The 115,343-nt window shown below is 36.0% G+C and carries 111 protein-coding genes, 1 tRNA gene, 6 pseudogenes, 2 riboswitches and 1 other annotated feature (1 of these 121 only partly in view); of the genes and pseudogenes, 57 read left to right on the forward strand and 61 right to left on the reverse strand.

The window, feature by feature from the left end; all coding sequences use genetic code 11:
* Window positions 1-150 precede the first annotated feature (150 nt).
* Window positions 151-306: pseudogene (locus HMPREF1208_RS12575) on the forward strand (transposase); the annotation flags it as partial.
* 316 nt (window positions 307-622) lie between these two features.
* Here HMPREF1208_RS12575 and HMPREF1208_RS06790 read toward each other — a convergent pair.
* The 3 genes from HMPREF1208_RS06790 to gltB all read right to left on the reverse strand — a co-directional run bounded on the left by HMPREF1208_RS06790 (window position 623) and on the right by gltB (window position 6,753).
* Window positions 623-715: transfer RNA gene (locus HMPREF1208_RS06790), tRNA-Ser, on the reverse strand.
* Window positions 716-771: 56 nt separating this feature from the next.
* Window positions 772-2,238, reverse strand: coding sequence for a glutamate synthase subunit beta (locus HMPREF1208_RS06795; RefSeq protein WP_016425604.1), 1,467 nt, complete (start codon window positions 2,236-2,238; stop codon window positions 772-774).
* 12 nt (window positions 2,239-2,250) lie between these two features.
* Window positions 2,251-6,753: a glutamate synthase large subunit gene (gene gltB, locus HMPREF1208_RS06800; RefSeq protein ID WP_016425605.1), complete on the reverse strand. Its 4,503-nt coding sequence runs from the start codon at window positions 6,751-6,753 to the stop codon at window positions 2,251-2,253.
* 120 nt (window positions 6,754-6,873) lie between these two features.
* On the opposite strand from gltB, the gene gltC reads away from it, so the two are divergent.
* The 4 genes from gltC to HMPREF1208_RS06820 all read left to right on the forward strand — a co-directional run bounded on the left by gltC (window position 6,874) and on the right by HMPREF1208_RS06820 (window position 12,108).
* Window positions 6,874-7,752 (forward strand): glutamate biosynthesis transcriptional regulator GltC, encoded by an 879-nt coding sequence (gltC, locus tag HMPREF1208_RS06805; RefSeq protein ID WP_016425606.1) that lies wholly within the window; start codon window positions 6,874-6,876, stop codon window positions 7,750-7,752.
* Window positions 7,753-7,763: 11 nt separating this feature from the next.
* The gene (locus HMPREF1208_RS06810; protein WP_016425607.1) at window positions 7,764-8,870 is read left to right on the forward strand and encodes a YibE/F family protein; all 1,107 of its coding nucleotides are present in this window, start codon (window positions 7,764-7,766) and stop codon (window positions 8,868-8,870) included.
* Entirely contained in the window at window positions 8,867-9,622 is a 756-nt protein-coding gene (locus HMPREF1208_RS06815) for a YibE/F family protein (protein WP_016425608.1), read from the forward strand. Before HMPREF1208_RS06810 ends, HMPREF1208_RS06815 begins: the two co-directional genes overlap by 4 nt.
* A gap of 218 nt (window positions 9,623-9,840) precedes the next feature.
* A complete protein-coding gene (locus tag HMPREF1208_RS06820) occupies window positions 9,841-12,108 on the forward strand; it encodes an ATP-binding cassette domain-containing protein (protein WP_016425609.1) in 2,268 nt (755 codons plus the stop codon).
* A 121-nt stretch (window positions 12,109-12,229) separates the two neighbouring features.
* Here the strand turns inward: HMPREF1208_RS06820 and isaB are convergent, their stop codons facing one another.
* Window positions 12,230-12,748 (reverse strand): immunodominant staphylococcal antigen IsaB family protein, encoded by a 519-nt coding sequence (gene isaB / locus HMPREF1208_RS06825; protein ID WP_016425610.1) that lies wholly within the window; start codon window positions 12,746-12,748, stop codon window positions 12,230-12,232.
* A 492-nt stretch (window positions 12,749-13,240) separates the two neighbouring features.
* On the opposite strand from isaB, the gene HMPREF1208_RS06830 reads away from it, so the two are divergent.
* Window positions 13,241-13,516, forward strand: a complete 276-nt coding sequence (locus HMPREF1208_RS06830) for a hypothetical protein (protein WP_016425611.1) — start codon at window positions 13,241-13,243, stop codon at window positions 13,514-13,516.
* 87 nt (window positions 13,517-13,603) lie between these two features.
* Here the strand turns inward: HMPREF1208_RS06830 and HMPREF1208_RS06835 are convergent, their stop codons facing one another.
* Window positions 13,604-14,212: a TetR/AcrR family transcriptional regulator gene (locus HMPREF1208_RS06835; RefSeq protein ID WP_016425612.1), complete on the reverse strand. Its 609-nt coding sequence runs from the start codon at window positions 14,210-14,212 to the stop codon at window positions 13,604-13,606.
* 149 nt (window positions 14,213-14,361) lie between these two features.
* Between HMPREF1208_RS06835 and HMPREF1208_RS06840 the strand changes: the two genes are divergently transcribed.
* The gene (locus HMPREF1208_RS06840) at window positions 14,362-15,639 is read left to right on the forward strand and encodes a YhgE/Pip domain-containing protein (protein WP_016425613.1); all 1,278 of its coding nucleotides are present in this window, start codon (window positions 14,362-14,364) and stop codon (window positions 15,637-15,639) included.
* A 287-nt stretch (window positions 15,640-15,926) separates the two neighbouring features.
* Here the strand turns inward: HMPREF1208_RS06840 and HMPREF1208_RS06845 are convergent, their stop codons facing one another.
* The 3 genes from HMPREF1208_RS06845 to HMPREF1208_RS06855 form a co-directional block, all read right to left on the reverse strand.
* A complete protein-coding gene (locus HMPREF1208_RS06845) occupies window positions 15,927-17,108 on the reverse strand; it encodes a LysM peptidoglycan-binding domain-containing protein (RefSeq protein WP_016425614.1) in 1,182 nt (393 codons plus the stop codon).
* Window positions 17,109-17,366: 258 nt separating this feature from the next.
* Complete coding sequence (locus HMPREF1208_RS06850; RefSeq protein WP_016425615.1) at window positions 17,367-18,509, reverse strand: bifunctional cystathionine gamma-lyase/homocysteine desulfhydrase; 1,143 nt, start codon at window positions 18,507-18,509, stop codon at window positions 17,367-17,369.
* A complete protein-coding gene (locus HMPREF1208_RS06855) occupies window positions 18,502-19,407 on the reverse strand; it encodes a PLP-dependent cysteine synthase family protein (RefSeq protein WP_016425616.1) in 906 nt (301 codons plus the stop codon). Before HMPREF1208_RS06855 ends, HMPREF1208_RS06850 begins: the two co-directional genes overlap by 8 nt.
* A gap of 177 nt (window positions 19,408-19,584) precedes the next feature.
* On the opposite strand from HMPREF1208_RS06855, the gene HMPREF1208_RS06860 reads away from it, so the two are divergent.
* Window positions 19,585-20,007, forward strand: a complete 423-nt coding sequence (locus tag HMPREF1208_RS06860) for a GNAT family N-acetyltransferase (protein WP_016425617.1) — start codon at window positions 19,585-19,587, stop codon at window positions 20,005-20,007.
* Between the two features lie 13 nt (window positions 20,008-20,020).
* Window positions 20,021-21,346, forward strand: a complete 1,326-nt coding sequence (locus HMPREF1208_RS06865) for a carboxylesterase family protein (RefSeq protein WP_016425618.1) — start codon at window positions 20,021-20,023, stop codon at window positions 21,344-21,346.
* A 135-nt stretch (window positions 21,347-21,481) separates the two neighbouring features.
* Here HMPREF1208_RS06865 and HMPREF1208_RS06870 read toward each other — a convergent pair whose 3' ends face one another.
* Entirely contained in the window at window positions 21,482-22,810 is a 1,329-nt protein-coding gene (locus tag HMPREF1208_RS06870) for a sodium-dependent transporter (RefSeq protein WP_016425619.1), read from the reverse strand.
* Between the two features lie 184 nt (window positions 22,811-22,994).
* Here HMPREF1208_RS06870 and HMPREF1208_RS06875 point away from each other — a divergent pair, with 184 nt between their 5' ends.
* Complete coding sequence (locus HMPREF1208_RS06875; protein ID WP_016425620.1) at window positions 22,995-23,186, forward strand: hypothetical protein; 192 nt, start codon at window positions 22,995-22,997, stop codon at window positions 23,184-23,186.
* A gap of 143 nt (window positions 23,187-23,329) precedes the next feature.
* Here the strand turns inward: HMPREF1208_RS06875 and HMPREF1208_RS06880 are convergent, their stop codons facing one another.
* Entirely contained in the window at window positions 23,330-24,145 is an 816-nt protein-coding gene (locus HMPREF1208_RS06880) for a pyruvate, water dikinase regulatory protein (protein WP_037559370.1), read from the reverse strand.
* A gap of 4 nt (window positions 24,146-24,149) precedes the next feature.
* Window positions 24,150-26,774, reverse strand: coding sequence for a pyruvate, phosphate dikinase (ppdK, locus tag HMPREF1208_RS06885; protein WP_016425622.1), 2,625 nt, complete (start codon window positions 26,772-26,774; stop codon window positions 24,150-24,152).
* A gap of 280 nt (window positions 26,775-27,054) precedes the next feature.
* On the opposite strand from ppdK, the gene HMPREF1208_RS06890 reads away from it, so the two are divergent.
* Window positions 27,055-27,909, forward strand: a complete 855-nt coding sequence (locus HMPREF1208_RS06890; RefSeq protein ID WP_016425623.1) for an NAD-dependent epimerase/dehydratase family protein — start codon at window positions 27,055-27,057, stop codon at window positions 27,907-27,909.
* A gap of 476 nt (window positions 27,910-28,385) precedes the next feature.
* Here the strand turns inward: HMPREF1208_RS06890 and HMPREF1208_RS11840 are convergent.
* From HMPREF1208_RS11840 to panB, 5 genes and pseudogenes are all read right to left on the reverse strand, one after another.
* Window positions 28,386-28,520, reverse strand: a pseudogene (locus HMPREF1208_RS11840) (transposase); the annotation flags it as partial.
* Between the two features lie 7 nt (window positions 28,521-28,527).
* On the reverse strand, window positions 28,528-28,656 hold the full coding sequence (locus HMPREF1208_RS12505) for a hypothetical protein (RefSeq protein ID WP_262569602.1): 129 nt from the start codon (window positions 28,654-28,656) through the stop codon (window positions 28,528-28,530).
* Between the two features lie 166 nt (window positions 28,657-28,822).
* Window positions 28,823-29,206, reverse strand: a complete 384-nt coding sequence (gene panD, locus HMPREF1208_RS06895; protein WP_016425624.1) for an aspartate 1-decarboxylase — start codon at window positions 29,204-29,206, stop codon at window positions 28,823-28,825.
* Window positions 29,203-30,063 (reverse strand): pantoate--beta-alanine ligase, encoded by an 861-nt coding sequence (gene panC / locus HMPREF1208_RS06900; RefSeq protein ID WP_016425625.1) that lies wholly within the window; start codon window positions 30,061-30,063, stop codon window positions 29,203-29,205. The genes panD and panC overlap by 4 nt, the downstream gene beginning before the upstream one ends.
* Window positions 30,060-30,872 carry a 3-methyl-2-oxobutanoate hydroxymethyltransferase gene (panB, locus tag HMPREF1208_RS06905; protein WP_016425626.1) on the reverse strand — a complete coding sequence of 271 codons (813 nt, stop codon included), beginning with the start codon at window positions 30,870-30,872 and terminating at the stop codon, window positions 30,060-30,062. Before panB ends, panC begins: the two co-directional genes overlap by 4 nt.
* A gap of 242 nt (window positions 30,873-31,114) precedes the next feature.
* Between panB and HMPREF1208_RS06910 the strand changes: the two genes are divergently transcribed.
* Complete coding sequence (locus HMPREF1208_RS06910; RefSeq protein ID WP_016425627.1) at window positions 31,115-31,969, forward strand: oxidoreductase; 855 nt, start codon at window positions 31,115-31,117, stop codon at window positions 31,967-31,969.
* Between the two features lie 486 nt (window positions 31,970-32,455).
* Here HMPREF1208_RS06910 and HMPREF1208_RS06915 read toward each other — a convergent pair whose 3' ends face one another.
* Window positions 32,456-32,995, reverse strand: a complete 540-nt coding sequence (locus HMPREF1208_RS06915) for a hypothetical protein (protein WP_016425628.1) — start codon at window positions 32,993-32,995, stop codon at window positions 32,456-32,458.
* Between the two features lie 249 nt (window positions 32,996-33,244).
* On the opposite strand from HMPREF1208_RS06915, the gene HMPREF1208_RS06920 reads away from it, so the two are divergent.
* Together HMPREF1208_RS06920 and HMPREF1208_RS06925 are read left to right on the forward strand one after the other, a co-directional pair.
* On the forward strand, window positions 33,245-33,682 hold the full coding sequence (locus HMPREF1208_RS06920; RefSeq protein WP_016425629.1) for a LytTR family DNA-binding domain-containing protein: 438 nt from the start codon (window positions 33,245-33,247) through the stop codon (window positions 33,680-33,682).
* Window positions 33,679-34,149, forward strand: coding sequence for a DUF3021 domain-containing protein (locus HMPREF1208_RS06925; protein ID WP_016425630.1), 471 nt, complete (start codon window positions 33,679-33,681; stop codon window positions 34,147-34,149). The genes HMPREF1208_RS06920 and HMPREF1208_RS06925 overlap by 4 nt, the downstream gene beginning before the upstream one ends.
* 125 nt (window positions 34,150-34,274) lie before the next feature.
* On the opposite strand, the gene HMPREF1208_RS06930 is transcribed toward HMPREF1208_RS06925, so the two are convergent.
* Window positions 34,275-34,742, reverse strand: coding sequence for a GNAT family N-acetyltransferase (locus HMPREF1208_RS06930; protein WP_016425631.1), 468 nt, complete (start codon window positions 34,740-34,742; stop codon window positions 34,275-34,277).
* 190 nt (window positions 34,743-34,932) lie between these two features.
* Here HMPREF1208_RS06930 and HMPREF1208_RS06935 point away from each other — a divergent pair, with 190 nt between their 5' ends.
* On the forward strand, window positions 34,933-35,367 hold the full coding sequence (locus tag HMPREF1208_RS06935; protein WP_016425632.1) for an antibiotic biosynthesis monooxygenase family protein: 435 nt from the start codon (window positions 34,933-34,935) through the stop codon (window positions 35,365-35,367).
* Window positions 35,368-35,538: 171 nt separating this feature from the next.
* On the opposite strand, the gene cntE is transcribed toward HMPREF1208_RS06935, so the two are convergent.
* The 11 genes from cntE to HMPREF1208_RS06990 form a co-directional block, all read right to left on the reverse strand.
* Window positions 35,539-36,723 (reverse strand): staphylopine family metallophore export MFS transporter CntE, encoded by a 1,185-nt coding sequence (gene cntE, locus HMPREF1208_RS06940; protein WP_016425633.1) that lies wholly within the window; start codon window positions 36,721-36,723, stop codon window positions 35,539-35,541.
* An 11-nt stretch (window positions 36,724-36,734) separates the two neighbouring features.
* Window positions 36,735-37,475, reverse strand: coding sequence for an ABC transporter ATP-binding protein (locus HMPREF1208_RS06945; protein WP_016425634.1), 741 nt, complete (start codon window positions 37,473-37,475; stop codon window positions 36,735-36,737).
* Window positions 37,469-38,287, reverse strand: a complete 819-nt coding sequence (gene cntD / locus HMPREF1208_RS06950) for a staphylopine uptake ABC transporter ATP-binding protein CntD (protein ID WP_016425635.1) — start codon at window positions 38,285-38,287, stop codon at window positions 37,469-37,471. The genes HMPREF1208_RS06945 and cntD overlap by 7 nt, the downstream gene beginning before the upstream one ends.
* Window positions 38,287-39,150 (reverse strand): staphylopine uptake ABC transporter permease subunit CntC, encoded by an 864-nt coding sequence (gene cntC, locus HMPREF1208_RS06955; protein WP_016425636.1) that lies wholly within the window; start codon window positions 39,148-39,150, stop codon window positions 38,287-38,289. The genes cntD and cntC overlap by 1 nt, the downstream gene beginning before the upstream one ends.
* Window position 39,151: 1 nt before the next feature.
* Entirely contained in the window at window positions 39,152-40,084 is a 933-nt protein-coding gene (gene opp1B / locus HMPREF1208_RS06960) for a nickel/cobalt ABC transporter permease (protein ID WP_016425637.1), read from the reverse strand.
* 13 nt (window positions 40,085-40,097) lie between these two features.
* Window positions 40,098-41,696 carry a staphylopine-dependent metal ABC transporter substrate-binding lipoprotein gene (gene cntA, locus HMPREF1208_RS06965; RefSeq protein ID WP_016425638.1) on the reverse strand — a complete coding sequence of 533 codons (1,599 nt, stop codon included), beginning with the start codon at window positions 41,694-41,696 and terminating at the stop codon, window positions 40,098-40,100.
* Between the two features lie 143 nt (window positions 41,697-41,839).
* A complete protein-coding gene (gene cntM, locus HMPREF1208_RS06970) occupies window positions 41,840-43,132 on the reverse strand; it encodes a staphylopine biosynthesis dehydrogenase (protein ID WP_016425639.1) in 1,293 nt (430 codons plus the stop codon).
* Window positions 43,132-43,953 carry a staphylopine biosynthesis enzyme CntL gene (gene cntL, locus HMPREF1208_RS06975; RefSeq protein WP_016425640.1) on the reverse strand — a complete coding sequence of 274 codons (822 nt, stop codon included), beginning with the start codon at window positions 43,951-43,953 and terminating at the stop codon, window positions 43,132-43,134. The genes cntM and cntL overlap by 1 nt, the downstream gene beginning before the upstream one ends.
* Before the next feature lie 10 nt (window positions 43,954-43,963).
* On the reverse strand, window positions 43,964-44,773 hold the full coding sequence (gene cntK / locus HMPREF1208_RS06980) for a histidine racemase CntK (RefSeq protein WP_016425641.1): 810 nt from the start codon (window positions 44,771-44,773) through the stop codon (window positions 43,964-43,966).
* 319 nt (window positions 44,774-45,092) lie between these two features.
* Window positions 45,093-45,797 carry a hypothetical protein gene (locus HMPREF1208_RS06985; protein WP_016425642.1) on the reverse strand — a complete coding sequence of 235 codons (705 nt, stop codon included), beginning with the start codon at window positions 45,795-45,797 and terminating at the stop codon, window positions 45,093-45,095.
* A gap of 207 nt (window positions 45,798-46,004) precedes the next feature.
* Window positions 46,005-48,170, reverse strand: coding sequence for an LPXTG cell wall anchor domain-containing protein (locus HMPREF1208_RS06990; RefSeq protein ID WP_016425643.1), 2,166 nt, complete (start codon window positions 48,168-48,170; stop codon window positions 46,005-46,007).
* A 242-nt stretch (window positions 48,171-48,412) separates the two neighbouring features.
* Between HMPREF1208_RS06990 and HMPREF1208_RS06995 the strand changes: the two genes are divergently transcribed.
* On the forward strand, window positions 48,413-48,616 hold the full coding sequence (locus tag HMPREF1208_RS06995; RefSeq protein WP_016425644.1) for a TM2 domain-containing protein: 204 nt from the start codon (window positions 48,413-48,415) through the stop codon (window positions 48,614-48,616).
* A 97-nt stretch (window positions 48,617-48,713) separates the two neighbouring features.
* The gene (locus HMPREF1208_RS07000; protein ID WP_016425645.1) at window positions 48,714-49,103 is read left to right on the forward strand and encodes a DUF488 domain-containing protein; all 390 of its coding nucleotides are present in this window, start codon (window positions 48,714-48,716) and stop codon (window positions 49,101-49,103) included.
* 31 nt (window positions 49,104-49,134) lie between these two features.
* On the opposite strand, the gene HMPREF1208_RS07005 is transcribed toward HMPREF1208_RS07000, so the two are convergent.
* Window positions 49,135-50,277: an MFS transporter gene (locus tag HMPREF1208_RS07005; RefSeq protein WP_016425646.1), complete on the reverse strand. Its 1,143-nt coding sequence runs from the start codon at window positions 50,275-50,277 to the stop codon at window positions 49,135-49,137.
* A gap of 351 nt (window positions 50,278-50,628) precedes the next feature.
* Here HMPREF1208_RS07005 and HMPREF1208_RS07010 point away from each other — a divergent pair, with 351 nt between their 5' ends.
* Window positions 50,629-51,204, forward strand: a complete 576-nt coding sequence (locus HMPREF1208_RS07010; RefSeq protein WP_016425647.1) for a hypothetical protein — start codon at window positions 50,629-50,631, stop codon at window positions 51,202-51,204.
* Window positions 51,205-51,457: 253 nt separating this feature from the next.
* Here HMPREF1208_RS07010 and lip read toward each other — a convergent pair whose 3' ends face one another.
* Window positions 51,458-53,548 (reverse strand): YSIRK-targeted triacylglycerol lipase, encoded by a 2,091-nt coding sequence (lip, locus tag HMPREF1208_RS07015; protein WP_016425648.1) that lies wholly within the window; start codon window positions 53,546-53,548, stop codon window positions 51,458-51,460.
* Between the two features lie 356 nt (window positions 53,549-53,904).
* On the opposite strand from lip, the gene HMPREF1208_RS07020 reads away from it, so the two are divergent.
* The gene (locus HMPREF1208_RS07020) at window positions 53,905-54,090 is read left to right on the forward strand and encodes a hypothetical protein (protein WP_016425649.1); all 186 of its coding nucleotides are present in this window, start codon (window positions 53,905-53,907) and stop codon (window positions 54,088-54,090) included.
* Window positions 54,091-54,099: 9 nt separating this feature from the next.
* A complete protein-coding gene (locus HMPREF1208_RS07025; protein ID WP_016425650.1) occupies window positions 54,100-54,552 on the forward strand; it encodes a DUF523 domain-containing protein in 453 nt (150 codons plus the stop codon).
* 214 nt (window positions 54,553-54,766) lie between these two features.
* Here the strand turns inward: HMPREF1208_RS07025 and HMPREF1208_RS12215 are convergent, their stop codons facing one another.
* Window positions 54,767-54,991, reverse strand: coding sequence for a hypothetical protein (locus HMPREF1208_RS12215; protein WP_167512896.1), 225 nt, complete (start codon window positions 54,989-54,991; stop codon window positions 54,767-54,769).
* Window positions 54,992-55,005: 14 nt separating this feature from the next.
* Here HMPREF1208_RS12215 and HMPREF1208_RS12370 point away from each other — a divergent pair, with 14 nt between their 5' ends.
* The 9 genes and pseudogenes from HMPREF1208_RS12370 (at window position 55,006) to HMPREF1208_RS07060 (ending at window position 59,389) form a co-directional block, all read left to right on the forward strand.
* Complete coding sequence (locus tag HMPREF1208_RS12370) at window positions 55,006-55,167, forward strand: hypothetical protein (RefSeq protein ID WP_228446226.1); 162 nt, start codon at window positions 55,006-55,008, stop codon at window positions 55,165-55,167.
* A 107-nt stretch (window positions 55,168-55,274) separates the two neighbouring features.
* Window positions 55,275-55,499, forward strand: a complete 225-nt coding sequence (locus tag HMPREF1208_RS12375; RefSeq protein ID WP_323368676.1) for a hypothetical protein — start codon at window positions 55,275-55,277, stop codon at window positions 55,497-55,499.
* 100 nt (window positions 55,500-55,599) lie between these two features.
* Window positions 55,600-55,938 (forward strand): annotated as a pseudogene (locus tag HMPREF1208_RS12380) (Msa family membrane protein); the annotation flags it as partial.
* Window positions 55,939-55,986: 48 nt separating this feature from the next.
* A complete protein-coding gene (locus HMPREF1208_RS07040; RefSeq protein ID WP_231371814.1) occupies window positions 55,987-56,799 on the forward strand; it encodes an ABC transporter ATP-binding protein in 813 nt (270 codons plus the stop codon).
* Window positions 56,792-57,547: a hypothetical protein gene (locus HMPREF1208_RS07045; RefSeq protein ID WP_016425653.1), complete on the forward strand. Its 756-nt coding sequence runs from the start codon at window positions 56,792-56,794 to the stop codon at window positions 57,545-57,547. The genes HMPREF1208_RS07040 and HMPREF1208_RS07045 overlap by 8 nt, the downstream gene beginning before the upstream one ends.
* 9 nt (window positions 57,548-57,556) lie before the next feature.
* Window positions 57,557-57,733 (forward strand): VraH family peptide resistance protein, encoded by a 177-nt coding sequence (locus HMPREF1208_RS12075; protein WP_016425654.1) that lies wholly within the window; start codon window positions 57,557-57,559, stop codon window positions 57,731-57,733.
* A 66-nt stretch (window positions 57,734-57,799) separates the two neighbouring features.
* Window positions 57,800-58,633, forward strand: a complete 834-nt coding sequence (locus tag HMPREF1208_RS07050; RefSeq protein ID WP_016425655.1) for a CPBP family intramembrane glutamic endopeptidase — start codon at window positions 57,800-57,802, stop codon at window positions 58,631-58,633.
* Window positions 58,634-58,865: 232 nt separating this feature from the next.
* The gene (locus HMPREF1208_RS07055) at window positions 58,866-59,123 is read left to right on the forward strand and encodes a type II toxin-antitoxin system Phd/YefM family antitoxin (protein ID WP_016425656.1); all 258 of its coding nucleotides are present in this window, start codon (window positions 58,866-58,868) and stop codon (window positions 59,121-59,123) included.
* A complete protein-coding gene (locus HMPREF1208_RS07060; protein ID WP_016425657.1) occupies window positions 59,123-59,389 on the forward strand; it encodes a Txe/YoeB family addiction module toxin in 267 nt (88 codons plus the stop codon). Before HMPREF1208_RS07055 ends, HMPREF1208_RS07060 begins: the two co-directional genes overlap by 1 nt.
* A gap of 439 nt (window positions 59,390-59,828) precedes the next feature.
* Here the strand turns inward: HMPREF1208_RS07060 and HMPREF1208_RS12650 are convergent.
* A pseudogene (locus HMPREF1208_RS12650) lies at window positions 59,829-61,147 on the reverse strand (ISL3 family transposase).
* Window positions 61,148-61,275: 128 nt separating this feature from the next.
* Between HMPREF1208_RS12650 and HMPREF1208_RS07070 the strand changes: the two are divergent.
* The 3 genes from HMPREF1208_RS07070 to HMPREF1208_RS07080 all read left to right on the forward strand — a co-directional run bounded on the left by HMPREF1208_RS07070 (window position 61,276) and on the right by HMPREF1208_RS07080 (window position 62,984).
* Entirely contained in the window at window positions 61,276-61,971 is a 696-nt protein-coding gene (locus HMPREF1208_RS07070) for a 4'-phosphopantetheinyl transferase family protein (RefSeq protein WP_394802127.1), read from the forward strand.
* A gap of 5 nt (window positions 61,972-61,976) precedes the next feature.
* Window positions 61,977-62,477 (forward strand): MepB family protein, encoded by a 501-nt coding sequence (locus HMPREF1208_RS07075; RefSeq protein ID WP_016425661.1) that lies wholly within the window; start codon window positions 61,977-61,979, stop codon window positions 62,475-62,477.
* Between the two features lie 144 nt (window positions 62,478-62,621).
* Window positions 62,622-62,984: a transposase gene (locus tag HMPREF1208_RS07080; protein WP_016425662.1), complete on the forward strand. Its 363-nt coding sequence runs from the start codon at window positions 62,622-62,624 to the stop codon at window positions 62,982-62,984.
* 203 nt (window positions 62,985-63,187) lie between these two features.
* Here HMPREF1208_RS07080 and HMPREF1208_RS07085 read toward each other — a convergent pair whose 3' ends face one another.
* The 12 genes from HMPREF1208_RS07085 to xpt all read right to left on the reverse strand — a co-directional run bounded on the left by HMPREF1208_RS07085 (window position 63,188) and on the right by xpt (window position 77,251).
* A complete protein-coding gene (locus tag HMPREF1208_RS07085) occupies window positions 63,188-63,856 on the reverse strand; it encodes a saccharopine dehydrogenase NADP-binding domain-containing protein (RefSeq protein ID WP_016425664.1) in 669 nt (222 codons plus the stop codon).
* Between the two features lie 3 nt (window positions 63,857-63,859).
* Window positions 63,860-65,593, reverse strand: coding sequence for an ABC transporter ATP-binding protein (locus HMPREF1208_RS07090; RefSeq protein WP_016425665.1), 1,734 nt, complete (start codon window positions 65,591-65,593; stop codon window positions 63,860-63,862).
* 34 nt (window positions 65,594-65,627) lie between these two features.
* On the reverse strand, window positions 65,628-67,382 hold the full coding sequence (locus HMPREF1208_RS07095) for an ABC transporter ATP-binding protein (RefSeq protein ID WP_016425666.1): 1,755 nt from the start codon (window positions 67,380-67,382) through the stop codon (window positions 65,628-65,630).
* Window positions 67,383-67,411: 29 nt separating this feature from the next.
* Window positions 67,412-68,866 carry an ABC transporter ATP-binding protein gene (locus HMPREF1208_RS07100; RefSeq protein ID WP_016425667.1) on the reverse strand — a complete coding sequence of 485 codons (1,455 nt, stop codon included), beginning with the start codon at window positions 68,864-68,866 and terminating at the stop codon, window positions 67,412-67,414.
* Window positions 68,859-69,590, reverse strand: a complete 732-nt coding sequence (locus HMPREF1208_RS07105) for an energy-coupling factor transporter transmembrane component T (protein WP_016425668.1) — start codon at window positions 69,588-69,590, stop codon at window positions 68,859-68,861. Before HMPREF1208_RS07105 ends, HMPREF1208_RS07100 begins: the two co-directional genes overlap by 8 nt.
* Window positions 69,587-70,165 carry an MptD family putative ECF transporter S component gene (locus HMPREF1208_RS07110; RefSeq protein WP_016425669.1) on the reverse strand — a complete coding sequence of 193 codons (579 nt, stop codon included), beginning with the start codon at window positions 70,163-70,165 and terminating at the stop codon, window positions 69,587-69,589. Before HMPREF1208_RS07110 ends, HMPREF1208_RS07105 begins: the two co-directional genes overlap by 4 nt.
* 26 nt (window positions 70,166-70,191) lie before the next feature.
* A complete protein-coding gene (locus HMPREF1208_RS12395; protein WP_228480286.1) occupies window positions 70,192-70,599 on the reverse strand; it encodes a hypothetical protein in 408 nt (135 codons plus the stop codon).
* Window positions 70,600-70,665: 66 nt separating this feature from the next.
* Window positions 70,666-71,025 carry a thioesterase domain-containing protein gene (locus HMPREF1208_RS12400; protein ID WP_016425671.1) on the reverse strand — a complete coding sequence of 120 codons (360 nt, stop codon included), beginning with the start codon at window positions 71,023-71,025 and terminating at the stop codon, window positions 70,666-70,668.
* Between the two features lie 1,310 nt (window positions 71,026-72,335).
* The gene (guaA, locus tag HMPREF1208_RS07125) at window positions 72,336-73,877 is read right to left on the reverse strand and encodes a glutamine-hydrolyzing GMP synthase (RefSeq protein ID WP_016425672.1); all 1,542 of its coding nucleotides are present in this window, start codon (window positions 73,875-73,877) and stop codon (window positions 72,336-72,338) included.
* 22 nt (window positions 73,878-73,899) lie between these two features.
* The gene (gene guaB / locus HMPREF1208_RS07130; protein ID WP_016425673.1) at window positions 73,900-75,366 is read right to left on the reverse strand and encodes an IMP dehydrogenase; all 1,467 of its coding nucleotides are present in this window, start codon (window positions 75,364-75,366) and stop codon (window positions 73,900-73,902) included.
* Between the two features lie 35 nt (window positions 75,367-75,401).
* Entirely contained in the window at window positions 75,402-76,670 is a 1,269-nt protein-coding gene (gene pbuX, locus HMPREF1208_RS07135) for a xanthine permease PbuX (RefSeq protein WP_037559511.1), read from the reverse strand.
* A complete protein-coding gene (gene xpt, locus HMPREF1208_RS07140) occupies window positions 76,670-77,251 on the reverse strand; it encodes a xanthine phosphoribosyltransferase (protein WP_016425675.1) in 582 nt (193 codons plus the stop codon). Before xpt ends, pbuX begins: the two co-directional genes overlap by 1 nt.
* Window positions 77,252-77,434: 183 nt before the next feature.
* A riboswitch (purine riboswitch) is annotated at window positions 77,435-77,537 on the reverse strand.
* 180 nt (window positions 77,538-77,717) lie between these two features.
* Here xpt and HMPREF1208_RS07145 point away from each other — a divergent pair.
* From HMPREF1208_RS07145 to HMPREF1208_RS07165, 5 genes are all read left to right on the forward strand, one after another.
* Window positions 77,718-78,143: a general stress protein gene (locus tag HMPREF1208_RS07145; RefSeq protein WP_016425676.1), complete on the forward strand. Its 426-nt coding sequence runs from the start codon at window positions 77,718-77,720 to the stop codon at window positions 78,141-78,143.
* Between the two features lie 307 nt (window positions 78,144-78,450).
* The gene (locus HMPREF1208_RS07150; RefSeq protein ID WP_016425677.1) at window positions 78,451-79,125 is read left to right on the forward strand and encodes a hypothetical protein; all 675 of its coding nucleotides are present in this window, start codon (window positions 78,451-78,453) and stop codon (window positions 79,123-79,125) included.
* Window positions 79,126-79,236: 111 nt separating this feature from the next.
* Window positions 79,237-79,836: a hypothetical protein gene (locus HMPREF1208_RS07155; RefSeq protein ID WP_016425678.1), complete on the forward strand. Its 600-nt coding sequence runs from the start codon at window positions 79,237-79,239 to the stop codon at window positions 79,834-79,836.
* A gap of 73 nt (window positions 79,837-79,909) precedes the next feature.
* A riboswitch (TPP riboswitch) is annotated at window positions 79,910-80,012 on the forward strand.
* Between the two features lie 93 nt (window positions 80,013-80,105).
* Entirely contained in the window at window positions 80,106-81,224 is a 1,119-nt protein-coding gene (thiO, locus tag HMPREF1208_RS07160) for a glycine oxidase ThiO (RefSeq protein WP_037559513.1), read from the forward strand.
* Between the two features lie 64 nt (window positions 81,225-81,288).
* Window positions 81,289-82,677, forward strand: a complete 1,389-nt coding sequence (locus tag HMPREF1208_RS07165; RefSeq protein WP_016425680.1) for an L-cystine transporter — start codon at window positions 81,289-81,291, stop codon at window positions 82,675-82,677.
* Between the two features lie 108 nt (window positions 82,678-82,785).
* On the opposite strand, the gene nfsA is transcribed toward HMPREF1208_RS07165, so the two are convergent.
* Window positions 82,786-83,541 carry an oxygen-insensitive NADPH nitroreductase gene (gene nfsA / locus HMPREF1208_RS07170; protein WP_016425681.1) on the reverse strand — a complete coding sequence of 252 codons (756 nt, stop codon included), beginning with the start codon at window positions 83,539-83,541 and terminating at the stop codon, window positions 82,786-82,788.
* 563 nt (window positions 83,542-84,104) lie between these two features.
* Here nfsA and ahpC point away from each other — a divergent pair.
* Together ahpC and ahpF are read left to right on the forward strand one after the other, a co-directional pair.
* The gene (ahpC, locus tag HMPREF1208_RS07175) at window positions 84,105-84,674 is read left to right on the forward strand and encodes an alkyl hydroperoxide reductase subunit C (RefSeq protein WP_016425682.1); all 570 of its coding nucleotides are present in this window, start codon (window positions 84,105-84,107) and stop codon (window positions 84,672-84,674) included.
* Window positions 84,675-84,688: 14 nt separating this feature from the next.
* A complete protein-coding gene (ahpF, locus tag HMPREF1208_RS07180; protein WP_016425683.1) occupies window positions 84,689-86,212 on the forward strand; it encodes an alkyl hydroperoxide reductase subunit F in 1,524 nt (507 codons plus the stop codon).
* A gap of 86 nt (window positions 86,213-86,298) precedes the next feature.
* Here the strand turns inward: ahpF and bioB are convergent, their stop codons facing one another.
* Window positions 86,299-87,288: a biotin synthase BioB gene (bioB, locus tag HMPREF1208_RS07185; RefSeq protein ID WP_016425684.1), complete on the reverse strand. Its 990-nt coding sequence runs from the start codon at window positions 87,286-87,288 to the stop codon at window positions 86,299-86,301.
* Between the two features lie 257 nt (window positions 87,289-87,545).
* Between bioB and HMPREF1208_RS07190 the strand changes: the two genes are divergently transcribed.
* The 4 genes from HMPREF1208_RS07190 to gmpC all read left to right on the forward strand — a co-directional run bounded on the left by HMPREF1208_RS07190 (window position 87,546) and on the right by gmpC (window position 90,627).
* Window positions 87,546-87,923 carry an iron chaperone gene (locus HMPREF1208_RS07190; RefSeq protein WP_016425685.1) on the forward strand — a complete coding sequence of 126 codons (378 nt, stop codon included), beginning with the start codon at window positions 87,546-87,548 and terminating at the stop codon, window positions 87,921-87,923.
* A gap of 169 nt (window positions 87,924-88,092) precedes the next feature.
* Window positions 88,093-89,118 carry a methionine ABC transporter ATP-binding protein gene (locus HMPREF1208_RS07195; RefSeq protein ID WP_016425686.1) on the forward strand — a complete coding sequence of 342 codons (1,026 nt, stop codon included), beginning with the start codon at window positions 88,093-88,095 and terminating at the stop codon, window positions 89,116-89,118.
* Complete coding sequence (locus tag HMPREF1208_RS07200; RefSeq protein WP_016425687.1) at window positions 89,112-89,771, forward strand: methionine ABC transporter permease; 660 nt, start codon at window positions 89,112-89,114, stop codon at window positions 89,769-89,771. The genes HMPREF1208_RS07195 and HMPREF1208_RS07200 overlap by 7 nt, the downstream gene beginning before the upstream one ends.
* 16 nt (window positions 89,772-89,787) lie before the next feature.
* The gene (gene gmpC, locus HMPREF1208_RS07205) at window positions 89,788-90,627 is read left to right on the forward strand and encodes a dipeptide ABC transporter glycylmethionine-binding lipoprotein (protein WP_016425688.1); all 840 of its coding nucleotides are present in this window, start codon (window positions 89,788-89,790) and stop codon (window positions 90,625-90,627) included.
* 129 nt (window positions 90,628-90,756) lie between these two features.
* Here the strand turns inward: gmpC and add are convergent.
* Window positions 90,757-91,740, reverse strand: a pseudogene (gene add / locus HMPREF1208_RS07210) (adenosine deaminase).
* Window positions 91,741-92,107: 367 nt separating this feature from the next.
* Here add and sph point away from each other — a divergent pair.
* Window positions 92,108-93,097: a sphingomyelin phosphodiesterase gene (gene sph, locus HMPREF1208_RS07215; RefSeq protein ID WP_016425690.1), complete on the forward strand. Its 990-nt coding sequence runs from the start codon at window positions 92,108-92,110 to the stop codon at window positions 93,095-93,097.
* A 250-nt stretch (window positions 93,098-93,347) separates the two neighbouring features.
* On the opposite strand, the gene rpsR is transcribed toward sph, so the two are convergent.
* Genes rpsR through rpsF form a run of 3 tightly spaced genes read right to left on the reverse strand, consistent with a single transcriptional unit; the run spans window position 93,348 to window position 94,461 of the window.
* Complete coding sequence (gene rpsR / locus HMPREF1208_RS07220) at window positions 93,348-93,590, reverse strand: 30S ribosomal protein S18 (protein WP_014614919.1); 243 nt, start codon at window positions 93,588-93,590, stop codon at window positions 93,348-93,350.
* Between the two features lie 49 nt (window positions 93,591-93,639).
* On the reverse strand, window positions 93,640-94,140 hold the full coding sequence (gene ssb, locus HMPREF1208_RS07225; protein ID WP_016425691.1) for a single-stranded DNA-binding protein: 501 nt from the start codon (window positions 94,138-94,140) through the stop codon (window positions 93,640-93,642).
* Window positions 94,141-94,164: 24 nt separating this feature from the next.
* The gene (gene rpsF / locus HMPREF1208_RS07230) at window positions 94,165-94,461 is read right to left on the reverse strand and encodes a 30S ribosomal protein S6 (RefSeq protein WP_016425692.1); all 297 of its coding nucleotides are present in this window, start codon (window positions 94,459-94,461) and stop codon (window positions 94,165-94,167) included.
* A gap of 344 nt (window positions 94,462-94,805) precedes the next feature.
* Here rpsF and HMPREF1208_RS07235 point away from each other — a divergent pair, with 344 nt between their 5' ends.
* Together HMPREF1208_RS07235 and HMPREF1208_RS12080 are read left to right on the forward strand one after the other, a co-directional pair.
* Complete coding sequence (locus tag HMPREF1208_RS07235; RefSeq protein WP_016425693.1) at window positions 94,806-95,993, forward strand: B domain-containing protein; 1,188 nt, start codon at window positions 94,806-94,808, stop codon at window positions 95,991-95,993.
* A gap of 110 nt (window positions 95,994-96,103) precedes the next feature.
* Entirely contained in the window at window positions 96,104-96,382 is a 279-nt protein-coding gene (locus HMPREF1208_RS12080) for a hypothetical protein (RefSeq protein ID WP_016425694.1), read from the forward strand.
* Between the two features lie 371 nt (window positions 96,383-96,753).
* On the opposite strand, the gene HMPREF1208_RS12405 is transcribed toward HMPREF1208_RS12080, so the two are convergent.
* From HMPREF1208_RS12405 to HMPREF1208_RS07260, 6 genes are all read right to left on the reverse strand, one after another.
* A complete protein-coding gene (locus tag HMPREF1208_RS12405; protein WP_228446429.1) occupies window positions 96,754-97,023 on the reverse strand; it encodes a trypsin-like serine peptidase in 270 nt (89 codons plus the stop codon).
* Complete coding sequence (locus tag HMPREF1208_RS12410; RefSeq protein ID WP_016425696.1) at window positions 96,992-97,411, reverse strand: trypsin-like serine protease; 420 nt, start codon at window positions 97,409-97,411, stop codon at window positions 96,992-96,994. The genes HMPREF1208_RS12405 and HMPREF1208_RS12410 overlap by 32 nt, the downstream gene beginning before the upstream one ends.
* Before the next feature lie 410 nt (window positions 97,412-97,821).
* Complete coding sequence (ychF, locus tag HMPREF1208_RS07245) at window positions 97,822-98,919, reverse strand: redox-regulated ATPase YchF (protein ID WP_016425697.1); 1,098 nt, start codon at window positions 98,917-98,919, stop codon at window positions 97,822-97,824.
* The gene (locus HMPREF1208_RS07250; RefSeq protein ID WP_016425698.1) at window positions 98,919-99,131 is read right to left on the reverse strand and encodes a DUF951 domain-containing protein; all 213 of its coding nucleotides are present in this window, start codon (window positions 99,129-99,131) and stop codon (window positions 98,919-98,921) included. Before HMPREF1208_RS07250 ends, ychF begins: the two co-directional genes overlap by 1 nt.
* 12 nt (window positions 99,132-99,143) lie before the next feature.
* On the reverse strand, window positions 99,144-100,037 hold the full coding sequence (locus tag HMPREF1208_RS07255; RefSeq protein WP_016425699.1) for a mechanosensitive ion channel family protein: 894 nt from the start codon (window positions 100,035-100,037) through the stop codon (window positions 99,144-99,146).
* A 67-nt stretch (window positions 100,038-100,104) separates the two neighbouring features.
* Window positions 100,105-100,935, reverse strand: coding sequence for a ParB/RepB/Spo0J family partition protein (locus HMPREF1208_RS07260; RefSeq protein ID WP_016425700.1), 831 nt, complete (start codon window positions 100,933-100,935; stop codon window positions 100,105-100,107).
* A gap of 180 nt (window positions 100,936-101,115) precedes the next feature.
* Window positions 101,116-101,433: a binding site (T-box leader), on the forward strand.
* A 65-nt stretch (window positions 101,434-101,498) separates the two neighbouring features.
* On the opposite strand from HMPREF1208_RS07260, the gene HMPREF1208_RS07265 reads away from it, so the two are divergent.
* From HMPREF1208_RS07265 to HMPREF1208_RS07290, 6 genes are all read left to right on the forward strand, one after another.
* The gene (locus HMPREF1208_RS07265; RefSeq protein WP_016425701.1) at window positions 101,499-102,620 is read left to right on the forward strand and encodes a PLP-dependent transferase; all 1,122 of its coding nucleotides are present in this window, start codon (window positions 101,499-101,501) and stop codon (window positions 102,618-102,620) included.
* Complete coding sequence (metC, locus tag HMPREF1208_RS07270; protein WP_016425702.1) at window positions 102,598-103,773, forward strand: cystathionine beta-lyase MetC; 1,176 nt, start codon at window positions 102,598-102,600, stop codon at window positions 103,771-103,773. Before HMPREF1208_RS07265 ends, metC begins: the two co-directional genes overlap by 23 nt.
* Entirely contained in the window at window positions 103,727-105,568 is a 1,842-nt protein-coding gene (locus HMPREF1208_RS07275) for a bifunctional homocysteine S-methyltransferase/methylenetetrahydrofolate reductase (RefSeq protein WP_016425703.1), read from the forward strand. The genes metC and HMPREF1208_RS07275 overlap by 47 nt, the downstream gene beginning before the upstream one ends.
* Window positions 105,562-107,817 (forward strand): 5-methyltetrahydropteroyltriglutamate--homocysteine S-methyltransferase, encoded by a 2,256-nt coding sequence (gene metE / locus HMPREF1208_RS07280; protein WP_126496447.1) that lies wholly within the window; start codon window positions 105,562-105,564, stop codon window positions 107,815-107,817. The genes HMPREF1208_RS07275 and metE overlap by 7 nt, the downstream gene beginning before the upstream one ends.
* Window positions 107,818-107,843: 26 nt before the next feature.
* Complete coding sequence (locus HMPREF1208_RS07285) at window positions 107,844-108,590, forward strand: cyclase family protein (RefSeq protein ID WP_016425705.1); 747 nt, start codon at window positions 107,844-107,846, stop codon at window positions 108,588-108,590.
* 341 nt (window positions 108,591-108,931) lie between these two features.
* The gene (locus HMPREF1208_RS07290) at window positions 108,932-109,198 is read left to right on the forward strand and encodes a hypothetical protein (RefSeq protein WP_016425706.1); all 267 of its coding nucleotides are present in this window, start codon (window positions 108,932-108,934) and stop codon (window positions 109,196-109,198) included.
* Window positions 109,199-109,243: 45 nt separating this feature from the next.
* Here the strand turns inward: HMPREF1208_RS07290 and HMPREF1208_RS07295 are convergent, their stop codons facing one another.
* The 4 genes from HMPREF1208_RS07295 to ureE are packed head-to-tail and all read right to left on the reverse strand — an operon-like array spanning window position 109,244 to window position 111,837.
* A complete protein-coding gene (locus tag HMPREF1208_RS07295) occupies window positions 109,244-110,077 on the reverse strand; it encodes an urease accessory protein UreD (protein ID WP_016425707.1) in 834 nt (277 codons plus the stop codon).
* The gene (gene ureG, locus HMPREF1208_RS07300) at window positions 110,077-110,688 is read right to left on the reverse strand and encodes an urease accessory protein UreG (protein ID WP_016425708.1); all 612 of its coding nucleotides are present in this window, start codon (window positions 110,686-110,688) and stop codon (window positions 110,077-110,079) included. The genes HMPREF1208_RS07295 and ureG overlap by 1 nt, the downstream gene beginning before the upstream one ends.
* Before the next feature lie 11 nt (window positions 110,689-110,699).
* Window positions 110,700-111,389, reverse strand: coding sequence for an urease accessory protein UreF (locus HMPREF1208_RS07305; RefSeq protein WP_016425709.1), 690 nt, complete (start codon window positions 111,387-111,389; stop codon window positions 110,700-110,702).
* Window positions 111,382-111,837, reverse strand: a complete 456-nt coding sequence (ureE, locus tag HMPREF1208_RS07310; RefSeq protein ID WP_016425710.1) for an urease accessory protein UreE — start codon at window positions 111,835-111,837, stop codon at window positions 111,382-111,384. Before ureE ends, HMPREF1208_RS07305 begins: the two co-directional genes overlap by 8 nt.
* A 532-nt stretch (window positions 111,838-112,369) precedes the next feature.
* Between ureE and HMPREF1208_RS07315 the strand changes: the two are divergent.
* The 5 genes and pseudogenes from HMPREF1208_RS07315 to mhqD all read left to right on the forward strand — a co-directional run.
* Window positions 112,370-112,884 (forward strand): annotated as a pseudogene (locus HMPREF1208_RS07315) (YceI family protein).
* Window positions 112,885-113,219: 335 nt separating this feature from the next.
* On the forward strand, window positions 113,220-113,651 hold the full coding sequence (locus HMPREF1208_RS07320; protein ID WP_016425713.1) for a MarR family winged helix-turn-helix transcriptional regulator: 432 nt from the start codon (window positions 113,220-113,222) through the stop codon (window positions 113,649-113,651).
* Window positions 113,652-113,729: 78 nt separating this feature from the next.
* Complete coding sequence (locus HMPREF1208_RS07325; RefSeq protein WP_016425714.1) at window positions 113,730-114,674, forward strand: ring-cleaving dioxygenase; 945 nt, start codon at window positions 113,730-113,732, stop codon at window positions 114,672-114,674.
* Window positions 114,675-114,705: 31 nt separating this feature from the next.
* Complete coding sequence (locus tag HMPREF1208_RS07330; protein ID WP_016425715.1) at window positions 114,706-115,320, forward strand: flavin reductase family protein; 615 nt, start codon at window positions 114,706-114,708, stop codon at window positions 115,318-115,320.
* A 20-nt stretch (window positions 115,321-115,340) separates the two neighbouring features.
* Window positions 115,341-115,343: the 5' end (the start) of a methylhydroquinone degradation carboxylesterase MhqD gene (gene mhqD / locus HMPREF1208_RS07335; protein ID WP_016425716.1), read on the forward strand. 585 nt of this gene lie beyond the right edge of the window; 3 of the gene's 588 nt are visible here — the first part of the coding sequence; the start codon lies at window positions 115,341-115,343; its stop codon lies beyond the right edge, outside the window.

Genomic DNA, 115,343 nt, shown 5'->3' on the forward strand with positions numbered 1-115,343 from the left:
GAATTACTTTTTTAAGATTCCAAGAGATAGCAGTGTATTTAAATCTGTTAAAACAATGTTTTAAATGTATGGATGGAAAGTGTTACGCTTCTACAGAAAGTATGAGGATATCATTGCTTATACGATTGGAACCCCTCAATTCAATAAGCGATTGAAGGAATTAATCAAAAAGTTAAACTGATTAAAAGAGTTTCATATGGCTATCGCAACTTTTATAACTTCAAAAATCGCATTTTTATTATTTTTAGACTGTATAAAAGACCAAAGAAAAAAACGATGCCACTTTTCAATAGTGAAATTGCTTAAATAGATTGCGTACCGAGTCGAGACTCCCGAGGCATAGAGCCGAAACCGAAAATCCATTTTGGCTTCTTATGAGCTACAATAAAAGCCAAAATTAGTTGAGGTAAGGCGCCTGGGAAAGCGAGACTCGAAGAAGCAATCGGAAGTTTGCGACTTAATTATTATAGACACATAACCACCATATAAAGTGTACAGCCGAAAAAATTAAACTGATTTTAAAAGACTCTATACGCCTCATTTTTACATACAAAAAAGCCAAACATTCAACCGCATTGAGTGTTTGGCTTTTATATCTATTAGTCTTGGATTTTACTTATAATGGCGGAGGAAGAGGGATTCGAACCCCCGCGAGCCGTTAAGCCCCTGTCGGTTTTCAAGACCGATCCCTTCAGCCAGACTTGGGTATTCCTCCGTGTAACGAGCACATAAATATATTATTATAGCTCGTTCACATTGTCAACAAGATTTTTACAAAAATGATACAAAACTTTTTTCATTAATAAATTGATGGACTGAAGCGGCCACTTCACGCCCTTCTTTGATTGCCCAAACAACTAAACTTTGACCTCTTCGTGCATCACCAGCTGCAAAGTATTTCGCTTGGTTTGTCTGATAATCCTTAGTATCAGCCGCTATTTTTTGTCGTTCTACTTTCAAATTTAAGGCATGTGCAAGTCGGGGTTCTACACCTTCAAAACCAATTGCAAGTAACACGAGATCCGCAGGGATAAAAATTTCTCGGTCGTCACCTACGATTGTACCGTCAGCTCTATCTTGTTGAACTTGGGCATAGATTCCACGCACATTTCCGTTTCCATCCAAATCAAAGCGCATCGTTTGAATACCATATGCACGGGGTTCCTGACCATATTTAGCTTCATACTCTTGGTGTGCATAATCTTTTTTCAATACAGGTTGCGCTAATGGCCAACTGTAATTCATTTCAAAACGCTCTGGTTTTCGAGCTTTACGGTTAAATTGAACAATAGAATCACAGCCATCGCGCAATGCAGTTGCAACACAATCGGCGCCTGTGTCTCCATCACCGATGACAACTACCTTTTTCCCTTTTGCTGTAATCGTTTGTGTATCCAACTCACCTAATAAAAGCTGTGTTTGTTCAGTTAAATAGTCCATTGCGAAGTGAATACCTTGCCCCATACGTCCTTCAAGTGGTAAGTCACGTGCTTTTTCAGCACCTGTACAAACAATAATAGCGTCATATTGTTGATCCAACTCATTTTTAGTAATGTCTTTTCCAACTTCCACATTACATTTGAATGTGATACCCGCTTCTTCTAACAAACGAACACGTCGAAATACAACCTTTTTATCTAGTTTCATATTAGGAATACCATATGTCAACAAGCCACCGGGTCTTGCATTTTTTTCATAAACGACAACGGTATACCCTAATGTGTTGAGTTCTTCAGCGGCAGCTAACCCAGCCGGGCCACTTCCGATGATCGCAATTTTTTCATCTCGTCGTTGTTCTGGTTGACGTGCTTTGACCCATCCTTGCTCAAACGCTTCATCAATGATTGTTCTTTCAATACCTTTAATAGCGACAGATTCGCGATTAATCTTCATTACACATGAAGCTTCACAAGGTGCCGGGCAAACATACCCTGTAAAGTCAGGAAAATTATTTGTTTCTGATAAACGTGCATAGGCATTTTTAAAGTCACCGCGGTAAGTGAGATCATTCCACTCAGGTACATAGTTCCCGAGTGGACACCCAACCGTTTCACGCCCTACGAGTTCACCGACCTGACAGAATGGCGTACCACAATCCATACAACGCGCCCCTTGCTGTTGGGCCTCTTCTTTTGTAAAACGTGATTGATAGGCTTCATAGTTTTCAATACGTGTTGTTAAAGGAACTTCCGCGAGCTTTTGTTTGTGATATTTCATAAAACCTTTAAATTCACCCATAGTTAGCCTCCTTTAGTACACTGGAATACGTTCTTCTTGCGCAGTTTCTTGTATAGATCCTTTATCATTGAAAGCAGCTAATAGCGCTTCATCCTGTGAAGTCGTCCGTTGCTGATGATAATGGATTTTTTGCACCATTTTCTTATAATCTTTAGGAATTACTTTTACACATGCTTTTAATTTCACATCAAAATCAGATAAAATGGTAGCCGCTTTTTGACTGTCTGTATATTTCAAGTGACGTTGAATCATCGCTTTTAGCATTTCTTTCTCTTCCTCATCCACAACTTCATCAAAATCAAGTGAATCCAGTTGATTTTGTGTTTTGAAAGTGGCAACATCTGATGGGAAAATGTAACTCACACCACCACTCATACCTTGACCAAAGTTTTTACCTACATCACCTAAAATGACTACACGGCCCCCTGTCATATATTCAAGACCATGATCTCCTACACCTTCGACGACAACGTGGACACCGCTATTACGAATGCAAAAGCGTTCGCCCGCACGACCATTAATATAAGCTTCTCCTTGCGTTGCACCATAAAAACAAACATTACCTACAATAATTTCATTTTCACGTGCAACATTCGGCGCGTTGATAACAATCTTACCACCTGATAGCCCTTTACCTACATAGTCATTTGCGTCTCCAGTATGTTGAAGCGTCAAACCTTTCGGCATCCATGCCCCTAAACTTTGACCGCCGTGTCCTATTGTTTTTGCAACAATGGTATCCTCTGGTAAGCCTTTCAAACCGTAATTTCGCGTAATTTCACTACCTGTGATCACGCCCACATTCCGTTGTTCATTTACAATTTCAAATTGTCCTACAAAGTGTGTTCCTGCTTCAATATGTGATTTTGCGGCTGGCAACAACTGGTTCAAGTCAAAACCATGTTCTAATCCATGCTGTTGTTCAATCACTTTTGTACGTGTACCTTCATTTTGATGAAGTAAAGTTTCTAACTTCATCTCTCTTGCTTTAGGATGATGATAAGCGACAGATGAACGTTTGAGTAAGTCTGTACGTCCTACAAGTTCATCCACTGTTCGAATACCTAGTTCAGCCATGATTTCTCTTAATTCTTCGGCAACAAACCGCATATAATTAACCACATATTGCGCTTTACCGGTATAAAGCTTACGTAAATCACCATTTTGTGTCGCAATACCTACTGGGCAAGTATCTTTGTGACATACACGCATCATGATGCATCCTAGAACGACCAATGGCGCTGTCGCAAATCCAAACTCTTCAGCACCAAGCATACAAGCATAGGCAACATCTCGTCCTGTTAATAACTTTCCATCTGTTTCTAAACGGACACGTGATCGTAAATCATTCAACATGAGGGTTTGATGTGTTTCAGCAAGACCTAGTTCCCACGGCAATCCCGCGTGTTGAATACTCGTTTTTGGCGAAGCACCTGTTCCGCCATCAAAACCACTGATGACAATTTTATCAGCGAATGCTTTTGCCACACCGGCTGCAATTGTTCCGACACCAGATTTAGAAACCAATTTAACGGTAATATCCGCCTCACGATTAACATTTTTCAAGTCATGAATTAACTGTGCAAGGTCTTCTATAGAATAAATATCATGATGAGGGGGCGGTGATATCAAACCGATTCCCGGCGTCGAACCTCGAACTTCTGCAATCCACGGATAAACTTTACTGCCTGGTAGCTGGCCCCCTTCCCCTGGTTTAGCACCTTGCGCAACTTTAATTTGAATCTCTTTCGCATGTTGTAAGTAATGGCTCGTCACCCCAAAACGGCCTGAGGCAACCTGTTTAATCGCACTTTTATAATCACGACCATCTTCTCTCTCTTCGTAACGTGAGCGTGCTTCTCCCCCTTCACCACTATTACTTTTTCCGCCCAACTGATTCATGGCTTCTGCAAGTGTTTGGTGGGCTTCTTGAGAGATAGAACCATAACTCATTGCCCCTGTTTTAAAGCGTTTAACGATTTCGTCGACCGCTTCAACCTCTTCAATATCAATTGATTGTTGTGCTTTAAATGTAAATAAATCACGAATGTGACTACTTGTTTGTTCGTTCGCCACTTTAGAAAAAGCTTTAAACTGTGCATAGTCATTCTCGCGACAAGCATGTTGTAACAATCGTATCGTTGTCGGATTAAACGTGTGATGTTGTCCTTGTTGTCGCCATTGGAAAGTGCTTCCTGGGTCAAGCGTTTGACCTTCCACCGTTTGACGTGCTTTATTTTCTGCATCTAAAGTTTCAATTGAAATACCTGATAATTTCGAAGTTGTCCCTGTAAAATATTGATCAACCAGTCTCTCAGATAACCCTACTGCCTCAAATATTTGAGCGCCTTGGTAACTTTGTACCGTTGAGATTCCCATCTTAGCCATCACTTTAATCAGACCTTCAGACAGTATCGCATTATAACGTGCTACATTTTCAGCAACAGTGCCCTCAAGACGTCCTTGTGTCGTTAAATCAGCAATCGTATGTTGTGCTAAATAAGGCACTACTGCATTTGCACCGTATCCAACTAAACAAGCGAGATGATGTACTTCACGCGTCTCCCCAGAACTCACCACTAAGCTGGTTTGCATTCGTAAGTTTTCACGAATAAGGCGCTGATGTATAGCACTTAAAGCCAATAAGGCAGGCATAGCAAAAGTATCACTTTGACGAACATCACTGTCATCTAATACAATGACTGTCGCCCCGCGTCTTACTTCTTGAACCACACGATTTCCTAACGCTTCTAATGCCACTTCCAGATCCTCTGTATAGCCGGTTGAAAGATAGGCTGTTTTTAGTGTTTTAGCAACTTCATCCAATTGTGCATGTGTGAGGACAGGATGCTTTAACTGAACGCGTTGTAACGCCTCTGGACTAGGATTCAACAAGTTCCCTTCTCCGCCTAAATAACTGAGCTCACTTGTAACAATTTTTTCTCTATAAGCGTCTATAGGCGGATTCGTCACTTGTGCAAATAATTGTTTGAAGTAATTGAATAGTGACTCCGGTCGATGATTTAACACGGCTAAAGGGGCATCGTAACCCATCGCACCAATGGGATCTTTACCGCCTGACACTAATTCCGTTAAATATTTATCTAACTCTTCTTTTGTATAGCCGTATCGTTTTTGCATCGCGAAAGCTTCGTCTGTTGACAATTTATCGCCTTGATAAGGAATTGTTTCCAAATTAAGGTTAAGTTGGTTTGTTTCAAGCCATTCTTGATACGGATATTGTTGTGCGATTGTTGTTTTCAGTTCATGGTTTTCAATCACTTTATGTTGATTAAAATCGACTAAAAGCAATTTTCCTGGGTTCAACTGTCCTTTAAATGCTACGTCTGCTTCATCTACATCAACGACACCGACTTCCGAAGAAAATACAATTTCGTTCTGCTTTGTAATCGTGTAACGACCCGGTCGCAAACCATTTCTATCTGTAAGTGCCCCTAATTTGTCGCCATCGCAAAACGAAATCATAGTTGGACCATCCCAAGGTTCCATTAAATAGCTATAAAATTCATAAAAGGCGCGAACTTTCGGATCATTGCTTTTGTTATATAGCCAAGGTTCCGGAATGAGTAGCATGGCTGCTTGCTCCGGCGGCATCGCTAAACTTAAAAATTCAAGCGCATTATCGACAATTGCCGAGTCGCTTCCTGTTTCATCAAGTATCTCTTCCACTTTCTCGTGTTCTTCACCAAAAACAGTCTCGATTAAACGACGTTGACGTGCACGCATCCAGTTCACATTTCCTCTAATTGTATTGATTTCACCATTATGCATAAGCAAGCGATTCGGATGGGCGCGTTCCCAACTTGGAAAAGTATTCGTACTGAAACGAGAATGTACTGAACCGAACTTCGATACATAGTTCTGTTGTTGTAAATCGATATAAAGACGTTTAATTTGATCTGAACGTAACCATCCCTTATAAACGATTGTTCGACGGGATAAGCTTGTAAAATAAAGGTCCAAGCCCTGTTCGTGACTATACTTTTCAATCTGTTTGCGAGAAAGATATAAGGCCCGGTCGAAATTTTGAGCCTTCTGGTTTGAGACAAAGATTTGCTGAATGGCTGGCATCGTATCCGCTACACGTGTAGCTAGGCACGTTATATCAACGGGCACTTCACGATAACCCAACACTTGCAACCCTTCACTTTCAAATATGGATGCAAATGCTGACGCGTGTGGAGTGTCAGAAATCAAGTCTCGCGCAAACATCATTCCAACAGCATAGGCCCCTTCATCAGGAAGTGAAAATGATGTCACTTGGTTAAAATATTGATATGGAATCTCAGTCATAATGCCCGCGCCATCCCCAGTAATACCATCTGCACTAATTCCTCCACGATGATCTAAGCGGCGCAACATTTCTAAAGATTTTTCAACAATAGCATGGGAACGTTCATTATTCATGTTGGCATAAAAACCGATACCACATGCATCGTGTTCTTCGCGACTGTCATAGAGTCCAATTTTTGTATAGTTAGAATTATTAGACATTTCTGACACCTCTCTTTAATAGTATTCTAACTATAGCGGAATCCTATTCATCACATCAATATATACTTGAGATGAAATCTATCTCATTTTGAGATAATATAAAAAGAAGGGGGAATATTTATGGAGCTTAAACAGTTGAAATACTTTGTAGAAGTGGCTAAACGCGAACATATTTCAGAAGCGGCACTCGAACTCAATGTTGCACAATCGGCAATTAGCCGACATATGCACAACTTGGAAGTCGAGTTAGGAACTTCGCTTTTTTATCGCAGTGGCCGTAACATTTTCTTAACGACTGAGGGGAAACAATTATTAAAACATGCGCAATCAATACTTGAGCAAGTGGACCACACGTTATCTCAATTTCAAACACAAGTTCAACAAAAGCAAAGCGTTTTTACAATTGGCTATGTCAATGGTTCAATTGGCCAAATTTTACCGCAAGTGTTACAAACCATCGAAACAGAATTAGCTTTATCGCTTGTACCTACCTTATTAGATGAAGAAACAACTTTACCTGCCTTGCAATCACAAGATATCGACTTAGCACTAACAACAGCAACCATTCATGATAATACACTAGAAAGCCTACCCCTTTTTGAAGAGACCTATGTGCTTTATGGGGACACACACGCCCCAATCATGAACGTTCCTAATCCACCGCTCAGCTATATACTCAAACAATCTTTGTACATACACGAGCCTTTGCCTACTGACTTAAAATTATATTTAACAACACATGCTGAGACACCCGTACATATCATTAATAATCCGCAATTTGCGCGATTTATTTTACAAAATCAAAAAGGCTTTGTACTTGCACCTACCTTCATCAACTTATATAGTCAAAATCAACAGTGGAAAAAATTTTCATTGTCACATACAGATATAAAAAAAACATTTCACCTTGTATATCGACGAGATTTACAAAAACCATTATTAAATGAGGTCATTAAAATTATAATGACCCATACACAACAACGTTCGATTTATCACTAAGGAGACTTATTATGAAACAAAAACGTCATTTATGGTATTACTTTATCGCGATTTGTATTATTCTCGCGTTATTGGCAATTCTCTTCACTCGAGTGAACACCTCTTTTTATCGCATTCCGATTGGAGAAGTCGTTCATGTCGACCAACATCACAGCGAAAAATCTGTTGATGATCAACATAATCGAGACACTAAATATCATGATGTCCTGAAAATTAAAGTTTTAAATACATCTAAAAAGGATCAAATTGTACACGTCGATCACTTATATAACGCTTCTCAAACCGAAGCACAAGCTTACCAAGTGGGTGATAAAGTACTACTCCATATAGATAAAGCAGGTAAAGATAACTTTATTATTGAAAAGAAACGTGACACTGTGATTGTCACAATTGTAAGCTTCTTTCTTATTGCACTACTCATTGTGGGGCACCGCATTGGCTTGCAATCGATTATTTCATTATTGATTAATTCTGTTGCGATTTTACTAGCTATTAGCTTGTATCACGCAAATACGAATCTCAATTTGTTCCTATTGATGTCCGGAGCCGTAGTTATTGCAACCACCTTAACGCTTTGGCTCGTCATCGGTTGGTCTATGCGTACCATTGTCACCATTCTTAGTACCTTGTTAGGCACCTTTATTTGTATATTTATCGCGTGGTCTGTTATTTCACTCACAAATAGCCAAGGGATTAAATATGAAACTATGAGCTTTTTGACAATTCAACCTAAAACAGTCTTTTTAACCTCTGTTATGGTAGGGACTTTGGGTGCAGTTATGGACGTGGCTATTACAATATCTAGTGGTATGTATGAAGTGCTACAACGGGCACCTCATATTTCAACTGAGCGTTGGGTTTTGGCCGGCCGTAATATCGGACAAGATATTATGGGAACAATGACAAATATTTTATTATTTTCTTATCTTGCAGGTAGCCTCCCAATGCTCTTACTTTATTTAAAAAATGGGAATACCCTGACCTATAGTATTTCTATGAACTGGTCTTTAGAAGTTTCACGGGCTATTACAGGCGGTATAGGTATCGTCTTAACGATTCCATTAACAATCTTACTCATGCAAGTATGGTTGAAATGGTTAGGAGGCAAGCATCAATGAACGCAATTGTGATATTAAGTTTATTTTTACTCATACTGATGCTCGTTTTTGGAGGCCGCAGTGGCTTTGTATCGTTTTTAACACTGTTTTTAAATTTTATTGTACTTTTCATTGCGATATTATTTATCGTATTTCGCGCGCCCATTTATTTAGTCACGTTTGTCTTTTGTATCATCATCGCTGTCATTAATCTTTTTCTACTTAACAAGTTCAATATAAAGACACTGGCAGCGTTCATTTCTAGTATCGTGACAACGTTATTAATGATTGCAGCGATTTATCTCTCTGTTCACTGGGGCCATTTACAAGGTTTTACGCAAGAAGAACAAGATGAAACCTATGTCTTTTCATTGAATATTGGGATTGATATGGAGCAGTTTATGATTTTTACAGTCATTCTCGCCGTCATTGCTGCAGTGATTGACTTAGCCATTACCATCAGCTCGCCTGTTTTTGAGTTACACGAAGCGAATCCTTCATTAACAAAGCGCGAACTCTTCCAATCAGGTATGCGTGTAGGGCGCGAAATATTAGCCACTTCAGCGAATACGATTTATCTCGCATTGCTTGGTGGCTCAATGACGATCGTCTTTTGGTTTTTCAATTTGCACTATAGTTTCGGTCACCTGATTAATGCGAAATTATTTGCACAAGAACTAGTGACTATCGTATTAGGTGGTATTGCCATTGCCATTTGTATTCCAATTACTTCTATTATTACTGCATGGCTAGTGAAACAATATCACCACTAAATGATCCTTATACAATTTCAAAAGCGTAAAGCAACAGGTGCGAGGCTGGGACATCATTCCCGGTCTCGCCTTTTCTTGTTTGAGTATATATTGCGTTAAACCTTCTCCCTCTAAAAAGCGCGTTTAGAACACTACTTATGCCCAGGTTCTCGCCTTTTAACCGCTCAATTATTAATCAAAGCGCGTTTCGGGTAAAACTTATGACGAGGTGAAAAATAATGACAACGATTCATATCCACGGTGCACGACAAAACAACTTAAAAAATATTCACGTCAATATTCCTAAACATCAGCTGACGGTTGTCACAGGAAGATCTGGTTCTGGTAAATCGTCACTAGTTTTTAATACAATAGCAGCAGAATCCGAACGCTTATTAAACGAAACCTATTCAAGTTATATCCAACATCAACTCACACAATATGAAAAATCAGCCGTCGATCAAATTGAAAACTTACCCGTCGCAATGGTCATTAATCAGAAAAGGCTTGGCGGTAATTCTCGCTCCACAGTGGGCACAATATCAGATATTTATGCTTCTGTACGCTTATTATGGTCCCGTATCGGCGAACCTTTTGTTGGATATTCTGATATTTTTTCTTTCAATCATCCAAACGGAATGTGCGAAACATGTCAAGGACTTGGCTATGTTGAAGATATTGATTTAAACGAATTGATTGATTTCAATCGTTCTTTAAATGAAGGTGCAATACGTTTTCCTTCTTTCAAGCCAGACAGTTGGCGGGGAAAGCGTTATCGCTATTCTGGATTGTTTGATAATGATAAAAAGTTAAAAGATTATACAGGCGAAGAACTTGATACATTTCTTTATACAGAACCGACACGTTTGAAAAATCCTCCTCCAGAATGGCCTAAAACTGCAAAATTTGAAGGATTAATTCATCGTTTTCGTCGTTCATTTTTAATCAATGATAACTTTGAGAAAAAACGCTTTCTAAAAGATGTTCAGCGCGTCGTTCATCAACATACATGTCCTGATTGTCAAGGCCAACGCCTCAATCCAAAAGTGCTCAGCTGTAAAATCAACGGCTTAAGTATTGCAGATTTTACTGCATTAACGATAGATGAAGCGCTCCTTTTTTTAGAGCAACTTCAAAGTGACAAAGCCGCCTACATTATTGCACCATTAAAAAATCAGCTTCAGGCCTTACATGACATCGGCCTCAATTATTTAACATTAAATCGTGAAACGCCTACATTATCTGGTGGAGAATCACAACGTATTAAACTGATTCGCCACCTAAATACACCGTTGACAGATTTAGTTTATATTATTGATGAGCCGAGTGTCGGGTTACATCCTGCAGATATTGAAAAAATCAATGAAATCATGCTGAATATACGTGACAAAGGCAATACAGTGATTATTGTCGAACACGATCCTGATGTCATTAAAATTGCGGACCATATTATCGATATCGGTCCAGGGGCAGGAAAAAATGGTGGACAAGTTACTTTTGAAGGGACTTATGAACAACTCAAAAAATCAAACACAGATACAGGACGTGCATTGATGCGCACACATCAACTTAAGCCAGCAGTCGCTCACTACCAAGATTGGTTTCATCTCAATCATATCAGTCATAATAATTTACAAGATGTGTCTGTCTCTATTCCTCAAAATGCACAGACTGTTATTACCGGTGTAGCAGGTTCAGGAAAAAGCTCTTTAATTAAAAGCGGCTTTGCACAAAACCCGAATGCAATTTTTATCAATCAAAAAGGTATTCACGCATCTAGCCGCTCCAATTTATTGACGTATATGGGCGTATTTGATGAAGTTCGTGCCTTTTTTAGTCAAAACACAGGTTTGAAAAAGGCGATGTTTAGTTACAATTCTGATGGCGCTTGTCCAAATTGCAACGGTAAAGGAGTAATCAAAACAGAACTTGCCTTTATGCCATCATTTTCTCAAACTTGTGAAGTATGTCACGGTACGCGTTACCGTCCAGAGGTATTAGAAGCAAAAGTCGAAGGGTATTCTATTGCAGATGTATTAGCACTCACTGTCGAAGAAGCCATCTCACTTTTCAAAGATGAGACGACCATTTCAAAATCTTTGATTGCACTCCAAAAAACAGGTCTAAGCTATATGACTTTAGGACAATCATTAGATACATTATCTGGCGGTGAAATCCAGCGATTAAAACTGAGTCGCTATATGACCGATCATGTTTCAGGAAAAATTTTTATTTTTGACGAGCCCACAACAGGCTTACATGAAGATGATATTCCTATTTTACAACAACGATTTGAACAACTTGTTCAAGATGGAAACACTGTGATTTTAATCGAACATAATTTAACAATGATGACCCAAGCAGATTGGTTAATTGATATTGGCCCGGGCGCTGGTACACGAGGCGGTCAGATTTTATTTAGTGGCCCGCCTCAACGATTAATTGAAACGACGCATTCCGCAACAGCACAACATCTTGCCGACTATATCCATCGTCAGTCATTTTAAACTTTCATCTAATTTACGAACATGTGCATTATTTTTTAACATAAAAACATGGGTATGAGACTATGAAATCAAACTGATTTTTGGCTCACACCCATGCTTTTTATAACATTATTATCAATAATTAGGCCATACTACCTTTTGCTTTAATCACGATAGAATTACCTGGGTAAAACGCAACTTGTGTTGTTTTAGCATCAAAAATTTCTCCAGATTTTACATGATCGCGAATCGCTTTGTCACTATGCTCTACTTTATCGACAAGTAATGTCAGATTAACTAATTTATTATGGTCATCAATGCCGATAATGACATCATTTTTTTCGTAATATGTGATGCCTTTTTTCGCATAATATTTTTTCAAGTCTTTTCCAAGTGCTTTTTCCACATCAGCACGTGTTGATTGACCTACTTTTAAACCTTCATATTTAAAATTATCTGCTTTTAGTGCTTGATAAAAGTTTTTATCTTCTAAAGCATTATTAGACTTATAATTAAATACACCTTTGTAAGTGTAGTATGGGGCTTTTTGCGCTGTTGCCGCATGCGCATCCGTAGGCAGTTGTGCCCCTACTGATGTTGCACCTAATAGTGCCCCCACAGATAAACTTGTTGCAATGACTACTTTTGTCATTTGATTCATTTTGTATCACTCCTCTATATTTCTCGACACAATCCAAATTGAATAAGATTACTCAATCATTCTCATATTAATCAAGTTCAAAAATTTACTCAATTTGCCTACAATTCAATCATTGATATATTAAATTGTTTCTTGATTAAATGATAACAAATTCATGTCATACTTTCACTTACAACAGTTTACGCTATGCAATATCCCTTTTCATCAGCCCTGAGTTGGGTATTTTAGCCACTTTAGTATATTAAATGATTATTAGAACGCGAAAAATGATATCGTCCACATCCATTTCAAGTTTCTGAAAAGTCGCTTAACTCACACTATATAAAAGACACTAAAGGTGGATTGATTGATAAAGCATAGCCCATTACGATTTGCTTAAAAATGGCGATATTTAGCAGTGTGTAGAGGTTATAAACGCACAATGTATAGATAAAGTTATCAAAAATGGTATACTATGTATCATAATTCAATATAGATGGGGGTTATCATTCTATGGCAAAAAAACCTAAAAAAACGTTAAGTCTCTTATCAGGCGCATTGTCTGGCGCGAGCATCATTGTCGATGCTTACAATACTTATATCTATCGTTCAAAAAACAAAAAATTGAGCTATATTTCTATCGGCATCGGTGTAGCAGATGTACTGCTTGATTTTTACTTGTCATTCGGTGCTAAAAGCAAAGCTGGAAAAGCATGGTCTATGTTTTCAATAGGACGCCAAGTCTATAGCTCTGTGCAAAAACTTAAAGAAATTCAAGCACGTTCATAATTTGTGAGAATGAGGCAGCTGACTTGGATTGCGCACAACTTGCGACTAACAACTGCGCAATCCAAACGTCACCTGTCTCATGATTTTTTAATGATAAACTTCATAAATAATCCGCCAAGGCCCTTGATACATCAATTTATAAATATTTTCGACTTGTTCATCAATTGTACTTCGTGCCTCATCTAGCACCCAAGTACGCATTAGCGACCACATACTCCCCAAAACAAAAGCATGGAAATATCGAAATGGAATTCCTGCTATCTCCTTATCATTAGGTAACAAACTCTTCAAATTAAGCTCAATCATTTCTCCAATCATTTCTCCAATCTTTTGTTCAATTTCATAATTGCGCCCCATAGTTAATAAAACGCGATACCGATCAAGATCGTCGTGCATGATTGTTAAAACTGCGCGTGAAATCTCTTTGAACACAATTGCTGCTTCCTCAGCATTCTCGACTGCTTTAAGACGCATAATTTTTTCATTAAAATTGATTTGCATCTGCTCAATCATTTCTTGTTCAATTTGATCGAGTAAATCATACTTATCTAAATAATGCTGATAAAATGTAGCACGATTGATATCTGCAACATCTGCAATTTGATTCACGGTAATTTTATCTAACTTTTCCGTTTTCAAAAGTGTAATCATCGCATTTTTTATTGCCGTTTTCGTTTTACGAACTCTTCTATCCATCAAAATAATCTCCTTTAAACAACAATTTTATACTATGTGTTGGTTAATCAGCACTTTGCCATCAATTGAACATTGTATCTATTTTAATATCTATTATAATAACATCACGAACAATAAACAACACAATGTTGCTTAAAGGAGGTCATTTTATGAGTAATCGTAAATTATGGATTGTACCGCTCATTACGGGAACCATTTTATTAATTTTAGCTACTGCATTTTATCCTGCATATAACCCAAAACCTAACAACGTTCCTATGGCGATTGTTAATTTAGATAAAGGGACACACATACAAGATAAAGAAATCAATATTGGTAATAAATTAACAGAAAAATTGAAAGACAACAAAAAAGAAGAAATTCAATGGCATGAAGTCAAAGATGCCAAAAAAGCGCAAGATGAAGTACGTAAAGGAACTTACGCTGGCGCAATTATTTTGGAAGATCATTTTTCAGAGCATGCTTTAAGCCCTGCTCAAACAACCATCATGAAATCTAAACAAAAAGAACTCCAACAACAAGTTGAAGAAGGTAAAATACCACCTCAACAAATTCAAAAAATAAAAGCGCAAATGGAGAAAAAAGGACAAAAAGCACCTTCAAAAATAGAACAAGCCCAAATCAGTACTTACATTGATGAAGGGGGTCAAGGTCAACTTGCAAATGTAACAAAACAAGTCTTGAAACAAATAGGCACGAATATTAATCAGCAAGTCAGTCAGCAAAATGTTCAAGCACTCGCTCAAAGTAACGTCGATATCTCAGCTAAACAATTCGAACAGTTTTCTAACCCTGTCAACGTTGATCAGCATACATTCCATCCTATTGCATCACATCAAGCTAATGGTAATGCAGCTATGGTACTCTTTATGCCTGTATGGCTTGCATCAATGATTACAGCTGTCGTATTATACTTTAATTTCAAAAACAGAAGTCAAATGTCATCTCGACGTCGTCAAACTTTAACAGGCGCATTAACTATAGGTATAGATCTCATCGCAAGTTTTGCTGGAAGTTTTGCATATGTCTATTTCCTAAGTTACGTTATGAATTTCAACTTTCCAAATCCATTCGTAACCGCAAGCTTTATTGGTTTAGCTATCTCTGGTTTCTCATTGCTTATCTTAGGATTAATGGTTTGGATTGGTATTCTTGCAGCACCTGTATTTTTAATATTGGTATTCTTTTCTATGCAAGCCATTTTATTACCTATTCATATGGTACCTAAATTTTATCAACAATATATTTTACCGTGGAATCCTTTCAAATTATACACAACAGAGATTAAAAATTTAGTTTACCTACACCAACCATTAGAATGGAATTCAACAATTATTGTATTAATCAGTTTTATTCTATTTGGCATTATCTCAGTGTTAATCAGTCACTACACTAAAAAACACATTCCTTATGTTAATACAATTTAAATTAAAATATTTAACATTTAAAGGATGCCCTCTAACCATACAAATGCGTTAGAGGACATCCTTTTATGATAATCACTTCACACGGGACAAAAATGCATTTAATTCATTGTCCCGTATAGCTTGAATCGTTTCGGATGATAAGTTAGTTAACCGAAGTAAAATGAAGAGACCGCTCTTTTGTATGAAAAATAGGACTGGTGAGCCAATCAATCACTAGCCCTATTGAGTATAGAGCCAAAAAAAGAGGATTCCATTCATCAGTATGATGAGTGAAATCCTTTTATATATTAATGGATATATTTAAAGTTCGCTACATTGTAACTTGGCACTGTACGATAAGTCAGTACACCTGGTCCAGCAGTGAAATTCATTTCAGAAACTAAAATACTGCCATCTGGATTCACACGTTCAACGTATGAAACATGACCATAATAACCTAAGTCTGATTGTAAAATTGAACCTACTGTTGGGTTGCGGTCAATTGTGTAACCGTCACGCGCTGCATTATCGTCCCATGCATTAGCATTCCACCAGTAAGTACTGATACCTAAACCAGCTTCCTTACGTTTGTTAAATACATACCACGTACATTGACCCCAGTCATAGTAATTTTCATGATTAAAGATTGGTGTTTGGTATTGGCGGTTAGGTGCTGTTGTTGTACCTGTAGAAGCCGCTGAACCTGAAACCTTTAATTTTTGACCTGGGAAGATTAAAAATGAATTTAATCCATTTAATTGCATAATGTTTTGATACGTTGTGCCATATTTTGAAGCGATTAACGATAATGAATCGCCTGGCTGTACTGTATAATATGTTGTCGCACCATTAGTTGCTGGTTTTGCAGGTTTAGATGGTGTTGTATGGTTAGGTGCAGATGCTGTACCTTTAACTTTCAATTTTTGACCTGGAAAAATTAAAAATGAATCCAAACCATTTAGGTTCATGATATTTTGATAAGTTGTCCCATACTTTGAAGCAATAAGTGATAATGAATCGCCTGGTTGCACTGTATAATATGTAGTTGATCCAGAAGTTTTAGCCGGTTTTTGACGACTTGGTGTAGAAGCAGTTCCACTTACTTTCAGCTTTTGACCCGGATAAATCATAAAGCTATTTAAACCGTTCAATTGCATGATATGTTGATATGTCGTTCCATAACGTGCGGCAATACTTGATAATGAGTCACCACTTACCACCGTATATGTTGATGAATTCCCCGAAGATGACACATGATTAGATGTACCCGCAGTACTTCCTGATACTTTTAATACTTGGTTCGGAAAGATTAAATTGGAACTCAAGTTATTATAAGATTTAAGTTGTGAAATCGTAATGTTGTATTTTGTTGCAATAGACCAAAGCGAGTCACCTGCTTTAACACGGTATGTTGAAGCATTGGCATCCGCGGCTACCATTGCAGTAACAGCTGAAGTCCCTATCACTGCCGCAATGATTTTTTTATGCATTGATTTCCCTCCTTATTTAAGATAGTCATTATAAACACACCTATACATTGATAAAGTATACACCTAACACTATAAAAAATATATTTCCGTTATATGACATTATCATTACAAAAAGAAGCTAAGGTAGAACATGACCTTAGCTTCTATAACTCCTTAAATATCAATTTATTAGATATATCTTAAATATACATCATTCGATGGCCTATTTTATAAATACAGTCGACTTTTAACAACCTGTATTTCAAACACATACCTATTTTACAGCTGATCTAATGTCTGTTTTAAATCTGCTACAATATCATTCGTATCTTCAATACCTAAAGATAATCTAACTAACCCATCAGCAATCCCTTCTTTAGCGCGTACATCTGCAGGTATAGATGCATGTGTCATAAGACTTGGTACAGAAATTAAACTTTCCACTGCGCCTAAACTTTCCGCTAATGTGAAATATTGCGTTTGTTTAACCAAATATTTCGCTTTTTCTACATCAGACACTTCAAACGAAACAATACCTGTCGTGCCGTCCGCTTGTGCTTGATGAATTTCATAATTTAAGTGTGTTGTTAGACTTGGATGGTAAACAGCTTTAACATTCTGATGTTGATTCAGCATTTCTACGACAGCTAAGGCATTACGTTCAATTTGATCCATACGCAAACCTAAAGTTTTAATACCACGTACAAGAAGATAGCTGTCTTGTGGTCCAAGCACACCACCCGTAGAATTTTGAATAAAACCAATACGCTCTGCCAAGTCATCGTTATTAACTGCGACTAAACCTGCAACAACATCACTATGTCCACCTAAATATTTAGTAGCTGAATGTACCACAATATCAGCACCTAAAGTAAGTGGTGTTTGATAATAAGGTGTCATAAAGGTATTATCAACCACAGTCAATAATTGATGTTGTTTTGCTAATTCGCTCACTGCTTGAATATCAGTCACTCTCAATAATGGGTTAGACGGTGTCTCAATAAAAAGCATTTTCGTTTGATCATTAATTTTTGCTTCGATGTTTTTAACATCTGTTGTATTTACAAAATCAAATTCGATGCCATATCTTGTAAAGACTTTTGTCATGGCACGATATGTTCCTCCATAAACATCTGACCCGACAATAATATGATCACCTTGATCTAAAAGCATTAAGACTGCACTGATAGCCACCATACCTGAACCAAAAGCAAAACCGTGTTGACCATGTTCTAAATCTGCAATCAACGATTCTAGAGCAGAACGTGTTGGATTTGCGGTACGTGAATATTCATAACCTTGTCTTAACGCACCGATTGCATCTTGTTCGTACGTACTTGTTTGATATATCGGTGTCGTTACTGCACCTGTATATGGATCTGTCGTATTTCCACCATGTACTAATAATGTTTTTTTATTCATTTAAATCTCCTCCATATTGAAATATTTTTTTCGACATATAACGGTCACTTCCATCCGGAAAAATGACGACAATCTTACCCTTTTGAATACGTTGCGCCACTTGAAGCGCACCTTCTAACGCTGCACCCGACGAACTCCCCGCTAATATCCCTTCATATTTGGCGAGTTGTTTCACATGTTCAAATGCCACTTCGTCAGAGACCACTTCAACGGCATCAATCCATTCTTTTTTCAAAAATTGAGGCCATACCTCTACACCGATGCCCTCAGTATCGTGGCTTCCCTTTTCTTGTCCACTTAAAATAGATCCTTTTGGCTCAACAACAACGGATTTAACATCATAAGGTTGTAAAGCTTCAGCGACACCAGAAAACGTGCCTCCCGAACCTGCCCCTGCCACAAAGTAATCCAAATTCGGTATCGCTTCAATAATTTCTACCGCGAGCGTCTCTCTGTAGGCGCCTGGATTATCTGATGTTTCGAATTGGTTTGTATAATACGCACCTGTACGCTTCGCAAAGTTTTCTGCTGCTTGACGCGCACCTAACATCCCTTCATCTTTCGGTGTACGATAAATACGGGCGCCTAATGCGCGCATAATATCAATTTTTTCCTCTGAAAACCCTTCTGGCGCAAAAATGACACATTGGATTTGATACTGGTTTGCGACGATCGCAAGTCCTATACCTGTATTACCTGCAGTGGCCTCTACAACCGTATCTCCAGCTTGAATTCGTCCTTCTTCTATCGCATGTTCAATTAAATACTTTCCAAGTCGATCTTTTACACTGCCTCCCGGGTTATACATCTCGAGTTTCGCATAAATTTGAACATCGTCATTACTATAATGTTCTAATTGCACAAGCGGTGTATGTCCAATTAAATCGAAATTCCTCAAAATTGCGCCTCCTCAATCCATTCACTACCTTAATTCTTAGTTACTCAATATGAATTATAGGTTAAATTATAGCGAGATTCAATGTAAAGGCAATCAATTTTTATATTCATATTTTTCTGATAATTTAAATGATGGTTTGCGTTATAATATATAATAAAGATAAAGGAGGCTAAGTTTATGGAGATCATCTCAAAAACAACGCTGACATCGGAAGACATTCAGCAACTTTATAAGCTATATCAAGATATTGGTTGGTTTGGCCATACGCTCGAAAATATTGGAGTCATTTACAATGCAAGCACACATATTTTTGTAGCTGTCCACCAACAAAAAATCGTTGGCTGTGCCCGTGCCCTTTCTGACGGTGTTTTCAATGCTGCTATATATGATGTGATTGTCCATCCACACTATCAACGGCAAGGGATTGGTAAAAAGCTTTTACATCAACTTTGCGACATCTTTCGTTCAGTTTCCTGTATTCATCTCATTTCGACTATTGGTCATACTGATTTTTATGAATCTTGTGGGTTTAAATTATTAAAAACGGGCATGGGGATTTATCAAAAAGAAAGCTTAGCTGAAGCTTATTTGTACCATTGAAGGAGTGAAAGGGATGCGTATTGATACGAAATTAGGAACAATTTATGGCAAATCATATGCTGGTTTTGACGTTTTTAAAGGTATTCCTTACGCACAATCACCAAAAGGCGCTTTGCGCTTTAAACATGCCCAGCCCGTTACATATTACGAGAATGACCTCTATGCGACAGAATTTGGTCATACACCGATACAACCCTTTAATTCGCTTGAAGCTTTTTTCTCTCCTTTTCAAGAACCACCTCAACAAAGTGAAGATTGTCTCACATTAAATATTTGGCGTCCTCACTCTAAGGGCGATCAACTTCTACCTGTCATTATTTTTATTTACGGTGGAAGCTTTGTGAATGGTCATAGTGCCCAAGATATATATCAACCCCAAACGATTGTTCAACAAGAGGACGTCATCGTTGTCACATTCAATTACCGATTAGGTGCTTTAGGTTTTTTGGACTGGTCTGCAATTCATTCTGACTGGCAGGCAAACAATGGACTTTCTGACCAAATCTGTGCATTAAAGTGGGTCTATGCGCATATTTCCAGCTTTGGTGGCGATCCGGAGTGTATCACACTCATGGGCCAATCCGCAGGCGCAATGAGTATTGAGGCACTGTTACGCATACGAAGCGTGAGACCATTGATTCGACATGCGGTACTGTTAAGCGGCATATTACAACTCGATACGCCATACGCCGCACAACAAAAAGCGCAAATGTTCAACACATTAAAACATCGACACTTTCCCAATCAAACATGGGAAACATTAGATAGTGACGCTATTTTAACGTTGATGGAGGCGCATCAATCACATTATGGTCCTTCAAAAGGGTTAGAATTAATTTATCAACCTGTTGCATCAAAGGAGATTGAGCCCCATTATGACCATGTCGATATACCTGTTTTATTAGGTATCACATCATCAGAAGGTGATATTTATATTAAAAACGAGCAAAAAAAATTAGACCCTTTACAATTTCAAGCAATTTTGAGTCGTGCTGGATTACCCATACCCGCTCTTCATGAGATGATGACAGCGCAACAACAACGTCGGCTTATCACAGATTTCTATTTTAAACAGCCGTTTCTCGACCTTTTTCACACACTTTCAAAAACGGCGCCCACTTGGAAAGCTGAGTTTAATTGGTTTCGTCCTGATCACCCACGCTATGCTTCAGCTTATCATATCTTAGACTTAATTTTTTGGATGGGACGACTCGATATTTTAGAAGCAAATGGTTTAACACTGACTTCACATGAAAAACAACTGAGCCACCGCATGATTCACGATTTATGCCATTTTGCAAAACATGGCGAACTGAGACAACATCAATATTATATGTAAATTTCTTCTTGTCATTCATTTAAAAAGCGTGGTAGTCTGCCTCTCATCATTGAGGCAAGTTCGACCACGCTTTTTTATATTGAACTTTATTAATCAGAAATGTGCTATAAGACAAAAACGTCAAACTTAATCTGTTCAAACAAATTGTAAAATGAATACTGCTAATATAATACATGGCAATACCCATTTTACTAATATATACCATGGGTAAAATAGTTTAAGACGGTGATTACCAAATGCCTCTCTTAATGTCTCCTTTTTAACCTTATGGCCAATTGCTAATGTTGAGGCGAGCGCGCCAATAGGTAGCAAAATATTTGAAACAAGAAAATCCATATTATCAAAAAGCGTACCTGCACCAAAAGTTAATCCGCTTAAGCTACTGAATGACAACATTGCCGGTATACTTATCATGACCACACCTGCACCTACGAGCATCGTCATTTTGGTGCGTTTTCGATTATCATTGCGTGTTAAATTAGAAATATTTAACTCTAGCAATGAAATTGAAGAAGTCAATGCTGCAAACAAAAAGAGAACTAGGAAAATAATATAAAATAACGCACCAAATTGAATTTTTTCAAAAACAAGGGGTAACACTTTGAATAATAAACCAGGTCCCTCTTTAGGCTGATAGCCAAAAGCCTGTAATGCCGGAAATATAGCTAAACCCGCTAAAATGGCGATAACAATATTCATAGCAACAATCGTAATTGCAGACCGCTTAATTGGCATTTCTTTAGGTGCGTAACTTGCATATGTCATCATACCAGTCGTACCTAATGATAGTGCGAAAAAGGATTGGCCTAACGCAAATAAAATAGAATCCATCGTTATGTCTGTCACGCGTGGTTCAAATAAAAAGCGCACCCCTTCCATAGCACCTTTTAAAGAAAGCGATTGGGCAACAATGATAATTAAAAAGATAAAAAGCAGCGGCATCATCACTTTAGATGCCTTTTCTAAACCTTTTTCAACGCCTAGCATCACAATTAAACAAGTCAGTCCAATAAATATAAGCTGTCCGATCAATGTATAGGCAGGTTGGCTAATGACCGATTCAAAACGTATATCGCTCAAATGCGCGAGGCCGAGATGAATCCATTGAAGTCCAACGATTCCAATATAGACTACAATCCAGCCCCCAATCACACTGTAAAAACCGAACAACAAAAATACTGTTAGATTGCCAATCCAACCGATACTATTAAGCCATTTTTGGCCCGTTAACTTTCCGAATAATTGCGTTGTATAGATTCTGCCTAATTTACCTACTGCAAATTCCATAATCAGAAAAGGGAGACCTATTAAAATAGTGAATAAAACAAACATGAATAAAAAAGCTCCGCCGCCATACATCCCTGCCATATATGGAAACTTCCATAATGCCCCTAAACCAATTGCGGAGCCTGCGCTCGCTAAAATAAATCCCGTCGACGATTTCCACTGTGACTTTTGTGACAATACCTTTCACCCTTTCGCTTTAATGCGTTGAATCGTTTAAGCATACTTTGAAAATATAACATATTCACTGCTCAAGAACAATCTTCTGCGACTATTTATTGAAATGTTCAATGAATTTTCAAATAGCGATTGATTCATCACTTTAATTTGATATGATTAAAGTGAATAAAAGGGGTGAGAAATCATGTCAGAAAAATTGAAAGAACGCATTTATTTAATCGCGATTATTATTAGTACTTTATGTGTTATTTCTTCTGTGTTATTTAGCCTAAGTCCTGCCATTACTGCAGCAGTCACTTTTATTTCTATTATTGTATTTGCAATATTGTATTTTGTTGTACCAACTAAAAATCAAAATACACGCAATTTAAAATAATTTAACCGCTACACATGGCAAAGAACTGGGAGATACGGTTTCAATTTCCTAAAAAACACCCCAAAATTCATTCAAGAATTTGAGGTGTTTTCTTATTTTGGCTAGGTTATGTCCTAGGCTCTGTTTTTTATTTTTGAATGTATTTAAAAAGAGGCCTGTAGAAATTTTTCGATATAGAATGCCGACTCTTCAATCGAGCGATATTCTGTGTTAATCACGGTTGCATTCAACTTTTTGAATACTTCTTCCGCATAGGCCAACTCCACTTTGATTCGTTTTAAATCGTTATAATTGGCTTGGCCGTCGATGCCTAATATTTTCATTCGCTCTGTTCGAATGTTCATAATATATTGTGGGCTCGCTGTTAAGCCGAATACTTTAATTTGCTTCTTTTTTATCGTCTCGTATGGGATTGTCACTTCGGGAACTAGTGGGATATTCGCAATTTTATAGCCTTTATTTGCTAAGTACATGCTTAATGGCGTCTTAGATGTACGCGAAACACCTACAATGAGTGCGTCCGCTTCACCTATATCCGTAAAATGCTTACCATCATCATATTTAACCGAATATTCAATCGCATCAATACGCTTGAAGTAATCATCATCTAATTTTCGAATCATCCCTGTTTCTTTCGTAGGAATATGACCCGTTTGCGCTTGAATATGGTGAAGGAGCGACGACATATAGTCAATATATGGAATTTGATATTGGTTTGCATACGCTTGTCCCATAACATTATATTCTTCTGTCACTAGCGTCGTAACAACAATCGCATCTCTTTCTTTTGCTAACTTTAATACATGAACTAACTCTTCCTCGCTTTTGATAAACGAAAACTTTTTAATTTCAATTTGCGTCAAATCTGGAAATTGACTGACACCGGCATGTACCATACGTTGCGCCGTTTCACCTAGTGAATCAGATACGATAAAAATCGTCAATTGCCTTTTCTCCATAGCCTTATCGCTCGCTCTCAACGACACTTTGTGCGGTAGCTAAAATGGCTCCTGGTACGCGGAAAGGTGAACATGATACATAATCAATAGCCATTTTGTTAAAGTGATGAATCGATTTAGGGTCGCCTCCTAACTCTCCACATACACCAATTTTGATTGATTCATTGGCCTGTTTTGCTTGCTCAACAGCCATTTTAATCAATGCCCCTACCCCATTAACATCTAAAGTTTGGAATGGATCAACTTCTAAAATTTGTTGGTTTAAGTATTCATTGATGAATTTTCCAGCATCATCACGGGAAAAGCCATACGTTAACTGTGTTAAATCATTCGTACCAAAACTAAAGAAATCACACACTTCAGCAAGTTCATTTGCAATCATACATGCACGCGGTGTTTCAATCATTGTTCCCATTAAAAAGTGCAATGTCTGATCTGTTTTTGTTTCAATACGTTGGATGGCTTCCACAATTTGTGTCTGTAAAATTTTAAATTCTTCTACTGTAGATACAAGTGGAATCATAATTTCTGGTTGGCAATGGATTCCCTCTTGCTGTAATTGTGCCACACTATTCATAATCGCTTCTGCTTGCATCACATAAAGCTCTGGATAGGTGATAGCTAATCGACAACCACGATGCCCCAACATAGGGTTTGTTTCGTGTAACTCTAATATACGTTTGTTTAATTTTTCTACTGGAATGGCCAATTGTTGTGCTACATTTTGAATTTCATCTTCTGATTTTGGTAAAAACTCATGTAAAGGTGGATCTAATAAACGAACAATCGTTGGACGCTCGCCTGATAAGCGGAAAATCTGTTCGAAATCTTCTGTTTGATAAGCACGTATTTTATCTAAAGCTGCCTTTCTCGTTGCATCATCTGAAGATAAAATAAAGCGACGCATTTCTACAAGACGCTCTGCACCAAAAAACATATGCTCAGTGCGAACTAAACCAATTCCTTTAGCATTAAATTGATAACCAGCTTCAATGTCCGGCGTTGTTTCAGCGTTCATACGGACATTAAGGCGGGCCACGTCTTCTGCCCATTGCATAAATTGTTCAAAAGCTTCACTATGTTCAGCACTTGTTGTTTCAATTTCACCAACATAAAGGTCGCCTTTTGCACCATCAACAGATACCATATCGCCTTCTTGTAATGTTTTTCCAGCATACGATACGATTTTTTCTTTTGTATTGATTTCAAGATCTGAACAGCCTGTCACACAACATTTCCCCATACCGCGCGCGACAACAGCGGCGTGAGATGTCATTCCTCCGTGTGTTGTAACAATTGCTTCACTTGCGATCATCCCTTCAATATCTTCAGGAGATGTTTCGGGACGCATTAAAATGACTTTTTCTCCTTGCTCCGCTTGCAATTGCGCTGCTTCGGCTGAGAAAACAATCTTACCTGTTGCAGCACCCGGGCTTGCAGGTAAACCCGCTTTAGATATCACTTCTGCGACTTCAAGTGCTTCGTCTTTAAAAGTAGGATGTAACAATGTATCGATCGATTTCACATCTACTTTGTGCATTGCTTCTTCTTTTGAGATGACGCCTTCTTCTACAAGATCCACTGCAATTTGAATTGCCGCTTTAGCTGTGCGCTTACCGTTACGCGTTTGTAAAATATATAGCTTTTCATTTTCTATTGTAAATTCAATATCTTGCATATCTTTATAATGGGCTTCAAGTTGTTCTGAAACTTCGACGAAAGCTTGATGTACGTGTGGCATTTGCGCCTGTAATGTTGCAATATCTTTCGGCGTCCGTATCCCCGCTACCACATCTTCTCCTTGCGCATTTAATAAGTATTCACCAAATAATTGTGCCTCTCCTGTCACAGGATTACGTGTAAACGCCACCCCTGTGCCACTTTTAGGGCCACTATTACCAAAAACCATTTCTTGAACATTAACCGCTGTACCGATATCATGTGGAATCTCATTCAAATCACGATACACACGCGCACGATCGTTATCCCATGATTTAAATACAGCTTCAATCGCTTCTCGTAGTTGGTCTATAGGGGCCTGTGGGAATGGTTTGTAAACTTCTTCAATATAAACAGTTTTATAATGCTCACATATCTCTTTCAAACCTTCTGCTGGGATATCTGCATCATTTTCGTAACCATGTGACTGTTTATACGCATTAAAATATGTATCGAAAGCAGACATCGGAATGTGATATACAACTTCACCAAACATTTGTAATAGACGTCTATAACAATCGTATGAAAAACGGGCATCTCCAGTTTTAGCTGCCAGTTTTTCAACATTTTCATCATTTAATCCTAAATTTAAAATTGTATCCATCATACCGGGCATTGAAATTTTCGCGCCACTCCGAACCGAAACAAGTAACAAATGATCATTTGATGAAAAAGCCTTGCCCGTTCTCTCTGAAAAAGCTGCGAGTTGTGTTTCTAATTGATCTTGAACCTCATCAGCAAGTTTTTCTCCATTTTTTAGATATTCAATACAAGCTTCAGTTGTAATGGTAAAACCATCAGGAACAGGTAGTCCTAAGCGCTTCATTTCAGATAAATTCGCACCTTTGCCACCTAATAAATCTTTCATATCTTTTTGCCCTTCATCAAAAGCGTAGACGTATTTTGTCATACTTTACCACCTCATTAACATTTAATATGTCATACTAATTAATAAAAGTATGTCATATTAAAACTGAAAACACAATCAAAAATATAAGAATCATTTGATATTTTTATTTTTTGTCATAAATTCGAGAAATAATTATTTTTACTAGAGCTAATATTCACTATCTACTTTGTTTTAATTTTTCAAAACCGGCTATTTAATATAAATACGGATTATTAACAAATGAAAAGGAATCGTCATTAAATGATTAACCTGATTCCATTTAATACAAAGGAGTAAAGTAATGAAAAAGATATTCGTCACAGGCGCAACTGGCCTCATTGGTATGAAGTTAACACAACGCTTAATTCAAGAAGGGTATGAGGTTGCTGGTTTTACAACTTCGCAAAACGGTAAAGCACGCTTGGAACAACTCGGCGCAAAAGCCTGGATTGGTAATATCCTCGAGCCAAAAACAATAGAACCTGCATTGAGAGATTTCAAACCTGACGTCATCATGCATCAAATTACAGATTTAAAAAATGTCGATATGTCAGCAAATACAAAAGTTCGCGTTGAAGGCACTCGAAATTTAGTGGATCTGGCACTGAAATATAATATTCAGCATATCATTTCACAAAGTTTAGCCTTTATGTACGCACCTGGCGCCTCATTAGCAGATGAGCAGACGGCATTGGATACCGAATCTTCAGGAGATAGAAAAATAACCGTCGATGGTGTTATCGGTTTAGAAAAAGAAAGTCAGCGTTTATCACATGCTGTTATTCTTAGATACGGAATGATGTATGGTGAAGGGACTTGGTATGGAAAAGGAGGTATGATTTATAATCAATTTAAAGCAGGGAAAGCTCAAGTTTCAAAGGGTGTAACCTCTTTTGTTCATATTGAGGATACTGTAGAAGCAGCAGTTGCCGCACTTACGTTGGAGCCTGGTATTTATAATATTACAGATGATGAACCAGTTGGCGGGGAAGAATGGGCAAACTGGTATGCCCAACAGCTTCAAGTTTCACCAGAAATTGAATTCTTCCCTGCTCAACCTTTCGAACGTGGTGCAAGCAATCAAAAATATAAAGCACACCAGGGGACACTTCGTTATCCTTCTTGGCGTGATGGCATGGTCATAGATGAAAACTAATTTTAATTAAAAGAAGTTCGCTATTTGCAAATGTTGATTCACAAAAACAATCACATCACGAAAAATATTTAAATGCAATCCAACGAGCCTGAGACAAAATTGTCTCAATAATCGATGAAATCCGAGGTTTTCGTAAAAAACGAAAAATCTCGGATTTTTTTCCTTTTATCATCAGTTTAGCCGCACTAGATGCGACTAATTTCCTTAGGCACCTCGTTAGTTTAGTTTTTATTGGCATTAATTAAATTATACGAAAGTGCCTTATTGTTTAAGTATAATGGTGAATGATTACATATATAAGCGAAGTATTTATAGCGAGGCTCCTGAGGGAACAGGACGAGCCGAAGACTACAGGCTGAGGCTGTCCCCTCGGAAAGCGAGCCTATATAATATGAAGCATGATAATAAAAAGGAAGCTCGAAGACGATTTTTGTCAAAATCATCTTCGAGCTATTTATTTTGGTATTTATGTCCCAGACTGGTTGTTTATATTTACTTACAAATACCTTAGAAATGATTAAGATTAGATTCCTAAAATTCCAGAAATTTCTATAACCATAATAAACCCGTTTAATCAGTTTTATTTTATGATTAATTCCCTCAATTGGCCCCCATTCGTTAAATGTGGATGACCTCATTTGAGATGGTACATCGGGATTGAATATAGGGTGATTTAGCTGTAAAAGTTTGTTGATAAGCTTTACAATAAAAGCGTTGTTTCTTCAATTTTGAAATATCATAATACATAGACACAATATTTCCTTAATCGTTGGTTGGGTCACTTACAATTATAGAGATATTTGTGCTTTTTTATTATCAAAAATTAAAATAACGGTCAGTGAATGTTTCACCAACCGTTCATATTAACAACTTCTTGTATTGAAAACATCATGTTGTGCTATGGAGAAAGTCCTTACATGACAATTGTATTTTCTTTTTCATGAATCATTTGCACGATTTCATTTTTTTCATTCATCACTGCAACTTTTGGTGCATGTGTTTGTAATTCCGTTTCGTTAAGTTGTGCATACGTCATAATAATGACCACATCATCTACTTCGACCAATCGAGATGCGGCACCATTCAAGCATATTTTGCCACTCCCACGTTCTCCTGCGATGACATATGTCTCAAAACGTGCACCATTATTATTATTTACAATCGCGACTTTTTCATTTGGTAAAATATCTACAGCATCAAGAATATCAGCATCAATTGTAATGCTACCGACATAGTTTAAATTTGATTCTGTAACACGTGCACGATGAATTTTTGCGTTCATCATAGTTCTAATCATTTCTCTTGTTCATCTCCAATAATGATATTATCGATTAGCCGTGCTTGTGTAAACTTCACAGCTAATGATATAAAAATACGTCCTTCTATCATAACTTGTTCACGCAATTCTGGGTAGCTATAAATTGCAACTTCTTCAACACGACCACTCGTATGCATCTGAAGATATTGTGTCACTTTATCTATAATAACGCTACTATTGCGCTCACCCGCCTGATATAGCGATTTCGCGAGTTCTAAACTTTTGTGTAAATGAACCGCTTCTTCACGTTCTTCCGGTGTGAGATAAACATTTCTTGAACTTTTAGCCAATCCATCAGCCTCTCGCACGATATCTACACCAACGATTTGAACATCATGGTTAAAATCTAATACCATTTGTTCTACGATCGCCAATTGTTGCGCATCTTTTTTACCAAAATAAGCTACGTCAGGATGGACGATATTAAATAACTTGTTTACAACTGTCACAACGCCATCAAAGTGGCCTGGGCGTTGTGCCCCTTCTAGAACTTCTGCCAGTCGTCCCACTGTAACATGGATGCCAATTTCTCCCGGATACATTTCTTCGACTGTTGGATAAAAGACATAATCCACACCAATTGCTTCTACCATCGCCACATCTTGGTCAATTTGGCGAGGATAGGCATCAAAATCTTCATTAGGTCCAAATTGTAAAGGGTTCACAAAAACACTGATCGCTGTCACATCATTTTCCGTTATCGATTGACGCATCATGGTTAAGTGTCCATCATGTAAAGCGCCCATTGTTGGCACAAAACCAATTTTCCGACCTTTTAATTGATGTTGTTTCATCAATTGTTGCATTTCTTTAACTGTTGTAATGACCTGTGTCATGCTTCTACCTCATCCATAATTTGTTTTTTATAAGTGTATGCTTCAGAAGGAAAGACACCTGTTTTCACTTCTTCATTATATTTTTCAAGCGCAGCCATACCAATCGAGAAATCTTCGTATTGTTTTACAAATTTCGCTTGTCTTTCTACGCCATAATTAAGCATATCGTGATAAACCAGCACTTGACCATCTGTATCTTTACCTGCACCTATACCAATAACTGGAATCGTAAGTTTTTCTGAAATTACTTTTGCAAGATCACTCGGAATCGCTTCTAATACGAGTGCGATTGCTCCTGCTTGTTCTACAGCTTGTGCATCTTCAATTAATTGCTGTGCTGCTTCTTTTGTTGTCCCTCGCATTTTGTAACCTAAAACACCGACACTTTGGGGTGTTAAACCTAAATGTGCCACAATCGGAATACCCATTTGTGTCGCTTGTTTCATAAAAGGTGTTAGATGCGCACCCTCTACTTTCAAAGCATTTCCATGACTTTCTTGGTATAATCGAATAGCATTTTGAATATCTGTTGAAGCATCGATACCTACTGAACCAAAAGGCATATCTACTACAACAAATGTGTTGGGTGCACCGCGACGAACAGCACGACTATGATGTAGCATATCTTCTAAAGTAACATCTACTGTACTTTCATATCCGAGGACTGTCATTCCTAATGAATCACCGACTAAAATCATATCGATTTGAGCAGCTTCCACTTGTTTGGCGCTCGGATAATCATAAGCAGTTACCATTGAAATTTTTTCACCGTCACGCTTCATTTGTTGGATATTATTTAAAGTTTTCAATTCATTCACCCTTTAATTTTTAATATATCAATCGTAAAACAATTCGCCTTATTTTTCCATTTATATTTAATATATCACAAGAATGCAAACCACATTTTTGAAAAATATTTGAACAGGCATATTTTCGAAAGTGATCAATCATTCGTTTATTATCAAAACGGACTTTACAATGTATTTTAATCGTAATACATTAAAACATATCAGTAAATCATCCTATATTTTATAGAGAAAAGAGGGCAAACATGACTAAAATTGCAGTAATAGGGCCTGGCGCTGTGGGGGCATCTCTTACCTTTGCACTTTCGCACACATTTGATGTCACGTTAATAGGACGTCAAAATCAAATCATTCATTTTCAAGAATCGAATGCGCAAGTCCAACAGGAACTGACTGTTCGGGCTATTGAAGCGGTACAAGAGCCGTTTGACGTGATTTTTATTGCTGTGAAAACGCATCAATTAGCCGATGTCATTCCAGAACTCGTCCATTCGACACATGCAAACACATTGGTGATCTTGGCACAAAACGGCTATGGTCAACTCAAACAATTAGCAGACTATCATGCTTATCAAGCTGTTGTTTACATTAGTGGTCAAAAACAAGAGCAACGTGTGACACACTTTAGAGACTATAAACTTCATATCCAAGCAGACGCTCATACAGAACAACTTGCTCTGCAACTAAAAGATGCCCCGTTAGAGCTCGTACTCGAAAATCATATTGAAAATGCGATATGGTATAAACTCATCGTAAATTTAGGAATTAATACTATAACCGCACTAGGCCGTGATACCGCACGTGTATTACATGATGATGCGATGATTCAACTTTGTCGACACTTATTAGAAGAAGGCACAGCCGTTGCGCAAGCTGAAAGCATTCAGGTGGATGACAATATCGTAGACGCCATTATGAAGATTTATGCCGGGTATCCTGATGAAATGGGAACAAGTATGTATTATGACATCATGCAAGGTCAACCTTTAGAAGTCGACGCCATTCAAGGTTATATTTATCAACGTGCTCAAGCACATCAAATAGCCGTTCCTTATCTTGAAACCGTTTATACACTACTTGCTTATCAAAACGCTAAGTAAGGACGTTGTTAACTTTCGACAGCAACACTTTTTGACTTCGGTAACATATAGTGATAGTACGAAGAAAAGAAAAAACACCTAGCCTAGGCTACTAACCGTGAACTAGGTGCAAAAACATAGCAACATATTAGTGAGCTTCCAGACTCAAATATGTTAATCATTACAGCCTATCATAGGTCCTCTTGTTTCCCCAATAACGAGAGCCTATTTTTTTGTATTTTTAAACAATAAGGTCACTGCATACAAAGTCCCAATAATACTTAGAGATATTGATAAATAAACATCCAAGTTGATTATTATTGTCATATGCCATCACCTCGAATTATTACAAATTTAATCGCTGAGGATGATTAACACATGACTAATAGGCTTCTATGATTTATAACCCTAATTATACCTATTCTATTAACAGATAAGTATGTCCTTCCTATTACTTGTTTTAGAAAATATATAATTTGTATCAATTGATGTCCGCATATACTTTGATTATCCATCTACCTCTATAAACTGCAATTCATAAACTGAACGATCATCGTAACGATTAAAACTATCGATATTCCCTTTTAAATATAACGTTTGCGTTTTCCGACTCACATTATGTTGATATGTCATTTTAATTTTTAAATTTGATTCATACCCATTATTTTCAATAGTGCGATCTAACTCATTGAATACAGCTTTATTAATAGGTAATAAATAACTCTCTTTACTTGGCAAAATACTAACATACTTTCTCTGTAAAACCTGACCTTCGTCGATAAACACTTCTATTTTAATTTGTTTTGCTGCACCCGCACCAAGATTAAATAACTTCAAAAAATCGTCTCCTATATCTGTCGAAGTTGTTGAAGCCGTATTTTTTAATTTTAATCTTTCGCCATCTCGTGTCATCAAAATCTGATTGAATCCTAATGCAGGTAAAAAACTCATTTTCATTTGATAGAGTTGGACACTCACAGATACAAAATAAAATAACGCCATAATAAACGTCCCAATGGAACCAATTGCAGAGATTAAATTGATCATCACATACTCCTTTCGACAATAATTTAAAATAGTGGTTCACATTTTCCACATTTGAAATCACTTTAAACCCTTACTACACCTTGCGCAAAAAATAATGGATGAATATATTAAAAATTATTGACGCTTTTCTATACCCCACCGTTTATTTTCCTTACGATGCCGTTTAACAAGAATCCACTACCATATAGCAACAGCAGATAGTATTTTTGGGTTTTCTTTGGTTTACTTAATACAAGGAGGTTAGCACCTATGAAAGTTACCATTACGCTTAATCCAGCGATGGCAGAGGATCACATCCATATCACTACAAAGTCTATGACTCCTGATTTACAAAAAATAGTTACAGAAATTCAAGAAGATACGCCCTATTTGAATGTAAAAACAGAAGATAACGCCATTTACTTTGTAGATATAACAGATATTATTGCTATCTATACGGAGCGACAAAAACTTAAAATCATAACAGTAATTGGGACATTTACAATGGTAGAACGACTCTACAAAATTAAATTTAAATTGCCTGCATCATTTATTCAGATTTCTAAAAGTGAGTTGATTAATCTCAACTATTTAAATCACATTGAAATCACATCTAGTGGTAGTTTAAAACTGGTTTTCAAGCACGACTATTTAACTTATTCCTCGCGCCGTTATGTGAAATCTATTAAAGAGAGGTTAGGTCTATGAAAACAATTAAAAATGGTTTTTGTATCGGAGTGACAATCGGTGTGTTAATTTCAATTTTCATTTCGATGATTTTTAGCCATCATGAATACCATCCTACAAATCCTATTTCTACAATTGGCGAGTGGTATTATCAAAATTTTACTGAAGCGCAAATCATGCTCATTATGATGATTCTATGGGGTATTATTGGTATCTTGTTTCAATGGGGTGCAAAAATATTCGAATACGAAGATACTTCATTAACAAAACGGACATTACGTCACTTTTCCTTTATGTTTTTACTTTTTCTTCCGCTCGCTTGCTTAGCAGGATGGTTCCCGTTAAAAATCACTGCCTTTGTATTTTTTGCCATTATTTATAGCTTTATATATTTCATCATTTGGGGTATCAACTACTTAATAACTAAGAAAGAAATTCAACAAATTAATCAATCGTTACAACAAAGAACTCATACGCCTAAAAAGTAACTCTTCTCTTCATCCCATTCAAGAATGACTGTGGCTGAGGTCAGGACATAACCTATGCTTTTATCAATTGTTCTAACTTAATGTTAGAAGCATCACTGTCCTACCCAGCCACATGTTTTTTATATTTAAGATATGTTACTCGATGATATAAGCTCTTTTTCTAACACTAGCATATCTCGACATTGAATGCCTTCTTCATAAATAGGGGCATAACCTTGTCTGATAAAATAATCATGTTGTATAGCAACAATTCGGAATCCATTTTTTTGGTAAATTTTCAATTGTCTTAAACTTGAATTTCCTGTACCTATGCTTAAGTAGTGATAACCTTCATCGGCGTATATTTTTGTCAAAGTATCAAGGATTTTACGCGCATAGCCTTGCCCTTCGAATTGTGACGCCACACTCAAATTCATAATCTCTGCTTTTGTGTCTCTCTCATGCACCACAGCAATACCTATCAACGTCTTCCCTTCAACCCATTCATAACACTTCCCCGCTTCAAATACTGCTTTTACTTTTTCAAGATTTGGATCAGCCGTAAGCATTAATGTTTGAATATCCTTTGTTAAATCTGTGCGATGGCGCAACATTGTTTTATCTCCCCTTTATTATTCATTCTCTCTCAATTTAAATCTGCTAACAGCAACTTTAACGTTTGACTATTATAATGAGTTTTTATAGTTTAATACAACAAAATTTACAGTTACAAAATTTAATTTATGCAATTAAAGTGTGCAATAACGGGTATAAGTGATAAAGGATAAGGAGGAGGTATAAAAAATGATACTCTCTCATAAAGATCACCTTTATCAGATTGAAGAAAATGATTTGACAACTACGATTTATAAAAATAATGATGCAAAAACATATACCGCCATTGAAAACATCGGTACCCTTTCACCAGACCATTTCTGTGTAATGAATTACATTAAGGTTGCTCGCTACAGTGAGGCTATCTTTGAGGAGCGTTTTCTTAATCGAACGTCCTACTTAGGTGAAACACCCGGGTTCGTCGCTCTGAGAGTACTGAGACCCTATGACCCACAAAATCACTACATTATTTTATCCTTATGGGATGACCGTGACAGTTTTGAAACGTGGCAAATGTCTTCACATTATAAAAGTATCTACAAAGAACATCATCAACTTGAAGGGCTCGATCAAGAGGTTATAGATTTAAACGCTTCATACCTCATTAAATTCGATATTTATTAATGACGTGATGCAAAGACCTCATTCTTACAATTTCTTATATCAACCCACATATAACGCGATATATGGGTTTAGGATATCCGCTAAATATATGCATATGATTGAATCACAAAAACGCTCCCTTATTAAGCAGTGTATAGCAATCAGCTTAATGAAGGAAGCGTTACTCATTTTTTAACGTTCTATAAATTGTGGTCTACGGTCAATGCTCATCACAGTAATGATGGCCATTAAAATACCGCATATGAGATACATATTTGCATAACCTGTTAAATCGGCAATAGGTCCCATTAAGGCAGCACCTAATGATACGCCTAAATCTGCAGTTGCAATAAATAGTCCGAGAAGCATGTTACGCCCTTGTTTCGGTAATTTGAAACTCAAGAAAGACGTGAGCGTTGGATAAACCATGGCTTGTGTAATACCTATCATGATTGCACTCACATAAAGAATGAGTGCACCTAGATAAGGTCCCATTGCAATCAAGAATAAAGCAATCGTGAGCAATCCGAGTACTTTTAGCATAAATCCAACATGCCATTTCCCGTCTGAAGGAATATACTTTCTTAAAAAGAATCTCGAAAATACGACTGTAATCGCTTGAATTGCTAAAAAGACACTGGCATGTCCAACTTGATATGTATTCACATACAATACAATAAACGTAGAAACTGCACCAAATCCAATAGAAGCAATGAGCATAATCATGCCTGATTTGAATAAAAATGGATTTTTAAACAGTTGTAAAAATACGGTTACAGGCCCATAAGGTGGTTTCTCAGGTTGTTCGGCTTGTGGCTCGTGATCTTGATTTAACGTTGCACTGAAGCCGACTACACCTGTTGTCACTGCAATGATAATCATCGCAAGTGCAAAGTAACTAAGGTTATCTAAATTCCAAATACCAACCGCTATGATAGGTCCAATAATTCCTGGTATGTAAGAGAATAAAGAATATAATGAAATCCCTTGTGCTCGATCTTCTTCAGGTAATGCGTCAATAATACCAATTTGTAATGACATTGAGAAAAAGGCTGTACACACCCCTTGCATTACACGTGCTACGAAATAACCTTCAAGCCCAGTGAAGCCATATAGGATAAGTGCAAATCCATTGATCACTAAAATCCATCTCAATATTTTGATAGGTCCAATTTTAGCTATGACTTGCCCCGCCCATGGTCTAAAGAGCATCGCAGTGAGCATGTAAGCCCCCATTACGATACCAATCGTTGCGTTTGTTGCACCTAAGTCATGACCACGTAAAGGAATCATAACGTTAAGGATCGCATTCGCACTAAAGAAGAAGAGTGCGAGTATATATAATCTTAGAAAAGGCCATGCCAATGCACCTTTCATACAATTGCCTCCTAGTTCATAAATTGTTTTGCAAAAAGTTCGCGTGTATACGCGTGTTGCACATTGTTTAATGTATCACGATTCAATCGCTCTTGAATCTGTCCATCGTTAAAAATCACTAAATCTTCACATAGATATACAGCTGCTTGTATATCATGTGTAATAAAAATAAAGCTCAATTGATGAACATCCCTTAAATGAATTAACAAATCTAAAATCTGTGATTGAATTGACATATCTAATGCACTGATTGCTTCGTCCAAAACAATATAATCGGGCTTCGTGCTAATCGCTCTCGCAATGGCAACGCGTTGTGCCTCTCCTCCAGACATCATTTGTGGGTATTTATCAAGATATTGCGCATCTAGGCCAACACTTTTTAATAAATCGACCATATACGCCTCTTTATCGCTTACAGGTGATTCACATTGCCGTAACGCTTCTCTTAAAATTTGCCTCACATTGAAGTACGGGTGTAAAGATGATTTATAATCTTGGAAAACAACACTCATTTTACCCAATCTAACTTGGCGGTGACAGACATCACGGCCATTGAGTAATACTTTTCCACTATCTGGTTTTTCAATGCCTAAAATCATGCGTGCTAAAGTGGATTTCCCACTCCCACTTTCACCAATGATTGCAATACTTTGTCCTTTATCGCATTTAAGGCTAACAGATTTTACAATTTGACGCTTACGTCGTCTTTCACCACTACGATATGATTTCGTTACATTTTGAACTTCTAACATGTCATATCACCTCTTAGCGCCTTAAAATGCTTTGAAACGCGATCTCGTGCCGCAATTAAAAACTGCGTATACTCATGTTGCGGTTGATTAAAAATTTGTTCCGCAGGCCCAGACTCAACGACATCTCCATGACGCATAACAAGGACCGTATCGGCAATACTTTTAACCACTGCTAAGTCATGCGAAACAAAAAGCATGGCACAGCCAATTTTTTCTTTAATTTCGCGTAGTTCTTCAATGACTTCATACTGCGTAATTGCATCTAAAGCTGTTGTAGGCTCATCAGCAATAATCATATCCGGTTTGAGTGCAAGGGCAAGAATAATCATCAGCCGTTGCAACATGCCGCCAGACAATTGATGGGGATAAGATTTTAAAATACGGTTAAAATCTCTTAACCCCAACATGTCAAAATAATGTTTTAACGTGGCTGTTTGCTCTTTTTTAGACATTTTTCGATGCTGTTGCAACATCATTTTCATTTGTGTCCCAACCGTGAAAGTCGGATTAAATGCCGTCCCGCCCTGTTGCATAATCATCGCAATACGTCGACCTCTTATTTTTCGAAGTTCCTGTTCGGAGGCTTGATGAAGATTTTGATCTTGGAAAGTAACTTGGCCACTCATTCGTATATTTCGATCATTGATACCTAATAAAGCTTTACACGTAACCGATTTTCCACTCCCACTCTCACCGATAATCGCGATGACCTCGCCGCGATGTAACGTAAAATTACAGTGGTGGACTAAGACATCGTTTGTGTTGTCATCAATTAATGTTAAGTCTTCTACATGCATAACAGTATCTTGCATTATATCCACCCTTTCTTAATCCGTTGCTTCATTTGTTGTTTAGACAACTTAGGATCGATTGCAATTTGTAATGCATCAGATAAAAAGTTGACAGCTAATACGATAATAATAATCGTAATACCTGGTGCAAACATAAGCTCTGGGTGACTGAACATGACTTTTCGTGCTTCATTCATCATCATGCCCCATTCCGCAGTAGGCGCCTTGACACCTAATCCTAAAAATGAAAATCCGGAAATTTGTAATATCATGGATACCATTGAACTTGTTGAAATAATCGCAATATCTGCTAAAGTTCGTGGCAAAATATGGGTCGCAATAATACGACTGTGTGATAAACCAATTGTCCGTGCAAATTTCACATCATCTGAGTCTCTATACTGCATAACACTCGTCCGAATGATACGGCAAAACCATGCCCAACGTGTCACAATGAGCGCTACGATAATACTTTTCAAACCAATGCCCAGCACGCCGATGAGTGCTAACGTCATGACATAGGTTGGAAACGATAGCATGATGTCGCAAGCACGCATAATGATCGCATCAACCCACTTACCGAAGTAACCTGAAATGAAGCCTAAAACCGTGCCTATGAATACTGAACATATAAGTGCAAATAAAACTAAAATAAAGCTCGGTCGAATCGCGAAAATAATACGCGTTAAAATATCACGACCTAAATGATCTGTACCGAGCCAATGTGCGAATGACATTCCTGCAAATTTATTATCAATATCAACTTCATTCGGCGGATAAGGTGTGACAAAAGGTGCAAAAACGCCGAGCAATAAATACATAGCGATAATTGCCAATGCCCATTTTGCGCCTGTATCTTTTAATAACCTTTGAAAGACAATCATATTAGCCTTCCTCCCTTAACCTTGGATTCAGCCACATATTGATGACATCTGCAAGTGTATTAAAAAGTATAAATAAGACAGAAACAACAAGCACATAAGCTTGGATAATTGGAAAGTCTTGTTCAAGTACGGCTTTCACGCTTAACTGCCCCATACCCGGCCATGCAAAGACATTCTCTATCACGACCGAACCACCTAAAATCAATGGTATAGACATACAAAAGATAGAGACAACGACTTGCATCGCATTACGTGCAACATACAGCAAAAGTTTAGATGTCGGTACACCCATTGCACGCATATATAAGACATAATCTTGATCCAATTGTTGAATAACGGCACTGCGCACATTTCTAAAATATATCCCTGTATATCCTAACGTAATCACAAGTACGGGTAGGATATAACTTTCTGGTCCTGTCAATCCTGATGTTGGAAGTATGTTTAGTTTGACCGAAACAAAAATAATTAAAATCGCTGCAAGCCAATATGAAGGGATTGCAGTTAAAACAAATGCTGTACTTCGTGTGACACGGTCGAACCATGTCCCACGAAATAAAGCAGTTAAAATACCAAGTAACATAGATAATAGAATAATGACTACACTTGATACGAGTGTTAATTTAAGCGTGTTAAAAAATGCTGGCCATAATCTTAAACTCACATCTTCGCCGGTCACAAAACTATGACCAAACTTTAACTGTACTGCCGATTTGAACCACTCCCAGTATTGAACAATAAAGGGGTCATTTAGCCCATATTTTTCACGTGTTTGCTCAATCAAACTTTGTGAAATATTTGGAACTTCTTGTGCATGTAAAATAACTACAGCTGGATCTTCATTCGACAAATGGGTTAAAGCAAATGTGAGAAAGCTAATCACAATTAACAATGGTACGGTCAGTAACAAACGTTTGATTACACTGTATACCATACATTAAGCATCCTTATTTATATTCCATTTGCTCAAATGGTAATTCATATTGTGATTGTTTGAATGAGATATCTTTTAAATCTTTAGGTGCAACAACTGTCATACCACCATGAGAAATCGGAATGAAAATCGCTTCGTCATGAACAGTTGTTAAAATATCTTTATATTTTTCTTTTTGCGTTGTAGCATCTTGTGTTGATAATGCTGTATCAATATCATCGAATAATTTTGATTTTTCTTTAATACCAGAAACTGCTGATTTGTAACCTGTATCTGCTTTAAATGCAGAGATTGTACTTTGTGGGTCATATTGTAAGCCCCAAGTTTGGTTGAATAATAAGTCATAATCACCTGAAGTACGGCGTTCAGCAACTTTATCAGAAGTTTCGCCTACAATTTTCAATTGCATACCGATATCTTTTGCTTTCGCTTGGATAAATTCAGCTTCTTGTTTTTGTGAACTTGAGTGATTGTCATAATATAAGTTCATTTCTAGTTTTTTACCGTCTTTTTCACGCACTTCGCCTTTTTTAGATTGTTTCCAACCAGCTTCGTCTAATAGACTTTCAGCTTTTTTCAAATCAAATTCACGTTTTGGTAAATCGATATTCGCATGTGGCACGTTTTTTGAGAATAATTGTGATGCAGGTTTTTCAGTTTTATCTAGGATTTTTTCTGAAATTCGTTTTTGGTCTACACTATGCCATAATGCTTCACGAACTGCTTTGTCTTGTGCAGGGCTGTCTTTTTTACCTGTGTTTGCAACAATCATTTTAGTGTTCATTGGTTTACTACGTTTCAATTGGTAGTCGCCTTCGTCCACTAATTTTTTCATTGCTTCATTATCTACGTTGTCAGTTCCGCGGTCATCTGTAAATGCAAAGTTAACTTCACCTTTTTGAAGGGCTAAGAATGATGTTTCACCTGCTGGTAACACTTTCGCAACGATTGATTTTAATTTAGGTTGTCCACCCCAGTAATCATCATTACGTTCGAATTTAGCTTGTTCGTCTTTTTCATGTGATTTTAACTTATAAGGACCTGTACCTACATAAGATTTCAAACCATCTTTCGTACCGCCATCTTTAAAAGCTTTTGGTGATACAAATACAAATGGACGTGTCATTGCTAATTCTTCTAAAGTTGCATTGTAAGGTTCTTTCAATTTTAATACGAATGTATAATCATCTTTTGCTTCTGTTTTATCAATTAAAGTAGAAACTTTAATCCAAGAGTGTAACTTTTTATTGGCTTGAACAGCGTCAAAATTCTTTTTAACAGCTTCTGCATCAAATTTTGTACCATCATGGAATTTTACGCCTTCACGTAAATGGAATGTATAAGTTTTACCGTCTTTAGAGACGTCCCATGATTTGGCTAATAAAGGTTCAATCCCTTTTTGTGTATGATCAACTAATGATTCATAAACCATACCTTGTGCTGACATAGAACCACCATAGACGTGTGGATTCATATCTCCAATATCTTTAGATGTTGCATATGTAAGATTTTTCTCCTCTTTTTTCTCATCTAATGCCTTTGAACTCCCACAAGCTGATAAAACAAGTAACAAGGCCATACATAAAGTCAGCCACTTCAAAGTCTTTTTCATAATCTTTTTCCTCTCTTTTCTCCGTGACCCTTGTTTTGGGTATTATGAAGTTTATATTTAGTTATCATTAAATAGACACACAGTGATTCAATGTAGGCATCTCTCTATGTAACCATTCGAGACCCATAATAAGAAAGCCTATTTTAGTGCGGCGATAATTGCGATTCAATGCATGCAATATCATGCGCAAAATCTTGCACTTTAAACTGTGCTGAAAAACTATCGTTCGGATGATTGGCTTGAAATGCTTCTAACTGTGCTTCATATCGATACATAAAGGTGTCCATCATAGGTGTGTTAATTTTGAGCACACGTGCAATTCCGCGCATGATTTGTGTTCGATAGTAATCTTCACTCGGCATACGTGGAATTTGCCATTCCCCTGATCCATTTTGAAAGACATGCTTAAATGGAACGGCAGAAAAATCAAAATATTTACCCGCCGCATCCGGTTTTGAAAATGGATCAATCAGAATACCTGTATAACGTACATATAAAAGATACTCTTGCTCCACTGGTGATAATGTTTCAAATGCTTCGATTTTTGAAGCATCGATTGTTTCTTCACGAAGTGGATAATTTTCTTTCACCATAAATTTCAATAAATTCAAAGTTTCAATATTCATTTTCTGCAAAATATGCATCACTTCTTGCCACATTAAGCGCATTTCCGTGATACATTTCATCGTTATTGGTCCTTCTGGGAACAATTTGTAAACAAAAAACGGCACATCGGTACCTTGAAACACCGCTTTAAGTGCGTGCATATTCATAAATAATGCAGGATGGACATAGAGCGAGCTATTGCGTGACTCCGCTTGAAGTGGATGTTCCACCACTGTTACTGGCACGCCAATTTGAGTCATTAATGCGACCATTTCCTGGAAAGTTTGAGTATTTGATTGAGTTGAGCCGATATAAAGACGTTTCTTCAACCCTTTAGTGATTACGCGGTGCGGTTGATCTACATCTGTCACACCCGTATCTCCTAAATAAGTTGAAAATGAAATAACTTCAATATTCGGTTGGTACGCTTGCAATTGCTGTTTCACAATCATATGCGATCCAAATGTTGGTGAAATAAGCACAACACTTTTCAATTGCGTTAAAACACGTTCCGAAATCTGAGATAATACTTCACTATACGCATCCGCTGTACAAGCAAGGACGAGCACATCATATTGCTTTTGAATGTCATGATAACTTTCATAGACGTTGGCTAACGTTGCTTCTCCAGCTAATTGTTGATGCGCTTCATTTTGAACAGAAACTTCAACTTTTTGCGTTTGTTGATAAGCCTCAATGAATTTGCGTGATTTCTCTGATTGTAAACTTCGGCTTGCCATCGCAATCTGATTATCTGAATATTGATCAAACAATACCGCCAGTTGAATCGCCACAGGACCTGTTCCTGCTATCAATACTGACTTTGACATTACGATGCGCCCCTTTCATTTGCTTTTTGATAAAGTGCAATATCAAAAATCTGATCGGGTTGCGTAATATCAGCCACACATGTCCAATGCTGTGAATATGTGTCCTGTTTTGGATAGTTAAAGATAGATTTTAAGTCATTTCCATAACGCATAGAAACAACAACATCTCGATTTGTTAACTCATAAAGCTCTGCAAGAATGTCATATTTCATTTTAACTGTAGAGCTGAAAATGATATGCGTCACATCTCGAATCGCCTCTAACTCATTCACATTTTTACGATGGATCTCAATAGCTTCATTCGGCGCTAAGATTTCAATCACTTTTTGGCCATAGTTTACGGCATCTTCATCAATATCGATACCAATCACATTAGCACCTGTTTCTTGTGCAATCTGAACGAGCGTCATCGGATACGCGCCAGAACCTACGAGTAATACCGTATCTTCCGGTTTAATTTCAAACTGGCCAAATTCTTCTACAATACAGTGCTCTATATTTTCAAAATAGCCTGATGAACCTGCATTTCCTGATATTAATCGACGTGCACGTGTGGATTCCATTAGTTTCACGCAACGTGAAGTAATCTCCGCTAATACGTGAATCAACTGTGTATTAGATTCTGGATGTGTATACCACTGTTGATATACTTGTGCTTGTTGCTCATCAAGAATATAAGCACTGTAATCATCAACCAATTGTTCTAAATCGCATACTGCCTGTTCGCTTGCTTGTGCTTTTTCGTATAATTGCTCGAATTGTTGCGCATAGTTTTCTAACTGCGCTTCAAATTGTTTAATCTCTTGTTGCATGTCGATCATGGTTCTCTCCTTATTCTAAGTATGCTAATCCCGTTGCAACTGTAGAAACATGACCCTTTATGGAAATTTCATAGCCCTCATCTTGTCGACGAGTTGAAACAGATAATGCGCCACCTGGCTGCAAAATCTCCTCTTCAATATGTGAACTGTGTCGGCGATATGCTTCATAAACGCCCACTGAACCTGTTCCAGAACCACAGCTCTGCTCCCAAATGATACTGTCAACTTGAGGTATGTATATCAGTGGATGCAAACGTCGTTGATGTGCTTCATATAGCATAATACCGATTGCAGTGAAATGCTCCGGCCATTGATGTTGACGCACAAATTTTTCAACTGATATTGCCAAACGATCTGACCATACTGAAATCGGACAGACAAAATGTTGATATGTATCATATTGAATTTCTAAACCATCAAAAATAACGTCATCAATCGTATATTGTTTCTCAAGTATTTCCGTCGGTCCAGGTAACGCGACTTCATATTGTCCTGTCTCTTCATAAAAAGCACACTTCGTCGGTTCGCTCAAACCTGAAACTTGAAGTTCAAATGAAGAAGAAGGTAATAGATCTCGCGTTTTCAAATAATGAATAAATGACAAAGTGCCATTACCACAAAATTCTTGTCCGCTCATAACAAGTTGATGTGGAATATCACCTTTGGCATCAACAATAAACCCAACTTGTTCACACCCCACGTGTGATGTTTGCATTAATTGCTGCGCTATACCCGCATATTCTGAAGGATCATGAGTAGAATCTACCAATACTGTCATATTTCCAGATGGATTAAATTTCGAAAAATGAACGATTTCCAAATGTATTCAATCTCCTTTTAAAATAAATATGCTTTGTTACAAATCGTAATCATAACGATTTAAAAATATCCTACTCTCTTCTTTTTAAATTGTCAACAATGATAATCATTATCGATTTAAATGTTTATAAAAAAAGAACCATAAAACGACAATTACTTGACATTTTATGATTTCCTTTAATAATATTTAATTTATTATTTTAAAATTACATTTAACTTATGCGTCATTGAATAAGATGAACTTATTATAATAAGGAAGTAATACGTCACATCATCGTGCAGACGTTTCATTTTTAACGCATAACGGCTCATCTGATTTCTCACTGGCTGATTGACATCTTTGTCGTAATGTTGTGTAAACGTGGGTCATTATGATGTGCTTCATATAACGGAAGCAGCGGCATTGCTTTACCTGAACTTAATAACATTTGATAATCGATGAATGCACTTTGTGTGCCGCCAATAAATAAAGTATTTGGACTTACACCAACAATCGTCACAAAATTCCCTTTAGGTGGCGACACCATATAAAACTGCATGCCTTCAGGTGCATTGGGCACTTGAATGGTAGGCGTCACTTGTAAATGATTTACAGTTCTTGATTCCGTTCCAGCTGCTCCCACATGTTCATACGTTCCTTGATTGATTTCTGTTGCTGTGATTGTATAGCGGGCCGCATCTTCCACAAAGAATGCGAGCGCAATTTTCGTTTTAAGATCAACCCGGTCTAAGTCAGACGGCTTCGGTTCCGATTGGGGTTTCGTTTCATCTTTCTTTTCTTGTTGAACTTTTTCATGATGTTCCTTGTCACTTTCGCTTAATGATTGTGCAACTTCTTTCTTATCTTTTGGTACTTCTTTCTTACTCGATTGTTGTTGATCTGTTGTCGTCTCTTTTTCTTGCGTAGCCGGTTCAGAAGTTTGAGGCTCGGCTTTGTTTGCTTTTTCTTCCTTTTGATGATTGTCCTCACTGCATCCTGTTAAAATGACTAATAATGTTATACATGTTGTAATTAATTTTTTCATTCTGATACCTCACTTTATAAGCGGTGCGCTATACACTTATAAATATATCAAATAAAATCAAATATACAATATGCCGTTATCTTTTTTAACACTTCTTTCCAAAAACAATGAAAGCGAGACAGAAATCAATTTGATTCCATTGTCCCGCTTTCATACACAAAGCTTTAATAAAGACTTATATCTTCCCGTTAAGTTGCTACTCTGTGATTAACGTGTATGTTTTTGTTGCTTGCGTCGTTTGTATACCAATAATGATAAGCCTGAAGCGATTAATAATAGAGACCATAATGTAGGCGCCTTTTCTTGACCTGTCTCTGGTAATACAGATACAGATTTAGGCTCAGCCTTGTCTATATGTGGTTTAACTAAATAATCAACAGGTGTTGTTGGCATTGTAGATTGAAGTTGTAAACCGTTCACATGGCCCATACTTCCTTTTTCATGATGGACTAACTTTAATGTTGCTAAATGCTGGCTGTAAGGAACCATGTCTTCCATACCTTGTGTATACTCAGGCGCTGTAGATACCGATGCATCTGCCGCTTGTTTGTGCTCACCTTGACCTTGTACGGACACAGGTGTCACGTTTTCAGGCATTGTTGTTTTTGTAACTGAAGTCGCTTGCGTCATTTTAGGTGTTTCAGCGCTTGCTTGGTGTTGTTCAGAGGCATCACGCTTTTGTTCCGCTTTAACAGCTGGGCTTGCGTCACTTTTATCAGTTTCTTTTGTCGTTTCATGTTGTACTGCAGCTTGCGTATCTTGTTTCACTTCTTCTTGTTGTGCTTCTTCGTGCTGCTTTGTTGCTTCTTCTACTTTAGGTGCCACGACTTCGTTAGCCGGTTTAAAACTGCGAATTTCAAAAATATCGTCGTCTTCATCTGAATAGTCATCAAATACTTCATCATCCATGATTTCATCAATATCAACAGGTTCAATATATTTTTGAATTTCAGCTAACGCTTTTTGTGTCGTTGGGTCTACTACAGTTAATGTCAATGTTTCACCATTGTACATACGATAGCCCGCTTCTTTAATATTGAAAGTAAACTTACCTTCTTGATCTGCTTGAAGCGTCGGGAAGTGTCTGTATTCGCCTAAGTTTGAATCAATTCGAATAAGCGCATTTGCATATTTCGTACGACCTGTCATCTCTTTTGTGCCTTCTAAGATTAACTTGTCTTCACCACGAATCGCTGTTTCAATAACATCTCCAAAAATGTCATTAATTTCAATCGCTTCATCTACATCTTTTAATTCTTTTACAGGTTCAATCGCATTATGATCAAATAATGTATGAGCTTTTTCAACCGCTTCAAATGGCTCTGTTAAAACATTAAACACAAATGAAGGCATTGTGTCTTGTTCATTATCTGATTTAAAAGAAAGTGACACGAGGTCCCCTTTTTTCAATGAATAAGATTTATCGAAAAGACGATTGAATTTGAATTCGAATTCAAAAAAGCCTTTAGGATCAATAAATTTCCAAACGCCGTCGTAACGTGTTTCATACGCTTCTTTACTCAATTGTTCAAGCGTTGAAGTTGAATCCCCTAAATTAATAAACTTGCCGTTAATCGCAAGTGCAACTTTGCCCTTAACTGACGTATGCCCTTTAACCACACCTGTACCTTCTAAAATAGGTTCAATCCAGACTTGGTGTCGACCGTTAATTTGAGGAATACGTGTTTCTGGAATTTCGTATGCTTTTTCATATCTAGGTGTTGTATACGAAGCTTTAGGACCTTCGCCTTCAGCATCTAATAGTAATCCTTCCAGTGATAAATCACTTTCTTCGTGATTTCCTGCTGTTACCTCTTCTTTTTCTTCTGAATCTACCGCGTGTGTTGTAGTATCTTGCTCTGCTTCCTGAGGCACCGCTGTTGTTTCTTCATCAGAAGCTTCCAATGCTTCTTCATCATCTTCTAAAGCATCTAAGTCTAGAGGTTCTGTTGCTTCAACATCTACTTTTTGGTTATAAACGATTTTTCGCCCATTTAAATCATACGTAAATTTCCCGTTCTCATCAGACACCACTTCTTTAAATTCATCTTCAAGATTAACAACATCTTTATTATCAATTTTAAGTGAAATTGCTTTGTTAGGTTGTGTGTAGCCTGAAACTTGTGTGTCGCCCGGGCGCACTTCATCTAAATGGATAAAACTTTCATTTTCCGCTTGTTCTGATTCAGTATTTTCTTCCACTTGTTGATTGTCATTCACTTGTTTCTCATCAACAGAGACGGCTGATGCTTCTTGAGCCGTTGTATCTTCTGAAGCTTCCGCTGTACCATTTGAAATCACAAAAATTGCTGCCGCTGCTGTAGAAACTAAACCGATCTTCATTTTTCTTAATTTATAATTTTCCTTTAACATCTTTAACCTCTCTACTAGAAAAAATCATTACTGCTTAACTTTAATATACTAAAGAAATAAATCATATTAACTGAATATTAACTAGAACTTAAAAATGTATAATAGCAATGGAAAACAATTTTATTCTTTAAATCAACTATTTAAAATAATGCATTATTTATTGTAGTTTTATATTGCACGAAATAGTCATCTCACAAATCCATTCACATTTTGTTGTATAATTACAATGAGGTGATAAAACAATGAAAGTCAATAAATGGATTTACGCTATACTCGCGATTGTTCTAGGAGGTTTAGGCGTTCACAAATTCTATTCGCATAAAATCGGACTCGGGATCTTATATGCTCTATTTTCTTGGACAGGCATACCCGGCCTAATTGGTATTATCGAAGGTGTCCTTGTATTACTCAAAACACCATATGAAACAAACGAAATTATTGTATAACACTCGCAAATATTCTAATGTACTCAAGAAGTGATTCGGGTAGAATGTATCTTGCTTTCTGCCCATGGCCTTTCAACATTTCAAAAGGAGGATTCTCGTGACTGTTAAGATTGAACGTATCTATACAAAAGCGCAAGAAAATAACGCTGTCCGTGTGTTAGTCGACCGTGTATGGCCAAGAGGGATTTCTAAAGCAGATGCAAATTTAGATTATTGGTTAAAAGAGATTGGTCCGACCTCTCAATTAAGAAAATGGTTTCATCATGATCCTGAACGTTTTGCCACATTTAAAGATCAATATTTAAAAGAACTCCAAACACTGGATGAACAACGCGCCGCATTTGCAGAATTACAGGAAATCGTATGTCAAAATGAGCATGTGGTATTACTTTATGCAGCCAAAGATACCGAGCACAATCACGCTATTCTTCTACAAAACTGGATCAATCATCCACCCCGATCTCTTAAAAATAAAAACCAATCTTAGAGATTGTCCTCTACAAGATTGGTTTTTGTATTTATGACACAACTTTGAAGCGATACCATATTAATCCGATTAAAGCAGAAGTTGCACATGAGACAAACAATAAGAGAATAAGATGATGGGCTATTAATCCTCCACCAATCCATGCCCCTAAAGTAATTCCTACATACATCGCAGTCTGATTCCACGCCATAATACTTCCCGAAAAAGTAGCATTCCGTTTCGAGATAAACGATTGATACGCTGAGAAAAACAAGTAACCACTGAAAGCCCATAACGTGAGAGACGGAAATAATATTAAGGGATGTGTAACGGTCAATCCTACAACAACAAGTAGTATAGCTAAACCGGTCATGCCTATCTTGATAACGCGATTATTACCCAGACGATCTGAAAACCATCCCCCAGAAACACTTCCGATTAAGGCGCCTATTCCGTAAAATGTAAAGGCAACACTCGTCATGAGGCTAGACAAACCTGTCTCGCTTTTAAAAATTTCACCGAGAAATGTATAGACACCATAGACAGCTAAAGCCCAAAACGTAGTAACAAGTACATCACGAATCATACCTTTAAATTGCTCGAAATGCAGTGACCGATGTGATTGCGCACGCATATGCCCTGGTAAAGCAAAGCCATTTAGAGCACTTAATGCCAATGTCCCTATTGCTAAAATAATAAATACGGTTCGCCAGTTCGTAATGTTGCCAATTAAATTCCCTATAGGTGCACCCACCCATATCTCTGTTAGAAAACCAGAAGTCGCTATAGAAAGATATAAGCCGTTTTTATTTTTAGGCGCTAAATCACCTGTAAGTGCAAAAACAGAAGAAGTAATCATAGCTGCAGCCCCACCTGCCCAGACACGACTTAAAACGAGCACAAAATACGAACTTGCGATAAAAGTAAGCCCATTCGCAAAAGAGAATAAAATAAGCCCGATAACGATATTTTTCTTTTTGCCCCATCGATCGGCTAAAACACCAAATAGCGGTGCCATAACCGCATACATAACGGCGAACGAGGTAACAATCCAACTGGCTTGTTGTGCAGATATATTAAATTCACGAAGCATATTCGGGAGTAACGGTGATACCACGAATAAATCGGTACCCACTAAAAAGAGCGTCAACCATGCGAGACTTAAGCGTAATTGACTACGAACTTCATTGTACATATTCATACCTTCTTCAATTGTTTTTCATTCATTACTTTAAGTCTATGGCTAAAACCACACACCTTCAATATGAAAGCCGCTTTACACACCCTATAAACACGTATGAATCACCCTATTTTTTAATTGTATTCTTAAAATGTCACTCCGTTATTCTATGTACATCCTTACTTTTACACCCCCTACATGTTTCTTATCACTTTATTGGACAATCCTATCGAGGGCATGTATCTTTAAAATAAAATATGATCAATTTATAAGCCACTTTTATGTAAAAAATTCCTTTGAAATAAGACAAATCGCACGCACTCATTTCTTTCCTATATGACAATAACGGATAAAGGAGACATGTTTATGTATTTATTAGAATTACATCAATTTAATACTAAGCAAGTAGTCGGATTGTTTGAAACTGAAGCGGATGTTAAATCGTGGCTTCATTCAGTAGAGGGCATCAAAGTGGATAAAGAAGTTTTAGATGACGTCACTTTTGAAAATTACTATTTAGACTACAATGACCTTCCTAAATATCAAGAAGTGTATTGGCAGGAAAGTCAATATATTCTCAGTCGATATACTTTCACATCCGATGGGGGTGACATTATAGCCGTGTGGAACCCAATAGAAGTCATATCAGATGTCCACGGTCGTGTATCAGGTCAAACGAGAGTGGGGGCATATGTTATCGATAATGATGAGGTAGAGTCTTATATTAACGCATTTGAAGAAATGAAAGCTTATCTTATTGATTATTTTAAACAAGCCCATCATGATGTAGGTGTATATGGTCAAGAATCTGAAGATGGCGCATATTTAGAAGTGGACGGCCGATTTTACGGTCATTTAGAAGGTTATTTAGTCGATGAATGGCAAAACAAAACATCAAAAGCCGCCTTCATCGAGACCCACTTTGAAGAACAACAGGACTAAGTTTTTAAAAATAGCCGTCAAAAAAGAAAGTGGAGGCACCTTCTATTTCATATAGAAAGTCGCCTCCAAATCTTTAGCTAAATGCTTTGTAAAAAAAGCTTCGCGCCTCGTTGCTTTTTAAACACCAAATTGGATTAACATACTTTTTCATTGAGAAGTGAGACATCCTTCCCTCTTACAAGGGCCCTCCGTTTCACTTTACACCTAGTGCTTAAGAAAACAATTGATGCGCATCATCTAAATAAAATTTTCTTTATGATGATTTACCGTCTAATGCTTCGACACCTAACAGGTTATTTACGATTCCCATATAGAAGTTCGCTAACTCTGCACCTGTGCGTTTGAAGTCAAATACATCATTACCAATAAAGTCTGTATGATCCCAGCCTTGCATAACAGGTCTCACTTGCCAAATCCCTTTTCTTGTACCCGGATCGTCTGTTGAAATATCTACATACGCTTGGTTTGTTGGATGAAGTGAAGAAATAACTGGCACAACACCATCATTTTTACGCCATTCTACATTTGCATCATGACCTACAATTGTGCTTGTAATGTCCATCAACGGAAATACGCTTGTATTTGGATTTTCATTACCAAGAGGTCCCGGATGAGAAGCCACACCTGTATATGTAGTATAAGTGATATTTGGATTCAAATCTGTCATCGCATTAAGTTTAGCAGCCCCTTCAAGAGTTAAATCATACGCTGCATTGTCTGTTGTTGTCCAAATGCGACTGTTGCTCACACGTTTAATATAATCAATACGGCTTTCCCCTGGTTTTTGTTTAAGACCCCATTGTGTCAAACCTAAATCCAATGTTGAGTTTTTATTTCCTGTAAAACGGTTCAACGCAAACATGATATTTCTTACAATATCCGTATTAGCTATTTTATCTGCAGCTTGTGAACCATTATGTGGTGTGGCAAGCGTTGTAATTGATGCAATCATATTATCTTGTCCACCTAAGAACAATGGAGAAATTTCGCCGCCATGTTTTTTATAGTAATCAATCTCTTCTTGGTTACCATTTCTTAAAAATTGTTCCATTAAACGGATTGTTTGACCACCCATACTATGACCAATTAAATGAATTTTTTTACCGGGTGCCCAGTCAGGCATAATGCCTTTGTATGTTTTACCATAACGTTCATGTCCATATTTTGCTGCATGCGCTGCACCGTAGTCCACGCGTCCACCTTTAATATAGTAGTACAATTCTACTGCGCGATCATAGTTACTACCAAAAGCCCCAACGCTTGCTTGATAAATATCGTAGCCTTTATTTTTCAAATCACTGACCACATTATATTTATTGCCGCCCCAATAATTTGGAATTAAAAATGGAATCGTATTATCGCCGACTAGTCCTAAAAATCCATGAACTAAAACAATAGGATACTTATTCACATGTTGGGCTTGACCCACTTGAGGTGCATGCGGTTTTTGCGCATCAGCTACTGGCACCGGTGTTGAAGTGCGTGCTACTGGCCGACTTTGAGGAACAGCTTTAGCTTTATTTTCATTTTTATCAACTGGGGACGCCTGAGTCACATCTTTAAAGTCTGATTTTGCTTTTTTATTATCAACCTGTGTCGCTGGTTGTTTGTCTTTTCCATTATTATGAGCATCAACATCTGTTTTAGGTAGAACGTTTTGTGCAGTTTGCTGATCTTGATTTTGCGTTGTTATATCTGAATTAGATTTATCTTGATCTTGCACAAGTGCGCGTGGTGCTTGATTAGAGGCTGTTGCATGTTGGGTGTCGTTGTTCTTATTAGTGACCACATTTGTTGCGTTGTCATCATTTCCCGGGTGATTGTCATTAACTTCTGTATTTTTGTCTGTCGCTGTTGCATCTGGTTTAGTATTATGTGCTGGTTCAATTGGTGTCAGAGGGATTTCTTTGTTAGATTGTCGATCTGTTAAAGATGCTGCATGTGACGCGTCGGCAACCTTGTCGATATGACCTTGATGAGTGTTTGTATGATCTTGTTGTTCAGCCGGAGTTAGCTCAGGTGCCGGTTGAACTGTTGGCTTAGCTGCATTTGATTGCGTTAATTCTGCTGGTTTAACATTTGGCTGTTGATCTGGCTGTTGATTTGTTGCTGGTTGTAATTTTTCTGCAGGAATTTCTTTTTTTGTTACGCCGTTAACATCATTAGGGGTTGATTGCTCACCTTTTTGAACCACTGCCGCAGGTACATGATTTCCATTTGTGACTTGTTCAGCTGCTTGTGCATCATGCGTACTCACAAAAAACGTTGTAGCCGCTAAAACAGAGACAACACCAATAGAATACTTTCTAATAGAATAGCGTTTATTACCTTGATTATTTTCCACTTTACCACCTCAAATGTTTTTCATCCCACATTTAAGATTGAATAACTGATATTCATAATATAACATCATTTATCGCAACTTTTGTTTCATTATGATAAAATTGTTGTAAAGTTTGTTTGTTTATATTTTTGATAAAAATTTTCTAAAACACTCTCGTTAATGTTATTTTTTTGTGTTACTGTTTATTTGTTTATACAAAATATTTGTAATATGGTTCATGTTATAATGACAACAAACGGCTACCTTATTAATTGTGATCAAGCGTAACAAACAACCTAAAAATAAACTTTTAAATGCCTTAATATTCACGACTTATTTAAACCGTCATTCAATTTTTCGAGGAAGGAGAAAAACATATGCATCAAACATTATCCATTCACCACATCATCAATATAGTACTGATGATTGCCCTCATTGTTATAAATATCTCAAACATGCATATGTTACCACTTACTGTCGTCATCGCTGTTATATTTATCGTAAATACAATTTTATTGATTAGAAAAAGCAACAAAAACACAAAGAAAAAAGATCGAAAATGAGGTGCTGCCATGATTTTAATAAGCGCCTGTTTAGCTGGTGAAAACGTGCGATACGATGGAGGAAACAGAGGAAACACAACGCTTAAAAACTTAGTAGATAAAGGGATCGCACGAACGATTTGCCCCGAAATTTTAGCAGGACTATCTATACCAAGAGCAGCTGCGGAAATTGTCGGTGGAGATGGGCATGATGTATTGCATCAAAAAGCCAAAATTATTGATTTACATGGAAATGACGTCACTGAAGATTATGTAAGAGGTGCAAAAATAGCATTAAATATATGTAAAGCATTAAATTGTCGCACTTTAATTTTAAAGTCTGACAGTCCCACTTGTGGCTTAAACACCATTTATTCTGGCGCTTTTGATGGAACTAAAAAAAGCGGTGACGGTGTGTTTACAGCGCTTTTAAAAGTCAATGGAATAGAAGTTTATGACGAAACGTATTACGAACTCACTTAATTTGAAAGCAACTTTAAAACGCTGCGTTTCAAGATTTTGCCCTTTAAAATAGACCTAAAAATAAAAAATGACAAGAGATAACTGAATGATGCTTATCCTATAATAAGCTGTTTGTAATCCAAGTTATTCTTGCCAAATTGAGACTATGATATTAAACCGATTTCTATCCTACAACGCATGATTATTTTAATCATTAAAGCACTATTGGGATACTCTAAGAGATAGAGCAACTGCCGTCTGAACAGTGACCAGAATTGTCATCAGTAGACAAATCTTCAAATTTCTTTTGTGTATTGATTTCGCTCCACGCTGTATTAATTGCACCTTCAAATGTTTCTAATGGTTGCGCACCTTTTACGACATATTTATCGTTAATTACGAAATAAGGGACCGCTTGTATACCATACAGTGGTTTTAACTGTTTTAGCTGGTATATCAATAAATTTTGGAGGATTGTTAGTATTATTTTTGCCAATCCAAAATTTAGGAAACTGGCAACTCATTATTCCAGCTGTTTTTATGATTATTGGATTTATAATACTACCTAAAATTATTATTGGTAAAATCATTGGTTTCAAATCTTATATTTATCAATCAATTTTTATCGTTTCATAATATACATAGTTATTGTATTTACCGTCTTTCTGTTTTGGTCGATTAAGTTAGAAAATATTATACAACCTTTTATAGTAGCAACTTGTGAAGAGTATCTTTTTAGGGGTATATTTTTTGCTATTCTTATAAGTAAATTTAGTAAATTAAAATCTTTTATAATAGGTTCTTTGATATTTGGTGTATTATTACATCTTAACGGTAATTTTATAGAAAATATTATACTTAAATTTCCTTCTGGAATTTTATTGTATATTATAGCCGATAAATTAGGGTTACAAGAGTCCATATTATTCCACTGGTTACATAATATAATTGTGTCAGAATTCATATAAGGGATGTTTAAAATGACAAAAAACAATGTTTATACTCTTAGGTAATATTATTATTTTTTCTTTTGGAATGATTTACAATTTATAATTAGGATTATTAGGCTTTATCATTTTAGCTTATATTTCTCCACTTTTACTTAACGGTATTGTTAATATCTTGGGAAAAGAGAGAAACCGTTTGAAATATAATTTAATATATTCTGGTATAACAACGATTTGCTATTTTATTTTTAGTGTATATTTTATATCTAGACCAGAGTTTCCTGAATTTGTTTCAGAAAATAGTAGAGAAACCGGAAGTGTTTCTATACAAATAAATACTGAGTTAGCAAATATAGATCAATTAATATTTGTGTTTTTATTGAATTTTGTAATTCTATTCTTAATTGATTTATCAAAAAGAAAGAAGGGCGAAAATGATACAAGTAAAGAATGTAAGTAAAAAATTCAAAAAAATGAAATATACTCACTGAAAGATATAAATTTCTCCGTGGATGTTGGAGAAATAGTAGGCTTGATAGGGAAAAACGGAGCAGGAAAAACAACTTTGATGAAATTAATAGCTAAAGCTATAAAACCTACTGATGGGGATATTTTTATAAATGATAAAAGTATTTTAAAAAAGAATAATTCTCTAAAAGAAGTAGGTTTTATGATAGAGGGTTCAATTTTTAATCATTTATCAGCTATAGAGCATTTAAAATTTTTTATAAAGTTAAATGGAAAAAAGGAAGATTATAATAATATTGAAGAAGTACTAAAATTAGTAGATCTTTGGGAAAAAAAAGATAGGAATCCTAATAGTTTCTCTTTTGGAATGAAACAAAGATTATCTCTAGCTATTTGCTTAGTTACTCAACCTAAACTGCTAATATTAGATGAACCTTTTGTTGGTTTGGATCCTAATGGTGTTGATAAATTAATTCAAACATTAAAAAAATGGGTTGAAAAAAAAGATACAGCAATTATAATTTCTAGTCATCAATTAAGTGAGTTAGAAGAAATTTGTACGAGATACCTTTTTATAGACAATGGGTTATTAAAAGAAGATTTTGATAGCCAAAAGGAAAATACAACTTTAATAGAATTAGATGCTGAGTTCAATCATAAAGAAATATTTCGTGAAAAATATGGAAATGATATCGCTAGTACTAATAATAAACGAATTATCGAAGTTAATAACAAAAATGGAATATTATCCGACTTACTGGTTGATCTAACAAAAGAATATAAGATATTGAGCATTAAAGAAAAGAAAGATTTAATCCAACAAAAATTCAAAGGAGACAATAATTATGAATAAATTTCAGCCTATACTACAAAATTTATTAAAAATGAAAGTATCATGGTTATATTTATTTTTTGGTTTGTTCCCTTTGATATTATTCATAGTGGCTTTTTTTAATACTAATTTCATGCAAATAAGTGGTGAAAAAAATTCGCTGAGTTTTATAGAGTTTTTCTCATCAGTTTTTGTAATACAAAATAATGCAGTCATACCGTTAATTATATTGACCTATATCATTGGATTGAAGTTCTACTCAGAAAAAGAAAAAGGGCAACTATATTTTTATAAAGACTTGTCCAGAAGTGGTATTTTTAACAGTAAATTGCTTTCAATAATTACGTTGTATATTATATTTGTGATTGTATTATTCTTAAGTTCTCTATTTTTGTATTATTTTCATATTACTTCAATGGACTTAGCGTCAAATGAATTTTGGCCTAAAACTACAGAAGATTTACAATATGTGATAATAGAATTTTTTGGTGTATTATTTTTACAAATAATATGTATATTTTTGGCAGTTCTATTATCTATAAATCTTCCCAATGGATATACTATATTAGGCGTATTAGCTTTCTTTATTGTTAGCTCAATAGCCCCTTTTTTAAAGTCACTAAAGTATATCTTCCCTAATGGATATCAAGAAAATCTAACATCTCAAAATTTCAACAGTATTTTCCTTATTATTACAATTATTTTCGCGATATATATATGCGTATTTTATATAATTGGTATCTATCAATATAAAAAAATGGAATTTTAGGAGAGTCAAATGAAAGTCAAAGAATTTTTGGAAAGTTTTAAGAATAATTTATTAAATATGAAAATCAAATCGAAGTCATTTTTCTTAATGATTATAGCAATGATAATATTAAGTATGATTTTTACTCCTTTTATAGGTATTCCAGCTGGTTTAGTTATAGGTGTATATACATTTGAAAATGATTAATAATAAAAATGGCGGTCTATTAGTATTTACTTATAGATTCGTTTTTTAATTGTAGGAGGAAAAAACTTGAAGCAAGCTTTAAAAGTAATTATTAATTGTTTAAGTGCATTATTTATAATGACTTTAATAAATGGATTCGCCCCTTTAATTGGTATAATTCCATTTATCGGTATGGAAGATTTAGGATATACACTTTCTCATTTATTAATATTAATATTAACATTTTTGTTTGTTTATTGTTGTATAACAAAAGGAATTAGAACAAATTTATCAGATTATCGTATTACAAAACCTTATTTGAAAAGAGAATGGTTTTTTTTAGGGATTATAGCCTTAATTATTATGTATTCAGGCTTTTTTATTATAACTAATGGTGTGTGGAGAAGTTGTAATATCAGTAATATTCCTATTTTTATCACTGTCATTATAATTACTTCCCTGAGTACATCTATAGCTGAAGAGCTATTTTTTAGAGGACTTTTATTAGGTTATATCGAAAGACGTATTAATATTTATTGGGGTTTAATAATAAGTTCTGCTTTATTTAGTGTGGTTCATATTATGAATGGCAATTTTGATTTGCAAAATATAATACAAATTAGCATTGGTATTTTTATTGCTGGCTTATGTTATGGATTATTAACAATTTATTATAAAACGATATGGTCTTCTATTGTAATTCATTTTTTGTTTGATATCACACAATTGTTTGATATAACTACAAAGCAAAGTAATCAAAGTGTAATGGAGTATGTGTATAGTAATTCTAATCAATTAATAACAGGTGGGCAATATGGATCAACTGTATCTATAATCACTATATCATCATTTATAGTTATAGCACTTTATATAATTTATAAAATGAATAAACTATACAAAACAACTACCCATAATCGTTAATTATGTAAACCACTTTTTCGGGCAAAATGTTGTTATATCAACGTTTTAATGACTTAACGAAAAGGTGGTTTTATTCATGAAATATACATCGTTGATTTGACGGGCTTTTGACCCATAACCATAGGTTAGCACTTTGTATTTTTATTCAAATTTTAAAGAGAAACACTATATCATTTGACGTACGTAAAAGCGTACGTTATAATATAAGTATACTAATCAAGGAAGTGATTTTATGAATATCAAAACACCTACAAATGCCAGAAAAGAATTTTATGAATTATTAAAACATGTAAATGTTAATCATGAGCCAGTTATTATAAGTGGTTCTAAAAGTGAAAATAACGCAGTTATTGTAAGTCAAAAAGATTGGAATAGTATTCAAGAAACGTTGTTTCTTGAATCAACTGGCACTATGGATAAAGTGAGAAAACGTGAAAAGGATGATAGTGGTTATACAAATATTGAAGATTTAGATTGGGGTAACTTGTAATGAGTTATTACAGCGTCTTGATTAAAAATTCAGCTAAAAGTGATTTGAAAAAAATCAACAAATCGCACCTCAAAGAACAATTTTTAAATGTTGTTGAAACTTTAAAAATTGATCCTTATGAACCTAGTCAATCTTTTGAAAAGTTACAACCAAAGCATTTAGGACGTTATTCAAGACGTATTAATCATCAGCATAGAGTTGTTTATACGGTTGATGATGAAAAGAGAGAGGTTTATATATTTTCTACTTGGTCGCATTATGAGTAAAAAATATGCGACCAAAAACTATGAATTAGCTTTTTTTTGTGACCTTTATATTACTTGCAAATATATCGGCAGAAGAATATAATATAAATTGTTAAATTAAAAAAATAGAGACTTGATAAGCACAGCAAATATAAATGTTGGTAGCATTTATATTGCTTACGTATCAACGTTACCGAACCTAACGCTAAAACGATTACTTACTAAGCCTCATTAATAACTATAATTGTATAGGTATTAATAGGATATATCAAGTAATTAAATCGGTTTAGTAAACCGATTTTTATATAATTTGAGTTAAGGACTGGTAACGATTACGTTATCAGTCCTTTTTTGTCCGACAATTAAATAGATACCATAGGTGTTACGCGGGAGTCACCACCTAAGCATATGCTTAATTTATAGGTTCTTTGTCAACGTCGGTTGGCGAGACGATAACGCATCAAGCAACGTTATTTTGTTGTTTAATGCGTTTTTTATATTCACTTACAAATACCTTGGAAATGATTAAGATTCGATTCCTAAAATTCCAGATATTTCTATAACCATAAGAAACCCGTTTAATCAGTTTTATTTTATTATTAATGCCCTCAATTGGCCCATTCGTTAAATGTGGATAACGCATCGTATTTGAGATATAGGGCAAGTATTTGATGAATGTTTGAATGACACGCTTGAGTCCTTGTGAAATATCTTTTGTCTTTGAATCCTGTAAGATGAACCGTAATTGCTGGATATCGTTTGATTTCAGAGCACTTAAAAGACGATGCCCCGTTTCATATGTCTCTTTGAGCCTCTCATCAAGCCCCAATAAATACTGAACTAAACTGTATTGACTCTGCCAAGACTTAAAAAGTCTGTATGACTGATATATCATTCGATCTAAATCTAAGGGCGCTTTTAATAGTAACTTCCAATAACGCTTTAATTTATTATATTTAGGTCTATCTTTTGTCCTAAAACCATTCATAACTTGAACTCGGCATCGATTGATTTCACGATTGATAGCCTGCACGATATGAAAGCGATCCATAATTATCTCCGCATGAGGAAATAAGTCTTGAATGAGTGCGATATAAGGTGGAAACATATCTATAGAGATGGTTTTAACTTTTTCACGTTGCTTTCTAGAGAACTTTAAAGATAGGCTTCTCATTTATGTTTGCGACGATCAGGTAAAATATCGATGATATCATGGGTTACACTATCACAGTAAATAAAGCTCATCGCACCTTTGACATCTTCCGTTTATTTGAATTCGTCAAAAGCTAAGTGCTCAGCTAAAACATGATGTGCCTGCGTCTTCACCGAATCACTTACCTCTTTTAAATGGCGATGGACAGTTGAAGGTGATACACATAGACTTTCAGCGACATCCTTTTCAGAGATGACTTTAGATAGTTTCCGGATCATCATGCATTTGACCTCATTTGAGATGGTACATCGGGGTTGAATATAGGGTGTTTGAGCTGTAAAGGTTTGTTGACAAGCTTTACAGTAAAAGCGCTGTTTCTTCAATTTTAAATAGGCAGGTCTTTCAAAAATTAATCCCATATAAACTTTCGTTTTACGAAAGCCATGTTTAATAATTAAATGTGCATCATTTTTAATTCCACAACACGCACAAGCACTGGGATGATATGTCAATTGGCCTTCGTATAATAATGCCTTTACGTTTTTATGTACATGTAATCCTAAATTTTGAGTGATTTTTAAATTTTTGACTTTAATTCCAAGCATTTCTGATATATCATTATACATAGGCACAATATCTCCTTAATGGTTTGTTTAGTCACTTACAATTATAGAGATATTTGTGCTTTTTTAATATCAAAAATTAAAATAACGGTCAGTGAATATTTCGCCAACCGTTAAAAATATACAACCAAATATTTTCTTTAAAACTACCTAACAAATTCAGTTCCGAAAATTTCAAATTTGCTATAAATAACATCTCTGATTCTAAAAGAAAAACTATAGAAAGATATATCTATAAAAATGATCGATTAAGATCTTTACTTTCTGATTTACTAATTAGATATATAGTTATGAATAAATTTAATCTTAAAAATGATGACTTAGTATTTTGTAGTAACAAATATGGAAAACCGTTTTTAAAAAATAGTTCTGATTTTCACTATAATATATTTCATTCAGGTAAATGGATAATTTGTACTATTCACTCCCAGAAAATTGGTGTAGATATAGAAAAAGTCAGATATTTAGACTTTAATATTCTAATTCAATCATTTTCTAAATATGAAAAATCTTACTTTACTAATGCCGGAGAAGATGACATTAGTAAAACATTTTTCTATATATGGACATTAAAAGAGAGCTATGTAAAAGCTTTAGGTAAAGGCCTTTACATTCCATTAAACTCTTTTACAATAAAAAATCGCTTTTTAGAGAATGACATATCAGTTTACACTAATTATTATGATAACAATTTTTATTTTAAAAAGTATCATTATGATAATTACATATTTTCTGTGTGTTCAAAAGTAAATGAATTCCCTACTTCTATTAATGAAATTGAAATAGAAGATATTTTAAGACATAAGAATTTCAATAGAAAGGAATAAGTATTATGAATGACACTTATATCTCAAAGGAATTAGTAATCTCTGTTATAAATGTAATAAGTAACTTGTCTTTAACGAATATTAAAATTGATAACTTGAACTCTGATTACGAAGCGTTTACTTTTGAGTCAGATAAATTAACTTTTAAAAGTAGATTAGCCAAAAAAACACCAAAAAAAAAAGGATATTTTGTTGCTTTTTGGCGAAAAAATGAATGTAATGTGAATATCCCTTTTGATTATGATACAACAGAAGATATATTAATCATAAATATTATAGACAATGAAAAAATAGGTCAGTTCATATTTCCTAAAAATATTTTGAAAGAAAAAGGAGTTATAAAATCAAATAAAGCTAAAGGTAAAATGGCAATGCGTGTTTATCCGAGCTGGGTTTCAAATTTAAATCCTACTGCTAAAAGCACACAAAAATGGCAAACGAAATACTTTGTAGATCTCTCAAATGACTTTAACGAAGAAAAACTATACTCTTTGTATTTTAGATGATAAACAACAAAACATTATGTTTTTATTAAGAGAGTAACTATTGTAAATGGCGGTATAAAATATATAATCATGTCTTAACTCAATCTTTGAATGGAGGTTATTTGACTGAGACATGATATATACGAAGGAGTGTTATTTTACATTATGAAAGGCATAAAACCAAATTACGCTGAGCTGGCTAGACAATATCATTGCTATCCAAGGACAGTTAAAAAATATTATGAAGCTGGGAAAGGCAATGAGTTGAAAAAATTAAAAACAAGGAAAACGACAAAGAGAGTATCAAAATTAGAACCCTATAAAACGCTCATAGACGAAAAATTAGAGTTAGGTTGTACGGCTATGGCGATTTATAAATATATTTCTAAAAAAGGATATGAAGGCAAGTATACGATTCTAAGAGAATATTGTAAGAAAAAGAAAGAAAAGGAAATTAAAAAAGCAACTATACGGGTAGAAAAACGCCCTGGTATAGCTGCTCAAGTAGACTGGAAAGAAAGATATTGAATTGATAAATTTGGGAAACGTTATCAATTCAATATCTTTCTTTCATTTCTTTCAGCTTTGGTAAGTCTGAAAGGCTTTTAATTTTAATGTCTGTATCTATTTTGACTGTATAATTCATAATTTCACCTCAATCAAATTATGATAAAAACAGTCATTTTTGTACATACTTATTCAAGCGAGAGTGTACATTTTTAAATTAGCATTTATACGGTATTTTGCTTTATGCAATTGATAAAATGATGATTGATAATGGGCACACAATTAAATGGTCGTTCATTATCCATTAAGTTAGCTTCTTTCATCATATAATCTAAACGTTCAAGATTACCGTTTTTAATGTACATTTGACTATACGAATATGGCGGTTCCGATGTTTCAATCATTTCAAGGACCGCTGATTTTGATAATTTGCCAACACCTGAAAAGTATAATTCTAATTCATCAACATTCGAACACGCTTTACAATATGCAATCAGCACTTCTGTTAATCCTGGATTTACACCAACAAATTGTACTGCACTTAACCGTTTTGCCTTCAATTGTTCATCCAATTCCACTTCACTTTGAGCTAAATTTAACTCACCAGAAGTATCAACATAGTGCGCATGATATTCTGAACAACACTCTATAATATTTTTATTGTAATAACCTGTACAATTCACAACAATATCGCATCCGTTAATAAATTGTTTTAAATCGTCTGCACTATATAAACTTACTGTTACATATTCAATTTGATGATGTTCTAATTTGGTAAAGTTCTCAGTTCTTGTACTGACTTTAATTTGCATATTTTTATGTTCAGATAATAACTTCGTTAACCTAATACCTAGTGCACCATTTCCACCTAAAATGCCAATTTGTTTACTCATACTCTACAATCTCCAACCTTCTGATTGTGTCTTGATTTCGATGAAGTTCTGATAAGTTCCTGCTTGATTCACAAGTGTTTCGTGATCACCTTTTTGAATGATTTTTCCTTCGTTTAATACGATGATTTCATTGGCATTTTTAATTGTTCCAATTTTATGTGCGATTGTGATAACTGTTTTGCCTTTGCTTAATTCATCAATGGCACTTTGTATGAGATGTTCATTTTCTGGATCAATACTCGCAGTTGCTTCATCTAGAATGATGATAGGTGCATCTTTTAATATTGCCCTTGCGATAGAGATACGTTGTTTTTCTCCACCAGATAAATTATTCCCTTTCTCATTGACCATTGTTTGATAGCAATCCGGTAGTGACATGATAAAGTCATGACAGCATGCTTGTTTCGCAGCTGCGATAACTTCTTCTTTAGTTGCATCTGGCTTACAGTATAAAATGTTATTTTCGATTGTATCATTAAATAAGTAGACCTTTTGAAAAACCGCACTAATATGCGACATCAGCGTACTAAGTGTCATATCTCGGATATCGACGCCACCTAATCTAATCGTACCTTCGTCTACATCATAAAATCTTAACAATAAATGACATAGCGTAGACTTACCGCTTCCTGATGGTCCAATGATCGCTGTAGATGTTTGCGTTCCTACTTTAAAGTTCACATCATTAATCACGCGATGCTCACCATAAGAGAAGCTGACATGATCAAATTCAATATCAAAGTTATCGATTTCAATATCTCTTCCTGTTTCATCTAATATAGGTGCTTTCTTAATTTCTTCAATATCATTTAATGTCATATCAATCATCTCTAATACGTGTGCTGCACTGTTTACATTCTCCACACTTTCAAATATCACAAATGAAAATATTGAAATCATAATGAGCGTTGGTAAATCCATGCTTTGATTGATATATAATAAGCATGCCATTAAGACAATAACGATAGAGACTATCTTTAAGCTCAATAAATGTAATAAATTAAAAGGTATATATTGTAATTCAATTTTTGTATTCACGCGTTGACTTTCATCTACTGCTTTGTTAAAACTTTGAAGACTTGTATTTTCTTTTGAGAATGATTTAATTACTTGAATACCTCGAACAACTTCTAGCACTTTCTCAACAAGTTGATTTTGAACATGATGATAATGAGGCGCGTTTTGATGACTTTTCTTTTCTAATAAATGAATGCAAAGTAGAGATAGAACTACACCCACGAGTGCTAATAGTGACACTTCCCAAGACACAACTAAAAGCGACAAAATTAATACAATAATTAATATATAGCCGTTTACGACAATATCGATCATCTTCATTGCATAATTTTCTAAGAATGTTAAATCTGTTGTAACAACTGTTGCAAGTTCATTTGTTTGATGGTCTTCAAAATACCCTAGTCTTACGTTCTTAAGTTTATCACCAATATTTAAACGTTCTTTAGCACTCATTTCATAGGCAATACTTTCTTGAAGTCTATTCTTTAAATAAGCTGTCACAAATCTTGCTAATACTAATAAAATCATGATGCCTAACACACTCATAATTTCATACATTTCAATTTGTTTATGAGATAGCACACGGTTAAACACTTGGGCAGCTAAGAAGATTGGTAAGGCGATAAAAATAGAATTAATAAATGACATTACAAATCCTAAAATCATTCTTGATCTATAAGGTGTCGCCCACTTTAAAATCTTAAATGTAATCTGAAACATGTTAATCCTCCTTTATATTTGAATGTATTACAAATTAAGAAGAGACCCCCCAATCTTTCGCACCGATGTGCATATCCCACATGCATTTATAGTGACCATTCATATTCAATAATCTTGCATGGTCACCTTTTTCAAGAATTTGTTGATGACCTAACACAATAATTTGATCTGCTTGTTTAATGGTAGATAATCGATGGGCAATAACAATGAGCGTCTTATTTTGAGTTAAAGCATTTAATGCAGCTTGAATTTTTTGTTCATTATCTGGGTCGACATAAGCTGTCGCTTCATCTAATACAATAATCGGTGCATCTTTCAAGATCATTCTCGCTATTGTGACACGTTGTTTTTCACCGCCCGATAATTTATCACCAACTGAACCTACATTCGTATCATAGCCCTCTGGCATTTTCGTAATAAATTCATGACATTGCGCTAATTTAGCCGCTTCTTCAACCGCTTCATCTGATGCTTCCGGATTACCTAATTTAATATTTTCTTTAAACGTAAGATTTAATAAGAAGTTATCTTGCCCGACAAAACCAACTAATTCGTTCAGTTTCTTAGGTTCAATATCTTTAATATTTACGCCACCGATATCAATTTCACCGGACGTTACATCCCAGAATCTTGATAGTAATTTCGCAATCGTAGACTTACCACTACCAGATGCACCAACAATTGCTGTAAAAGTCTTCTCTGGAATAACAAACGACAAATGATTAAATACTAAGTTATCTTTGTCATTTGAATAAGAGAACCCAACATCATTAAATGTGATTTGATGATTTTTAGGGTCTTTAAATGATTTCGAGACTTCAAGTTCTTCTAAATTCAATACTTGGCGTACTTCTGTAATCGCATATTGGATTGATTTTAATTGATTAACATAATTCGTAAAGTTCTTGATTGGTGCGACAACACCTAAAGACAGTACTAAGCAAATAAAAAATTCTGCATAGTTCAACTGGTCAATTGAAATCAAATACATACCTAGTGGTAGCACACCTAGAAAAGTCGAAGGAAGAATACTTGCACCTAAGTTCATATAGCCCCATGTACTTTTAAACCAATTTAAAGTATGTATCTTATACGCACTAACAGCATCTTTATATTTTTTATAAGAATTTTGAGATTGATTAAATGTTTTAATAACTTCTATACCTTCAATGTATTCAACAATTGAGCTATTCATGTAATTATTCGATGCCATTTGTTCTTCGTATGTCTCATTAAATCCAGACATTAATTTTTTAAAAGCAAAAAATGCAATCGGCACCGTAATCAACATGGCACAAGCCATACGCCAATCGATAATAACGATATAAACAAATATAGAAATAGACAGTAATAAATTACCTACTACTTCTGGAATAATATGCGCTAACGGTAATTCAATCGTTTCTACTTTATCGACAAATATACTTTTAAGTTCACCAATTTTTTTAGATTCTACAACACCTAAAGGTAAACGCATTAATTTATGTGCCAATTGCTTTCTAATATTAGATAAAATATCATAAGCCGTCACATGCGATAACATCGTCGAACTTCCGAAACAAATAACCTGTATCACATAAGCACCAACTGCGATACTTATATAATAAATAACTTGATTCATCTCTGTATTTCCATCAATCATTAATAGTATGATTTTATATACCGTCCAATAAGGCACTAATCCTGAAAACACACTAATAATAGACAATACAATAGATAAAACAATCTTCCATTTAGCATCTTGTCCAAATACGAGTAATGATTTTATCCAATGTTCATCGGTGTTCATACTTTACTGACTCCTCTCATTGATGCGAATTATACATCGAAATAATGATTCAATTGATCGATGCCTTGATGATTCAATGCGAACTGATTAATAAGACGACCATCTCCAAAATGTAAGACATATGTACAAATCTCTAATATCAATGATTTATCATGTGTAATGATAAAGATTTGCTTTCCTTTGTCATGGATGTCGTTAATTATTTTCGCGACTTTTTTCATATTATATAAATCCAGCCCTGAAGTAGGTTCATCAAATATAATGATTTCCTTAGCACTCAATATTGCCGTAGCAATGGCCATTCTTTGTTTTTCTCCACCAGAAAGTGACAATGGATGTTCATGCTTTTTATCTAACAAATTCATACTTGCTAACATGTCATCAACTTGTGTATCTGTTACTTGCACATTTAAAAGCTGTAATTCTTGTTCTAAGCTTTCCGTAAATAATTGTGTGTTTACATCTTGGAAAACCATATAGCTCTGCTTTAATAATTGTTTCTGTTTGAGTCGCTTCTCGTCATATGTCACATGTCCTTGAAAATCCTTCAGCAAACCACATAAACATTTAGCAAAGGTCGATTTACCACTTCCGTTATCGCCGATAATCGCGACTACTTCACCTTTTGGTATGGCTATTTCATTCACATCTAATTGTTTCTCTTTATTAAATTTGTCATAAGTATAAGTAAAATTATGCATTTCCATGACACGATCACCAAACTGTGGCTCATGTTGTAATCGTTCCTCTTGCCCGTATCGAATACCCATGTTTTCAAGTTCATCACAATCTAGTGATTTAAATGAATCTATAGAAAAATGGGCATGTAACGAGCCATGTTCCATATAATAGACGCTATCTGTCTCATCCATAATATAATCCAAACGATGTTCTATCAGCACGACCGTTTTACCGCGTTCTTTTAAATAAGAAATCATTTCTTTTAATTTCTTAATGCTATACATATCTAAATTTGAAGATGGCTCATCTAATACGACAACATCTGGATTAGTAATAAGCACTGTCGCACATGCAATGATTTGTTTTTCGCCACCTGATAACTCAAATATGTTACGATCTAATAAATGCTCAATTTTGAACTGGTTCATAATTGTTTTTATCTTTTCAATGATGACCGTTTTATCAATACCTTGATTTTCTAAATTAAACGCAAGCTCACTTGTCGTATCAACGTTATAAAATTGCGTCTTCGGATTTTGAAATACACTACCAACCATTTGTGATAATTGATACATCTCAATTTCCGATATATTGCATCCATCCAAGTATACATGCCCACTCATATAACCAGGTTGAACTTTAGGAATTAAGCCGTTTATCAATTTAGCAACGGTAGACTTCCCGCTACCTGATTTACCACAGAACACGACTAATTCACCTTGTTTAATTTGAAGCGAGACATTTTGAATAGCTGGTTCTTCTGAAGAAGCATAGTTGAAAGTTACATTATCAAATTTAATCATTAAACAACTTCTCCTTAAAATAAATAATCCATAATATCACCATGATAATGATTAACAATATATCAAGTAGTTTAAACTTCACGACGAATACATTCGTCCGTTTAAATGGAGAATCAATTCCTCTTGTCATCGCTGTAAAAGAAAGATCATTTCCTATTTGAACAACGGATATAATAAGCGGAATCATTCTATACTCGATTATTTTAAAAAAATGATTCGAAAAGTTAATACCTCTCATTTTCATGGCATAATTAATATTCCGATATTCCTCAGCAATCGTCGGGAAAAATCTAAAAATCACGGATATTGGAATGATAATATTTCTAGGTAATTTCATTTTTTCCATAGTTGCTATAAATTCACTTACTTTTGTAGAGAATAAAGTGTAGTAACCAACGATAAAACCAGGAAACATATTCATAAATATTCCAACAAATGCAAGAAGAATAAATTTAATCATGCCTTCTGTATGAGGAATAACCCAATATTGAATGCCTATCAACACCAAAAAAGTAACCGCACATTTAATAAATAAACTGATCTTATGAATAGATAATAATAATGCGAGTGAAAACAACGTTAAACATACTCTTAAAATACTTTGCGAACTACCACTTGATATTAAAATCGTACTTATCGTGATCGTTAAAGCGATCTTAGTTCTAGGGTCTAATTTTGCGACAATGTTCCTATGATCTTTCAATGAACCAACAACCGTCTTCAAACAAGTCCCGCCTTTTTAAAATGTTTACTAAACATTTTCTTACCTAACCATGCACCAACAAGACCACCAAGCATTGTCAAAATAAACATCACAGGTAATGTCCATAAAGGTGTAATAGATTCCAAAACATTTACGTAATCTTGACCATAAGACTTCCCGACCTCTTTAAAGTATTGATCTCTTGCAATAAACATTCTTACGACAAATCCCATCATCCAAAACGAGAAAATAGCATAGCCCCACGCAATTGATTTCCACTCTTTATATCCACCAGATTTCATAATGAAGTCACCAATCAAACCGAAGATAATGCCAAACGGAATCATAATTAAGCCACTGCCCATCACTGTAAAAGCAACACCTAAAATCGTTCCAGTCAATGTCACCATACCAAATTTATCTATCTTCATAACATATAAAATAAACGGAATACCGCATACAATCGGACAAATGAACCCTAGAAACGGTATTAAAAATGGTATGTAACCAATCATAAAAGTAACAAAGGACACTACTAAATAAATCGCTGTAAAAATACCTACTGTAATTAAGTCTTTAACTGATAATTTATTCATAATCTAACTCCCCGTCTGTTAAAATTTTATATTAATAATTTTGCAACATATGACGCATACTCTTTATCGTCAACACAATTATAATGATTACCAGGTATAGGTATTTCAGTGAAATCACCTATACAACAATTTTGCCAAAATTCATTACTATCTTGTGCTGGTAACAAATCAGAACCATCTTCTTGTGCTTTCAAATAAGTTACATCACCTATATATGTAGTAGGTGTCATATGTGCCCCTTCCCAACTTGCCATTTGTGTTTTATATGAAGAAATTAAGAAATCTGTGTTGACTGTATTATCACCATCCTTTTTAGAATCAATAACTTCAGTATATTTTTCAAATCGTTCATTAAAAGATTTGTATTTAAAAAATTGTTCTAACTCTATTTTTAATTCATCTTCTTCACCGTACTGTTTGATAATGAAATTCAATAAATCGTATTCTGCATCAGTTTCAATATTAGAATACATGGCTCTAATACTATCGTTTAGTTTGTTTTAATCAATGGTTGGTAATACATCTTTAATCGTAATAAAGTGAGTTTGGATAAATGCCATTTCTGAAACCATATAATCGATTTCTGATAGCGGTGATGGTGAAGTATCAATTAAAGTAACATTGTCAACATCGACATCACTAAGCATGAGCATACTTGCTACTTCCATAGCGATTAAACCTCCCGAACAGTAACCCACTAAGTGAACAGATTTATATCCTGATTCTTCGATAAGATCTGCATACTCTTCACTAATTTTCTTAACGAGTTGATGTTTCTCTATATGACAATATTTTTCTTGGTCTTGAATTGTAATACCTGCAATAGCATCTCGATCGTTAGTTTTTAATTCATCAAGCATTTCTTCATAAATTTCACTAACTAATCTATATTAGTTATAGGTCGTTCTCCAAATCGACTTTATCTTCCTGGATAAAGAATACGCAACACATTAAAACCCTTAAAAGAAAGGGTCCAATTCTTATAAATATTGGACCCACCGCCTGCAAATGGAAATAAAATAATAGATTTATCAAATTCATTATGGTTGTCGATCAAATATTTATTCAATAAAACATCCACTCCTCATGTCATTTGTTATTATTTTTAGAATCTTACATGATTATGATACATTAACTGATAATCATTATCAATGGACATCTATGTAAAAAAATTCCAAACTATCAGAAATTAATAATTAAATATTTAATTATCATATAATATAAATATACTAATAGATTATATAGATATATCGTTAACCATTATATATATATATCATCTAAAATTACATTGGTCACCAGAACAAATCGTTGAACGTTTATTTCAAAATTAAATTTGTTTTAAAACTATTTATAGATTTCCACTTTATTTGATATATGTGAATGATTTCACCTAATAAATAGAAAAACATACTAAGATTAGCTATGTTGCTATGTCAAAGGGAATAGCTGGTGATAAAGAATTACTTTGGAGGACAAAAAGAGGAATTAATGTTTTAAAAGAGAAGTTTGGCTTAAATGTGAAAATAATGCCAAACGCTTTATTAGGAAGTGAATTTATGTATCATCATCCAGAAAAGTGAGCGACTGATCTGCATGAAGCTTTACTTGATGAAGAAATAAAAGGGATTATGAATTGGTAAATGACATACCAGCATATAGAAATTTACCAAAATAATAAATGGGAAGATTACATTGAATATCGGCAAAGATATGGATTTATGTCAAGAATATTAAATTGTATTAATTGAATAAATTTCATAAAGGCTAAATATAATTTATAAGCCTCAGCATAGTGTATTAAATTTATATAATTATGAATAAAACAATATATAGACTCATTAATAAGCTAAGTTGTTAAACATCTATACCAAAAATGTATAATAAAAACTAAAAAAGAAGGAAGCTTAATTTTAGAAGAGATAAAATTCTTATATTCATTCCGCTAAACACATTGGAGAAGAATATTAATTCATTAGTCTATATATTGGGTCACGGGTACATTAAACCACTATGGTTATTTATGCTCATATTACTGAAAAACAACGCGACCAAGTAGCTGTAAAGTTCCCAAATTATACCAATTTTCAAGCCTAACACATTAAAAGTACAAACAAAAAGGCTAGAAACCGTGTAACAACGGTGATTCTAGCCTTTCATTCACACTATTTAATTATTCCCACTCAATCGTACTTGGTGGTTTTGATGTGATGTCGTAAACAACGCGGTTAACGTGATCGACTTCATTTACGATACGTGTTGAGATTTTTTGTAAGACTTCCCAATCGATGCGTGCAAAGTCACTTGTCATCCCATCAATAGATGTGACTGCGCGGATACCGACTGTATAATCATACGTGCGGTAGTCTCCCATGACACCGACCGAGCGAATATCTGGTAATACTGTAAAGTATTGCCAGATTTCACGTTCTAGACCTTCTTGGCGAATCACTTCACGTAAAATCGCGTCTGATTCACGCACGATTTCTAATTTGTCTTCAGTAATTTCACCAAGTACACGGATACCTAATCCTGGGCCTGGGAATGGTTGTCTCCATACTAAATGTTCTGGAATACCTAACTCAATTCCTAGAGCACGCACTTCATCTTTAAATAATGTATTAATCGGTTCAATTAATTCGAATTCCATGTCTTCTGGTAAACCACCTACATTGTGGTGAGATTTAATTGTTTGTGCTGTTTTTGTACCAGACTCAATAACATCCGTATAAAGTGTCCCTTGTGCTAAGAAATCGACACCTTCTAATTTTGACGCCTCATCATCAAAAACATAAACAAATTCATTACCAATGATTTTACGTTTTTTCTCTGGATCAGAAACACCCGCGAGTTTCGACATGAATCGGTCTTTAGCATTCACACGAATGATGTTCATGTTAAAGCCTTCACCGAATTGTTCCATTACCATGTCTCCTTCACCTTTACGTAAAAGTCCATGGTCAACAAAGATACATGTTAGTTGATCACCAATCGCTTTGTGTAATAATACCGCAACAACAGATGAATCAACACCGCCACTCATCGCACATAAAACTTTGCGATCTCCTACTTTGTCACGGATTTTTTGGACTTCAATATCAATGAAGTTTTCCATTGTCCACTCACCTGTACATCCACATACACGGCGAATAAAGTTGCGTAGTAAGTCATTACCAAATTCTGTATGACGTACTTCTGGATGGAATTGTACACCATAAATACGACGTTTTTTATCTTCAATCGCTGCATATTGTGTACTTGGACTGTCCGCAATCACTTCAAAACCTTCTGGGATTTCAATCACTTTATCAGAGTGACTCATCCAAACAGTTTGCTCCTCAGGTAAGCCAAAGAACAACTCGTCAGATTTTGCATTGATAATTGCTTTACCATATTCACGTTCATTGGCACGTTCAACTTTACCACCGAGTAATTTCGTTGTCAGTTGCATTCCATAACAAATACCTAAAACAGGTACACCTAAGTTATAGATTTCAGGATCAATCGTAAAAGCATCTTCAGCATAAACTGAGTTAGGACCCCCTGATAAAATAATACCTTTAGGGTTCATTTTTTTGATTTCTTCAATTGGCATTTCGTGATCATGTAATTCACTATAAACGCCCATTTCACGAATACGACGTGTGATTAATTGGTTGTATTGACTTCCAAAATCGAGGACAAGAATGAGCTCTTGTTCTTTTGCCATTTCCATACTATTTGTACTCCTTTACCAATTAGAATGAGTAGTTTGGTGATTCTTTTGTAATTTGAACATCGTGTGGATGACTTTCTGCTAAGCCTGCCGCACTCATTTTCGTAAATTGTGCTTCTTCACGTAATGCTTTGAGGTCACGTGAACCTGTGTAACCCATACCGCTCTTAACACCACCAATTAATTGGTAGATTGTATCTTGTAATGGCCCTTTGTAGTCAATACGTCCTTCAACACCTTCTGGTACGTATTTTTTAGGTGTTTTGTCTTCTTGGAAGTAGCGATCGTTAGAACCACTTTCCATAGCGCCTAATGAACCCATACCGCGGTAAACTTTGTATTGACGACCTTGGAAGACTTCCACCATACCTGGACTTTCTTCTGTACCTGCAAGCAAGCTACCTAACATAACAGCATGGCCACCTGCAGCTAACGCTTTAACGATATCGCCAGAGAATTTAATACCACCGTCAGCGATAATCGTTTTACCGTGCTTACGTGCTTCTGTTGCACAGTCATAAACAGCTGTAATTTGAGGAACGCCGACACCCGCTACGACACGTGTCGTACAAATTGAACCTGGTCCGATACCCACTTTCACAACATCTGCACCCGCTTCAAACAATGCTTTTGTTGCTGCAGCAGTCGCAACGTTACCCGCAATCACTGTAATTTCTGGGTATTTTTCTTTAATCTCTTTAACTTGATTAATAACACCACGTGAATGACCGTGTGCTGTATCAATAACTAATGCATCTACACCGGCTTCAACTAATTTTTCAGCACGAATGCTTGTATCTTTTGCGATACCGATAGCAGCGGCAACAAGGAGGCGACCGTGACTATCTTTTGCTGAATAAGGATATTCATGTACTTTTTCAATATCTTTAATTGTAATTAAACCTTGTAAAACACCATCTTCAACAAGAGGAAGCTTTTCAATTTTATGGTTTTGAAGAATTTCTTCTGCTTCTTCAAGTGTTGTACCAACTGGAGCTGTAATTAAATTTTCTTGCGTCATGACATCAGAGATTTTAATTGAAAAATCTTCTATAAATCTTAAGTCACGGTTTGTTAGGATACCAACAAGTTGACGTGATTCTTTATTATCTACAATAGGAACACCAGAAATACGATATTTGCCCATTAATGCTTCCGCTTCATAGACGCTTTCTTCAGGCGTTAAGAAAAATGGATCTGTAATGACACCATTTTCTGAGCGTTTCACTTTTTGTACTTCATCTGCTTGATGCTCAATGCTCATATTTTTATGAATAACACCTAAGCCACCTTGTCTTGCCATAGCAATCGCCATTTTAGACTCTGTTACCGTATCCATACCGGCTGATACAATCGGAATATTTAACTTAATTTTTTCTGATAATTCTATACTTAAGTCTACTTCTTTTGGCAACACATTTGATTCTGCCGGAATTAAAAGTACATCATCAAAAGTGAGTGCTTCTTTTACGAACTTGTTTTCCCACATACTATTTACAGCCTCCATTCAAATTATTACTTATATTATTTCACATTTTCATCATTTTGTTGAGAGTTAATACCATTAAAAAATAAATTCAAGAGAATTGCTGATATTGTGCCTAAAACAATCCCATTTTGCGTAAACCATGCAAATTGGTCACCAAGTGCTTTAAACGCTTCAGGTACTGCTGTGATACCTGCACCTAGACCCACCGATATTGCAATAATCAACAAATTATTCTGATTTTTAAAGTCAATATCATTGAGAATACGTACACCGTATGCCATGACCATACCGAACATTGCCAACATCGCACCGCCCAGTACAGAGAGTGGAATAATATTAGCCAATGCGCCAAGTTTAGGGATACAGCCACAAATAACTAATAAAATAACCATGCCGTAAATGACATCATTTTTCTTAACACCTGAAAGAGATACAAGACCCACGTTTTGAGAATAAGCAGTGTACGGAAATGCATTGAAGATAGCGCCTAAAGTAATCGCCATACCTTCTGCCATATAACCTTTTCTAAAGTCTTTACGTTCAAGTTTCTTACCAGTAATTTTACTTAAAGCATGGTAAACACCTGTCGATTCAATCAAGCTCACTAATGCGACGATGAAAAAGACTAATGTTGCACCAAAGTCAAAAGAAAATCCTGTAAATCTGAACGGCTTAGGTAATTCAAACCAATGGGCTTGTCCTACTTGAGCTACATTAATTAATCCGAATACACTTGCCAAAATAGTACCTAAAATTAAGCCTAATAAAATGGCAATGGATTTTAAGAAACCACGCGCAAAACGTTGTAAAATCAAAATAATAATGAGCGTCGCAAAACCGAGTAAAATATGTTTTGGATCACCATAATCTTTTGCACCTTGACCCCCTGCAATATAATTCATTGCAACAGGCATCAAAGTAATCCCAATAATTGTCACAACACTTCCAGTTACAACAGGTGGAAATAGTTTTACGAGTGAAGCAAAAAAGGGTGCAATTAAAATAACTAATAAACCAGACAGAAAGAGTGACCCATATAAAACGTCAATACCTTTCGTTTGTCCGATTAAGATCATAGGTGCAACCGCAGTAAAGGTACATCCTAAAACAACAGGCAATCCGATACCGATACCTCGATAAACTTGTAAAAATGTCGCTACACCACACATAAAAATATCGACTGTGACAAGATACGCAATTTGTTCATTTGTAAAATGCAAGCTTGTCCCAACAATAATCGGAACAAGAATCGCCCCTGCATACATCGCTAATAAATGTTGTAAACTTAATAAAAATCGCTTCATCATTCTGTATCTCCTACTAGAGTTACTTTATTCCCCTTTAATGAAGCAACTTGGCATAACGATGATACAGTTAAGCCTGCCTCTTCTAATCGTGAACGTCCTTGTTGAAAACTCTTTTCTACTAGAATTCCCACACCCACTGTTGTCGCTCCTGCTTGCTCAACCAAACGATGTAAGCCTAATGCAGCTTCTCCATTGGCTAAAAAGTCATCAATAATCAATACTCTATCTTCTGGAGATAAAAACTCTTCAGAGATAATCACTGTATTCGTTTTGTTTTTAGTGAATGAATGTACATCTGTTTGATAGTACCCTGCATTTAATGTGCTTGGTTTCGCTTTTTTGGCAAACAAACAAGGAACGGTAAAACGATGCGCTGCCATAATGGCCGGTGCAATCCCTGATGCTTCAATCGTCAAAATTTTAGTCACACCTTGATCTGCGAACTGATCATGAAACGTTTGACCTATGTCATACATCAAGCCAGCATCGATTTGATGATTTAAGAATCCATCGACTTTGAGAATCTTTTCATCAATGACAACACCATCTTCAATGACCTTTTTTCTTAATGCGTCCACTCCTATTCCTCCTCGATAAAAATGATATCAAAAATACCCAAAACTAAAGAATGAGGTTTTAGGTATACGAGTAATAGTCATACAGTTGTAAAATGGCGCTATAACAGGTGTCTAACCCATGTATTGTTTGACAATTCAAAAATATGCAAATAGCAGAATTGAAAGGATACATTAAGCACGCTACATCGATGTACCATTACTCATAGTCATGTCGTTTAAGGCAACATGGTAGAAACTTCTAAAGCCGTATTCTTCAGATTATATGAGCTTGATAAATTATCTACTGATAATAGCAAATTTAACCCTCTTTCGCAATAGCATCATCTTAAATCCATTGTATTCAGAAATTTATGGAAATTCGTTGCGTAAAGTAATGTTTAGGCGCATAATAGCATTATAAAACCGTTTATAGAACGGAGTATGAGGGTAGTGTAATTACAAAACACGATCGGGAGGCGTCACACATATGGCACTATATAAAGTAGAAAAATATAAAGTTGCACGTACAGAAGATGATGCAATTCAATACGTTGATTTACTATTAAAAGAAGGTCTAAAAGAAAATGAAATTGTGGTATTAAGCAGAGAAAAATTGAAAACAGATCGATTCAATGATTCACAAATTCAACACAAATCGACTAATGGAACAGTCAGCGATAAATTTATGCGCTTTTTTATTGGTGAAGATGCGGAAGAGGCCGCTCTGTCTAAATATAATTTCTCTGAACATGAGCGAGAAGACCTTAAACAAGACATCGTAAACAATAAAATCATAGTGATTGCGCAAAGAGTTGATCACGAATGCAATGAGGTTCCAGAAAACAATGCTGCATATCAAACACCAGACGATGACAAACATGCTCCTTCTGAACATAAAGGGGACATTGAATAAATCAAACACTGCGTTCTATTAATACTGAATGACTTCATAATCATTTGATGGGGACGGGAATATGAGATAGATGTGGAAATCTATAGAAACATGAGATTTCCATACACACTCTCTCCTGTTCCCTTATTGTTTATCTTTTGTTTTGACACCACAGTCAGTCATGATGAGTCCAGCTTAGTCATCTGTTTTATCTAATGATACAGTCACAACTGACTCCCTCACCTAGCTATTGTATTGATACATCATTGCAATGACCCTATATACTTGCAAGAATAAACGAGAGTTAACTTAAAAGAGGTGACGTAACATGAACTTTGTACATATTAAATCTACGCATGATCGTTGGTATGAGCCAGCAATAGCATTCTATAAAAATAAATTAGACCATCTAGTAACAGAAGATGCGTCTGTTTTTGCGCGTTCACTCAAAACAGATAAAACCCAACACGACTTTGTATTTATTGTTGGTATTGAGGACGACGCCATTGTAAGCTTGGCGACAGCCCACTATGAAGCGACGACAAATGTCGGCTTTATTGTTTATCTTCTTGCACAACATAGTCAAGATTGTGAGGCCTGCTTGAAAACGACTTTAGAACAGATTGAGTATGAGTTGAATCGTATATCTAACCATCTTCACGGTCGAGATGTTAATTTCTTTATGTTTGAATCTACATTTGAATCTAACGATGTTGATGAAGAAACAGCAAAAAAAATTAACTTCCGTCGTCACTTTTTAGTAGATAACGGTTACGAAAAGCAAACTGAAATTACATACTTACAACCTTCATTAGATCGTAACGGTAAGCCCATCCCTTTAGATTTATATGTGAAAGGCAATATTCCTTTAACTAAGGATATTTTTGGTACAAGTGTTAAATCCTGCTACATTTTAAAATATGTTTATGCGAATCAAATACCACGAAGTATCATTTATCCATTACTTGTTAAAATGGGTTTACGCAAAGAACATCGCCCATAAGACCTTGAAATCAATGCTTAAAGCCGTTAAAATAATGAGAGAGGCAGACTGACGGGTCACTGAACGCACACTTCCGTACGTCTAAAAAGAAGAGAAAGGATCTAATGATATATGCTGACAAAAGAATTTGCCCAAAGATCAGGCTTAAGTGAAAAGCAAGTACGTAAAATCGTACAGCATCTTGAAGAACGTGGTTACCATTTAAATAAAACCGAATACCGTGGTCGAGAAGCGACTGATTTTAAAGAAGAAGATATTGAATTATTCCAAGAGATAACAGAACGTGTTGCACGTACAAATAGTTATGATCTTGCTTTTGAAGAATTAGAACAAGAAAAAGACTTTCTACAAGTTATCGTCAAAGAAGACAAACAGCACTTACCGAGCGATCAACAAGTGCCACAACTTATCAATGAATTACGCAATGAAATCAACAAAATGCGTGAAGAACGTCAAATGTTAGGTCAGATGGTCAGCCAAGTTCATCAACAACAAGAAGAATTAAAAGCGTTACATACCCAATTAAACCAACAACTTGAATCGAATAGTAAGTCTCTGGAATCACTGACAGCCGCACAAAAAGAACAAAGTGAACAATGGAGTCAAACGCAACAAAGCATCGAGACTCAAACTAAAGAGCAACAAGCACTTGCGCAATCGATTCAAAACAGTGAAAAGAAAGGCTTCTTCCAACGTTTATTCGGTGGTTAAAGCCATCCAACCTTTGCGTATCTTGCATATTTCAAATATGAAAGTTACAATAATAAATGAAATCAAATAAAAATTTATATGCTAGGGGTGCTCGAGGCGAGCTGAGAAAGAATTTATCTTAACTCTTTGAACCTGAGGTGGTTAGAACCAACGAAGGAAAGCGTATGATGACAATGAACTTAGTTCAACTCTTTTTAATGATGATTCAATCATCATTTTTCAATCATATACGTGTTCCTCCTGCATCCTTTCATGCAGGAGGCTTTTTTATGAAACAAACAATTATTATTGGTGCCGGCGTTATGGGTTTATCCATTGCAAGACAGCTGTCCTCTCAAAACCGGCATATTCGGATTATCGATCGTTATACCCCAAGAATGAATGCATCTTACGCTGCGGGAGGCATGCTTGGTGCACAGAACGAGTTTTTTGAAGCCAATCCACTGTATCACCTCGCTATGGAAAGTCGTGCAATGATGCCTGAAGTTGCAGCTGACCTCGAACAAGAGACTGGAATTAATATTGAATATCAAAAATACGGTTTAATTAAAGTGGCTTCTCAAAAACAAGATATCCAAGCAGTAGAAGCGCAATTCCAATTTTTACACAGCCAAGATCACACGATTAAACAACTCTCAAAATACGCTCTAAAACAACGTTTCCCCAAACTCGATTCTAATCAAAGTGCTGCTTTTAAAATCCAAGATGATGGTCAAATTAACGCAAACACCTATACGAAAGCATTAATTGCTTCCGTTATAAAGCGCGACTATATTGAACTCATGACACAGACCGAAGTCTTAAAAGTTGAACGTCATCACAATGGTTATACAGTCATTACCTCTAAAGGCAACTTTTCAGCAGATGAACTGATTATTGCTGCGGGCGCTTGGTCGGGGACTTTACTCCAACAACTCCATATCCAATTACCTACTCAACCAGTTAAAGGTGACGTTAAGCTGATTGCCTCTTGTTATAAAGGGTTGAAGGAAACCATTTTTAATATGAATGGTTGTTACATCGTACCCAAATTGCCTAATCGTTTCTTAATTGGTGCGACATCAGACTTCGATAGCTGGAGTATTGAAAATGATGCGAACAACTTGTCATGGTTAGATCAAGAGAGCTTGTCTATGATTCCGCAACTCAAAAATCATCATGTAATCAAAACATGGACGGGCATTCGACCTATCACACCTAACCAAGAGCCAATTATGGGAGAAGTTGAAGACCATCTTTATGTATCCACAGGGCATTATCGAAATGGTATTTTACTCTCACCTATAGCAGGTACGTTGATGGCAAAATTGATTGACGGCCATGCTAAAGCGAAAGAACAGCTCACCCCCTTTTCACCCAAAATTGCTCAGATAAAAAATAAAGCTTGATTTTATACTTTTTTCCTATTATCCTATTGTATAAGTCGGAATTAAGAAGGAAGCGTATTTTGATATGTCTGTTTTTTTAACTATTGTTAATTTAATTATTTTTATTTTCGCTCTTATTGGACTTTGGTTCATGACGAAAAAACATGTTAAATTCCCTAAACGTGTCTTTACTGCACTTGGTTTAGGGATCTTATTAGGCCTTCTACTCCACCTCATTTATGGTGTTGATAGCAAAGTCACATCAAAAACGACAGAGTGGGTTGGCTTAGTGGGTGATGGTTACATTGCCCTCTTGCAAATGATTGTTATCCCATTAATCTTTGTTTCAATTGTTGCTGCTTTTACGAAAATCGATATTGGTGAAAAGTTTGCTAAAATGGGCGGATTGATTTTTGCTTTCCTTATTGGAACAGTAGCAATCGCAGCAATTATCGGTATTATTTATGCAGTCGTCTTTAATTTAGATGCTTCTAGCATTGACCTCGGTCACGCTGAGAATGCACGTAGCTCTGAAATTGCAAGTCAGGCTAAAGAATTAACGGCAACGACATTACCTGCTCAAATTTTAGAGTTAATCCCATCTAACCCATTTTTAGACTTTACGGGTCAACGTGCGACATCTACAATTGCTGTCGTAATCTTTGCCGCTTTTGTCGGCTTTGCCTTTTTACGCGTGACACGTAAACAACCTGAAAATGGTCACACACTTAAACGCGGTATCGACGCAGTCTATTCACTTGTAATGGCTATCGTTACATTCGTCTTAAGACTTACACCGTACGGGATTCTAGCAATTATGATGAAAACCATTGCGACGAGTGACTTCGCTGCCATTTGGACGCTAGGAAAATTTGTTATCGCATCTTATGCTGCACTCATCACGATGTATATCATTCATATGATTATCCTTGCTATCATAGGCGTCAACCCAATTCAATATATGAAGAAAACAGCCGAAGTCATTTTATTCGCGTTTACTTCACGTTCAAGTGCCGGTACATTACCATTAAATGTTCAAGCACAAACGAACCGTTTAGGCGTGCCTCAAGCCATTGCAAACTTCTCTGGCTCATTTGGCCTTTCGATTGGACAAAACGGTTGTGCGGGTATCTACCCTGCCATGCTAGCCATTATGGTTGCACCTGTAGCTGGCGTAGAGGTTGATTTTAAATTCCTTGCAACTGTTGTTGTCGTCGTACTCAGCTCATTTGGTGTTGCTGGTGTCGGAGGCGGTGCAACATTTGCATCTATCCTTGTACTTTCAGCGTTAAATTTACCAGTTGGACTCGCTGGTGTACTCATCTCTGTTGAACCTTTAATTGATATGGGACGTACAGCGCTAAATGTTAATGATTCAATGTTAGCAGGTACTGGAACAGCTAAATTAACAAAACAATTAAATGAAGAAACATTTAATTCAAATCACTATGATGAATTAACACCGCAACATTAATAACATCATAACAAAACCCCTTTCAATCTTACGTGTGGAAAAGATTTGAAGGGGTTTTTGCTATTACAACTTTATGATTCAGATACTTTCAATTAAAAGTTTGCTGATTTATTTCCTATTAAAACCTGCCATTTGTAACCATTCTTTCATTTCTGTACGTTGCTTACTGCTCATAAATCTCGCTACTTGTTGTGACCATGTCTCATTGCGCTCACCGTTTGTACGCTGACTATAATATTGTGATACTTCTTGATCATATGCCTCTAGCTGTTTTGATAACTGTTCATCATTTTGGGAATACGTATCAATATGAAAAACATGTTCACGTGGCAATCTTGGTTTAGGAGCACCATTTTCATCATCAGCTGGAACGCCTAATGCCATTCCAAACAATGGAAAAACATGTTCAGGTAGTTTTAATATTTCTCTCACACGTTGTACGTCATTACGTAATGAACCTAAATAAACAATGCCGTAACCCATATCCTCTGCAGTCAGTGCAATATTTTGTGCTGCCAACGCTGCATCTACTGTACCTACGAGTAATCCCTCAGAAGACTCAAAGCTATCTTCCATATCAGCTTCAAGTTTCTCACTAATTAACTGATGACGGTGATAGTCAATCACGAAAACAAGTAAATAACCATTTTCTACGACGTAAGGCTGCCCAGAAACTTCTTTTAAAGCTTCTTTCTTTTCAGCATCTTCTATACCAATAATTGATGTTGTCTGTAAATAGCTAGAAGTTGAAGCCATTTGCCCTGCTTCAATTAATTTTTCGATTGTGTCTCTACTAATTTGATTTGATTTAAACTTTCTAACTGAGTGATGTCGTTTTGCCAAATCATACACATACTCTGACATTTATAAACACTCCTTATCCTTTTTCTATATCCTATCAAAACACTCAAGAAAACGCATGTCCCTTGCATATCATGCATACCCTTAAATCGTAGAAAAATAACAACAGAAGACATGCTGTATATTAAATTGGTCGTTGTTGATTGAGAGGCTATGTATTTCTGTACTATATAGTTGTAATTGAGAATCAGCGCCCGTAAATGATATTAGTAAGCATCTTATTCATCGTTCATTTGAATTGTTTAACACTTTTTAGAATAAAATTAATAACGCCTTTATTATCCAATTTCAAGCCTTTTTCATCATTAAGGTGATACATTTATTAGAATTTAAAGCGCAATTTTTATCGTTTTAATCGCGCTAACACAGGTCGAAACGCTGATTCCACTGTCTTTCGCAGCGTATGTCCCTTTCAACAATGATATTTATTTGACGGAAAGCATGTTCCATGTCATAATAGCTATTGAGATTAGAATTATTATTAATAAGGAATTATAATTAAGACGAGATGTCTTTAAATTCTAATCTAAAATAATAATGATTCATATAATAGGAGGATTTCGATTATGTCATTAATTGGTAAACAAATCGAGGAATTTTCAGCACAAGCTTACAACGCAAAAACAGATGAATTTGTTGAAGTTTCACACGAAGACTTAAAAGGTAGCTGGAGTGTTGTTGTATTCTATCCAGCTGATTTCTCTTTCGTATGTCCAACTGAATTACAAGATGTTCAAGAGCAATATGCGAAATTACAAGAACTTGGTACAAACGTATACTCTGTTTCTACAGATACACACTTCGTACACAAAGCTTGGCATGATCACTCAGATGCAATTAGCACATTAGAATACACAATGATTGGTGACCCATCTCAACAAATCACACGTTTATTTGATGTATTAGATGAAGAAAAAGGTCTTGCACAACGTGGTACTTTCATCGTTGACCCTGACGGTGTTGTACAAGCTGCAGAAATCAATGCAGACGGTATCGGCCGTGACGCAAGCACACTTGTTCACAAAATCAAAGCTGCACAATATGTGCGTGAAAATCCAGGTGAAGTTTGCCCAGCAAAATGGGAAGAAGGCGGCGAAACTTTAACTCCAGGATTAGACTTAGTCGGTAAAATTTAAGGAGGCTATGCTGCATGTTAAATCAAGAATTGAAGCAACAATTATCGCAACTTCTTGATTTGATGGAAGGTGACGTTGTACTTAAAGCAAGTACAGGTTCTGACGAAAATTCACAAAAAGTTGAAAACCTTGTGAATGAAGTTGCAGAAATGTCATCTCGAATTACAGTAGAAAAAGCTGATTTAAAGCGTACACCTAGCTTTAGTATCAATAGACCTGGAGAGGACACTGGCATTACATTTGCTGGTGTCCCTCTTGGTCATGAATTCAACTCTTTCGTTCTTGCACTTTTACAAGTCAGTGGACGTGCTCCGAAAGAAGAACAATCTGTAATTGATCAAATCAAATCTATTGAACAACCACTTCACTTTGAAACTTATATCAGCTTAACTTGTCATAAGTGTCCAGACGTTGTTCAAGCATTAAACTTAATGAGTGTATTGAACCCTAATATTACACACACGATGATTGATGGTGCTGTATTTAAAGAAGAAGCAGAAGACATCATGGCTGTACCTGCCATCTTCTTAAATGGTGAGCAATTCGGTAATGGCCGTATGACTGTAACAGATATTTTGAGTACACTCGGTCAAGGTCCGGACGCATCTGCATTTGAAAACAAAGAAGTCTTTGATGTACTTGTTATTGGTGGCGGTCCTGCAAGTGCAAGTTCAGCAATCTATGCTGCACGTAAGGGGCTCACTACAGGTATTGTCGCTGATAGAATTGGTGGCCAAGTCAACGATACAGCAGATATCGAAAACTTAATCGGTGTTAAGAAAACAACGGGTCCATCATTATCAACTAACTTGGAAGAGCATATTAAAGATTATAATATCGATGTTATGAAAGGTGTTCGTGCAGAACAACTTGAAAAAACAGATAAAACTGTATCAGTAACACTTGATAACGGCGCTGTTCTAGAAACACGTTCATTAATTATCGGTACAGGTGCACGCTGGAGAAAAATTGGGGTACCAGGTGAAGAAAAATACACGAACAAAGGCGTCGCATACTGCCCGCACTGTGACGGCCCTCTATTTGAAGGTAAAGATGTTGCAGTTATCGGTGGCGGAAACTCTGGTATTGAAGCTGCGATTGACTTAGCAGGAATTTGTCAAAATGTCACAGTATTAGAATTCTCTGACACATTAAAAGCAGATTCCGTCTTACAAGAACGTTTGAAATCATTACCAAACACACAAGTTATTACTAATGCAGCTACAAAAGAAATTACAGGTGATGATCGTGTCAACGGTCTGACTTATACAGATATGCAATCAAAAGAAGACAAACACATCGACTTAGATGGCGTTTTCGTTCAAATCGGTTTATCTCCTAATACAGAATGGTTAGGCGATTCTGTTCAACGTAACCGTATGGGCGAAATTGAAGTTGATCGTCTTGGTAATACTAATGTACCAGGTGTCTTCGCAGCTGGAGATTGTACAGACCAACGTTACAAACAAATTATTATTTCAATGGGATCAGGCGCAACAGCTGCATTATCAGCATTTGACTATCTCATCAGAAACTAAAGTTTTAAAACATGCAAAAAGCTGATTGACGCAATGTCAATCAGCTTTTTTGATATCATATTCTGAATGGCATCACTTAATAAACGTTATACACGTTCCATCTCACTTTGTTTAGTGCCGTAATCAATCTCATATCCCATATCGCGAATCATATCATAATCCAGTTGGTTCGGTTGACCTCCAGTAATTAAATAATCACCAACGAAGATAGAGTTCGCAACCATTAGGGCTGTTGATTGCAATGAACGAAGATTAACTTCCCTACCTCCTGCAATACGAATCTCTTTTGTTGGATTGATCAAACGGAATAACGCAAGTATTCTTAAACAACGCATTGGCGTCAATTGATCCATATCTCCAAACTTAGTCCCCTTAATTGGATGTAAAAAGTTGACCGGTATACTATCAGCATCAATATCTCTCAATGCAAAGGCCATGTCGACGATATCTTGGTTAGATTCTCCCATACCACAAATCACACCTGAGCAAGGTGAAATATGATTTTTTTTCATTATTTCAATCGTATCGACACGATCTTTATACGTGTGTGTTGTCACAACTTCATCATGATAATTTTCACTTGTATTCAAATTATGGTTATAACGATCCACGCCAGCAGCTTTTAAACGCCCCGCTTGCTCCTCATTCGTTAAACCTAAACAAGCACATATTTTTAATTGCGGATGCTCAGCCTTAATCTGTTCGACTGAGGATGTGATATGATCAATCTCTTTATCACTTGGACCTCTACCACTCATAACGATACAATAGGTGCCAATTTCATTTTCAGCCGCAACTTTCGCACCTTCTGTAATTTGATTTTCCGGAATTAATGCATAACGTTGTTTTTCCTTCATTTCACGCGATTGGCCACAATAACCACAATCTTCAGGACAAATGCCACTTTTAGCATTTAAAATCATATTTAATTTTACTTTGTGACCATAATAATGTTTACGTAATTGATAAGCTTCATGTACAAGGTCCATGGTGTCGTAGGTTGGATTCGTAAATAAGTCGAATGCTTCCTCTGGTGTTAAAGCTGAACCTTTTAATATTTGCTCTGCAATTTTCATAACCATTCCTCCTCATATAAAAGCCAGTATACCATAATTGTAAATTAATTTATATTTTAAGTTTACAATATGTCTTTCTTTTCAAAACAATGGCTTTAAATTTAGGCCGCTAGATGGTAATCAAATTTTGTCTTAATGCACAACATTTCTGTACATAAACATAAAAGTATAAATTAAGTTTCTTTTCTATACGACATGTTACAATACGAGTGTAAGTCATATACTCATCATCTTAAATATTTAATGGGGGAATGCAAATGGAAACTTTAGATGATTTTTTAGAAACCATCGACAAAGAGGCACACCGAGAGAAACTTAAAAAAGTGTTACAAACAATTTTAGAAAACTACCCTGAACTTACTATGGAGATAAAATGGAATCAACCCATGTTATTGTATAAGGACAATGGTTCTTTCATCTTGGGCTTTAGTAAAGCTAAACCTCATTTTGCAATTTCACCTGAGAAATATACTTTAGATACTTTTGCAGATGACATTAAAGCTGCTGGCTATCAAATGACAAAAATGTTTATGAAAATCAAATGGACGGACGAAGTCAACTATGATTTGATTTATCGTATCATTGATTTCAATATTAAAGACAAAAAAGATAGTACTTCTTTTTGGCGTCGCTAAAATGCGTCTCACTTTAAAGACTTAAATCAAACTTTGCGTAAGCGAGGTCAATTTAAGTCTTTTTTTATAGTTTTTCAGAAAATACTAAATATTGTGTTGACTATTTTTTGCACATCACATAAAATACAGACATTACTTATTATTTAAATCGGAATTAAGGAAGGTTGCCATGATCGAATTTAAAAATGTCAATAAAACATTTAAAAAGAAAAGTACGACTGTGCAAGCACTTAAAGATGTTAACTTTAAAATTAATAAAGGGGATATTTTTGGTGTTATTGGGTACAGTGGTGCCGGTAAGAGTACCCTCGTCCGTCTTGTTAATCAGTTAGAAAAACAAACGTCGGGAGATATTCTAGTTGACGGTCATCATTTAAATACATATTCAGCCGCCCAATTGCGCACGGTTAAAAAAGATATCGGAATGATATTCCAGCACTTCAATTTACTCAACTCAAAAACGGTTTTTAAAAATGTGGCGATGCCTTTAATTTTAAGTAAAGTGCCTATGGAAGAGATTAAAGTACGTGTGGAAGAGATGTTGCGATTTGTAGATTTAGCTGGTAAAGCGAATCAGTTTCCGACAGAACTTTCTGGTGGACAAAAGCAACGGGTTGCCATTGCCCGCGCTTTAATTACGCGTCCTAAAATTTTGCTTTGTGATGAAGCCACAAGTGCTTTAGACCCAGCCACAACTGACTCAATACTCGATTTATTGAAGAAAACGAACGAAACTTTTGGTGTAACGATTTTGGTCATTACACACGAAATGAGTGTTATCCAAAAAATATGTCATCGTGTTGCAGTTATGGAAAACGGGCAAGTCATTGAAATCGACACCGTTAAAAGTGTTTTCAGTCAGCCACAGACATCTACAGCACAACGTTTTGTATCGACGGTCATCAATACGTTACCTTCCCCTTCTGTGATTAAAGATATTCAACTCCATGAAGATGACACGGTATACAAACTGTTTATTGAACCTTCGCAAATTAAACATACGATTCTCAACGATCTCATTCAAGAAATCAATGTGAAAGTGAATGTCATTCATGCGATTACAGCTAACATACAAGATGAAACTGTAGGATATCTCTGGCTTCAAGTAACAGGAAATCCTGCTCAACAAAGCGATGTTCGTTCATACTTTGAAACACATCACATTCAATACGAGGAGGGATTACCATCATGTTAGGTTCATCAATCGAAACATCTCAGTTACTCGAAGCGCTGTATCAAACATTATATATGGTCACGTTTGCCCTTGTTCTCGGCGCCATTATTGGGATACCGCTAGGCATTCTACTCGTTGTGACGAGACAAAATGGAATATGGCCTAACGCCATCATTCATCATATTTTAAATCCAATTATTAATATATTGCGATCTATTCCGTTTATCATTTTGTTAATTGCGATTATTCCTTTTACAAAATTAATTGTTGGCACATCGATTGGGACAACGGCTGCTATTGTTCCTTTAACTGTCTATGTCGCACCTTATATTGCAAGATTGGTTGAGAATTCACTGCTAGAGGTAGATGCGGGTATCATTGAAGCTGCACACGCGATGGGGGCTTCGCCAATGCAAATCATTCGATACTTTCTTTTACCTGAAGCACTGGGATCACTTATCTTATCTATTACTACGGCCATTATTGGTCTGATAGGGGCAACTGCTATGGCCGGCGCGGTCGGTGGTGGCGGTATCGGGGATATGGCCCTTGTCTATGGTTACCAACGCTTTGACACACTTGTCATTGTGATTACAGTCGTGGTTTTAGTCATTATTGTTCAATTAATACAATCTGTCGGCAACGTACTTGCGAAAAAAGTACGTCGACATTAATCGGAGGTTTTATGAGATGAAAAAATTACTGACACTCTTAGTTCTTGCTGTACTGGTACTTAGCGCCTGTGGGAAAAGTGATACAAAAAAAGTGACAATTGGGGTTGCTTCAAATGATACAAAAGCATGGGAAAAAGTAAAAGAATTGGCGAAAAAAGACAATATTGATTTGGAAATCAAACAATTTTCAGATTACAACGTTCCAAACACTGCGCTCAACGATGGGGATATTGATATGAACGCATTCCAACATTTTGCATTTCTGAATGAATTTAAAAAAGCGAATAAAGGGACTCATATTACACCAATTCGTACTTCTGTTTTAGCACCTCTTGGGGTCTATTCAAAAAAAGTGAAAGACATTAAAGACGTGAAAGACGGTGCCAAAGTCGTGATTCCGAATGACGTTTCTAACCAAGCACGCGCACTCAAACTTCTTGAAAAAGCAGGCTTACTTAAACTGAAAAAAGATTTTGGCTTATCTAGTTCAATCAAAGATATTCAATCTAACCCTAAAAACTTAGATATTAAAGCCGTAGATGCGCAACAAACAGCACGTGCCCTTTCTGATGTCGATATTTCAGTCATTAATAATGGGGTTGCAACAAAAGCAGGATTAGATGCAAAGAAAGATCCGATTTACTTAGAAGATGCGAAATCAGATGCAGTTAAACCATATATCAATATCATTGCTGTTAACTCTAAAGATAAAGATAATAAAACGTATAAGAAAATTGCAGAACTTTATCATTCTAAAGAAGCAAAATCTGCTTTAAAAGAGGATACAAAAGATGGTGAAGTTGTTGTCGACCTTAAAGAAAAAGAAATGAAAGAGATCGAAGACAGCTTAAAATAAAAAATGATGTTTGAAGTCTTTTAAATACTCATTTTTAGAAAGCGATTGAGTTAAGTTCACTTATGATAAACAATTAAAGACGAGTCTGGGAATACTATCCCAATCTCGTCTTTTTTATAGGATTTACTTTTATTCAAAGTAGCATTTTAACTTATCTTTCGTTTCCTGACAAGCAAAGCTGTAATCAATTGCATCATAATTGATTTTTTGTATATCGGCCATATTAAGTAGACGATGTTTCAACAACAATTCATATTCATCCATTAACGTTGTCTGTGTCACCGTTCGATTATCCGTATTAATCAAGAAGGCCACCTCTTATTCCATCAGCTTCGGCAAATCTAAAGTCGCTAATGTATCTATGGCCTTTGTTTGTAAATTGCTATTTGGACAAAACTCTAATAGGACATCGTGTTCTTTTACCCAAGACAGAGCCTGTTCATCTTGAAAAATCGCCACACCATGACCGATTCGACGTGCACCATATTGAATCACATCATACACATTTTTTACACAACCACACTCCCCGGCGTGTAAGGTAATATTTAAATTTTTACTTTTCGCATATTGAATTAATGCTTCATGCGCTTCCGTTGGTGAACTTGCTTCATCTCCTGCTAAATCTACACCTACTATATACTTTGTAATCGATGCATTCGCACCTAAATGATCAAAAATCGCTTGGTTGGTTGCCATTGAATGATGCTTCATCCCACATACGAGCAAACGTACATCCAAATCAAATTGAGCTTCAGCTTGCTGTGCACCTTCACAAACCATATCTAAAATTTCAATCGTTTTCAAACCGAAATCTTGGTGGAAAGCTGGTGCGAAGCGAATCTCAATATATTTCACACCATCTTCATTTGCTTGTCGTGCAACATCGATAACCGCTTCAATAAGACTCTCTTGTGTTTGCATGACCTTCAATATCTCATCAAATGACTGTAAATATTCTGCTAAACTTTGGCAATCTTGCTCAACGGTAACTTTTTCAATATCTATCCCTACTTGTTGACTTTCACTCTGTGATTTTAAATATTCTATACTAACAGAACCATCTAAATGGCAATGTAATTCTAATTTGGGTATCTGCTTCAAAACAGCTTTCATACATACCTCACTTCGACATCTTTTTAATATTTTATTTTACGCACATTCTCTTTATTGTCAATACACATATATTTTGTACATGACAAAACGTCATATCTGACAATCTCATTCAAATTTTCATAAATTGAAATTCAGAATTCTTTAAAACATACCGTCTTTTCATAGCAAATTCTATTAATATATCTATTTGAATTTCGTATCTCCGAAGAACTTACTGTTTTAATAAGTATAACAAAATCAAATAAATTATTAATAAATAAATTACCCACGAATAATTATAAGTTAATATTTTTTAACAAGATTTAAAAATGAGTTCAACCTTTTTTACTTTTGATAACGCTATAATATGTGCAAAGGAGTGATAAAAATGAAGAAATTACCATTAGCAAAGAAATTCACATCAGTCATTTTAGCCAATTTATTTCTATTAGTCCTCTCTATTCAATCGACAGCACATGCAGCAAAACCAGTTGACAATAATGAATTAAAATTAGTCACACACAACGTATATATGCTTCCTAAATCTTTGTATCCTAACTGGGGGCAAAGTATTCGTGCGGATCTCATCTCTCAATCTTTTTACATAAAAGGAAATGACGTTGTTATCTTAAACGAAGCATTTGATAATAGCGCATCAAACCAACTATTAAATAATCTTAAAAATGAATACCCACATCAAACAGGTGTTTTAGGCCGCTCTAGATCGGGCTGGGATAGTACAGAAGGCAGTTACTCTAGCACTGTACTTGAAGACGGTGGTGTAGCAGTCGTAAGTAAATATCCAATTAAAGAAAGAATACAGCACGTTTTCCGTCGCGGTTGTGGTTTTGATAATGACAGCAATAAAGGATTTGTATATACAAAAATTGAAAAAGATGGCAAAAATTTCCACGTTATCGGAACACATACACAAGCAGAAGATAGTCGATGTGGCGCAGGATACGACAGAGAAATCCGCGCGGAACAAATGCGAGAAATCAGTACGTTTGTTAAAAATAAAAATATACCCAAAGATGAAGTCGTTTATATTGGTGGAGACCTCAATGTAAACAAAAATTCAACTTCTGGAGAATTTCAAGATATGCTTAAAAACTTAAATGTCAATGACGTGACTTATAAAGGACACACAAGTACATGGGATCCAGAAACAAATTACATCGCTCAATATAACTTCCCAAATGCCAAACCTGAATATTTAGATTATATCTTTGTAGATAAAGATCATAGACAACCAGGCCAACTTATTAATGAAGCAATCGATGCAAAAGCGCCAAGCTGGCATGTTTACGCTTTTCCTTATACTTACTACTATAATGACTTTTCAGATCATTATCCTGTGAGTGCTTACAGCCGTTAAATATTAAAATACATTTTTATTCAAAACAATTAAATATCTTTGATACTGAAAACTCCCAAAAAACATCCTCATTCTTTGTAATATCGCTAAATGAGGATGTTTTTACATTTTATTAGTATAAAATTAATAATTTACAAGCACCGTGTTATTAAGGCTCTATACGAAATGAACTGAATCCGCTATTTAGCATAGCGTCAAAATAAAAAACCCCGTACCTTTTAATAAGGCTTACGGGGTTTTTGTGATTGGCTTACGCTTCGTCTTTAACGAATGGTAGTAATGCCATATGACGTGCACGTTTGATCGCTGTAGTCAACATACGTTGATATTTAGCTGAAGTACCTGTAACACGACGTGGTAAAATTTTACCGCGTTCTGAGATAAAACGTTTTAATAACTCAGTATCTTTATAGTCGATATGTGTAATACCGTTTGCTGTGAAATAACAAACTTTTTTACGACGACGACCGCCTCTTCTTGGTCCACCTGCCATGATTTGTGCCTCCCTTACTATAAAATGATTCTATACGTTCGCTAATTCATTAAAATGGTAAATCATCATCGCTAATATCGATAGGACCATTCGCATTCGCAAATGGATTATCGTTATGTGCGGGTTGATTGTTATTTTGATATGACGAATTTTGACCTTGTTGTTGCCCACCGAAGCTCTGACCATAGCTTTGGAAATCATTGCCTTGATTAGAGTGACGTTGGTTTTGTGATTTTGGCTCAAGGAATTGAACACTGTCACATACCACTTCAGTGACGAACACACGTCGGCCTTCTTGGTTCTCATAACTGCGTGATTGTAAGCGACCATCAACGCCAGCTAAACTTCCTTTGAACAAAAAGTTGTTCACGTTTTCTGCTTGTTTACGAAAAACTACACAGTTAATGAAGTCCGCTTCACGTTCCCCTTGCGCATTCGTAAACGTACGATTAATCGCTAGAGTAAAAGTCGCTACACTTACGCCTGAGGGTGTCGTTCTGTATTCTGGATCTTTAGTTAATCGACCTACTAATACGACTCTGTTAAGCATTTTCACGCCCCCATTATTATTCTATTACTTATCTTCGTCTTCACGGACAACGATGTAACGAATGATATCGTCATTGATTTTAGCTAAACGTTGGAATTCGTCAGTTGCTACGTTGTTGTCAGACTTAATACGTACGATGTTGTAATAACCATCTTTAAAGTCTTCAATTTCGTAAGCTAAACGACGTTTACCCCAGTCCTTCGTTTCTAATACTTCAGAACCTTCAGAAGCTAAAATTCCGTTAAAACGTTCAACTACTGCTTTACGCGCATCTTCCTCGATGTTCGGACGCACGATGTACATAATTTCATATGTTCTCATTTTATATTTGCACCTCCTTGTGGTCTATACGGCCTATCAATGAAATGATAAGCAAGGAATAATTTTCATTACTCACATTCAAAGATTGTACCACATCACATTACTTATTACAACATTAATCAGAAGATGTTCTATATTTCTCTTTATAGAGCATAAATGCTTTCCAAGTCATAAAAATCAAAAGATAAGATTTCGCATTACTTTTTTCACTCATTAGTAAAACCAAAATATATTAATTTGTTTTTATGAACAATTAAGAAATAGTTAATTTAACTCAATATAAAAGCGTGCTATATTTTAAATGCTTACAACAAATAAAAAACTGAATATGAAAGGGATTAATTATGAAAAACAAATACATAGCTAAATTATTAATGGGTGTTGCTACAGTATCTATCGCAACAATCGTATCAAACGGACAAGCTGACGCGAGCGAGCAAGTCCAAGAAAGTGCAAAATCTGGATTAGCACCTGCTGCTACTCAAACTTTTGAATCAGCAAAAGTTTCTCCAGAACAAAAAGCATTTTACCAAGTATTACATATGGAAGGTATCACTGAAGAACAACGTAATCAATATTTAAAACAATTGCACGAAGATAAAGAAAGTGCACAAAATGTTTACTCTGAATCAATTAAAGACAGCCTACGTCCTGAGCGCCGTGTAGGTCAACAAAACGCTTTTTATGAAATTTTAAATAATGAAGACATCACTGACGAACAACGTGATCGTTACATTTCACAAATTAAAGAAAATCCAGATGCAAGCCAAAAAGTATTTGATGAATCAGTAAACCAAACTGAAACAAAACCAGCTGAGCCACAAATTGAACCTAAAGATTGGGAAAAACAATGGCAAGAACAACCTCAACAAGAAGAACAAAAACCTGAAGTTCCGAAAGTAGAAGAGAAAAAAGAACAAGATAAACCTGAAGCCAAAACGCCTGAAGTGAAAAAAGAAGAGCAAAAACCTGAAGCACAACAACCTCAAGTGCAAAAACCTGAAGTTCAACATCAAGGTCAATCTCAAAACCAAGCAACACCATCTCAACCTTCAGCTCCTGCTGTTCCAAAAGTTGAAGCACCTTCTAAACCTTCAACTTGGACAGATTACTGGAACTCATTTAAACGTCCGTTTGAAAATGGTTACACTTACATCAAAGATAGCTTTAATAACGCTAAAAAATACGTAACTGATTCATATAAAAGCATTACAGAAAAATACAATAATGCAAAATACTACTCAAAATTATACTTTAAATATAAAGATGCAATGGATATTGCTGTTTTAGCTTTATTGAATGATAAAGGTGCTAATGCATATATCACACCAATTAAAATAGATAAAAACAATGGTACTTTATATAATGCATATGCAAAAACAAGTAACTTTGTAACAAGTGGTATCAACACAGGAAAAGTATTATATACTTTATACCAAAAACCTCAAGCAGTTAAAGCAGCAATTACTACAGTTGAAACTGCACAAAAAGTTAAAAATGCTTTCAGTAGTATTTTATCAATCTTCAAATAATCAATACAAAAAGACTCGCACCCCCTAGCGAGTCTTTTTATTTAATATCAATTCATGTAGCATATTATTAAGCTCTAAATGACTTTAATTAAAGGTGGTGGCATTTTGTCATGAGAAAAACAATGTATAGCTTTCATATATTAAGTAACACCCTTCTCGTATTATTCTTATTCATCCCTATTCCATTTTTAAATTATGAGGGTGGCGATATTCTTTCTATTTATTTTCAAGTTTCATTAATACTATTCGTTCTTTCAGTCACTTTATATTTTTTAAACCAGAAAAATAGAAAAACGTGGATGATTAGTACGATTCTATCAATCTTAAGTATTCTTATCGTTTTCCCAGTCGTATTTTTTTATTTATTTTTCGGAATACCGCCCGCTTAATCATAAACTTCTTTAGTCACAAAATTTGTTATCATTAATTTAAAAGGCAATCTTAAAATAATAAATGATGCATCTGATTGCACGATGTTTCAACCTAAAAAATAAACTGCGAAGTAGAGCCGGTGCACTCTACTTACACAGTTTAAATTGGACGATGAATATCCTTTTTTCAGTTTATGTTTTGATCGATAACGACATTCTCTTTATATCGTCGTTATTATTTTATATTTATATACTTTTATGGGTTAAGGGGTAAATGTTTTTTATACGAGATGGAAGGTTCTCTTATTTTATAAGTATCTCTTACGATTGAGTCTAATTCGTAAATTCTAGGGTAAGTATTTAAAGCGATGAATCTTCTTTATATTTGCTTACTTTTGTATATTATCTTGGATGAATTTTTTTATTTGAGGTGTAAAGTAAACACCAAATGATTTTCTGTGAGGTGAATCTTGAATCTCTCTAGCATAAGAAACACCTATTGCTTCACCTTTTCCATTAACAATTGGTGAACCAGAATTACCTGGCTCTGTAAAAGCGTCAAGTACAATCTCATTTCCTTTTACAGATACAACTTTACCAAATGATTCCAATAAATTATAGGCATGTTTATCCGGTTTTGGATAACCTATCATTGACATTGTCATGGTCAGCTAGCTTCAATACGCCTGCTTTTTCATTAAACTTCCAATTTTCTTCTGCTTTTTCTTTAACATGAACAATCGCTAAATCTTCTTGACCAGGATACGGAATAACTTCTAATACGTTATAATTTCCAGCGTTGCTATTAAATCCTGTAGGGTGTAAGGCAGCTTTCGTTCCCACACCTTTACCAGGACCATTTACTACATGCTTATTTGTCACAATCGCATTCTTACCTACTACAAATCCTGTTCCATGTTTAAGTGCAACAACTGCATTGTAAGGGCTTTTCGAGGCATCATGTATTTCCACAACATTTTTCTCTGCCTTTGCGAATGACTGATAAGCTTCTGTAAATGTACTACCTAGACCTAAAGAAATTATCATCGTAAATGTTGCTCAACCTTTGATCAAGATATTCTTATTCAATTTAAGCCTCCTTTAAATTTAATGTTGTTTTGTATCTAGATACATCTTTATTATATGTTTTTATTATAGATTTATTAATTAACTACCAATTAACTATATATTAAATTTTTATTAAATAATATATAAAAAAGATGTGAATAGATTTTTTTAAAAAGGATAATATTAAAATAAAAAAACATGTAATGTTCTGTTTTAAAGTAAGGCATATTAAATCGCAATGTGTTAAGACTTATGAAAGCTTTCTAGGTACAAATAGCATCTTATCACTTATAAAAAATGACACAACGCTTCAAATTCCGTAAGGCTTGAAAGGTTGTGTCATTGATTTTTATTTTATATACGTTCAATCTACTGCTTCGTAATGAAATTTATACGTTAAATCTGAAGTGCACGACATCGCCGTCCTGCATAATATAGTCCTTACCTTCTAAACGCATTTTACCAGCTTCTTTAGCACCTTGTTCACCGTTGTTGGCAACATAGTCCTCATAACTTGTTACTTCGGCACGAATAAAGCCACGCTCAAAGTCAGTGTGAATAATACCCGCACATTGTGGTGCAGTCATGCCTTCTTTAAATGTCCATGCACGCACTTCTTGTACGCCAGCTGTAAAATAAGTCGCAAGTCCTAATAAATCATATGTTTTACGAATTAAACGATTTAAACCAGGTTCTTCGATACCTAATTCTTCCAAGAACATCGCTTTATCTTCATCATCTAAAGTCGCAATTTCTTCTTCGATTTTAGCACTGATGACAATGACTTCTGAATCTTCACTCGCTGCATACTCACGAATGGCTTTTACTTTATCATTTTCAGCGTCATTGACCTCATCTTCACCTACGTTAGCAATATATAACATCGATTTAGACGTTAAAAGTTGTGCTTGGTTGACGTATTTTTGATCTTCTTCATTGAAATCAATACTACGCACGGGTTTACCGTTTTCAAGCGTTTCTTTAATTTGAGTTAAAATACGGACTTCATTCACGGCTGTTTTATCTTTTTGTTTCGCCATTTTTTCTAAACGTGGCAATCTTTTTTCTACAGATTCTAAGTCAGCTAATACTAATTCCATATTGATAACTTCAATGTCTTCAATAGGATTCACACGTCCTGCTACGTGTGTCACGTTTTCATCATCAAAAGCGCGGACAACTTGGCAAATCGCATCGACTTCTCGAATATGAGATAAAAATTTATTACCTAAACCTTCCCCTTTTGACGCGCCTTTTACAATCCCGGCAATATCTGTAAATTCGAAAGTCGTCGGTACTGTTTTCTTAGGATTAACTATTTTTTCTAATTCACTTAATCGTGTATCCGGTACTTCTACGATACCCACGTTAGGATCAATCGTAGCGAAAGGATAGTTTGCAGCAAGTGCACCTGCTTTAGTTATTGCATTAAAAAGTGTTGACTTCCCGACGTTAGGCAAGCCCACAATACCAGCTGTTAAGGCCATTATTCATTCTCCTTCTCATTTGAACTCGCTTTGACGAGTATTTTTTTTAGTTTTTTATTAAAAGTTTGACGGGGGAGCATAATGCTTCGATGACATTGCTCACATTTGATACGAATATCTGCGCCCATACGAATAATCTTAAACCGATTTGCACCACAAGCATGTTGCTTCTTCATCTCTACTATATCATTTAATTCGTAATTTGATGACACACATTTTCACCTCTATGATTCCGCGTTTTGTTGATCTTTATAGAGTTGGACAAGGGTCGGCATTGGTGCTTCAATCCCTTCAGCTTGTAAAAATTCTTTGAGTTCTCGTCGAAGAATACGTGAACCTGAAAAACTTTCACCTGGAAGCGTCTCTCCAGCGACACGAATTCTTACTTCATAGCTATTAAAAGTATCCACCCCTAAGACTTCTGGTGGCTCAATAAAGATGTCATACTTTTTCGGAATAGATTTTAAGAATATGTTCATTTTCTTTTCAACATCATCAATTTTTTCATTAATCGATACTGGAATATCAATCACTGAGACTCCATTTGTGACTGAAAAGTTGGTAACTTCACTCATCGTACCATTTGGAATAATTGATAGCTCTCCTGTATATGACAGTATCCGTGTAGAACGTAAGCCAATCGCTTTCACTGTCCCCTCTGCAATAGGAGAACTATTATTTTTAATGCTGACATAATCACCCACATCGAATTGATTTTCAAAAATAATAAAGAAGCCTGTAATCACATCTTTAACAAGTGTTTGTGCACCGAAACCAATAGCGAGACCGACAACACCCGCTCCGGCTAAAATACTTTCAACGCTAATACCAAATTTACTGAGTACCGTCGTTAAAGTAATAAACCAAACCAGATAACCGACAACATTTTGAACTAAAGTAATCAATGTTTTTGATCTTTTAGCACGATTTGATTTCGTCATCGCTCGGTTATTGACTTTAAAGAATTGTTCAATGACTTTATTTAAAATACGCACGACAACAAAAGCAACAATGACATAAATGGCAATAATAATTAATTTTGTAAGTAAATTCGAGTATGTTTCAGGCTCTAATAACGGCTGAACCATACTTTCTATAACTGCTTTAAATTGATTCATAACGACTCCCTTTCTCCATAATCACTTTCCCCTATTGGCGACACAATTGATTTCAAAGGCGCGGTTTTTACATTTTCTTCAATTGTTGAATCAATCTCCGATAATCACTTTCTGAATGAAATGTAAATGTAATCTCACCAACATTTTTCTTCATGGCAATCTCAACTGAAGTCCCATATTGTTCCTGCAATTGCTGCTCGTGTTGACGTATCATGGCAGGTTTTTTAATGGCTCTCTGTTGCGGTTCTTCACGCTTTTTACTTGTTCCTAACAATTCGGCGACCACTTGTTCCAAATAGCGTACACTCCAAGACTCCCGGACGGCTAAATTTGCATATTTTTCCATCTTTTTAACATCTTTAAGTGCTAATAGTGTCCGACCATGTCCAGATGAAATTGTACCTTCACGTATCAAAGTTCTAATCTTAACAGGTAATTTAAGTAGCCTCAACATATTCGCGATATATGGTCGTGATTTTCCTAGTCTTTGCGCCACTTCCTGTTGTGTTAAATGCAATTCTGCCATTAATTGCTGATAACTCTCAGCCTCTTCTAATGGATTTAAATCTTCACGTTGTAAATTTTCAATAATTGCGAGCTCACGCATTTCTGCATCTGAAAACTTTTTAATAACGACAGGTATTTCCGTTAAACCCGCTTCAAGACTTGCACGATATCGTCTCTCCCCGGCCACAATGTAATAACCTTGAACCGCATGGGTTACAATAATTGGTTGTAGAATACCGTGCTGTGTAATGGATTGCGCAAGTTCAGTGAGCTTTTCAGCATCAAAAGTCTTACGGGGTTGATAAGGGTTCGGTCTCAAATCATGTATCGCTATCATTTCGACATGTTGCGAAGTACGCTGTGATGTTTCATTTTGATGGGTCACGTGCATCACCTGCTCCCACAAATTTTTTTACCATTCTATTTTACTGGTTGCATAGTTGAGACACAAGCCTTTACGTTATTTTCAGGAGTTGCCAAAATTTTATCTAATCATAATTTTCTGAAAAATATGTTGACATCCTTTTTTGATTGATGTAAAGTGTTTTTTACAAAGAAACAGTACAATATTCGAGACACTGTAAAAAGGAAAGTAAAATTTACACTGCAATCACAGAGAGCCTTGTTTCGCTGAGAAAAGGCATTGAAAGCAAATTTGAAAATGGCCTTGGAGTGTTGATGCCAATATGAGGTATCACCGGGTTCGCCCGTTATAGCGATACAGTATTAACATTTTGTTATTATGCGTACTGGAAAATATTAACTATACTCTTCCTTCACTGTATAGATCTAAATCGCGCATAATGCAATTTAGCGTACTGTGAGAGGTTACTTTAGCGATAAATTAACAAATTAAGGTGGTACCACGAACTTAGCTTTCGTCCTTTTTATTCGATTAAAAATTCGGATATTAGGATGAAAGCTTTTTTATTTTGTTTGAGGAGGTTATCAACGATGAAAGAGACCACATTGGCACAAATTGCACTTACTACAGATCACACCGGCGCGATTGCTAACCCGATTTACCTTTCGACTGCTTATCAACACGCTGGTCTAGGTCACTCAACAGGCTATGATTACACACGCACGAAAAACCCAACACGACAAGCTTTTGAAGACGCCTTTGCCAAAATTGAAGGTGGCATTGCCTCATTTGCGACTTCAAGTGGGATGGCAAGTATTCAACTCGTCTGTAATCTTTTTAAACCTCACGACGAAATACTCGTGTCATTTGATTTGTATGGAGGCACATTTCGCTTATTTGAATTTTACGAAACACAATATGACATTCGCTTTAAATATGTAAATTTTGAAAATGTTGAAGAAGTTAAAGCAGCAATCACACCGCATACGAAAGCATTGTTTATCGAACCTATTTCCAATCCATTGATGATTGAGATTGACTTGTCACCTTATTACCAGTTGGCACAACAACATCGTTTATTGACGATTATCGACAATACTTTTCTTACCCCTTATTTGTCCACACCACTAGCGGATGGGGCTGACATCGTCTTACATTCTGCGACGAAGTATATCGGAGGTCATAACGATGTACTCGCAGGTGTCGTTACTGTTAAAGACCCTGTTCTAGCTGAACAATTTACGCAACTACATAATATGATTGGCGCTACCCTAGCACCTATTGATAGTTATTTGTTGCAACGTGGACTGAAGACATTACATTTACGTGTGGAACGTGCACAGCAAAATGCGCAACGTCTCGCAGAGCGATGTCAACAGCTGGAAGGGATTGCCGAAGTATTGTACAGCGGTCGAACAGGGATGTTAAGTTTACGCCTTGCGCCTAATTATCAAGTGGCTGCGTTGTTACAACATATCCAAGTTTGCCGTTTTGCAGAAAGTTTAGGTGGAACTGAAACATTTATCACTTTTCCTTATACACAAACCCATGTCGATATGCCAGATGATGAAAAAGATAAACGCGGCATTGATCAACATTTAATACGTTTATCCATTGGTATTGAAGCTTACGAAGATATTGAGAATGATTTAATCCAAGCACTTGAGAAATCTAAGGAGGGTGTTCTTTATGAAGCGCACGAAACAAACTGAATTGATCCATGATATGAACAGAGGCCACAAATATAAAAGCGCCAATATCCCACTTTATTACTCTTCTACTTATCATCAACAAGAGTTAGGTGGCCCTTACGAATATGATTACGCCAGAAGTGGCAATCCTAATCGTGAGCTGCTTGAAACAAAATTAGCTCAGTTAGAAAATGGTCAGTTTGGATATGCTTTTAACTCTGGTATCGCAGCGATTACAGCTGTTTTCCTAACATTGCAAGCAGGTGATCATGTGATTTTACCTGATGACGTGTATGGTGGAACATTTCGATTAACCGAAAGCATCTTGTCTCGTTTTAATATTTCATTTACTACGGTCAATGCCGAAGATATTAATGAAATTCGTAAAGCGATTCGTCCTTCAACACGATTGATTTATGTTGAAACGCCTTCTAACCCTTTATTTAAAATTACTGATATTAGACAAGTGGCGCAACTTGCTAAAGAATATGGCATTACAGTTGCTGTAGACAATACATTTATGACGCCTCTCGGACAGAATCCTTTAGATCTCGGTGCTGACATTGTCATTCATAGCGCTACGAAGTTTTTAGGTGGACATAGTGATGTTATCGCTGGTGCCGTCATCACCAATGATAAAACAATTGCCGACGCACTTTATTTAATTCAAAACGGCACAGGTAGTGGTTTATCTGTATACGACAGTTGGACGCTGACCCAGCATATTAAAACGTTGGATGTTCGTTTTCAACAATCCGTTAAAAATGCTAAAGAAGTCTGTCGCTTTTTAGAACAACATCCAGCCATTGCGTACGTTTATTACCCAGGAAATAGCACCGTTCATCTGCAACAAGCCCATAATGGCGGTGCCGTTCTTGGCTTTCGCTTAAAAGATGAAGCCTATGCACAACAATTTGCTGACAAACTCACGATTCCACTTGTGTCATTAAGTTTAGGTGGCGTTGAAACGATTCTTTCTCACCCGAACACCATGTCACATGCGAGCATTCCAGAGGATATTCGTGAAGCACGAGGCATTACATTCGGTTTATTCCGATTAAGTGTCGGTATAGAAAATGTAGAAGAATTAATCGCGGATTTAGATTACGCATTAAAGGAGGGATATGATGAGTCGGTTGTTAAAAGCGCTACAAAACAACGTTCTAGTGGCTGATGGAGCAATGGGAACGATTCTATACTCCGAAGGCTTAGATACCTGTCCAGAAGCATATAATCTGACGCACCCTGAAAAGGTCGAGCATATTCATCGCTCTTACATCGAAGCTGGTGCAGATGTCATTCAAACGAATACGTATGGTGCCAATTTCGAAAAGTTGCAACCTTTTGGACTTGAACATAAGGTAAAGGCCATTCATCAAGCAGCAGTAGCCATTGCGAAACGGGCTGCCCGTCCAGAAACTTTTATTTTAGGTACTGTAGGTGGTTTTAGAGGTGTAAAGCAAGGTGAATTATCCTTGTCAGCCATTCAATACCATACGGAAATTCAAGTCGATACACTTATCGAATCGGGTGTAGATGGGCTGTTGTTTGAAACCTATTATGATTTAACTGAATTAATTAGAGTCATTACTCAAACCCGTCAAAATTATGATATTCCAATCATTGCCCAACTCACAGCTTCCAATACGAATTACTTAAGAGATGGTACTGAAATTAATGACGCGTTACAGCAAATCGTTGCTGCCGGCGCAGATGTTGTCGGATTGAACTGCCATCATGGGCCACACCATATGAAACACTCGTTTAGTCATATTGCACTACCGGACAAAGCGTATCTCTCCTGTTACCCGAATGCGAGTTTACTCGATTTGGATCAGCATACGTTTCAATATAGTGATAACGCCCAATATTTTGGTGACACGGCGCAACAACTGATCCAAGAAGGTGTCCGCCTAATTGGAGGCTGTTGTGGTACGACACCAGAACATATACGGCACATCAAATCTGCCGTAAAAGGACTTAAACCGATACAAAATAAAAAGGTTATCCCTATTGATAAAAAAAGAGAGACATTAGCCCAAAATCAGCATCAACTTAATTTAGCTGATCGGGTTCGTCAAAAACCAACAATCATTGTTGAGCTCGATACGCCTAAACATTTAGATACAACGAAATTTTTCAACAATGTCAAAGCTTTAGATGAAGCGAATATTGATGCGGTCACTTTAGCAGACAACTCCCTTGCGACAGTGCGTATTTCAAATATTGCGGCTGCAAGTTTGATTAAGCAACGATTTGGTATTGAACCCCTCGTTCATATTACATGTCGTGATCGTAATCTCATTGGTTTACAATCTCATCTACTCGGATTGTCGCTTTTAGGCATTCATGAGATTCTTGCAATTACGGGTGACCCTTCTAAAATTGGACATTTGCCTGGTGCGACCAATGTTTACGATGTGAACTCAAAAGGTTTGACCGAACTCGCACTCAAATTTAATAAAGGCATCAATACGGATGGTGATGCGCTGAAAACAACAACACAATTCAACATCGCTGGTGGTTTCGACCCACACGTAAGAAACATTAATGCCGCTGTACGCAAAATGGAAACGAAAATCGAAAGCGGAATGAGTTACTTTATTACGCAACCTGTATTTTCAAAAGAAAAAATTATTGAAATTTATGAAGCAACAAAGCACCTCAATGTCCCTATTTTTATAGGTGTCATGCCGATTACAAGTTACAATAATGCTTTATTTCTACATAATGAGGTGCCAGGTATCAAAATGTCAGAAGAGATACTCGAGCAATTTAAAGCAGTAGCAGGTGACAAAGAAGCAACCTACCAACTCAGTATTTCACTTTGCAAGTCACTCATTGACACCGTTCACACATATTTTAATGGTCTCTATTTAATCACACCTTTTGAACGTGTGGACTATTCACTAGAACTTGCAGCTTATTCAAAATCAATTACACAAACCCATCAGGAGGCGATATTATGACAATTAAAACAACAAACTTAGGATTCCCAAGACTTGGACGTAAACGTGAATGGAAAAAGGCGATTGAAAGCTACTGGAATAAAAAAATTACTAAAGAAGAATTAGATAGCCAATTACAAAATTTACATCGTGAAAACTTATTACTACAAAAGCATTATGGTCTAGATAGTGTGCCTGTCGGTGACTTTTCACTTTATGATCATATCTTAGATACATCATTACTCTTTAATATCATTCCTGAACGTTTTCAAAGCCGTGAAGTGAATGACGATCTCCTTTTTGACATTGCTCGTGGAAACAAAGAGAATGTCGCAAGTGCTTTAATTAAATGGTTTAACACGAACTATCACTATATCGTACCCGAATGGGACAATGTCACTCCTAATGTAGGTAAAAATACATTACTTGAACGCTTTAATTACGCAAAATCACTACACATTAATGCACATCCTGTTATTGTCGGACCGATTACTTTCGTCGCACTTTCGAAAGGTGGCAATCAATCGTTCGAAGATAAAGTTCGTACTTTATTACCTCTTTATATCGAAGTTTTTGAATCACTCGTTCAGGCTGGCGCTGAATTGATTCAAGTGGATGAACCTATATTAGTCACTGATAAAAGCACTGAACTTGAAGCGATTACTCAAGAAGCCTATCAAGCATTTGCAGATGCTGAAGTGGCACAAAAGCTCATTATCCAAACTTATTTCGAACGTGCCAATGTTAAGTTTTTAAGCGATTTACCTGTAAAAGGGATTGGTCTTGATTTCGTACATGATCACGGGCATAACCTTCAACAAATTGAAAATGGCGATCTTGATTCCTCAAAAACATTATTTGCAGGTGTCATTGATGGACGAAATGTATGGGCGGCAGATGTGGAAGCTAAGAAAGCACTCATCGAAAAATTATCTCAATATTCCGTCGACTTATACATTAACCCATCTTCTTCCCTATTACTCGTTCCTGTATCACTAGATGACGAGACATTAGATGAAACAGTACGCGATGGATTAAGCTTTGCGACTGAAAAATTAGAAGAATTAGCAGCTTTAAAAAATGCAATTAACAATAACCAAACAGAACAATTTGATAAATTACATGCCCAATATACACGTTTCCAAAGCCAAGACTTCAAAAACCTTGACTATGATTTTGAAAGCGTCCGTTCTCAACGTGCTTCTGCTTTTTCTGAGCGAAAAGTATTACAACAACGTCGCTTAAACTTACCTGATTTACCAACAACAACAATCGGATCATTTCCACAATCACCTGAAGTTCGAAAACAGCGTGCAGACTGGAAAAATAAACGTATTACAGATGAAGCTTACGATACATTTTTAAAGAATGAGATTAAACGTTGGATTGAAATTCAAGAAGAAATTGGTTTAGACGTTTTTGTACATGGTGAATTTGAACGAAATGACATGGTTGAATTCTTTGGTGAAAAATTACAAGGCTTCCTTGTTACACGTTTCGGATGGGTTCAATCTTATGGCTCTCGTGCCGTTAAACCACCTATCATTTACGGTGATGTAAAATGGACTGCACCATTAACTGTTAAAGAAACGGTTTATGCGCAAAGTTTAACAGACAAACCTGTAAAAGGCATGCTTACGGGTCCAGTAACCATCTTAAACTGGTCATTTGAACGTGTAGATATCCCGCGTGCAACGGTTCAAGATCAAATTGCACTCGCAATTAATGAAGAAGTTTTAGCTTTAGAAAAAGCCGGTATTCAGGTCATTCAAGTGGATGAACCTGCATTGCGCGAAGGCTTACCTTTACGTCAAGAATTCCATGCTGCTTATTTAGAGAAAGCGGTCCATAGTTTCAAACTCGCGACATCTTCCGTTGCAGATGAGACACAAATTCATACGCATATGTGTTATTCGCAATTCGGACAGATTATCCATGCGATTCATGATTTAGATGCAGATGTGATTTCAATTGAAACATCAAGAAGTCACGGTGATTTGATTAAAGACTTTGAAGATATTAACTATGATTTAGGTATTGGTTTAGGTGTATACGACATTCATAGCCCTCGTATCCCTACTGAAGAAGAAATTACAACAGCGATTCACCGCGCATTAAAAGAAATCGATCGTTCATTATTCTGGGTAAATCCAGACTGCGGTCTCAAAACACGTAAAGAAGATGAAGTAAAAGCAGCATTAAGCGTACTCGTTAATAGCGCTAAAAAATTACGTCAAGATCATATTGAATCCCCACAAACGTCAGCATAAGGAGTTAATAAAGGAGGTCTGGTAGCATGGCATATCCACTTTGGGAACAACTCAACGCACTCAAAGAAGCAAAATGGGTCGATTTAACACATACTTTCAATGCAAAGTCCCCACATTTTAGCGCATTTGAGGGTGCACAAGTTGAAACACCCTTTACAGTAGAACAAGATGGCTTTTTCGTTCAACAATGGTCATTTGTCACACAATATGGCACACACATCGACGCACCTATTCATTTTGTTGAAGATCAGCGTTATTTACATGAATTAAAATTACAAGAATTGGTTTTACCACTCATTGTACTCGATTTCTCAGAAGCTGTCGCAAAAGATGCAGATTTCCGTTTAACACGGGCACACATTGCGTCATGGGAAGAAACACACGGCAAGATTGAACCGAATACATTTGTCGCTTTTCGAAGTGATTGGTCCAAACGTTGGCCGGATCACACCTCTTTTGAAAATAAAGATGCAAATGGACAGCAACATTTACCGGGTTGGTCATTAGATGCGCTAACCTTCCTAATAGAAGAACGTCAAGTCGCTGCCATTGGTCATGAAACATTTGATACCGATGCATCCATTGATATCGCAAAAAATGGAGATATTGTCGGTGAAAGATATGTCCTTGGGCAAGACCGTTACCAAATCGAATTGTTGGCTCACTTAGATCAAGTTCCTAGTCGTGGTGCTGTTATTTATAATATTTGTCCTAAGCCAGATAAGGCCCCTGGCTTTCCTGTGAGAAGTTTTGCTATCGTTCCGAATGAATAAAGCGACCTTACGTTATCATCTCTATTAAAAAGAAGCTGATATGTGTATCAGTAATTGAAAAACTTCGAGGTTTTCGTAAAAAACGAAAAATCTCGGATTTTTTCCTTTTATCATCAGTTTAGCCGCACTAGATGCGACTAATTTCCTTAGGCACCTCGTTAATTTAGTTTTTGTTGTGATGAATTAAATTATACGAAAGTGCCTTATTTTTTTAAGTATAATGGTGAATGATTACATATATAAGCGTAGTATTTATAGCGAGACTCCTGAGGGAACAGGACGAGCCGAAGACTACAGGCTGAGGCTGTCCCCTCGGAAAGCGAGCCTATATAATACGAAGCATGATAATAAAAAGGAAGCTCGAAGACGATTTTTATCAAAATCATCTTCGAGCTATTTATTTTGGTATTTATGTCCCAAGCTCCGATAAAGGTAATTTTTCAGATGGAAAGCCTGAATATGTATATGTAGGTTTTGCAAATTATCTTTTAGAAGGTAACCGTTTAACAAAAGATGATAAGACAACAAAAATTGAAAATACGAGTGGTGAAGATCGTTTAGAAGCATTTAAAAAGACACTCGATAGTGAGCATTATGTATCACTATAAAAACTAAAATATGGTCCAGAAATGATATCGTTTCTGGACCATGTTTTAATATTTTCTTAAAAATTGCGCATCTTCTTCATGATAAGTTGTCATGACAAATTGGTGCACAGCATTGATCACTTCTTGTATCGCCCCTGTTGAATGCGCTAAAATACGAAATGTTAGGCCACTTGTAGGCAATAAAGTGACGCCAACACGACAATCTTCAAGCATAAAAGGTTGCACGACTTCTTGAACCGCTTCAACCACTTTTTGATTTACACCCGGACTCATATAAAAGCAGGCCTCCATGTGTGTAAATCCCTCCATATAACCAATATCCGTCACTTTATTTTTTTGTGTGTCTAATTTCAAATGGTCATAAACGACTAACTGATCATCTACATAGATCTCATTTAATAATTGTAAATAATGGTAATTAAATGGTTTTCCCTCTTGATCGTAGCCCGGTGTCAAAATATCAGTATAAAACATTGATGCAGTGGAACTCAGATGAAATCGATTATGTTGATAAAATCTTGCATGCGTATACCCAATAATCGGATCACTGATATATTCCATAAATGCTTCATCTTCTAAGTGAAACGTTTGATATTGTTCCACCTTATCTTCTAAAGTCTTGAACACAATCGTAGCACCTTGTGTTGTAAGCACGGCATGTGCACGAGGCTCAAAGTGTATCGCAGTACGATACCGATCTCCGTCTACAAAACCGCCCCCTAAGTTAATTAAAAACATTGTCGGGTGTGGGCTTCCATTTAAATACGTCGGACGTAATACTTTCAAACCACCCTGATAATACGTCTTCCCATTAACAGTACGGGTCCCATCATGTTTAAAGGTAAGATCGAGTTCACCCGTCCATTTTGAAATGGCCATTACTCTAGCCCTTCAAAGAAGATATCTTTTTTAATCCAATCCATCACTTGGTCTAAACCTTCATCCGTTTTTAAATTCGTAAATGGGAATGGACGATTTTTACGGAATTTTTGAGTATCTTCAGCCATACGTTCTAAAGAAGCTCCTACATAGGGTGCTAAATCGGTTTTATTAATGACAAAGTAGTCTGATTTAATCATACCTTGTCCACCCTTACGTGGGATTTTTTCACCTTGTGCCACATCAATAATATAAATTGAAAAATCAACCAGTTCCGGACTAAAAGTCGCTGCTAAATTGTCGCCACCTGATTCAATAAATATAAGTTCAATATCAGAATGTCTTTCCATCAATTCATCGATTGCTGCGAAATTCATAGAAGCATCTTCTCGAATAGCTGTATGCGGACAACCCCCAGTTTCTACACCAATAATACGGTCTTCAGGAAGTACACCTGTATTGACTAGGATTTTTTGGTCCTCTTTTGTATAAATATCATTTGTAATAACGCCAATGCTTTTCTCTGATGCGAGACGTTTAACAATTTTTTCAATAAGTTGGGTTTTACCGGCCCCTACAGGACCCCCTACACCAATTTTTATCGGTTTCATTTCTATTCCTCCTATGAAATAAATATACGTACATCCACATGTTCATGCTCAAGCTGATTCATTTCAATACCCGGTGCTGTAATACCAAAATCTTTTTCATCTAGTCGCATTACAGCTTCCCGTGTCTGTGCAATAAAAGGAATCATTTGCGCTATAATTTTCTGCCCTTCTGTTTGTCCAAGTGGAATGGCACGAACAGCATTTTGCGTTAAACTGGAAACATTTTGATAGTAATAATAATCAATAACCTCCTCAATCGGTATCTTTAAATGATGACCCAATAATGTGAAAACAACAGCTGGATGTGTATGAAGCGCATATTCATTCGCACGTTCATAGTACCAATCCAACCATTCATCATCGTAAAGTGTATGCGCAAGCTGAATCATGCGTTTCCCCATTTGTTTCGTTCCATTTCTCGTTTCTCGGGGAATATTTTGCACAAACAACAGTTGATCGAACCGTTCAATGACCTCTGGGGCATTCGATTCAATCGCTTCATAAACCAAACGCATCGCCAAGCCATCTGTATACGTGAGTTGTTCTGTTAAAAATACTTCCAACCATTTCCGAAAAGTCACGCCATCATAAATAGCCCGACGTTGAATATAAGTCTCTAGCCCAAAAGAATGACTAAACGCGCCTGTTGGAAATTGTGAATCACAAAATTGGAACAACTTCAATTTTGCTAAGTTAGTCATGTGAATGTCCTATATGTTTAAAGGCCTGATTGACTTTACGGTCTTCTCGTTGATACGGAATACCTTGTTCTTTCAATAAATCTTCTACGAGGTAATCATATTGCACAAGCATCTCATTCTCATCCGTAAACTGAGCCGGTAAATGGCGATTTCCTAATTGATGCGCAATTTCTCCCATTTCTTTAATCGTACGTGGACGGATTGCTATAATATCTTCTGAATTGACATCGATAATAATCATATTTTGATCATCACGATATAAAATATCACCATACTGAAGATCAATGGGCTGACTTAAACGAATGCCAATTTCAGTGCCGTGATCTGAAGTTACCCTTTGAATTCGTTTCACAAGGTCTGAGTTTTCTAAATAAACCTTCTCAATATGTATATTTTTTTCATCTTGAGAAAGTTGTGCAATGTTCCCTTGAATTTCTTCTACTATCATCAATTTCATCTCCTAACATTATCTTCACATTCATTGTTTTCGTACAAAAACAAAACTTTAATTAAGAATTAATAATAAAACACTAATAATTGCGCGCAATAGCTATTAAAACTCATGATTATGCTCGCCAAAAATGAGTAAGATTGCACAAGGTGTGAGACATCCCCCACCCAGTCTCGTTGTCTTTTATTTATTCTTTTATCCGCGCTTTCATGATGTAAAATATGAAAAAAATTCACTCTCATAAGTCTACATCCCTTTTAATCATAGAAACTCTTCATTCTTCTCCCATCCTTACTTTACCATATTTCAAATGTCTGACGTTACTCATCCATCATGAAATCATCACTTTAAACTAAAGTTATTATAGGATAACAATATACACACGCGTAGCTAAACAATTATTGCTAGATTTCACATTAAAAAATACGATTCAAACTTTCCTCCTTGCTATTACTTTTTATTAATGGTATATTTTTTATACTTAGAAAAAGAAAATAACTACAACGAAAATTAGGGGAGGTCATTTGTAATGACAAAATTTAATCTTGATACTGTACACAGTACTTTTGGTTTTTCAATTAAACATTTAATGGTTTCTAAAATTAGAGGTACTTTTAAAGACTATGATATTCAATTAATTGGCGATGTAGGAGATGCGTCTTCATTATCAGCAGTAGCAACAATTAAAGTAGACTCTGTTGATACAGGTAATGCGGATCGTGACCAACACTAAAACCAAAAGATTTCTTTGATAGCGAAACATATCCAGAAATCAAATTTGAATCTACTCAAATCACTGAAAACCAAATTACAGGTCAACTTACAATTGCAGGTCAAACACATGAAGAAACGTTTGATTTTACACACAACGGTGTGAGCGCAAATCCAATGACTGGTGGCCAAGTTACTGGTTTTGTTGTAAAAGGTACAATCAACCGTGAAAAAGACGGCATTAGCTTTAACCAAACACTAGAAACTGGTGGGGTTATGTTAGGTAAAGATATCCAATTTGAACTAGATAGTGAATTTTCTATCGAAGCTTAATGCATCTCAACAAATCATCGCGCGCTCACATACTGAAATGTCATATAGACGTTTTTAAGGGCAGTATGTCACGCCGATGATTTGTTTTTTATCGATTAGTTTCATCAATGGTTTCGATTAAAAAGTTTTATAATGTGAAAACCGGCAATATATATAGCGTACTCTCCTTTTAAAAGGAATCACTCTTTATAACTTGTAAAGATATAAACCGCATCAAATCAACATTGAGTCGTTGTATGTTGGATGTGGGTATAAAAATTAAACTTAATTCTTTACTTTGCCAAATTTACAAGTTATAATTATCTCGAATTCGAAATAAAAGGAGGGGTTGTCAATTGCAACGAACGGATATTGCACTCAAAACACTGATTGGACTCAAACGTACAAATGACATGATGGATAAAATTATACGCAATGATGTGAAATCTTATGGATTAAATATTACCGAATTTGCTGTACTTGAGCTTTTATATAACAAGGGTGAACACAGCATTCAACGGATTCAAGAACGCATTTTAATTGCAAGTAGTAGTACTACTTATGTTGTGCAAAAACTAGAGGAAAAAGGACTATTGCAACGAAGACAATGTGAAAAAGACAGACGTGTAAGCTATGCAGCCTTAACGGATAAAGGGCAAGCGCTTATGGCTCAGATTTTCCCACAACATGCAAAAGCAATTGAAGCAGCCTTTTCAGAATTGACAACGGAAGAATTAAATACTTTACAGCAAACTTTAAAAACATTAAGTACACAAACCGACAGCTAAGGGTTCTCGTGTACTTTTCTTTCACACAAATTTAGTTCGAATTAGAGATAATTATAAATCAAACAAGGAGTTTTTCTTATGACACAATATCTACTTAAAGGGATTCACCATGTAACTGCAATGACAAATGATGTAGAACGCAATTATCACTTTTTTACAGACGTACTCGGTATGAGACTTGTTAAAAAAACAGTTAACCAAGATGACATTTACACTTACCACACATTCTTTGCAGATGATGAAGGTCACGCAGGAACAGATATGACTTTCTTTGATTTTCCAAACAATCCAAAAGGTGCACCAGGCACAAACGCTATCAGTCGTACTGCTTTCCGTGTACCAAATGATGCAGCACTTGAATACTATCAACAACGCTTCGATGAGTTCGGAGTAAAACACGACGACATCGACACACTATTTGATAAAAAAATCTTACGTTTTGAAGAAGAAGACGGTCAAAAATATCAATTGATTTCTGATGAAAACAATACAGGTGTTCCTTGGAAAAATGGCCCTGTCCCACAAGATAAAGCAATCTACGGTTTAGGCCCAATTGAAATTACAGTAAGCTACTACGATGAATTCAAACAAACATTGATGGAACTCTATGATATGAAACCTATGATTGAAGAAGAAAACGTCACACTGTTAGAAGTAGGTAAAGGCGGTAATGGCGGTCAAGTTATCCTACGTAAAGATGAAGGTGTTCAAAGTCGACCCGGTTACGGTCAAGTTCACCACGTTTCTTTCCGTGTTGAAGACGATGATGCACTCAATTCTTGGTTTGAAAAATATAACCAATTAGGTGTAAGTAGCTCTGGTATCGTTGACCGTTTCTATTTTAAAGCACTTTACACACGTATCGGTCATGTTTTAATTGAACTTTCAACAGACGGACCAGGATTCGCTGGAGATGAACCTTATGAAACACTTGGTGAATCACTTTCACTTCCACCATTCTTAGAAAATCAAAGAGATTATATTGAATCAGAAATTCGTGAATTTGATACAACACGCTCATAAAACTAACTGCATGTAGACTGGAGGGTCAATAATGTACACGTTTCGCGCTTCTGAACTATCCAAAAAGCAAATGTATAAATTTTTAATAGGCTCTGTCGTACCACGCCCTATCGCATTGGTCACAAGTCAGTCTGAGGAAGGGCTTGTTAATGTTGCGCCTTTTAGTTTCTTTAATATTGTATCTTCGGAACCTGCGATCCTCTCAATTTCTGTATCACGCAAAGAAGGAGTCATGAAAGATACAGCGAGAAACATTATAAATTCACAAGAAGCAGTCGTTCATGTGGTAACTGAAAATAATGTTTCAGATGCGAATCAAACCGCTGCGCCATTACCCGCTAATGAAAGCGAGTTAGATATCACACAATTTACAACGACTCATTCTGAATACGTTTCAGTTCCGAGTTTAAATGAAAGTGCCATACGTTTTGAAGTAAAACTTTATCAGCATATTGAAATTCAGTCAGAAACTGAAACCGCAAATGACTTATTACTGTTAGAAATTCAAAAAGTATCAATAGATGAACAACTATTCGACGTTGATAAGGGCTATGTTGACGTTGAGAACCTTAAACCTGTAAGTCGACTTGCTGGCGATGATTATGCACGACTAGGAGAGACTTTTACAATTAAAAGACCCCGATAATGATAAAGAGGTGAATGGATATG

Origin of the sequence: Staphylococcus sp. HGB0015 (genome assembly GCF_000411275.1) — a bacterium.
Classification (GTDB): Bacteria; Bacillota; Bacilli; order Staphylococcales; family Staphylococcaceae; genus Staphylococcus; species Staphylococcus schleiferi.

Excerpts from the sequence above, each read along its gene's own strand:
- cntE (WP_016425633.1), bottom strand. The coding sequence starts at position 36,723 with ATGAAAGGTGCATTGGCATGGCCTTTTCTAAGATTATATATACTCGCA.
- HMPREF1208_RS12405 (WP_228446429.1), bottom strand. The coding sequence starts at position 97,023 with ATGTCAATGATAGGTTATCCAAAACCGGATAAACATGCCTATAATTTA.
- HMPREF1208_RS07265 (WP_016425701.1), top strand. The coding sequence starts at position 101,499 with ATGAAAGAGACCACATTGGCACAAATTGCACTTACTACAGATCACACC.
- HMPREF1208_RS07190 (WP_016425685.1), top strand. The coding sequence starts at position 87,546 with ATGGAAACTTTAGATGATTTTTTAGAAACCATCGACAAAGAGGCACAC.
- HMPREF1208_RS07145 (WP_016425676.1), top strand. The coding sequence starts at position 77,718 with ATGGCACTATATAAAGTAGAAAAATATAAAGTTGCACGTACAGAAGAT.
- HMPREF1208_RS06835 (WP_016425612.1), bottom strand. The coding sequence starts at position 14,212 with ATGGATAGAAGAGTTCGTAAAACGAAAACGGCAATAAAAAATGCGATG.
- gltB (WP_016425605.1), bottom strand. The coding sequence starts at position 6,753 with ATGTCTAATAATTCTAACTATACAAAAATTGGACTCTATGACAGTCGC.
- HMPREF1208_RS06815 (WP_016425608.1), top strand. The coding sequence starts at position 8,867 with ATGAACGCAATTGTGATATTAAGTTTATTTTTACTCATACTGATGCTC.
- metC (WP_016425702.1), top strand. The coding sequence starts at position 102,598 with ATGAAGCGCACGAAACAAACTGAATTGATCCATGATATGAACAGAGGC.
- HMPREF1208_RS06910 (WP_016425627.1), top strand. The coding sequence starts at position 31,115 with ATGACTAAAATTGCAGTAATAGGGCCTGGCGCTGTGGGGGCATCTCTT.
- HMPREF1208_RS06820 (WP_016425609.1), top strand. The coding sequence starts at position 9,841 with ATGACAACGATTCATATCCACGGTGCACGACAAAACAACTTAAAAAAT.
- HMPREF1208_RS12410 (WP_016425696.1), bottom strand. The coding sequence starts at position 97,411 with ATGATAATTTCTTTAGGTCTAGGTAGTACATTTACAGAAGCTTATCAG.
- HMPREF1208_RS07295 (WP_016425707.1), bottom strand. The coding sequence starts at position 110,077 with ATGGCCATTTCAAAATGGACGGGTGAACTCGATCTTACCTTTAAACAT.
- gltC (WP_016425606.1), top strand. The coding sequence starts at position 6,874 with ATGGAGCTTAAACAGTTGAAATACTTTGTAGAAGTGGCTAAACGCGAA.
- HMPREF1208_RS06865 (WP_016425618.1), top strand. The coding sequence starts at position 20,021 with ATGCGTATTGATACGAAATTAGGAACAATTTATGGCAAATCATATGCT.
- HMPREF1208_RS06990 (WP_016425643.1), bottom strand. The coding sequence starts at position 48,170 with ATGTTAAAGGAAAATTATAAATTAAGAAAAATGAAGATCGGTTTAGTT.
- cntM (WP_016425639.1), bottom strand. The coding sequence starts at position 43,132 with ATGTCAAAGTCAGTATTGATAGCAGGAACAGGTCCTGTGGCGATTCAA.
- sph (WP_016425690.1), top strand. The coding sequence starts at position 92,108 with ATGAAGAAATTACCATTAGCAAAGAAATTCACATCAGTCATTTTAGCC.
- HMPREF1208_RS06880 (WP_037559370.1), bottom strand. The coding sequence starts at position 24,145 with ATGGAGAAAAGGCAATTGACGATTTTTATCGTATCTGATTCACTAGGT.
- rpsR (WP_014614919.1), bottom strand. The coding sequence starts at position 93,590 with ATGGCAGGTGGACCAAGAAGAGGCGGTCGTCGTCGTAAAAAAGTTTGT.
- HMPREF1208_RS07085 (WP_016425664.1), bottom strand. The coding sequence starts at position 63,856 with ATGAGTAAACAAATTGGCATTTTAGGTGGAAATGGTGCACTAGGTATT.
- HMPREF1208_RS06925 (WP_016425630.1), top strand. The coding sequence starts at position 33,679 with ATGAAAACAATTAAAAATGGTTTTTGTATCGGAGTGACAATCGGTGTG.
- HMPREF1208_RS07260 (WP_016425700.1), bottom strand. The coding sequence starts at position 100,935 with ATGCACGTGACCCATCAAAATGAAACATCACAGCGTACTTCGCAACAT.
- HMPREF1208_RS06795 (WP_016425604.1), bottom strand. The coding sequence starts at position 2,238 with ATGGGTGAATTTAAAGGTTTTATGAAATATCACAAACAAAAGCTCGCG.
- HMPREF1208_RS06830 (WP_016425611.1), top strand. The coding sequence starts at position 13,241 with ATGGCAAAAAAACCTAAAAAAACGTTAAGTCTCTTATCAGGCGCATTG.
- HMPREF1208_RS07165 (WP_016425680.1), top strand. The coding sequence starts at position 81,289 with ATGTCTGTTTTTTTAACTATTGTTAATTTAATTATTTTTATTTTCGCT.
- ureE (WP_016425710.1), bottom strand. The coding sequence starts at position 111,837 with ATGATAGTAGAAGAAATTCAAGGGAACATTGCACAACTTTCTCAAGAT.
- guaB (WP_016425673.1), bottom strand. The coding sequence starts at position 75,366 with ATGTGGGAAAACAAGTTCGTAAAAGAAGCACTCACTTTTGATGATGTA.
- HMPREF1208_RS07095 (WP_016425666.1), bottom strand. The coding sequence starts at position 67,382 with ATGAACACCGATGAACATTGGATAAAATCATTACTCGTATTTGGACAA.
- HMPREF1208_RS06840 (WP_016425613.1), top strand. The coding sequence starts at position 14,362 with ATGAGTAATCGTAAATTATGGATTGTACCGCTCATTACGGGAACCATT.
- HMPREF1208_RS06930 (WP_016425631.1), bottom strand. The coding sequence starts at position 34,742 with ATGTTGCGCCATCGCACAGATTTAACAAAGGATATTCAAACATTAATG.
- cntD (WP_016425635.1), bottom strand. The coding sequence starts at position 38,287 with ATGCAAGATACTGTTATGCATGTAGAAGACTTAACATTAATTGATGAC.
- HMPREF1208_RS07285 (WP_016425705.1), top strand. The coding sequence starts at position 107,844 with ATGGCATATCCACTTTGGGAACAACTCAACGCACTCAAAGAAGCAAAA.
- rpsF (WP_016425692.1), bottom strand. The coding sequence starts at position 94,461 with ATGAGAACATATGAAATTATGTACATCGTGCGTCCGAACATCGAGGAA.
- HMPREF1208_RS07235 (WP_016425693.1), top strand. The coding sequence starts at position 94,806 with ATGAAAAACAAATACATAGCTAAATTATTAATGGGTGTTGCTACAGTA.
- HMPREF1208_RS12400 (WP_016425671.1), bottom strand. The coding sequence starts at position 71,025 with ATGCTTGATGAATTAAAAACTAACGATCGAGATGCTATTGCAGGTATT.
- isaB (WP_016425610.1), bottom strand. The coding sequence starts at position 12,748 with ATGAATCAAATGACAAAAGTAGTCATTGCAACAAGTTTATCTGTGGGG.
- ssb (WP_016425691.1), bottom strand. The coding sequence starts at position 94,140 with ATGCTTAACAGAGTCGTATTAGTAGGTCGATTAACTAAAGATCCAGAA.
- cntC (WP_016425636.1), bottom strand. The coding sequence starts at position 39,150 with ATGATTGTCTTTCAAAGGTTATTAAAAGATACAGGCGCAAAATGGGCA.
- pbuX (WP_037559511.1), bottom strand. The coding sequence starts at position 76,670 with ATGAAGCGATTTTTATTAAGTTTACAACATTTATTAGCGATGTATGCA.
- cntA (WP_016425638.1), bottom strand. The coding sequence starts at position 41,696 with ATGAAAAAGACTTTGAAGTGGCTGACTTTATGTATGGCCTTGTTACTT.
- ahpC (WP_016425682.1), top strand. The coding sequence starts at position 84,105 with ATGTCATTAATTGGTAAACAAATCGAGGAATTTTCAGCACAAGCTTAC.
- cntL (WP_016425640.1), bottom strand. The coding sequence starts at position 43,953 with ATGATCGACATGCAACAAGAGATTAAACAATTTGAAGCGCAGTTAGAA.
- HMPREF1208_RS07290 (WP_016425706.1), top strand. The coding sequence starts at position 108,932 with ATGATAATAAAAAGGAAGCTCGAAGACGATTTTTATCAAAATCATCTT.
- ppdK (WP_016425622.1), bottom strand. The coding sequence starts at position 26,774 with ATGACAAAATACGTCTACGCTTTTGATGAAGGGCAAAAAGATATGAAA.
- ychF (WP_016425697.1), bottom strand. The coding sequence starts at position 98,919 with ATGGCCTTAACAGCTGGTATTGTGGGCTTGCCTAACGTCGGGAAGTCA.
- HMPREF1208_RS07255 (WP_016425699.1), bottom strand. The coding sequence starts at position 100,037 with ATGAATCAATTTAAAGCAGTTATAGAAAGTATGGTTCAGCCGTTATTA.
- HMPREF1208_RS07150 (WP_016425677.1), top strand. The coding sequence starts at position 78,451 with ATGAACTTTGTACATATTAAATCTACGCATGATCGTTGGTATGAGCCA.
- HMPREF1208_RS07325 (WP_016425714.1), top strand. The coding sequence starts at position 113,730 with ATGACACAATATCTACTTAAAGGGATTCACCATGTAACTGCAATGACA.
- HMPREF1208_RS07075 (WP_016425661.1), top strand. The coding sequence starts at position 61,977 with ATGAATGACACTTATATCTCAAAGGAATTAGTAATCTCTGTTATAAAT.
- HMPREF1208_RS06875 (WP_016425620.1), top strand. The coding sequence starts at position 22,995 with ATGTCAGAAAAATTGAAAGAACGCATTTATTTAATCGCGATTATTATT.
- HMPREF1208_RS07305 (WP_016425709.1), bottom strand. The coding sequence starts at position 111,389 with ATGACTAACTTAGCAAAATTGAAGTTGTTCCAATTTTGTGATTCACAA.
- HMPREF1208_RS07195 (WP_016425686.1), top strand. The coding sequence starts at position 88,093 with ATGATCGAATTTAAAAATGTCAATAAAACATTTAAAAAGAAAAGTACG.
- nfsA (WP_016425681.1), bottom strand. The coding sequence starts at position 83,541 with ATGTCAGAGTATGTGTATGATTTGGCAAAACGACATCACTCAGTTAGA.
- HMPREF1208_RS06860 (WP_016425617.1), top strand. The coding sequence starts at position 19,585 with ATGGAGATCATCTCAAAAACAACGCTGACATCGGAAGACATTCAGCAA.
- HMPREF1208_RS06985 (WP_016425642.1), bottom strand. The coding sequence starts at position 45,797 with ATGAAAAAATTAATTACAACATGTATAACATTATTAGTCATTTTAACA.
- HMPREF1208_RS07005 (WP_016425646.1), bottom strand. The coding sequence starts at position 50,277 with ATGTACAATGAAGTTCGTAGTCAATTACGCTTAAGTCTCGCATGGTTG.
- bioB (WP_016425684.1), bottom strand. The coding sequence starts at position 87,288 with ATGAAAATTGCAGAGCAAATATTAAAAGGTTCAGCTTTAACACCAGAG.
- HMPREF1208_RS06945 (WP_016425634.1), bottom strand. The coding sequence starts at position 37,475 with ATGTTAGAAGTTCAAAATGTAACGAAATCATATCGTAGTGGTGAAAGA.
- gmpC (WP_016425688.1), top strand. The coding sequence starts at position 89,788 with ATGAAAAAATTACTGACACTCTTAGTTCTTGCTGTACTGGTACTTAGC.
- HMPREF1208_RS07110 (WP_016425669.1), bottom strand. The coding sequence starts at position 70,165 with ATGAATAAATTATCAGTTAAAGACTTAATTACAGTAGGTATTTTTACA.
- HMPREF1208_RS07100 (WP_016425667.1), bottom strand. The coding sequence starts at position 68,866 with ATGATTAAATTTGATAATGTAACTTTCAACTATGCTTCTTCAGAAGAA.
- HMPREF1208_RS06845 (WP_016425614.1), bottom strand. The coding sequence starts at position 17,108 with ATGCATAAAAAAATCATTGCGGCAGTGATAGGGACTTCAGCTGTTACT.
- HMPREF1208_RS07055 (WP_016425656.1), top strand. The coding sequence starts at position 58,866 with ATGAATATCAAAACACCTACAAATGCCAGAAAAGAATTTTATGAATTA.
- ureG (WP_016425708.1), bottom strand. The coding sequence starts at position 110,688 with ATGAAACCGATAAAAATTGGTGTAGGGGGTCCTGTAGGGGCCGGTAAA.
- HMPREF1208_RS07155 (WP_016425678.1), top strand. The coding sequence starts at position 79,237 with ATGCTGACAAAAGAATTTGCCCAAAGATCAGGCTTAAGTGAAAAGCAA.
- HMPREF1208_RS12075 (WP_016425654.1), top strand. The coding sequence starts at position 57,557 with ATGAAAGTCAAAGAATTTTTGGAAAGTTTTAAGAATAATTTATTAAAT.
- HMPREF1208_RS07025 (WP_016425650.1), top strand. The coding sequence starts at position 54,100 with ATGATTTTAATAAGCGCCTGTTTAGCTGGTGAAAACGTGCGATACGAT.
- opp1B (WP_016425637.1), bottom strand. The coding sequence starts at position 40,084 with ATGGTATACAGTGTAATCAAACGTTTGTTACTGACCGTACCATTGTTA.
- ahpF (WP_016425683.1), top strand. The coding sequence starts at position 84,689 with ATGTTAAATCAAGAATTGAAGCAACAATTATCGCAACTTCTTGATTTG.
- HMPREF1208_RS07090 (WP_016425665.1), bottom strand. The coding sequence starts at position 65,593 with ATGTTTCAGATTACATTTAAGATTTTAAAGTGGGCGACACCTTATAGA.
- HMPREF1208_RS06995 (WP_016425644.1), top strand. The coding sequence starts at position 48,413 with ATGAAAGTCAATAAATGGATTTACGCTATACTCGCGATTGTTCTAGGA.
- HMPREF1208_RS07200 (WP_016425687.1), top strand. The coding sequence starts at position 89,112 with ATGTTAGGTTCATCAATCGAAACATCTCAGTTACTCGAAGCGCTGTAT.
- HMPREF1208_RS12080 (WP_016425694.1), top strand. The coding sequence starts at position 96,104 with ATGAGAAAAACAATGTATAGCTTTCATATATTAAGTAACACCCTTCTC.
- HMPREF1208_RS07060 (WP_016425657.1), top strand. The coding sequence starts at position 59,123 with ATGAGTTATTACAGCGTCTTGATTAAAAATTCAGCTAAAAGTGATTTG.
- panC (WP_016425625.1), bottom strand. The coding sequence starts at position 30,063 with ATGACACAGGTCATTACAACAGTTAAAGAAATGCAACAATTGATGAAA.
- HMPREF1208_RS12505 (WP_262569602.1), bottom strand. The coding sequence starts at position 28,656 with ATGTATTATGATATTTCAAAATTGAAGAAACAACGCTTTTATTGTAAA.
- HMPREF1208_RS07010 (WP_016425647.1), top strand. The coding sequence starts at position 50,629 with ATGTATTTATTAGAATTACATCAATTTAATACTAAGCAAGTAGTCGGA.
- HMPREF1208_RS07080 (WP_016425662.1), top strand. The coding sequence starts at position 62,622 with ATGAAAGGCATAAAACCAAATTACGCTGAGCTGGCTAGACAATATCAT.
- thiO (WP_037559513.1), top strand. The coding sequence starts at position 80,106 with ATGAAACAAACAATTATTATTGGTGCCGGCGTTATGGGTTTATCCATT.
- HMPREF1208_RS06915 (WP_016425628.1), bottom strand. The coding sequence starts at position 32,995 with ATGATCAATTTAATCTCTGCAATTGGTTCCATTGGGACGTTTATTATG.
- HMPREF1208_RS06850 (WP_016425615.1), bottom strand. The coding sequence starts at position 18,509 with ATGAATAAAAAAACATTATTAGTACATGGTGGAAATACGACAGATCCA.
- HMPREF1208_RS06935 (WP_016425632.1), top strand. The coding sequence starts at position 34,933 with ATGATACTCTCTCATAAAGATCACCTTTATCAGATTGAAGAAAATGAT.
- guaA (WP_016425672.1), bottom strand. The coding sequence starts at position 73,877 with ATGGAAATGGCAAAAGAACAAGAGCTCATTCTTGTCCTCGATTTTGGA.
- panD (WP_016425624.1), bottom strand. The coding sequence starts at position 29,206 with ATGATTAGAACTATGATGAACGCAAAAATTCATCGTGCACGTGTTACA.
- HMPREF1208_RS06810 (WP_016425607.1), top strand. The coding sequence starts at position 7,764 with ATGAAACAAAAACGTCATTTATGGTATTACTTTATCGCGATTTGTATT.
- HMPREF1208_RS07020 (WP_016425649.1), top strand. The coding sequence starts at position 53,905 with ATGCATCAAACATTATCCATTCACCACATCATCAATATAGTACTGATG.
- HMPREF1208_RS07045 (WP_016425653.1), top strand. The coding sequence starts at position 56,792 with ATGAATAAATTTCAGCCTATACTACAAAATTTATTAAAAATGAAAGTA.
- HMPREF1208_RS06890 (WP_016425623.1), top strand. The coding sequence starts at position 27,055 with ATGAAAAAGATATTCGTCACAGGCGCAACTGGCCTCATTGGTATGAAG.
- HMPREF1208_RS07330 (WP_016425715.1), top strand. The coding sequence starts at position 114,706 with ATGTACACGTTTCGCGCTTCTGAACTATCCAAAAAGCAAATGTATAAA.
- HMPREF1208_RS06920 (WP_016425629.1), top strand. The coding sequence starts at position 33,245 with ATGAAAGTTACCATTACGCTTAATCCAGCGATGGCAGAGGATCACATC.
- HMPREF1208_RS07275 (WP_016425703.1), top strand. The coding sequence starts at position 103,727 with ATGAGTCGGTTGTTAAAAGCGCTACAAAACAACGTTCTAGTGGCTGAT.